The organism is Lentzea chajnantorensis (assembly GCF_054300775.1).
Window position 1 is genome coordinate 1,411,548 of sequence record NZ_JBSDZT010000002.1, and the last position, 109,941, is coordinate 1,521,488.

Consider the following 109,941-nt stretch of genomic DNA (forward strand, 5'->3'; position numbering starts at 1 on the left):
GCCGCACCAGCCCGAGCCGGTCGAGCAGGTCGAGCGTGCGGTAGATCGTCGTGATGTTGACCGTCGGCGCCGTCTCCTGGACGCGCTGGCAGATCTGCTCCGGGGTCGCGTGGCCCAGGACCCTGACGGCGTCCAGCACGAGCTGGCGCTGCGGTGTCATCCGCATGCCGCGGTCGTGCAGCGTTTTGCGCAGGCCTCTTGCGGTCTCCACAGCCCTGATGTTAGTAGGCTCACGCCATGCGCGTGCTGGCACTGCTCGACGGAACCCTTGCCGACCCCGACGCCCCGCAGATCCGTGTCGACGACCTCGGTCTGATGCGCGGCGACGGCGTCTTCGAAACCATCCTCGTCGTCGACGGCAAGCCCCGTGAGCTGTCGCCGCACTTGGACCGCCTGGAGCGGTCGGCGGCCATGCTCGACATGCCGGTCCCGCCGCGGCCGGAGTTCGAGCGCGCGGTCGAGCTCGTCATCGCCAACTGGACCGGTGGCGGCGAGTTCGCGCTCAAGCTCGTCTACACCCGCGGTGTCGAGGGCGGCGACGGTACCGGCACCGGGTTCGCGCTGGGCATGGAGATCGGCGCGAAGGTGCTCAAGCAGCGCGCCGAGGGCCTGTCCGCGGTGACGCTGGACCGCGGCATCGAGGCGGACCTCGCCGACCGCGCGCCGTGGTTGCTGCTGGGCGCCAAGTCGCTGTCGTACGCGATCAACATGGCCGCTGTCCGCGAGGCCGAGCGCCGCGGCGCCGCCGAGGTCATCTTCACGACCTCCGGCGGTTCCGTGCTGGAGGGCCCCACCTCCACCGTGGTCCTGGTGCGCGGCAAGACGCTGGTCACGCCGCCGTCCGAGCTCGGCATCCTGCCCGGCACCACGCAGTACGCGTTGTTCCGCGCCGCCGAGCGCGCCGGCTGGACCGTGCTCGTGGAGCCGGTCCAGACCGGCGAGCTCTACGACGCCGAGGGCGTGTTCCTCGCGTCCAGCGTCCGCAAGATCACGCGGGTGACCACGCTGGACGGCAAGCAGCTGCCCGACTCGTCGGCCCTGCTCACCGAGCTGCAGGGCCTGTACGAGTCGGAGTACTGAGCTACCTCAGCCCGGCGTCGACCGCGGCCAGCAACGGGCCGCGGTCACCGGACATCTCCCAGAACATCGCGCCCAGCAGGTTCTTCGACTTGAGCCACGCGGTCTTCTTCTGGATCGACCACACGTCGTCGAAGGTCCACCACTGGTTGCCGGTGTAGCAGGACGTCGCCACCGCCACCTCGTCGTGGAAGACGGTGCAGTTCGGCACCGACGCGACGAGGTTGGCGTACCCGCGCGTGCCGGACTCCTCCGGGAACTGGCCCGGTGCCGCGCCGCCCGCCTGCTGCCACTCGCCGTTCTTGCCGCCGTTGACCACGTTCTGCCAGCCGCGGCCGTAGAACGCGAGCCCGAGCGTGATCTTGCGCGGCGGCACCCCCGCGTCGAGGTAGGCCTGCACCGTGCTCTCCACGCTGAACTTCGTCGGGTACGGGTCGTCCGGGTCCGGGTACAGGTTGCCCTGGTGACCGGTCCGGTTGGGCTCCCACGAGTTGTCGCTGCCGGAGCCGTGGAAGTCGTAGCCCTGGACGTTGAAGATGTCCATCGACTGCGCGACCCGCCCGAGCTCCCAGCCCGCCTCGATCTTGGCCGGGTCGGCCGGCGTGAACGCGGTAAGCTGGTAGCGCTTGCCGGTCGTGGCGCCGTAGGCGTCGATCTGCCGGCGGAACTCCTCGATCAGCAGGGTGTTGTTGACCTTGTCCTGCGGGCCGAAGTGGTTGCCCGCGTGGCCCTCCGCGCCCGGCCACTCCCAGTCGAGGTCGAAGCCGTCGAAGATGCCCGCCGCCGTGCCGGGACCGCCCGCGCCGTTGTAGACCGGCAGGTTGCCCTTGAGGTAGACGTCGATGCACGACGACACGAACTTCTTGCGCGCCGCGTCGGTGGCCGCGACGTCCGAGAAGTACTTGGAGTACGTCCAGCCGCCGAGCGAGATCAGCACCTTCAGGTCCGGGTGCTTCGCCTTGAGCTTCTTGAGCTGGTTGTAGTTGCCGCGCAACGGTTCCCAGCCGCTGTCCGCCACACCGTCGACGGACTGGGCCGCCGCGAACGGCCTGCTGTAGTCGGCTTCCGCGTCACCGGCGCCGTCACCCTGGTTCGGGTCCTGCGGGTTCGGGCTGGTGCCCTTCGTGACACCGTGCAGGCACGTCAGGTTGACCGGGTCGATGTTGCCGAACGCGTAGTTGACGTGCGTCAGCTTCGCGGCGTCCATGTCCTTCACGAAGTACTGGCGTCCGTAGATGCCCCACTGCACGAAGTACCCGACACGGGCGTGGCCGCCGACGATGTCACTGGTGCGTTCGTTCACCGCGTTGCTCGCGGCGGACACGTTGTCGTAGATGTCCCGTGCGCGCACGGTGAACGTGTAGTCCGTGGACGGCGCAAGGCCACTGACGACCGCGGTGGTGCCGGAGACCGTCTGCTTCACGGTCGAGCCGACGTAGACGTCGTAGTTCGCGACGCCGCGGTTGTCGGTGGACGCGGTCCACGCCAGCGTGACGCTGCCCGCGTCCTTCGCCGTGGCGCGCAGGGCGCCCGGCGCGGTCGGCGGGGTCGTGTCGTCGGCGGGGTTGTTGGTGGTGACCGCCACGGCCGTGCTCGGAGCGCTCTGCGTGCCCTTGGTGTCCTTGGCGCGCACGGTGAACGAGTACGCCGTGTTCGGGTTCAGGCCGGTGATGATCGTGGACGTCGTGGTGGAGCTGCCGGCGAGCGTGCTGCCGTTGTAGACGTCGTACCCGGCGATGGGCAGGGAGCCGGGGTTCGACGCGGTCCACTGCAACGTCACCGTGCGCGTGGTCTTCGTCGGCGAGGTGAGGCCCGTCGGGGTGCTCGGCGGGGTGTCCGCGCTGCCGTCGCAGTTCGCGTTGTTGATCCGGCACGTCACCGGGTCGACGTTGGAGCTGATGGCGAACGTCGGGCTGTACGGCTCGGTGCTGCCACCCGCGGCCACGGTCTTGTTGTAGTGCAACGGGGTGATGGTGACCTGGTTGCCGTTCTGGCTGACGGTGCCGTTCTGGCCGTTGCCTGCCGTCACGCCGTTGGGCAGCGTGAGGGAGATCGACCAGTCGCTCACCGCGGCGGTGGTGTGGTTGCGCACGACGAACTTCGCCGTGCCACCGGCCACCGAGTACTCGGCGGTGAGCCCGGTGGGCGCCGGTGCGGGGTCACCGCTGCCGTCGCACGCCATGCCGTTGATCGTGCAGGCGGTCGGGTCGGCCGCGGCGCTCAGCGTGAACGTCGGGCTGTAGGGCTCGGTGGTGCGCCCCGCGGGGAGGTTGGCGAGGTAGAACGCCGGGGTGAGCGTCACCCGCGTGCCGTTCTGGGTGGTGGTGGCGTTCTGGACGCCGCTCACCGTGACACCGGTGGGCAGGTCGAACTTGACCGACCAGCCGTTGAGCGCGGCCGTGGACGCGTTGGCGACCACGAGCTTGGCGCTCGTGCCGGTGCGGGTGAAGGTCGCGGTGATGCCCGTGGCGGCGTGTGCAGGGACCGCCAGGGCTGTTACCGCGACCAGAATCGCTAGGAGGGCAGGGAATCGGCGCATGCGGAACTCCAGTTTGGTGAAGGTTCCGCGGCGGCCTGGTGGATACCGTATTTGGTCTGGACCACTTCCGTCAACGCCGTGGTCCTCAGTTCCGCGGCAGGAACCTCACCGTCGTGCCGGGCCTGGCCTGGCCGAGAAACCGCAGGTGAGCGCTGTCGACGACACCGATGACGGGGTAGCCGCCGGTCGTCGGGTGGTCGTTGAGGAAGACCACGGGCTGCCCGTCCGGCGGCACCTGGACCGCGCCGGTGATCATGCCCTCGCTGGGTATCTCGCCGTCACGACGATTCAGAACGGTGCCCCGCAGTCGCACGCCGACCCGGTTGCCGCGGTCGCTGACGGTCCAGGAACCCCGGCGCAGCTGGGTTTCCGCGTCCTCGAACCAGTCGTCGCGCGGGCCGAGCAGGACGGGAACGGTGATGGTCTGCGGTGCGTGGAACGGCGGCACGACGTCTGCGCCGGTCGCCGGGTTCGGGGCGCCGAGCTCCAGGACGTCGTTGTCCCGCAAGGGTTCTGGACCGATTCCGGAGAGCAGGTCGGTCGACCGGCTGCCCAGCTCCGCGCGCGCGTCGATGCCGCCCGAGACGGCGAGGTAGGTGCGCAGGCCGGTCTGCGGGGTGCCGATGACGAGGGTCGCGTTCGCCGGCAGGTGCACCGGCTGGTGCGAGTCGGCGAGCCGGCCGTCGACGCGGACCTCGACCGCGGGCCCGGTGATCGCGACCGTGCAGGAGGAGTGCGCTTCGAGGTGGAGGCCGCCGAGCAGCAGTTCGAGGCCGGCGGCGGTCTCGTCGTTGCCGACCAGCCGGTTGGCGAGCCGCAGCGAGTGCGGGTCGACGGCACCGGACGGCGGCACGCCGAGGTGGGCGTTGCCGGGGCGGCCGAGGTCCTGGACGAGCGCCTGCGGGCCGGTGCGGACGATCGTGACGCGGCGGCTCATGCGACCACGAACCTGACCTCGTCGCCGGGCGCGAGCAGGGCCGGTGTCTCGGCCCCGGGGTCGAACAGCGTGATCCGGGTGCGGCCGATCAGGCGCCAGCCGCCGGGGGTCGCACGCGGGTAGGCGGCGGTGAACTCGCCGGCGATGCCGACCGACCCGGCCGGGACCTTCGTGCGCGGCGAGTCGAGCCGGGGTTGCCGGAGCACCTCCGGCAACCCGGTCAGGTAGCCGAAGCCGGGAGCGAAGCCGCAGAACGCGACCTCGTAGGTGGCGGCGGTGTGCAGCTCGACGACCTCGGCGGTGCCGATGCCGGCGGTCTCGGCGACGAGGTCGAGGTCCGGCCCGTCGTAGGTGACGGGGATGGTGACCTGGCGGGACTCGGTGGCGGGCGCCTTGGTCAGGTCGACGTTCGCGAGCACTTCCCTGACCCGCGGCAGCGCACCCTTGACGAGCACCGTCCTGGCGGCCGGGACGAGCTCCTCGACCCCGGGCAGCCCGTGCAGGGCCGCGCGGACGGCCGCGACCTCGGTCAGCGAGTCGACCTCGACCAGGAGTGCGTCAGTACCGCAGCGCCGCAGCAGCATGGACCCATGCTACGGGGAATCGTGGGATTGTTGAACAATCCCACGACCCCGGCTTCAGCGTGTCGCTCAGCCGACGATGCGCTGGAGCTGCGCCGACGCGTGCGCCTGCATCGGCTGCCCCATCATGGCGCGCTCCTCGACGTAGGCGAGGTCGCCGTTGACGATGCCGTAGAGCCGCTGGGCCGCGGTGACGTCCTTGGCGGTGGCGGTGCGGATCAGCGCGTCGGTCTGGAACTCCCAGGCCGTCTGCTTGATCGGCTTGCCGTAGTACATCTCGATGATGCCCGTGTTGTGCGTGAGCAGCACCTCGATGGTGTCGTCCGGCTGCGGGCGCCAGAACCCGCTCTCCCGCGCCGCCGGCCTGATGACCTCGCCTGCCTCGTTGAGCAGCCACGACCGCGCCTCGTAGACGAGGAACGGCCGGCCGTCGTGGGCGAACGTGATCTGCTGGCCGAAGCGGAACGGGCCGTCGATCGTCGGGTAGACGACCTCGCCCTCACCCCGCCACACACCCACCAGCGGCAGCACCGCGAGCAGGGCGTCGTTCAGGTTCGCGCCCTCCCGCAGGTTCGCCGTGTCGCCCGGGATGGGCATGTCGGTGAACTGCGGCAGGTTGCGGGCACGCGTCGCCTCCGCGCGCTGCTCGGCCAGGCGGATGGCCTCGTCGCCGCTGGTCATCGCTGGTCGGAGTAGAGCCGGTACACGACGTAGGCCGAGAACCAGACGACCGCGATGGTCACGAGCACCAGGAGTCCGGTGAAGATGTGTTCCACCGGGAAAGGATATCCCGGGGCGGCTGACGTGCAGGATTGTGGTGGTGGACGACACGGCTCACGCCCCGCGTGAGCCGCGGCTGTCGCGGCAGGCCTGGACGGCGAAGGGCCCCGGCAGTGGCGTGACTGCCGGGGCCCTCCTGCTCGAAGCGTCAGGCGACCGCGATCTCCAGCGAGTGCACGCCGGGACCCGAGGCCGCCACGTCGGCCTGCCCGTTGCCGGTGCGGTGCAGGGCGCGGACGGTCCAGCTGCCCGGCGCCGCGAAGAACCGGAAGTCGCCCTCCGGGGAGGAGACGACCTCGGCGGTGAACTCGCCGGTCGAGTCCAGCAGGCGGACGAAGGCGCCGCCGACGGGGGTGCCGTCGGCCACGACCTTGCCCTGCAGGACGGTCTCCGAGGACGAGACGTCGATCGCGCCGCCCTGGACGGGCGCGCCGCACGAGTCGCTCATGGTGATCAGGCCTCCTTGCCGGAACCGAGCTCGATCGGCACGCCGATGAGCGAGCCGTACTCCGTCCAAGAACCGTCGTAGTTCTTGACGTCTTCGTGGCCGAGCAGCTCGCGCAGGGCGAACCAGGTGTGCGAGGAGCGCTCGCCGATGCGGCAGTACGCGATGGTCTTGCGCGAGCCGTCGAAGCCGGCCTCCTCGTAGAGGGCGCGCAGCTCCTCGTCGGACTTGAAGGTGCCGTCCTCGTTGGCGGCCTTGCTCCACGGCACGTTCACGGCCGAGGGGATGTGGCCGCCGCGCTGGGCCTGCTCCTGGGGGAGGTGGGCCGGGGCGAGGAGCTTGCCGGAGAACTCGTCGGGGGAACGGACGTCCACGAGGTTCTTGTTGCCGATGGCCTCGACGACCTCGTCGCGGAACGCGCGGATCGAGAGGTCCTGCTCCTGGGCGGAGTAGGAGGTGGCCTCGCGGACGACCTCCTCCTTGTCCAGCGGACGGCCGTCGAGCTCCCACTTCTTGCGGCCACCGTCGAGGAGCTTCACGTCGTTGTGGCCGTAGAGCTTGAAGTACCAGTACGCGTAGGCGGCGAACCAGTTGTTGTTGCCGCCGTAGAGGACGACGGTGTCGTCGTTGGAGATGCCCTTGGCGGACAGCAGCTTCTCGAAGCCCTCGCGGTCGACGAAGTCGCGGCGCACCGGGTCCTGGAGGTCGTTCTTCCAGTCGATCTTGACGGCGCCGGGGATGTGGCCGCCCTCGTACGCGGTGGTGTCCTCGTCGACCTCCGCGAAGACGACGCCGGGCGTCTGGAGGTTCTCCTCGGACCAGGCTGCCGAGACCAGCACGTTCTCACGGCTCATCGAAGTTGCTCCCATTTAAGGTTCAGTGCTTGTTCATTGGGGACGGGCAAGGGCGGGTGCGTACCGGCGCAGCAGCAGGTACATCTCGCACCCGAGGCACAGGCCGAAGGCGGCGTTGAGGAACGCGGCGACCAGGGCGAGGCCGGTGGCGACGGTGCCGAACGTGGGGTAGCCCGCTGCGTAACCGACGGTGCCGAGCAGCGCGAACACGAAACCGACGCCCTGGGCGAAGCGCAGCGGGGCCGCTTCCTCGCGTTCGGTGGTCGGGGTGATGCGCGGCTGGACGGCGTACCGGTAGACGTGGCCCCACGGGTTGAGCTTCAGCGAGATGAACGCGCACATCGCGAAGAGCACGGTCTGGGCGGCTAACAGGCGCCACCAGCCGGTGAGCAGCACGATCGCGAGGACTACGGTGGTCATCCAGGCGGAGAAGCGCGGTCCGCGCGGGTCTACAGGGGCATCTTGGGGCACGACGACCTCCGGACATTCGGACGAGGGGTGATTCAGTCCGTCAGAGGTGGCTGGTGGGCGTCAAGCGGCCCAGTCAGCTCGTCGTGCGACACAGGCTGCTGCGCACGCGGCACAGATCAACCGCGCGTCGCTTCGTGAGCAGCATGGTCATGCCAGCGAGGGTAGTACCCGATCCCTCGGTCCGGGAGATATGTCCATCAGGTGGAACAACGCAGGTTCACTCAACCGGACTAGGCCGATTGCGCGCCCAGATGTGGGCGCAACGCGGCCAGCAACGTGTCCCGTTTCGGCACCCCGCCGACCCGCAGCACCTCGGTCCCGTCGGCGGTCAGCGCCAGCGTCGTGGGCGTGCGCATCACGCCGAGCCGCGCGGCCACGTCCGGCAGGTTCGTCACGTCCAGCTCGGCGTGCGTGAGGCCGTCGGTGCGGTCGGCGAGGTCGCGCAAGATCACCTTGGCGTGCCGGCACGGTGCGCAGAACGTGGTGGAGAGCTGGACCAGTGTCACGCCCGGAGCGAGCAGCGCGCGCACGGGCTCCGGCAGGTCGACGGCCCGCGCCGGCTCCTTGATGCGGCCCTCGCGGACCTTGAGCAGCACGCCGATCGCACTGGCCACCGCCAGCGCGCCCAGCAGCGCCCACACCCCGGTCATCGCCCGGCCAAGGGTACGTCCGTGACGATGCCGCTCAGGGTGAACGCGCCGTTCTCCACCTCGACGGCGGTGGGCTTCGCACCGAACGGCAGCGCGCCGGGGTCGATCTTGATCGCGAGTGCGTTGCGCAGCTGCGGGACGAGCTGCTTGAGCGACGCGTCCTCCAGCTCGATGTCGTCGACGGTGATCTGGATGGCGCCGTCGACGAGCGCGATCTGGCCGTACGCGGCGACCGTGATGGTCTTGCCGGCGAGGTTCGTCTGGCCGGACAGCTTGATCGCGGCGGTCGTCTTCTGCTTGGGCGTCTCCGGTGCCGCGGGCGTCGGAGTCGTGGTGGTCACCCGGTTGTCCGGCTCGATCGACAGCTTGTCGAACGGCGTGACCTGGTTCGCGAGCCGGTTCAGGTCGAGCGCCTTGATCCGCACCTTGCCGTCGACCTGGTCGATCGTGGCCTTGGAGACGTTGCCCGCCAGCAGGTCGCCCAGCTCGACGCGGGTGTGCAGCAGGTCGGCCTCGACGTCGAGGTCGCGCAGCTCGATGTCCTTCTGCTCGTCCTTGATCGGCACGCCGTAGGCGTCGATCTCCACGCGCTGGTAGTCACCGCGGATCGCCTGCAGCACGAACGGGAAGCCGCTGATCCGGACCGACGGGTCCTCCTTGAGCTGCAGCTTCTCCCGCATCCGCTGCGCGATCTGGTACTCGGCCGCCGCGGCCAGTGCGAAGTCGGCGGCCACCAGCAGCACACCGAGCACGAGCACCGCGATCACGAGGAACTTGCCGCGCCGCGACTTCCGCTTCACCTTGCGCGTCTGTCCAGAGTGCCCTGCAGTCATCCCTCGTCCTCGACGTTGCCGGCGGTCCAGGCCGCCATCCGGTCTACCAGGTCAGGAGTCGTCGCCGATTCCGCGTGCCGCATGCCCGGTTCCAGCCACAGCCGCGCATGTCCGGAGGACGCGCGGTGCAGCGACTTGGCGTGCTCCGGTCCGAAATAGTGGTCCAGCTCACCGTGCACGAGCAAAAGCGGGGTCGGTGCGATCCGCGAGACCACCTCCAGCGGACTCTCGGGCACCTGTACCCACGGGTCACCGAGCCGAACCCCCATCGCACGGGCGGCGAGCTTGCCGTGCGGCTGTTCCAGCAGCCAGTGGACCCGCCGCATCGGCGCGGTCTCCCGCGACCACCACCGCGCGGGCCCGCTCACCGCGACCACGGCGTCCAGCTTCGCCTCCCCCAGCGCCGCGTGCCGCACGACGATCGACGCGCCCATCGAGAACCCGACCGTCGCAACGCGGGTGTAACCCAGTTCACGTGCCGTCCGGACGGCCGCCTCCACGTCGTGGACCTCGTCGGCACCGACCGTGCAGCGCCCGCCGGACTTGCCGTGACCCCGGAAGTCGAACGCCACGACACCCCCGTGCCGGGCGAACCGGGCGAGCACCCGTGCCACGTAGGGCTTGGTCACGTTGTTCGTGAACCCGTGTGCCACAACGAAAGCGAGGGGGCCTTCACCCTTGTGGTGGACGCCGTGCAAGCGCACGCCGTCGTGTGACATGGATGTAACAGGCGTGACGCTTGTGGAAACAACTGTGAGCACGGCTTCTTGACCTGGGACTTTCTCGGGGTGCACCGGTATTGTCTCCGTCATCCGCAGGCAACGGGGCCCGGTCACCGTACGCCGCTGGTCTGGTCGTGGTGACCGACCACGGCCGACTTGGAGGGCGCCGCGATGAGCATCGACGTGCTTCTGCTGACGACAGACCCCGACCCGGAGGCGGTGCTCCCGGCTCTGGCGCTGCTCCCGCACGCGGTCCGCCCGCTGCGTCCTGAGGTCTCCGCGCTGCTGGAGGCGGGCCCGCACGACATCGTGCTGGTCGACGCCCGCACCGACCTGGTCGGAGCGCGGTCGCTGTGCCGCCTGCTCGACTCGTCCGGCGTGGACGTCCCGGTCGTGGCCGTGGTCACCGAGGGCGGGCTGGTCGCGGTCAACTCCGACTGGTCGGTCGACGAGATCCTGCTCCCGACCTCCGGCCCCGCCGAGGTCGACGCCCGCCTGCGCCTGGTGCGCTCGCGCCGCGGCACCACCCAGCCCGGTGGCGACGGCGCGTTGCAGCTCGGCGACCTGGTGATCGACGAGGCCACCTACACCGCGCGGCTCAAGGGCCGCCCGCTCGACCTCACCTACAAGGAGTTCGAGCTGCTCAAGTACCTCGCGCAGCACGCGGGCCGGGTGTTCACCCGCGCGCAGCTGCTGCAGGAGGTCTGGGGCTACGACTTCTTCGGCGGCACCCGCACGGTCGACGTCCACGTGCGGCGCCTGCGCGCCAAGCTCGGCCCCGAGCACGAGGCGCTGATCGGCACCGTGCGCAACGTCGGCTACAAGTTCGTCCGGCCGCCGCGCCCCGGCTCGTCGCGCCGCGCGTCCGATGTGGAGATCGCCGACTCCGTCCGAGTCCTGGATGACGAGTTGATCGCGCGGTAGGTTCGCCGGTGTGGCGCAACTGAGCTGGTTCGACGAGCTGACGACCGACCAGGCTGCGGAGGTCGCGCAGCTGCTGACCGCCGCGGAGGCGACCGACGGCGTCGCCCCGGTGGGCGAGGCGGTCAGGCTGCGGATGCGGCCGGGCGCCACGGGCAGCAGGCACCTGCTCGCCCGCGTCGACGACCGGCTCGCCGGCTACGCGCACCTCGACCTGCTGGGCGACTCCGGCGGCCACCAGGTCGCCGAGCTCGCCGTGCACCCCGAGCACCGCCACCGCGGCGTCGGCGCAGAGCTGGTGTCCGAGCTGCCCGCGCGGAACCTGCGGATCTGGGCCCACGGCGGCCACCCCGACGCGGACCGCCTCGCGGGGAAGCTCGGTTTCGACAAGGTCCGCGAGCTGCTGCGGATGCGCCTGCGGGTGCAGGACGACCTGCCGGAGCCCCGGCTCCCCGAGGGCGTGGTCATCCGGGCGTTCGTGCCCGGCAAGGACGAGGCCGCGGTCGTCTACGTGAACCACCGCGCGTTCGACTGGCACCCCGAGCAGGGTGCGATGTCCATCGAGGACGTCCGCGCGAAGGAGCAGGAGCCGTGGTTCGACCCGGCCGGGTTCCTGCTGGCGTTCGACGCGGAGGACCGGCTCGTCGGCTTCCACTGGACGAAGGTGCACACCCCCGAGCTCGGCGAGGTCTACGTCGTCGGCGTCGACCCCGACCGGCAGGGCGGCGGTCTGGGCAAGGCGCTGACCCTCGCGGGCCTGCGGCACCTGCGCGACCAGCGGGTCCAGGAGGTCATGCTCTACGTGGAGTCGGACAACACCGCGGCGGTGCGGGTCTACACCAAGCTCGGCTTCACCCTGTGGGATGCAGACGTCCAGTACGCGCGGTAGTCAACGTACCGTCACAAAACGCATACGCGCTGGTCACGCAGTCACTCTTTCGGCCGTGTGACCCGTCACTTCCCGTTCGGTGTTCACCTCCCGTTCACCCGGTCTAGGTGGTCTGTCCACTCTGGCTACCTACCTTCCGAAGCGAGCGGCGACGTCCGTCGCGAAACCGCTAAAGCTTCCGCAAGGTGGAGGACCAAGGTGAAGATCCAGCGGCACGGCGCCGTGCTCGGCCTCGTCGCGGCCAGCGCGCTTCTGCTCGGTGCGTGTGGTTCCGACAACAACACGGGCGCGGGTGGCAGCACGAACACGCCCGCCGCCTCCGGTGTCGAGTGTGGCGGCAAGACCAAGCTGAACGCCGAGGGCTCTTCCGCCCAGAAGAACGCCGTCGACGCGTTCGTGCAGGCGTACCAGGCGGCTTGCCCCGGCACCGACCTCGCCTACAACCCGTCCGGCTCCGGTGCCGGCGTCAAGAACTTCAACGCGGGCCAGGTCGACTTCGGCGGCTCCGACTCCGCGCTGAAGGAGGGCGCCGAGACCGAGGCGGCCGCCAAGCGCTGCCAGAGCAACCCGGCGTGGAACCTCCCGCTGGTGTTCGGCCCGGTCGCGGTCGGCTACAAGGTGTCCGGCGTGGACAGCCTGGTGCTGGACGCCAAGACCACCGCCGCGATCTTCTCCGGCGCGGTCAAGAAGTGGAACGACCCGGCCATCAAGGCGCTGAACGGCTCCGCGAACCTGCCGGACAAGGACATCGCGGTCATCTACCGCTCGGACGAGTCGGGCACGACTGACAACTTCCAGAAGTACCTGAAGGTCGCCGGTGGCTGGACCAAGGGTGACGGCAAGCAGTTCAAGGGCGGTGTCGGCGAGGGCAAGGAGAAGTCCGCCGGTGTCGCGCAGGCCGTCGGCTCCATCGACGGTGCGATCACCTACGTCGAGTGGTCGTTCGCGCAGGACAACAAGCTCTCGATCGCCAAGATCGACTCCGGTGCCGGTGCGGTCGAGCTGACCGCCGAGTCGGCCGGCAAGGCCATCGACGGCGCGAAGGTCAAGGGCGAGGGCAACAACCTCGTCCTCGACCTCGACTCGATCTACGGCTCCAAGGCCGCCGGCGCGTACCCGCTGCTGCTCGCGACCTACGAGATCGTCTGCTCGAAGGGCTACGACGCCGACACCGCGAAGGCAGTCAAGGCGTTCCTCACGGTCGCCGCGACCACGGGCCAGCAGCAGCTCGCCGACGCCGGCTACGTGCCGCTGCCCAAGGCGTTCCAGGACAAGCTGCTGACCGCCGTGAAGGCGATCGCCTGAGGTTGATGCGAGACTTCGACCAACGCTGACGCGATGAACGATCCCGTCGTGGCCAAGCGCCCCGCCCGCACCGGTGCCGCCGGTGCGGAGCGGGGCGTTGCGGCTGCTCCCCACGCCTCGGAGGCTCCGATTCCCCCGACACCGGAAGCTCCAGAAACCCCTAAGGCACCGCACGTTCGGCCCGGTGACCGCATCTTCCGCGGCCTGGCGACGGGGTCTGGTGTCTTCATCGTCGTCCTCATCGGCGCGATCGGCCTGTTCCTGATCTTGCAGGCCATCCCGTCGCTCGGGCTGGACAACGTCAACTTCCTGACCAGTCGCGAGTGGAACACCACCGACCCGTCCAACCTGCGGTTCGGCATCCTGGACCTCACGCTCGTCACGGTCGTGGTGGCGGTGCTGGCCCTGCTGATCGCCATGCCGATCGCGCTGGGCATCGCGCTGTTCCTCACCCAGTACGCGCCGCGCAACCTCGCCCGGCCGTTCGCCTACGTCGTGGACCTGCTCGCCGCGGTCCCCTCGATCGTGTTCGGCCTCTGGGGCCTGTTCGTGCTCGGCCCGGTGCTCTTCCCGTTCTCCGAGTGGCTGATCTCCAACCTCGGCTGGATCCCGCTGTTCGCCAAGGGCAACGTGAACGTCCAGCTCGGCGGCACCATCTTCACGGCGGGCATCGTCGTCGCGGTGATGATCCTGCCGATCATCACGGCCGTCACCCGCGAGGTCTTCGAACGCACGCCCACCATGCACGTCGAGGGCGCCATCGCCCTCGGTGCGACCAAGTGGGAGGTCGTGCGCACGACGGTGCTGCCGTTCGGCAAGGCCGGTTACGTCAGCGCCTCCATGCTCGGCCTCGGCCGCGCGCTGGGCGAGACGATCGCCGTCGCGATCATCCTGAGCACGGCCACCCAGCCGTTCGGCTGGTCGCTGTTCGACGGCGGCTCGACCTTCGCCTCGAAGATCGCGCTGGCCGCGCCCGAGTTCAACGACCCGCGCTCGGCAGGCGCCTACATCGCCGCCGGTCTGGTGCTGTTCGTGCTGACCTTCGTCGTCAACGCCATCGCGCGCTCGATCGTCGCCGGCCACAAGGAGTACGAGTGAGCACCAACCTCGCCGACCCCACGCGGCTCGCGACGCCGCCGACGTTCCAGTCGGTCAGCGTCTCCCGCCGGCTCAAGAACGGCCTCGCCACCACGCTCGTGTGGGGCGCGTTCGCGGTCGCGATCATCCCGCTGGTGTGGGTGCTCTACACCGTCGTCCAGCGCGGCTTCCCGGTCATCCTCGACGGTGACTGGTGGCAGAAGTCGATGTCCGGCCTGCTGGCCCGCCAGCAGGGCGGCGGCGCGTACCACGCGATCTACGGCACCCTGGTCCAGGGCCTGATCTGCGCCGTGATCTCGGTGCCGATCGGCATCATGGTCGCGATCTACCTCGTCGAGTACGGCGGCCGTTCGAGGCTGGCCAAGGCCACGACGTTCATGGTCGACATCCTCACCGGTGTCCCGTCGATCGTCGCCGCGCTGTTCGTCTACACGGTCTGGATCACGTACTTCGGCCTCGGCCGCAGCGCGCTCGCCGTGTCGCTCGCACTGGTGCTGCTGATGGTGCCGGTCATCGTGCGCACGACCGAGGAGATGCTCAAGATCGTCCCGGACGAGCTGCGCGAGGCCTCCTACGCGCTCGGCATCCCGAAGTGGAAGACGATCGTCAAGATCGTCATCCCGACGGCGCTCTCCGGCATCCTGACCGGCATCATGCTGGCCCTCGCCCGCGTCATGGGCGAGACGGCACCGGTGCTGGTGCTCGCGGCGTACGCGCCGTTCATCAACTACAACCTGTTCGACGGCCCCATGGCCTCGCTGCCGTTGATGATGGTGAACGAGCGCAACAACCCGACGCAGGCGGGATTCGAGCGCATCTGGGGCGCGGCGATCACGCTCGTCGTCCTCATCACCCTGTTCAACCTCCTGGCGACCGTGATCTCGCGGGCGCTGGCGCCGAAGACGAAGTGAGCGGGCGGACATGGCCAAGCGACTCGACATCAAGGACCTGAACCTCTTCTACGGCAAGTTCCACGCCGTCGAGAACGTCTCGCTCGCGGTGCCGCCGCGCAACGTGACCGCGTTCATCGGTCCCTCCGGTTGCGGCAAGTCCACGGTGCTGCGGTCGCTGAACCGCATGCACGAGGTCGCGCCCGGCGCGCGCGTCGAGGGCAAGGTGCTGCTCGACGGCGAGGACATCTACGCGTCCACTGTGGACCCGGTCGAGGTGCGCCGCACCATCGGCATGGTGTTCCAGCGGCCCAACCCGTTCCCCACGATGTCCATCAAGGACAACGTGGTGGCCGGTCTGCGGCTCGCGGGCGTGAAGAACAAGAAGCAGCTCGACGAGGTGGCGGAGCGCTCGCTGCGCGGCGCCAACCTCTGGAACGAGGTCAAGGACCGCCTCGACCGCCCCGGCGGCGGCCTCTCCGGTGGTCAGCAGCAGCGCCTCTGCATCGCGCGTGCCATCGCGGTGCAGCCGGACCTGCTGCTGATGGACGAGCCCTGCTCGGCCCTGGACCCGATCTCCACGCTGGCGATCGAGGACCTGATCACGGAGCTGAAGAAGGAGTACACGATCGTCATCGTGACCCACAACATGCAGCAGGCGGCGCGCGTGTCGGACCAGACCGCGTTCTTCAACCTGCTCGGTGTGGGCCAGCCCGGTCAGCTCATCGAGGTCGACGACACGGAGAAGATCTTCTCCAACCCCGGCCAGAAGGCGACCGAGGACTACATCTCCGGCCGGTTCGGCTAAATTGCCGGGCGTGAGCCCGCAGAGCAAGTCCCGCAAGAAGAAGCAAGGCAAGGCACCCGGCCGCCGGCCGGAGCAGCAGTCCCCGTACGGGGCGCTGCTCGAGTCGGCGGCCGTGCTGCGTTCCGAGTCCTGGTTGCTCGCGGACGCCTGGGCGAGCGAGGTCGTGGCGTCGCTCTGGCTGGGGTCCTGGCGGTTCCCGGAGCCGGCCGAGGCGTTCGAGTCCGAGCACGGGAAGCTGGTCGCGGGGGTGCTGCGGGCCGGTGGTGAGGCCGCGCTGACCGCGTTGCGCGCGCTGTCCGGTGTGTCGTCCGGCGAAGCGGCCGTCGAGGCGGCGGAAACCCTTGCCGCGCAGGGCGTTGCCGAACCGTCGTGGTTCGTCGCCGGTGCGGCGCTGGAGTTCCGCGAGGCGTTCCTCGTCACGAACCTGCTCGGTGACGTCGAGGTCGTCGCGGTCACCCAGGAACGCGCGGGTGCCGTGGAGACCGTGCTCTTCATGCGGCAGCCGGTGCTGGGCGCCACCGCGATCGAGCTGTTCGCGACCCCGGACGAGGGCACCACCGCGTTGCTGGAGGACATGATCTCCTCCGCGCCGGGTGCGTTCCGCGACCGGATCACGCCGATGAGCGCCGAGGAGGCGTTCAGCCGGGTGTGGCCCGACATCGAGCTGTTCTGGAACGAGGAACCCGACGAGGAGGCCGAGGCCGGTCTGCTCGACGACGACGAGGAGGCGCGGCACCCGATCCAGCTCATGGCGCTGGCCGAGGCACGGGTGCGGGCGCTGGTCCCCGACGACTACGAGATCCCCGAGCGGCCCGACCGGACCGACGAGGTGGTCGAGGCGTTCCTGGCGTCCGAGCACGCCACCGCGCTGCCGGACGCGGAGCTGGCGAGGGCGCTCGCGCGCGTGCTCGCCGGGGAGGCCACCGACCAGGACCGCGACCCCGTGGCGTACGGGCCCGCGTCGCTGACCGGTGTGCTGATCCTGGCCGTGGCGGCCCGGCTGCACGTCTCGGACGAGGACCTGGCACTGCTGCCGGACGTCGTGCGGGCGTGGGCGTACTTCACCGCGGACGCGCGCGATCTGCCGCGCGAGGAGGCGCGCGCCGCCTGGGACGCGGAACTGCCCACCGTGCTCGCCGAGTTCTCCGAGGCCTACGCCGATCCGGAGCTCGAGGCTGAGCGCGACGGGCAGCTGCGCGGGTAGCCGTACCTGAAGTTTTCTAGAGGTCGTCGTCGCCACCGTAGCCGGGCATCCGGCCGGTGACGACGAAGACGGTGCGCTTGGCGACCGACACGGCGTGGTCGCCGTAGCGCTCGTAGAAGCGGCCCAGCAGGGTCACGTCCACGGCGGCCGCGACACCGTGCTGCCACTCCTTGTCCATGATCACCGAGAAGAGGTGGCGGTGGATGTCGTCCATCGCGTCGTCCTCCTCTTCGAGGGAACGGGCGCGGGCGACGTCCCGCTCGCGGATGACGAGGGCGGCCTCCGTCGCGAGCTTGACCGCGATCCGGCCCATCTCGGTGAAGTACGGCTGGACGTCCTCGGGGATCGCGGACGCGGGGTGGCGGCGGCGCGCGGCCTTCGCCACGTGCAGCGCCAGGTCGCCCATCCGCTCGACGCTCTCGGCCGCGTGGATCACCGCGAGCACGGTGCGCAGGTCGGTCGCGACGGGGGCCTGCAACGCGAGCAGCGCGTAGGACTGCTCCTCGATGCTGGCGCGGACGTCGTCGACCTCCTGGTCACCGCTGATGACCTGCTCCGCCAGACCGAGGTCGGCCTGCAGCAGGGCAGCGGTCGCGTTCTCCATCGCCTCAGCGACCATGCCGGTCATGTCGGCCAGTCGTTCGGCGAGCTGTTCTAGCTGGTCGGTGTAGGCCTCGCGCATGGGGCTCAGCCTACGGTGCGACCATCGCGGCAGCGACATGCCCGAGTGAACCGCGGGTGAACCCCAGGCGAATCACTTCGCGCAGGGGTCCTGGCCCGCGTTCACAATGGACAGATCACCCTGGTTGCCCGCGCTCTGGTTCTGGTTCTGCGCGGGGGCGTTCCCGCCCGTCTTCGGGTCGACCACCTTGTCGTCGAAGTCGGAACCGAGGACGAGCATCACCGCGCCACCCATCTCCGGGGCCTCCACCAGCTCCGCCTTGGGCACCGCGGCCCGCAGCGTCGCCGCCTTGTCCTCGAAACCCCTGGCGTAGCGGATGGTCGTCTTCGCGGCCCGCTCCGTCGCGTCGCCCTTGAAGGACACCTGGAAACCGACGCCCTGCAACGCGTCCGCGGTGCGGCCGGCAACACCGTCGTTGTCCGGGTCGCCGTTGAGCACCTGGATGAGGACGCTCTTCGGGTCGATCACCGTGCCCTGCTTGGGCGCGGAGCTCTGCTCACCCGGCTTCTGCTCGGCCGGCTTCTCCAGCGGCAGCGGCGTTCCGTCGATGATCGACTGGAAGAGCCTCTTGACGCCGTCCTTGTCCAGCCGCTCGATGTTGTCGTCCGGGATGTTGATGAGCTTGTTGTCGTCGGTCCAGTGCGGCATCGTCACGAACGACACCCGGCCGGCTTCCAGGCCCTGCAACGACTGCCCGAGCTCCAGCAGCTGCGCGACACCGATGTTGTCGCCGACCGTCGACCTCGTGAAGGCCTTGATGAAGTCGTTGAGCCTGCTGGGGTTCAGCAGCACCTCGCTCGACAGGGCCGTGCGCAGCATCGAGGACATGAACTGCTGCTGCCGCGTGATGCGCGCGAAGTCCGAGGCGTCGTCACCCTGGACGTAGCGGGCGCGCACGTACTGCAGCGCCTGGTCGCCCTTGAGGACGTGCTTGCCCGGCTTGTCGATCACGACGCCGATCTCGTTGTCCTTGATCGGCTTGGACGTGCAGATCTCGACGCCGCCGACGGCCGTGGCCATCTCGCGGAAGCCGTTGAAGTCGATGCTGACGAAGTGGTTGATCTTGAGACCGGTCAGCTGCGTCATCATGTTGGCGACGCACTGCGGTCCGCCCTCGGCGTAGACGCTGTTCGCCATGACGTCCTTGGCCGGTGCCAGCGCGTCGCCGTACTCGCCGTTGTCCGAGTTCCAGCTGCGGCAGTCCGGCCGGTCGACGCGCACGTCCCGCGGCAACGACACCACGACCATCCGCTTCCGGTCGGCCGGGATGTGCGCCAGCATGATCACGTCGGACCGGGCGCCCTTCTCGGTCGCCGTCGTGCCGACGTTGTCGCCCGCCTTCGCGCCCGCCCTGGTGTCCGAGCCGACCAGCAGGAAGTTCTCGTCACCGAGCTGCTTCTCGGCCTGCTGCACGGCCTGCGAGTTGCCGCCGAGCGCGTCGATGTCCCTGAACTGCGAGTCGGCCCACTGCATCGCGCCCCAGCCGATGCCGGTGGACGCGAACACCACGGCCGCCGCAGCGATAGCACCGACCTTCGCCGTGCGCATCAGCTTGCGCTGCTGCGGCGTCCGTCCGGCCGGACCGGCCTTCTGGTCGTCCTCCGCGCCGACGACGACGGGGTCGGCGAACTGGGTCGCCTCCTCGTCCTCGCCGTCACCGTCGTTGAGCCACGGCATGAGCTTCGCGCGGCGTTCCTTGCGCTGGCGCTCCTGTTCGAGCAGTTCGTCGTGGACGGCCGAGAACCGCGCGAGCGTGTGGTCCACCTCGCGGCGCTTCTTGACCTCCTCGCCGATGGCCTCCATCTCGGTGGTCAGGCTCATCGGGTCGATGTCCTCGCGCCGTTCCACCTTGGCCACACCCGCCGGGGCGATCTGGGTGGCCTCGGGGCCCTTGTCCTGCGTCGCGTCGTCCTCGGGGGCACCGGCGGGCCGGTCGGCGACGTCGCCGCCACCGAGCCGGTCGGAGACACCGCCGGGAGCGGGCCGCGGCGCGCTGGACTCCGCACGCGTCGGCATCGGGTGCCGGCCGGTCACGTCCCCGGTCGCGGGCCGCTCACCCGGAACGGGCGGACGCGGGATCCGGTTCGCCGAGGGCGCCTCGCCGGGGAGCAGCCTGCGCGGCGCACCCTCCGGTGCCGGGGGCACCGCGTTCGGGTCGGGGCGCCGGATGCCGTTCGACGACGGCGCGTCGCCGGGGTGCCTGCGCGGGCCGCCCTCGGGAGCGGGCGGGCGCGGGATGCCGTTGGAGGAGGGCACGTCGTGCCGGAGCGCCTCACCGGGAACCGGTGGCCGCGGGATGCCGGTGGACGAGGGCACGTCGTGCCTGCGCGGTCCACCGTCGGGCGCCTCACCGGGAGCGGGCCTGCGGCCGTCCGGTGCGGGCGGACGCGGGATGCCGTTCGACGACGGCGCGTCGCCGGGAGCGAGCCGCCGGGGCGCACCACCGGGACCACCGGGGCCGTCGAGCCGGCGCTGCACGCCCTCGGCGTCCGCGGGAGCACCCGGAACGGGACGCCGCATCGTGCCGCTGGGGGGGCCGTCCTGGCGGCGCGGCGCACCGGTCACGTCACCGGGCCGGGCCGCGGGGTCCGGGCGCCGCTGCGCACCGGTCGCCTCGCCGGGCCGGGGTCCGCGCGGAACGCCGTTCGGGTCTGCCGGGGGCTCCGGTCGCCGGACCGGTCCGCTCACGTCACCGGGACGCACGCCCGGTGCGTCGGCCGGCGGAACGGGACGGCGCACCGCACCGCTCGCCTCGCCCGGCCGCACGCCGGGAGCCGGTCGCCGCGGGGCGCCGTTCGCGTCCGGCCGCGGTCGCATCCCGGTCTGCTCGCCGACGGGCGGCGGGGTCTGCGCGGGCCGCGGTCGCGTTCCGGTCTGCTCACCGGTGGGCGGTGGGGCCTGGGCAGGTCGTGGGCGCGTTCCGGTCTGCTCGCCGACGGGTGGCGGGGCTTGCGCAGGTCGCGGTCGCGTTCCGGTCTGCTCACCGGTGGGCGGCGGGGTCTGCGCAGGTCGTGGGCGCGTTCCCGTCTGCTCGCCTGCGGGCGGGGTCTGCGCGGGCCGCGGGCGCGTTCCGGTCTGCTCGCCCGGACGGACACCGCTCTGCGGCGGTGCCGGGGGCGCTGCCTGCGGCGGGTTCCGGTCCGGTCGCGGCCGGGCACCGGTCTGCTCGGCACGGCGGTCACCCGGCGCCGGGCGCGCGGGCGCACCGTTCTGCTCGGGTTCGGGCCTGCGCCGCCGACCGGTCTGGTCGGGTGCCTGGCCACCGGTGAAGCCCTGCGGCGGAGCGGGTTGCCGCTGGTCGGCGGGCGGCTCCTGCAGCGAGCGGCGGCCGGTTGCCGCGGGCGGGTTCTCTGGCAGAGCACGCCTGCCGGTAGTGGAAGCGTCGGGCGAGCCGGGCGGGACGGGCCGGGGGATGTCCGTCCTGCTGTGCTGCTCGATGAGGTCCGAGACGCTCAGGCCCCCAGAGCCATCCATCGAGCGACGTCTACGGCCGGTCGGCTGGTCGTGCTGGGGATCCTGATCACCGCGGGAAGAGGGGCCGCCACGTCGGGGGTCGTCGGGCACCCAATCTCCCTTCTGGGTCAGAAGCGCTTTAGCGGTTCGCTATTACGAGTTGACGACGACCGGGACACAAGGGTTGCATCACCGGGCGTGTCAGTTGCGCCCGCGATACTACGGATGTAGCCGTCTTCTGACGACCACTCCGGGTGATACGAGTTCGATCTGTACGCGATTACGCGCAGTCCGCTTGCCCTGAACGGGTGAGCTGGGTCACTCAGCAGTAACCGAGAACACGTGTTTCAGCGACGGCACGCCGCCCGGAAGCGGCACCGGCGAGGCGAACCCGGCCGTCCGAACGGTACGCCACGGCGTTGCGGCCCGACTGCTTGGCCGAGTACAGGAGGCTGTCGGCGCGCAGCAGCTGCTGCTCGGCGCTGACCGGCGGCCGCTGCGGAGCCTCGTCCGCGGGCGGTTCGTAGGCGAGACCCGCCGAGACCGTCACGCGCAGCCCGGGAGCGATCTCGTCCCAGGGGTGACGCTCGACACGTTCTCTGGCCTTCTCGGCCACCTCGACGGCCGCGGCGGCGTCCACCCGCGGCAGCACGAGCACGAACTCCTCGCCGCCGTAACGGGCGCAGAACGCACCTTCCGGCAACCCCTGCTGGAGCAGCTCCACCACGCGCTGGAGCACGCGGTCGCCGAGCAGGTGGCCGAAGGTGTCGTTGACCTGCTTGAACCAGTCGAGGTCGATCAGGGCGATGGCGAGCCCGTGCCGGCACGCGCCGTGCTCGGCCAGCAGGTCCATCAGCTGCTGGTCGAGGTAACGGCGGTTGTAGGAGTCGGTGAGGCTGTCGCGCAGGCTCTGCTCGCGCGCCTCCGCGTGCTCCCGGCGCAGCCGGTCGACCTCGCGGCGCAGTTGCTCGGGGACGTGCGGCTCCTCCTCCTGGTCGGCCTGGACGAGGTCGAGCGCCGAGCGCAGGTGCTGGTAGGCCTGGCGCCACTGACCGCGGGAGGCGAGCAACCTCGCGATGGACTCGTGCAGGCCGACCAGTGCGGGCCCCTGCCCGGCAGCGGCGTCGGCCGGCTCGGTCTCTGCGATTTCGGGTCGCAGCGCGGTCATCGCGATCACCTCCTTACTTGCCAGGTGTCGTCTCCGAAGAGGCGGCGCTTGAGCAAGAAGGACGGGTGGGGGCGGGATTTCCCCCGTCCGGTTGACCGGGGCCTGCTCCGATCCAGTGAGCTTGGGAGATCAACAACCCGCTCAGCCACCGGGACAGGGGGCGAACCCGTAGACCTCGTCGTCGAGGAGCACCACGTGCAGTGATCCGATTTGGCTGCCGACGACCGCGTCCTCCTGGCGCAGCGTCACCGTCACGGCGACGACGTACACGTCCCCGCGTGGGTGGGACTTCTCGCCAGGGGGTGCCCAGTCGGCGTCCATCCGAAGCGTCGACCAGGTCGGTTCGACCTTCAGGGTGGCGCCCCGCAGGTTGCAGGTCTTCTGCTTGAAGTCCGGGTGCTGGGTGTCCTTGAACAGCGCGGCCTGCTGCTCGGCACCCTCGTCGCCGGCCTTGTTGACCCGCTCGTAGTACTCGCGGAACTTCGCGCGGTCGCCGTCGGACAACGACACCGGCCGTGCCTTGCCCGCGACGGGACCGCCGCAACCCGCGAGCAGCAGCAGGGAGACCAGGAGAACCGCCGCGCGCTCAGCCACCGGAGTGCATCACGTCCGCACCGGCGGGAACGGTCGCGTCCTCGGGGTCGTCCAGCCACCCCTCCGGCAGCACGACCTTGGCGGCGGACCCCTGCCGCCCGCGCGGCCCCTCGGCGTTGGCCGGGAACGGCACGTCCGCGTCCAGCTGACCGATCAGGTCGTCCAGCTCCTGCAGGCTCGACACCATCGCGAACGCCCGCCGCGTGTCCCCGCCGACCGGGAACCCGTGCCAGTACCAGGCCATGTGCTTGCGCAGGTCGCGCAACCCCTTGTTCTCGCCGTCGTGCGCCGCCAGCAGCCGCGCGTGCGTGCGCAGGACCTCGGCCACCTCGCCGAGCGACGGCCCCGGCGGCACCTCCTCGCCCCGGAACGCCGCCTGCAGGTCGCGGAACAACCACGGCCGCCCGAGGCACCCGCGCCCGACGACCACGCCGTCGCACCCGGTCCGCGCCACCATGTCGAGCGCGTCCTGGGCGCTGAAGATGTCGCCGTTGCCCAGCACCGGAATGCTCGTCACGGCCTCCTTGAGCCGCGCGATCGCACTCCAGTCCGCCTTGCCCGAGTACCGCTGCGACGCGGTGCGCGCGTGCAGCGCCACGGCCTGCGCACCCTCGTCCTGCGCGATCCGCCCCGCGTCGAGGTAGGTCAGGTGGTCCTCGTCGATGCCGATGCGGAACTTCACCGTCACCGGCATGTCCCCGGCGTTGCGCACCGCGGCCCGCACGATCTGCCGGAACAGCTCCCGCTTGTACGGCAGCGCCGCCCCGCCGCCCTTGCGCGTCACCTTGGGCACCGGGCAGCCGAAGTTCATGTCCATGTGGTCGGCGAGGTCCTCGTCCACGATCATCTTCGTGGCCTCGCCGACGTTCTTCGGGTCGACGCCGTAGAGCTGCATCGACCGCGGGTTCTCCCCCTCGTCGAAGGTGATCATGTGCATGGTCATCGGGTCCCGCTCGACCAGCGCACGCGCCGTGATCATCTCGCAGACGTAGAGCCCGGCCCCGTACTGACGGCACAGCTGCCGGAACGCGACGTTGGTGATCCCCGCCATCGGCGCGAGCACAACGGGCGGGTCGACGGCGTAGGGGCCGATCTTGAGGGTGGGGGCGGACACGACCACCAGGTTACGGCACTGACCTGGCCGGATCTTCGCCGATGCGCGTCCCCCGTCGCGGAAGTGCCTGCCGAACGCCGATTTCCCGGAGCCCGGCCGGATCGTCGTGGTGGTGGTGCCCCGATCGGGTGGTGCACCCCTTCTGCCAACATGCCACCTGGAAAGGAGACCGAAGCGTGGGGGCGAGTCAGCTGATCAAGACCGGGTTCGAGCTCTTCTTCGAGGAAGGTCCCATCGGCAGACCGACCGGTGGTGACGAGCAGCAGGTCATCAGCGTGCGCGAGGTCGGCTTCCTGGCCATGCCCACCGGTCGGCTGGTCGCGGCCGACCCGTTCGTGCTGTGGCCGGAGGACGCCGAGCCGTTCACCGCGACGTTCGAGCCGGGCAAGTACCCGGTCGCGGTCTCCCTGGTGTCGTGGCTCGACCGCGACGGGTTCCCCGACGTGCGCCAGGGCTACCGGGTCGCCGCCGCCAAGCTGACCGTGCGCGACGAACCCGCCTACGTGTGGGAACCGGCCCTGGTTCCGGGCGAGCACGTGGCGCCGATGCTGCCGGGCCAGCGCTTCGGGTACGAGGTCGAGTCGAGCACCGGCGCGTTCTTCGACCTCTCCGCGGCACCCGCCGTCGACCGGCTCGCCGGCGACGACCAGGGCGGCTGCGAGCTCATCGACGCGCTGAGCGCGGTCGGCGGCGGTCGCGGCCCTGCCAACGTCACCGACGTCGAGTCGGGCCTGAACGTGGTGGCGTTCTCGACCGGCTGGGGCGACGGCGTCTACCCGACGTGGGTGGGCCGCAACGCCGCGGGTGACCCGGTCGCGTTCGTGACGGACTTCTTCGTGATCAACCGGTTCTGAGGGGCTGGTTCGCCCGGTCGCCGCGTTTCGAACGGGGATGACCGGGTATGCGGGAAGGCGTGAGCGAAGCCGAGGAGTCCGATCAGCACAGGCTCGCGCGCAACGTCAACGAGCTGCTGCAGGAGCTCCGCGTGGCGCAGGCCGGTGTGCAGATCCTGTTCGGCTTCCTGCTCTCCATCGCCTTCACCGACAAGTACTCGACCGTCGGCGCCTACGTCCGCGTCACCCACCTCGTCACCGTCCTGTGCGCCGCCATCGCCGTCGCGTTCCTCACCGCCCCCGCCGCCTGGCACCGCGTGCTGTTCCGCCAGGGCCGCCGTGAGGACGTCGTGTCGTCCGGCAACACGTTCGCGTTGGCGGGCCTGGGTTTCCTCGCACTGGCGATGACCGGCACGGTGCTGCTGCTGGCCGAGGTCGTCGTCGGCGGCTGGCCCGCGATCCTCGTGGGCGCGGTGGCGTTCCTCGTCTTCGCCGGCCTGTGGTTCGCCTGGCCGTTCGCCTCGCGCTCAGCCGAGCGTGCTGACGAACGCGAGCGCCCCTAACCCCACCGCGACCGGCACCGCCAGCACGACCGCCCTGCGACTCGGCCGCGGCAGCACGCGCAAGGTCCTGACCCCCAGCGGGACCAGCGCGACGCACAACCCGGCCGTGCCCACGACCGACAGCACCTCCGCACCCTTCAACACCCCCAGCGGCAACAGCCCCATGGCTGCCAACGCCACCGCCCTCACCGGCCCGAGCACCCCACCCAGGTAGGCGCCCACCGCCAGCACGCACCAGCCGAACACGATCGTGAACGACAGGTAGCTGAACAGGTGCAGGTCCCCGTACCCGTCCGCGACCAGCCGCGTGGCCTCCTCGACCCCGCGGTGCCGCACCGCGCCGAACGCCGCCTGGTCCACGCCCGCGTGGAACGTCCGGGCGAACAACCCCACCGTGACCAGCACCCCGCCCCAGGCCGCCCACACCGGCCGCCGCCCCGCGACCTCGGCCACCGCGGGCCACATCACCACGTGCCCGGCGAGGAACGCCGTGTAGGCCGCCGTCATCAGCCCGGGGTGGTCGGCGGCGGCCCTGAGCTGGTCGGGGAAGAAGAAGTGGAACGGCGACCGCAGCAACGTCCCCACCAACAGCAGCACCGGCCCCAGGACCAGCGCGACACCGGCGGTCCACCCGTTCGGGAACACCTCGTCCGTCATGGTCGGCAACGCTGCCAGCGCGGCCGTTCCCCGTGATCGGCCCGTGGTCCGACCGCCCGCCCGCCTCGGACCACGGTCCGAGACCGTTGTCCAAAAGATTTTTCGAGCGGTCTGTCGATCGGCGTTCCCCCAGTTCGACGTACCGGTGGGCGGACGAGCGCCGGATCTGTCGGAGGCGGAATTCGGGTGAGACGAACGCGGCGATGAGGAACACTCGGACCCACCGATGAGTTCTACCTGATCTGCCGGTCTCAACCGGCGTCGACGACGACGCCGGCGGCCTTGGCCGCGACGCGACTGTGCCAGCCAGCTACCTAGTGAGGGCCTGACATGCCTGCTGCGATCCAAGACCGACCGACCGCGCAAGCGAGTCGAACACCACTCGTGGTGCGCCTGCTGGTGCTGGCGACGTTCGTGGTCATCCTCAACGAGACCCTGATGATCAACGCGATCCCGCGCCTGATGGAGTCGCTGCACGTCAGCGAACAGGCCGCCCAGTGGGTCTCCACCGCGTTCATGCTCACCATGGCCGCCGTCATCCCGATCACCGGCTGGTTCCTGCAGCGCGTCACGACCCGCCAGGGCTACCTGATCGCGATGAGCGTGTTCATGGCGGGAACCGCGATCTCCGCGGCCGCGCCGACGTTCACCGTGCTGCTGATCGGCCGCATCGTCCAGGCCGCCGGCACCGCCGTGATGATGCCGTTGCTGATGACCACGCTGATGACCGTCGTCCCCGAACAGGACCGCGGCCGCGTGATGGGCAACGTGACCCTCGCGATCTCCGTGGCCCCGGCCATGGGCCCGGCGATCTCTGGCCTGATCCTGCAACTCGGCTCGTGGCGCCTGCTGTTCGTCGCAGTCCTCCCGATCGCCGGCGCCGTGACGTACTTCGGCCTGCGCCAGCTCACCAACATCGGCGAACCCAAGGTCAGCACGATCGACTGGCTCAGCGCAGCCCTGGCGACCGTCGGCTTCGGCGGCCTGGTCTACGGCCTGAGCCTGTTCGGCGAGGGCACCGACCACCTCGGCCCGACCATCGGCGTCGTCGTGGCAGGCGCCGCCACCATCACGTTCTTCGTGCTCCGCCAACTCCGCCTGCAGCGCACCGGCGCCCCGCTGATGGACCTCCGCACCCTGAGCCACCGCACGTTCGCCCTGGCCCTGATCCTGATGTGCGTCGCGTTCCTGGCGATGATGGGCTCGATGATCCTGCTGCCCCTCTACCTGCAGAACCTCCGCGGCCTCACCCCACTGGAAACAGGCCTGCTCCTCATGCCCGGCGGCCTCGCCATGGGCCTCCTCGGCCCCACGGTCGGCAAGGTCTACGACCGCCTCGGCAGCCGCCCCCTGGTCCTGCCCGGCTCCATCGGCATCGTGCTTTCGTTGGCCGGCTTCACCCAGATCTCCACCACCATGCCGTACTGGCAGATCCTCGCCCTGCACGCACTGCTGATGGTGAGCCTGGCCGCCACCTTCACCCCGATCTTCACCCTCGGCATGGGCGCCCTGCCCCCCGACATGTACCCGCACGGCAGCTCGATCCTCGGCACCCTCCAACAGGTGGCCGCGGCCCTGGGCACCGCGCTGGTCGTGACCGTGATGTCCGCCCGTGCCAGCTCGTTGGTGGCCGACGGGGTCGCGGCCGGTGCGGCTCAGCTGAGCGGCATGAAGATCGCGTTCGTGGTGGCGACCGTGCTGGCCGCGGCGACCATCGTGGTGGCGGTGCTGCTGCCGAGCCGGGCGTCTGCTTCGGCTGGTGGAGGTGTGGCGCACCACTGATCGTGGGTGGTTGTTGGAGGCCGACGTGCTGGTTGCACGTCGGCCTCTTTCGTTCGGTGGCGCTCTTGCGACGCGGTGCAGCATCTGGGGGTGTGGTGGGCCGCCAGGGACTCGAACCCTGAACCCGAAGAGTAAGGGCCTTCGCTTGGCGTTGTTCGTCGATCTTCCTCGACAGTGCTCACTACCTGCGCGGATACAGTCCCCGATCTGAGCACTGTGGACAGTCGCATCTCGATGCTTGTCGTCGTTTTGTGAGAGTTAAGTGTGGGTTGATCTTGGTCTTCTAGAGCCGTCCACACGCCTGCCATCATCCCGACACTGAGCCTCGAACGCGGCCGGTGATGCTGGGTCAAGGTACTCGTTCCAGCCTTGACGCGGCGTCGCCGGCCGTTGTCATGCTCTCGGTGTCGGGGTGGCTCGGCCTGGTGCCCGTCGAGCATTTCCGCGGCTTCGTCTGGGGCCTCATCGGTGGCAAGGCGGCGCAGCCGTCGCGGCAGCCGAGCGCCGTGCCCAGCCGGCTTGTGGTGACCGCGCTGGCGCTCGTCGGGGGTCGGGGACGCTTCAGGCTTCGGGGCGGGTGAGCCGTCAGCTGGCGCCTGAGGCCAGGCGCGCAGCGCCGCCCGGCCGACCGGCGGAGCGAAGCGGATGCCGGGAGTGCCGGGATGAATGCTGGTGCAGCGCAAGACCACACGCGCCGCCAGCGGCGGCGCCTTGATCCCGTAGAGCGAAATTCGGCAGTACCTCCAGGTCCGTGGCAAAGATGCGGCACAATACGGCCTTACGTTTGGATCGGGATCTCGATTCGTGGTCGGAACGCTTCGAGTCGGCCGACGTATGTGCGCACCACTTGGTCATAGATATCCGGTGTCTTGGCCGATCGAACGGTGATCACCAGTGCATAGCGGATTCTGTCGACTCCGCTTGCAGCCCCGCCGCCCGTGCGCGCATTGTGATGAATGTCGAATACTGGTCGGTAGAGTGACGATCCGCGGAACCGCTTACTGCGGTGGAGTGTCGTCTCCCACTTCTGAGCGTCATTTCGCAGCGTCCGCTCATTGTCGTAGTCGCTCCGCTGAAAGAATGAGCTTGAAGTCGGCTCGGTCGCGGCGTCTTTGAACTTTCCTGCGTGCGGACGAAACACAACTTCTAGTCCACTTCGGGTATAGCTTCCTGGATCTTGTGGATCCACCGCTGTGGCGTAGCAGAACGTGGCATCCACAGTCACGAAGCCGCTGAGGGAGGACTCGGGGAGAGGGAGTAGGGCGCGTAGATACTGGCTAGGATTTAGTTCTCCCTGATAGACAACACGAACCGTCCCGTCAGGACAGACGACGAGATCGTCAATCCGACTAGGAAGCCGGCCCCAGCCAACTTCTGACTTATCCATATTTGAGCTGTCGGCGCCGTGGATCAAGAGCGTCTTGAGAGCCAGTGGACTGAGCCGCTCACCAAAGTGGGCGCGGACACCAAGAGCCATCCGCAGTGCTGCTGGTGAAGCGAATGATGTCCCTAGCGTCATAGCCAACCTGGGCGCGTCGTTAGGGCTATATACAATGAACGGTTCGCGCTCGACTCCGCCGAAGTGGATAACATCTGGCTTTATGCGTCCAGGGCTTCGGCCTGGTCCAAAAGCGCTGTACGGTGCCCGCTTCCATCCGTCTTTCTGACTATCTGCGGCACCGATAGCCATTGCGTTGACGGCATCAGATGGGACCTGAATCCGCCGCTCCTCTTCGAGAACGCCCACGTTTCCATTGTTGCCAACGGCAATAGTAGCAAGTGCGTGACCGTCAGAGAGGTGTTCGTCAAGAATTGCAGTCCACGGATGAACCTCATCATCCTCAATTGAGAGGCTGGGGCCTATGCTCAAGTTAAAGAATTCATAGTTTCGCTCCGCCAAAGCAGCTTGGATCCGTCGAAGTGCTGTGTACAGTTCATACGGATCCTGCGTTGACTCCTCATCGAGCACTCGAAAATTGTCAACGACGGCATACGGTTGAGGCGCAGCCTCTCCAGGAGTCAAGCTTCCAAACAACAAGGCGGATGTGACATCGTGCCCGTGACTGCGGAAATCTTCGTTCGGCGTGGAGGTTCCGCTAGGCTCGATCGCGGCGACCCAACGCCCAAGTGAATGTTGTTCCGGAATCCCGCCATCGAAAACTGCGACGCGGAGGTCAGGGTCTACTGCGTCAGCGTCGGGAAGAGCGCAAGGAGACAGCTGAGGCATGGCGCGTGCGCGCTCGATAGTTGGGATATTCCTTAGGCGCGGCATAGGTCGCGCGACGCGCAGAAAGGCGAACTTGGCCAGCTCGGGAAGCGTGTCGCTATCCCCTAGTTCGACAGGTACAAAGCAGAGCCCGCCCGCATGTAGGCGCTGTTCGAAGTGCGGCCGTGCCCCCAAAGTCAATGCATAGTCGGAAAATGCCTGCAAGATGTAAATGGCTGATTGACTTGCGCTGGCATGTAGTACGACTTCAAGAAGCGTTCCAGACGGGCTGCCATCGATTCGCAAGCGCTCAGAAGCTACCGGTGCTCGTACGGCTTCGATCTTTCGGAGCTGTTCGCGCGATGTTGCCCCGAGGTTATATGCTCCACTTGACATAGCGGTTGCCCACCTGTCGAATGCTTCACGACGACCAGCGACAAATAGCTCAGTCGTAGCTGCCGGCTCAGGGTCGATTTTCTTCGACCACTTCTCCGGTTGAATTTCTGCTGGGCGACTTCCTACTTGACGAAGATTGAAATCATTGAGCAGATTCGCGGGGTGATATGACTTCGCAATCCATTGCGGATGAAGGGTCACCACTCCAACGGCTTCATTGTTTGGGCACGCGCCTCTGGGAAGCGAGTCTAGCGACTGTGCGGCTGTGGTGATCATTGGTGTTAGCCGTGCGACAGCCTGATCAAAGGTATACGAAGGTTCATTTCCGCCACCTCCTCCCGGCGGAATTATGCCTTCTGTTAGTCGCTCGCCGTATCCGAGGAGAAACTTTCTGTTATCCGGCATGATTGCTCCTCATCTTATTACTTTTGACGCTTACGCAAAGTGTCGCGACTAACGCCCGTCAGTTCGCTGGTGCGCCGCTGCGAGATCTGGGTTTCTTTCATTAGGCGCATTGCAAGTTCGACTCTGCGAGTCGTTGGTAGTGTCACCATCTGTTCTTTAACTCTTTCGAGTAGCGCCTGTTCGACTGGTATCTGCCCGATCGCCGCGAATCGTCGCGCTTGGGTGACTTCGCGCTCGATGTTGCTAAACGACATTCCTATGCAGAGCTGAGAAAGTACTTCGATTAGCTCGGCATCGATTTTTTGTTCACTCAAATGATGCTGGAGTGCCGTCCTGATTTCGTCGACTCCAGGGAGTGGAAAATCGATCGTCATTTCGAATCGCCGCCAGATGGCGGGATCGAGAAGCTCGGCGTGATTTGATGCCGCCAGAAGTAGAGATCCCTCAGGCCAGTTGTCGATCTCTTGTAGAAGAACCGTGACGAGCCGCTTAAGTTCTCCAAGTTCGGTCGCGTCGTCTCGGCGTTTCGCAACAGCGTCTAGCTCGTCGATTAGTAGTACGCTGGGGGTTGATTTTGCGTAATCAAGTACCCGGCGGACATTTGCTCCCGTGCGACCAAGGAAGCTGCTCATCACTGATGATAGATCTAGTGTGAGCAGAGGTAGCTTGAGCTGAGACGCAAGCCATTGTGCTGAAAGAGTTTTTCCTACGCCTGGGGGGCCAGTGAATAGGGCGGTCCTAGTTGGGGCTAGGCCTACGTTGAGAAGCGGAGTGGGATTTGAATATTCCCGTACGATCTGATCAACTCTTTTCCTAACTGCTTCGCTAAGGATCGGAACGATAGGAACAATGTTGAGGTCGTCGTGTCTGATCAGAGGCAGCCTCGACTCCTGATCAACTGGCTGCGCCATCGCAGCCGCTCGACCTTCAACGCCTCTCATGGGGCTCTCGCGAAGCATGTCGATCAGTGACGACGCAATAAAAGGGCGCGAGTCGCGGTAGCGCCTGGCCAGACGGCGCAGCATCGGTGGTACCTCGACCGTCCGTCCGGACAGGGCGAGCTTGGCCAACTGGACTAGATCTTGGTCGACTCTGCCGGAGTCGTCCGGTTCTGTGGGAGCGCGTTTGTCCTGCACAGAGTGATGCTAGCAGCATCAGTGGACTAGCTGTAGATCATTTGGCCCAAAGTCGCCCACTTTGACGAGATGGTGCTGGTGGGCTCAAACTTCTTGGGGCGTAAGCGTTGTAGCGTTGCGCAGATGCAGCTGATGAGTTGGGCGCGCTCACTGGTGGACGACATGCTGCATGTCTCGCTGCCTAGGCGTTGGAGACATGTGAACGCGGTCGCCAAGCGTGTGACCGTCGTCGAGGCGCTGGTGTCGTCTGAAGACGCGGAGATGCTGAAGGCTGCGGCTCTACTGCATGACATCGGTTACGCACCTGAGCTCGCAGCGACGGGCTTTCATCCGCTGGACGGTGCCAGGTTTCTTCGTGACCAAGGAGCACCCACCCGGCTCTGTGCCCTCGTTGCTCACCACTCATGCGCGTTTCGAGAGGCTGAGTTCAGAGGCCTGTCGGCTGAGCTCACCGAGTGGGCAGATGAGGAGGGGGTACTTCGAGATGCGCTGTGGTGGGCCGACATGACGACGAGTCCTGATGGTGAACCCATGAATGTGCAGGACCGTATCGAGGAGATTCAAAAGCGCTATGGCCCAGAGTCGTTGATCACTCTGTTCATCCGCGAGGCCCGTACTGACCTGGTAGGCGCGGTGAATCGGACCGAGGAGCGGCTCCGTGTCGCTGGGTTGGATCAGACCGCGAAGTAGGGCATCGATCGGTCCTCGAACCCGTGCTCGATCCGAAGCCGGATCGACGGGTGGATGTTGAGCGCGTCAAGGTTCCCGCGGCTTACCCAGTGCACCTCGCTGGACTCGTCGCTGGTCCGCAGCTCGCCGCCGATCACTCGCGCCCGGAAACAGATGGAGAACTGCTGCCGCACCTCGCCATCCGTGTACGCGATGACGTGCGCGGGATCGGAGTACACGCCGATGATGTCGACAGGCTCGACGTCGATCCCGGTCTCTTCCTTGACCTCGCGGATGACGGTGTGGCCGATCGTCTCGCCGACGTCCTGCGCTCCGCCGGGGATCGAGTACAGGTCGTTGTCGGTGCGGCGGATCATGAGCAGCCGGCCTTGCTCGTCCTGCACGAAGGCCGTCACCGCCACGACGATGTTGGTCGCTTTCGGTGCGTTCGGGTCGTTGTAGTGATCAGTGCGAGCCATGCCTACCTGCCTACCACTTCGGCGGCTTTGCGCCATCCCAGACGCCCTGGAAGCTCTCGGCGTACGTCTCGAACAGGTCGCCCCCGGACAACCGCCGCAGGTGCAGGACCGGTGCGTGAGCTGCCATGAAGCCGTGCACGTGCGTGTTCACGAGCATCTCGTCATCGAACCTGTAGATCGAGTTGTAGAGCGTCGTCCCGTGAAGTCGGATCTCTACGCCGGACACCTGGGTCAACGGCTTATAGATTGCGAGGGCGTTCCGGATCTTCGCGCCAAGCGTGGTCTTGCCGATGCCCTCTTCTTCGCTGCGGCGCGCGACTTCTCGGCTTGCTGGGTCCCCGAGCAATAGCCGGATCTTGACGCCGCTCTCCGCCTTCTGGCGAAGCGTCTTGATCAAGGCTGGGTTGTCCACCAGGAACATGCCGGCGTAGACCAGGATCGAGATGCTGATCTTGGACTGCTCGATCAGGTGTCCCCAGATGTCCTGCGGCACGGCGTGGCGGTGCGCGTAGACCTGCACGACCTCGGACTCGTTGATCTCTTTCTTCTTCTCCGGCGCGACGGCGTCTGGCCAGAGGTAGGTCTCCGTCTCGCGGACCATCGCGGCGATGGCGTGCCGGTGGCGCGGGTACGGCGTCCGGTCCTGCGTGATCCACCGTTCGACGGTCTTTGGGTCTACGCCGGTTGCCTTGGCGACTTCATCGAAGCCCAAAGTGTTGCGCAGCAACGCATCCCGCAAGCGTTGGTTCGGCATGACCCACCTCCGTACAACTAGGGACGACTTCAATGTAGTCGAGACGTCTGTAGTTGTCCTGATGTGTGGTGTTGACGTCCTGCCGATTCGTCGAAAGTCGTAGGTCTCGAAACGTCGGAGAACAGCTCCGACCGGCACGAACGACAGGAGAGCGACGATGGCGATCACAGGTGGGAGCAGGCTCCCGGCGGGTCACGACTTCGTGTTCCCGAGGGGCGCACTCGTGATGAGCGTCGAGCCGGTGCTCAAGTTCCAGTCAGCTGAGGACCGCGCCAAGGGGCTCCCCGTTGAGCAGGAGGTCGACAAGGACAACGGGTTGCTTGTGTGGTCCGTCCTCGTGATCGACCAGGCTGCGGAGCGCAAGACGGACGCGGCGGTCACGGTCAAGATTTCCGCACCCCACCGGCCCGTTCCGCCTGAGGCGATCCCCGGCACGGATATCCGACCTGCCGTGTTCGAGGGGCTGACGGTCACGCCGTGGATCGATGACAAGGGCTGCCGTGGTGGGCACGTCGGTGAGCGTCACCGCTGCCGGGCGAAGCTGGGCTACAGCCTGCGCGCCACCGGGATGAAGGCGGCTGTCGCGGCCAAGCCCGCACCCAAGGCGGCGTGATCCGTGGCCGACTTGATTCGCCTGCACCTGACGGCGAACCTGCCGATCCGGGTGGAACCGCTCGTCTTCGCTGGACGGGTTGAGTTCCGGCTGGGCAACGCGTTCCCGGCCGTCCTGGTGGTCGACGCGGAGGCGCTGCCTCGCCTTGCTGAGGCTGTCGCTGAGGGACAGGCGGCTCTCGATGCGGCTCGGGGTGGTCAGTGATGGGGTTCAACGCCACCTGTACGCCCGGGCAAGACGCGGGCGCGGCCATGATCCGGGTGACGCCTGAGGTTCCGGCGCTGGCCATCTACCTCGACCCGGTCAACATCGCGATCCAACTCCCGCCCTTTTCCGGCGGCTCGGACGTGCTAATGCGGTTCTGCCGCGAGTTGTCGCGAGAGGCAGCCAAGCTGGCTGACCACCTCGGCAACCAGGAGGGGCGTCACGCGCTGGCGGAGGAGGCTCCTGATGTCCGCGGCTGAGGCCATGCACTGGGGAGTCGCTGAGCAGGTCCGGACGCTGAGCGAGGCGCACGACGTGCTGAGCAAGCTCATGCCCAACCCCAAGGCCGCTCCCGCCGTCCTGCGGGACTACTACCTCCGCTCGGCCGCTGTTTACGCGCGGGTCGCTGAGATCGATCGCAGCCACCACCACGAAGCCGTCTACTGGGCGAACCGTGAGCGCGAGAAGGGGGAGGCGATCAAGGTCACCGCGACGGAGAAGAAGTAGCAGAAGTCCTTATTGGACAGAGCGCGTGACTCTGCTGGGTCATGTGGCGATGCCGCACGTCTTGTTGCGGTGCAAAGAGAACGTGAGACGCAGGAGCGGAACCCGGCTACCAACCTCGCCGCTCCTGCGTTGTCCACCCAACTCGGGAGTGAACAAGATGAGCGTAGAGCCTGGGCGCATTCCTGCGCCAGACAGGGCCACGAAACAACTGCTCTGGGATCGGATGATCTCCAGCAAGCAGACGGTCTCCAGCTACGTCGTGATGCTCGACGGCGGCAGCCTGGAGACGTTGGAACTCACCGCTGCTCAGGCTGAGGGCTTCGAGTGCCTGACCTGCAAGTCACAGCACACCACGGAGTCGGGAGCGTTCCGGCCTGTTGGGCGTATCCCGAGTATTGGCACCGTCTGTCAGTGCCTCAAGTGCGCTGGCGGTGCGCGATGAAGGGCAACCGATGGGTCGATCCCGCACCGTTCGAGGGTGCACGTCCGCAGGTTCCCTGGTGGGTGTGGCTGCCCGGCTGGGCCAAGGTCGTACTCGCGCCGTTCGCGCTGCTTTGGCTGATGGTGCGCCTGGTGGCGAGGCTTGCGGTTCTCGTCGTGCGGTACCCGCTGGCAGTCACGCTCGGCCTCGGCGGCTATGCCGGCTACCGGCAGTTCGGACTGTCGCCGCTGGTCCTGGCGCTGCTGTCGCTCGTGTGTGCGCTGGCCCTCTGGTACGGCTTCGACCGAGAAACGTTCCTGCGGCACGGCTGGTATCGGCTGCTGACGGAGTGGCGTCGGCTCACGGTCTACGTACCGCAGTGGCGCACCGTGATGCGGCTGGCTGAGCTGACCAAGGACAACCGGGGGAAGGAGTACCGGCCCAAGCTGCGTCGCGTTCGGTCGGAGGGCTGGCGAGACAAGGTGCGCGTGCGGATGATTCCTGCGCAGTCGCCGGAGCAGTGGGAAGCACGACGGGACAACCTCGCGCACTCGTTCAACGCCCGGTCGTGCCGGGTGCGGGTGCGGGTGCTCAAGCCGCGCGTGCTTGAGCTCGACTTCATCCACTCCGATCCGCTGGCGCGGCCGGTCGTCGTGCCGCCGCTCGCCGATGTCGGAGAGGTCGACCTCAAGCGCGTGGCCGTCGGCCGGACCGAGACCGGGAAGCCCTGGCGGCTGAAGCTGCTCGGCTCGCAGGTCCTCGTGGTCGGTGTGCCTGGTGCGGGCAAGGGCTCGGTGCTGTGGTCGATCGTGTGGCAGCTTGCCCCGGCGATCAAGGCTGGGCTCGTCCGCCTCGTCGGCATCGATCCCAAGGGCGGGATGGAACTGGGCCAGTGTCCGGACGCATTCGAAAAGGTCGTCTACGACAACGGGCCGGAAGCCGTTGCCCTGCTTGAAGAAATCGCCGCAGAGGTTAAGGAACGTGCGGCTCGTTACCGGGGTATTCGGCGGCTCCGGGCGCGCAGTACGGGTGAGCCGTTCACGGTCCTGATCGTGGATGAGTTGGCGGATCTGATCGCCTATCAGCCAGACCGGAACCTCCGCGAACGCGCTACGCGTGCGGTTCAGACGATCACCTCGCAAGGACGCGCACCCGGCTACGCCGTCGTGGGCCTGGTCCAGGACCCGCGCAAGGAGGTCGTGAGCTTCCGGCACCTGTTCACCACCCGCGTTGCCCTGCGCCTGGATGAGCCGGTGCAGGTGGACATGGTCCTGGGCGATGGCGTTCGGCAACGTGGTGCGGCTGCTCACGAAATCAGCGAGAACACGCCTGGCGTCGCCTGGCTCAAGGAGGACGGGGAGCGCGAACCGGAGAGGGCTCGGGCCTTCCATGTCACGGATGCGGACTTGGTCGAGCTGGGCGTCTACCTCGCCCCGGCCACCGTGCACGAGTTCCCGACCAGCGGTGAGGGGAGGGCGGCGGCGTGACCGAGTACCTGACTCGCTCGGAGCGGATGAAGCAGCCGGCCGCGCTCGATATCGTTCGAGCCGTCGCTGAGGAGCACGGCGTCTGTGTCCGGCCGTTGGCCAAGGAACGGATCGACCTCGACACCGGACGCGTCGACATCGTCCCGGTGCCGTGCGGCTCGACAGTCGCGAGTGTCTGCCCTACCTGCGCGGAGAAGAACCGGCGTCTGCGGATGGCGCAGTGTCGTGAGGGATGGCACCTGACGGAGGAGCCCGACTTCACGCCGGACGCTCCGAGTGATGATCAGCGGGAGCTGACCGCCTTCCGGGCTGACCTCGTGAAGGCCTTCCGCCTGGCCCTCGATGAGGGTGACGAGGTCGGGGCGGAGGAGGTCCGGGAAGAGGTCGCGGAGGTCGACGCCGAGCTTCGGCAACTCGGAGTCCGCGGTTCACTCCCCTCCCTGGAGGTGCCGCTCAAGGCAGCTCGGAAGCGGTCGACCAGGCGTCGACAGGACGCGCCCAACCTGCCTCGACGGCCGGTCAGCAAGCGCACGGTCGGGAAGGTGTTCGGAGGCAAGTACCAGCCCTCGACATTCCTCACGCTGACGCTCGACACCTACGGCAAGGTCCGCAGCGACGGCACGCCCGTTGACCCGGCGACCTACAACTACCGGCGTGCTGCTCGGGACGCGGTGCACTTCGCGGCGCTGCTCGATCGGTTCGTCCAGAACCTGCGCAGGTGCGTCGGGTGGGAGGTCCAGTACTTCTCGACCGTCGAGCCACAGCGGCGACTTGCTCCGCACTGGCACGCGGCGGTTCGGGGCTCCATCTCGCGGGCAGAGCTGCGGGCGGTCGCTGAAGCCACCTACCACCAGCTCTGGTGGCCGGAGCACGACGAGATCAAGTACAGCGGCGACCACCTGCCGGTCTGGGATGTCCGGGCCAAGGGCTTCGTTGATCCGCAGACACGGAAGACCCTACCTACCTGGGAAGACGCGCTCGACCAGGTGGAGCGGCCCGCCCACGTCGCACGGTTCGGGGTGCAGGTGCAGGTGCACTCCAAGGGCATTCTCGGCGGCACCGAAGAGGCCGGCCGCCACATCGGCTACCTGACGAAGTACCTCACCAAGAGCATCAACGAGTGCTTCGAGGCGCAGACCGCACGGCAGGAAGACCACGCCGAACGGCTTTGCGCTGAGCTCGCGGTCACGCCCTGCTCGCCGAACTGCCCGATCTGGCTGCTCTACGGCGTCCAGCCTCGCGGGGCTCGGCTGTCCACTGTGCCGGGCAAGTGCAAGGGGAAGGCGCACAAGCGGACCACGCTCGGCGTTGCTGGGCGGCGGGTGCTCGTGTCGCGGAAGTGGTCGGGGAAGTCGCTCGCCGATCACAAGCACGACCGGAAGACGTTCGTTCGGCAACTGCTCGCGGACGTCGGCATCAAGCCCGAGGACCAGCCACAACGGGTCATCTGGAACAACGTCGAGCCCGGCGACCCGAGCGTGCCGCCTCGAGCACACCTGCTGCTGAGCGCGGTCGCTGAACGGCGGCGGTGGAAGGCCGAATACACGGCCGCGCTACTCGCATCTGCCGGACCTCCGGGGAGTTCGGCAACTCCGCTCGCCGCTTGATCAAGGGGGAAACATCATGGAAGCAAGCCGATTCGAACCACTGTGGGACAGTCAATGACGTTACGGCCTACCTGAACGTTCCAGTGCACACGCTCTACGGCTGGAGGACCAAGAACTACGGGCCGCCCGCTCGGCGCATCGGCAAGCACCTGCGGTACCTGCCGTCCGAGGTGCGGAGCTGGTTCGAGCATCTGCTTGAGGAGGCGGCCTGATGGGACGTCCGCCTCTGGACCTCGGCACGTACGGCGCGATTCGTTGCTATGAAACGGATTCTGGCTGGCGTGCGACCACGAAGTATCGCGATTACGACGGCAAGACGCGGCCGGTCGAGCGGTGGGGGAAGACCAAGAGTGCCGCAGAGCGGAGCCTCAAGAAGGCGCTCGCTGAGCGGAAGGGGCCGTCCGGCAGTTCGCTGACGCGCGAGAGCCGGTTCAAGGAGGCCCTGGACCAGTGGTTCACGAAGTTTCAGGCGCTGGCTGACGCTGGGAAGAGGTCTCCGAGCAGCGTCGACACGTACCGGAGCATTATGGATCGGCATGTGCTTCCTGGCCTCGGTGAGCTGCGGATTCGTGAGATGACGGTGGCTCGGGTCGACGCGTTCCTCGGGGCGTTGTGGCGGTCGGTCAGCGTGGACACGGCGAAGACGGCTCGGTCGGTGATCTCGGGGGCGCTGCGGATCGCTGTCCGGGACAAGGCGCTGGACACGAACCCGGTCAGAGAGGCAGAGCCGCTGGAGGCCGGCCGCAAGAAGAGTCCGCGGGCGCTCACGCTGGAGGAACGGGTCCGCTGGCTGGAGATGCTGGAGTCGGATCCCAGGGCCGTGAAGCGGGATCTGCCTGACCTGTCGCGCTTCATGATGGCCACGGGCGTCCGCATCGGTGAGGCGCTGGCCGTCTACTGGGAAGACGTCGACTTCGATGCTGGCACGGTCGCCGTGAACTACACGGTCATCCGGGCCAAGGACATCGGGCTGATCCGGAAGTCGACCAAGACGGAGGCCGGTGAGCGAACGCTCCTGCTCCCACGATGGGCGCTCGACATGCTCCAACGGAGGCGCAAGACCACGAGCTTCCCGGACGGGCCGGTTTTCCCGGACGCCCTCGGCGGGCTCCGCGACCCGTCCAACACCCGCAAGGACCTCCGGAAGGCGCGAGGCGGGGAAGAGTTCGCCTGGGTCACCTCGCACGTCTTCCGGAAGACGGCGGCGACCATCCTTGACGAGGCGGGGCTCTCCGCGCGGCAGGTCGCGGACCAGCTCGGCCACGCGCGGCCGTCCATGACGCAGGACACCTACATGGGTCGGAAGCTGGTCGACCGGCGGGCCGCTGACGCCCTGGAGGACGCGCTCGGAGGGCCGAAAGACGATCAAGCGGAAGATGACGAAGTTGAATGACCAGCGGTTTTGTGTGGGTTAAGTGTGGGGAGACCCGGACAAAGCGAAACCCCCAGGCCTGTGACCTGGGGGTTTGGTGGGCCGCCAGGGACTCGAACCCTGAACCCGAAGATTAAAAGTGTCCGGGAAAAGCCGTCGGAATCTGATTGAAAGCGCCGCTAATCAGCGTTTCCGCAGGTAGGGGGCCCGCTAACCTGTCGCCGAGCGTCGCCGGAAGTTGGTAGTCAGTGGAACGCGCGGGCTCCCTGGGGGCTCCCGTAACGCCTGCCGCCCGAGATCAGAGAAACAGGACTGATGAGGGAGGACGCATGAGGAAGATCGCTCTGCTGCCCGCTGCCGTGCTCGCGCTGCTCGGCGGGTGCGGCTCGACGGCGGACACCGGTGCCGCGCCGGCGAGCTCGGCCAGCACCACAACCACGACGACCAGCGCACCGACCACCACGACGACGAAGACGAGCGAGCGCCCGCAGCCCGAGCGCCTGTTCCTCATCGTCATGAAGGACAAGGGGTACGCCAAGACCTCGCTTGACGAGACGCTGCTGCTGACCGAGGCTGACCTGCACTGCCGGTCGCTCGCGGATGGGCTCACCCGGCAGCAGATCCTCAACGCGGCGGGCCTGCCGGGCTCGACGGCGCGGACGAGGTCCGAGGCCGTGTTCTTCGCAGCCGTCGCGAGCTTCTGCCCCGAGCAGTCAGCGAAGGCCACCAGCTAGTTCGTCGACAAGCTCAACGCAGCCCTCGGCCGTGCGCCGGGGGCTGCTGTCGTCCGCGGGTCGCTCAGCCGTTTGTCAGCAGCACCTGCCGCACCTGCTCCCGCGTCCACACGTGATCGGTGGCGCGGATGATCTCGGCCTGCTTCATGCCGGCGCCCGAGGCTTCTCGCACGGCCTCCTGCAGTGCCGCGCGCTCCTCGGCGAGGTGCGCCTGCGCGTTGCGGTAGGCCGCGGCTCGCTCGGCGAGCACCTTCTCGTGGTCGGTCATGCCTCCATGCTGGCACAACGGTATTGGCCCATCAAGTTTGCCAATTAACTTGGCCATGTCACTTGCGTACGCCAAATGACTATGCCAAGCTACTTGCATCACCGACGAGGAGGCACCCGATGGAGATCACCCCCAACCCCGCGAAGTGCCTCCGCTGCGGTCGCAAGCTCACCGCGGTCCGCTCCGTCGCCAACGGCTACGGCCGCACCTGCAGGGCTCGGATCATCGCCAGCGCCGGGAAAACCGTCGAGCGCGCCGAGTACAAGCCCGTCCAGGTCGCCAAGGCCGTCGAGGTGATCGAGCTGGGCGGCATCGTCCGCACGACCCCGGCCCTGTACCTCGCCGTCAGCTCCGACGGCGCCAACCGGTACGAGGTCGACCAGGTGGCCCACACCTGCACCTGCAAGGCCGGTGCGCGCGGCATCCGCTGCTACCACCTCGCCGCCGCTGAAATCCTCGCGGCGGCCTGACTCTCCCCCCATCAGCAAGACGGCCCCCGCCGGTGCTCGAACACCGCCGGAGGCCTGGACCGAACACCGCTAGGAGGTGTCGGCCGTGAGGTCGATCGTAGTTCCCACCGCCCGCCGCGTCCGCAGGACCGGCCAGCCCACCACCCTCGCCGCCATGCCGCGCCCGGCCGTCCAGACCGCGACGCGCGGCCCCCTCGGCGACGTCCAGCTGCGCACGCTCGGAGGTGTCAAGTGACCGCCGCACTCACCGCACGGCAGACCGGACTGGTGACGATCGAACTCCGCGACGACCTCGGTGTCCCTGGGGTGGTTGACCGCGACGACAAGCGGATCTGGCTGGACAGCAACCAGACGGACGAGGACCTGCTTGAGGTCGCGGCCGAGTGCCTGAGCAGGCTGCTCCGCCCGCAGCTGGCCGCCGTCGAGCCCAACGCGCCGACCGTTCAGGAGTCCGAGCAGGTCGTCACGCCGCGCCCGCAGCTGCGCCTCGTGCGCGCCGGGGGTGACCGGTGAGCAGCAAGCTCGACGTCCTGACCGTCATCGCCGAAGGGCAGGCGGCCGAAGCGGCGGCAACGGCGATCCCCGACAAGGGGGCCGCCGGGCCCGACGCTCGCGAGCAGGCCCGCCAGGTGATCCGCGACCGTGCCGCCGCCGGCATGCCCGAGCTGAGCGGCAAGCGGCTCGGCGCGATGTTCGAGCGCGGCGAGCGCTGGGGCCGTGACCGGATCGCAGAGGTTCGCAGGTCCGAGCCTGCGGCGCAGCCCGTTGCCGCCGCCGAGGACGTGCCGGACGAAGCGGCACCCGAGGCGGCAGACTCTGCCCCCGAGGAGGCCCCCGCGCCTGCCGCGGAACCGCCCGCCGTGCCGGTCAGCGTGCCGGTCAAGGCCCCTCGGGCGTGGCCGGTGCTGCTGCTCGCGCTGCCCGCGTTCGTGGCGATCTGGGGCGGCTGGGTGGGCCTCGGCGAGCTGACCGGCTTCGGCCCCGTGAACCTGCTGCCCGGCATCGGCGACGGCTGGACGATCAACACGGCGATCACGCTGCCCATCGGCGTTGAGGCGTACGCCGCATACGCCCTGCGGGTGTGGCTGTCCGGTATCGCGCCGACGCGCACGGGTCGCCTGTTCGCGATGTGGTCGGCGATCGGCTCGCTCGGCCTCGGCATGGCCGGACAGGTCGCCTACCACCTGATGGACGAAGCCGGCATGACCGCGGCGCCGTGGTGGATCACCGCGTTCGTCTCCAGCCTGCCCGTGGTCGTGCTCGGCTGCGGCGCGGCTCTCGCCCACCTGCTCGCCGCCGAGCCCCACGAACGGTCACGCCAGACGGTGTGACGCACGAGGAGACGACCCAGCCGCCGACGAGGAGCAAGAACGCCCCGCGCTGACCACGCGGGGCGTTCTGCTGTCTCAGGTCAGGTTGACGCGTACCTCTTGGCCAGCGCTGATCTGCTGGGCCACCGTCTGCGCTACGTCGCCGCCAGTGATGCCGATCTGGGCGAGCGCGGACTCGACCACCGGTTTCACTTCGTCAACCGGTTTGCCGGAGTAGTCACGGGCGATGGGCTCCAACGCTGACTTGATCTTTTCCGCGATCTCGGCGTAGAGCGCTTCGACCGCGCCGGAGTTGACTTCGACACGGGCCATGCTGGGTCCCTCTCATGCTGGAGAACCTCGTCGGCGCCGTCGGGGTGATGCCGACGCCTTCATTCCAGCACGGCGGGCGCTTCGTGGCGAACACACGTTCGAGCGAACCCGGGCTATCCTCGCCTGCGGGTGCGTCGCCGGTAGCGGCGGTGGTGCTCGGCGAGGTTGAGCCGCAGCTGCGGCGCCTCAGCGGCGGATGCGCGTCGCGCTCGCCCTCGCGCCCGCCGCTCGCGTTCGTACAGGGCGTGGGCGTCCCGGCACGGCCGGCAGTCGCACCCGTGCTTGACCCGGCGGGCGTTGGTGCCGTGGTCGGGGAGAACGGCCGGCCGCGGGTAGCCGTGCTCGCGGGCGAGCTGCGTGCGGTCGGCGCGGTCGAGGCCACCCCAGATGCCGTGCGGCTCGCCGCGTTCGAGGGCGCCGATCGCGCAGTCGAGGCGGACGGGGCAGGCGGCGCAGATCAGCTTGCACGCCAACTGCACTGCGCCGTTCTTCGTCGCCGCGCTGGCGTGCCAGTCCAGCTCTCCGAAGAGCCGACACGTCGCTCGCTCGTGCCACTCAGGCACGCGGCGGGGAACGCGGGGCAGCTCCATGCGTTGCACGACAGCGGACACCGCGAACCCCTTCCGTCCCAACTGGACCTCCAACCCGCGACCTACTTCGCCGTCATCCGCGTGCTCAGCGTCTGCTCGCGGACGATGCGCTCTGCTTCCTTGCGCGAGAGCGGTGTGACCCGCGCGCGGACGTCCTCGGGCGGTTCCTCGGCGTACTGGAGCACCGCGCCGCCTTCGCTCAGGTAGAACTTCACGTCCTCCGCCGGCGGCTTGAGCGTCCGCGTGTCGATCGCGGCCAGTGCGGCGTAGGCTTCGCGACCCTCGCTCGTCTCGACCGCGACGCCCCGGCCCTCTCGGGCGTTGTCGAGGGCCCGCCTGACCGCCTGCTCGGCCTGCCCGCGCGTGTCCAGTTCGGCCATGTCGATGACGCGGTCGCCGGCGTACAGCTCCCGCTCGTTCATGCCGAGGCGGGCGTTCTCCTCGCCGGGCGCGAACGTCCCCATGTGCCTGCCGAGGTTGAGTTCCGCGGCGCGAAGTCGCCAGTCGCGCACCTTGGCGTCCCGCTGACGGCACAGCACGAAGAACTCGGTGAGGTGCTGCTCGGCGACCAGCATCAGGCCGGCCAGGTGGGCACCGAACTCAGTCGAGTGCGCCTCGATCTCCGCGCGCAGAGCGTCCGCCTTCCGCAGTCGCTCCGCCTCGACTGCACGCGCGCGCTTGCGCGCGACCATCGCGGCACGCAGTCGGGCGAACCGCGACTCTCCGCGCTGCTTCTCGATCTGCTCAGCCGTGACCGACTCGTCGCCCTCGACCACCCGGCGCTCAAGATCGGTGACGGCCTGCTCCGCCGCGTCCGCGTCGGCGTCGGCCTGGGCGATGTCGGCCTCGGTGACCGGCTCGACGTCGGCCGTGTCGGCGAAGGTCATGGTGGTCACGTTGTTGTTGGGAATGCCGCTCATGCTGGGGTTCCTCCAGGTCGGGGCTGGCACTAGTCGGTGATGCGACCTTCGCGGGCAGCGGCGACGATGTCGTCCGCGTTCCTCGCCAGCTCGTCCTGTGACATGGCGTCGAGCTGGGCGCGGGTGTACGTGCGCGGTTGCGAGGTCATCGAGGCCTCTCAGAAGCGCACGGCGCGCTGCTGCTGCGCCGCCGCTTCCTGCTGAGCCTGTCGCTGCTGCAGGTGAGGCAGCTGGATCGCCTCGTTCGGCTTCCGCTCGCGCGTGAACGCGAGCATCTCGAAACGGCGGACCGTCGAACTGGGGTAGTCCAGTTCGGTCATCTCAGCGACGCGCGCCGCGAGGAGGCCATGCCGGTCCGGCCGGGCCGCAAGGGTGTTGGTCTCGCCGTTCTCCAGGATCGCCGTCAACGCGGCACGGCGTGCTGGCTCGTCACCGAACCGGTCGGCTTCGTCGAGCATCTGCGCCCGCTCGGCCTGCGTCATGGCCTTGGCGCGTTCGTAGTGGTTGCGGAACGCGGCCACGAGCACCGTGCCATCCGCCGGCGTAGTGCCCTCCGGGACTCCCGGGCCGGTGGGGAGTTGGGCGGCCAGCCAGTTGTAGCGCGCCTGCCGGCGGGACTGCAGACGCTCGCCCGCGGCCTCCAGGTCGCTGCTGTACGTGGCGTACGCCGCGGAGATCGCCTCGGCCCTGGTCAACTCGGTGAGCCTGGGGTCGGCGCGGGTGGCCACGACGGCAGCCTTGTACGTCTCCTGCGCCTGCGCGGCGCTCGCGAAGTCGGCATCGGCGTTGGGGTGCGGCATCGTGGGCGGTTCGGTCGGTGTGGCCGTCGGTGCGGTCACGCGGTCCTCCTGGGCAGTTCGCGGCGTGCCTGTTCGGCCTCGACCGCGTCGGATGGGATGAACCAGTCGCGGCCGTCACGGCGTGCGCCGGGCAGCGATCCGCGGGCAGCGTGCCGACGCACGGTGCGCGCGCTGACGCCGAGACGTTCGGCTGCTTGGCTGCTGGTCACAGGACAACGATCAATGTCACGTGTCACTGCCCTGTCCGCATGCGGACAAGGCAGGCGGCCCGGTCGGTGAGCACGATCGGCTCCAGCCCGAGCACCGCGGGCGGGTACCAGGTGATCTGCCTACTCATGGTCGACCATCACCCCCTCGACGATGTCGGTCAGCGTGTCGGACAGCCACTGCTTGGACGGCATGGTCTTGACCTCGGTCAGGTTGATTGAGCCGATGTGGACCGTGCGGCCGCTCGAGCCCGCCGGGGCTTGGCCGCCGCCGCTGACGGTCGTGCTCGAGGTGGCGGTGAGCGTGGTCGGGGTGCGCGGCATGGGCAGGGACGCGAGCGCGGACTCGGGCATGCGCACGTCGCCGCCCTCGGACGCGTTGATCGCCTCCAGCAGGCGGCCGTGCTTCTGCGCTGCCCTCCTGTTGACGACGAACTCCTTCGAGGTCAGCGGCACGAGACGGTCATCCTGATCGGGCCCCGAACCCGGAACCCAGCCACCGCCGTTGAGGCCACCGGTCAGCCAGTCCTGCGCCACGGCGTTGCGGCTCTCCGCGCGCATGACCGTGTTGATGTACAGCGTCTTCGCCTTGAGTTCGGCGGCGTTGACCTCTTCGATCTTCCGCATGGCGTCGGCGTTCTGCCCGGTGATGACGATCTCCTTGCCGTCCGGCATCCGGAACACGGCCTTGCCCGTCTCGTCCACCTTGACCGTGACGCCCATCGCGGCCAGCGCGGCGCCGTCGAGCCCGGCGACCATCTTCTGCAGCGCCGGGGGTGCGTTCGTGCCCGCGGCGGCAGCGAGGTTCAGGATCTCGCGCGTCTGCGCCTCGGTCACGGCCTTCGACATGGTGGCCGCGTCGGCGCCAGCGTGCTCGGCCTCGGCCAGCTTCGCTGCTGCCCCAACAACGTTGAGCAGGCTCTGCTCGTACTGGTTCTGTGCGGTGCGCGCCTCCAGCGAGTCCCTTCCGGACCGCTGCACGGCGTCGTTGAGACCCTTCTGCGCCTGCTCCAGGCCCAGCAGCGCGGACCGGTAGTTCACGCCAGCGCTCACCGAGCCGAGCATGATGCTCTGCTGCTCAAGCAGCTTGTCCGTGTGCGACTTGACGGCGTCGGCTGCGTCGCGCGAGGCGGCTTCCTGCTTCGCCACCTCGTCCCGGTACCCGGACGCTGCGGCCGTCGCCTGCGGAGACTCCTTGCCGTACCTGGCAATCGCGAAGTTCAGGTCAGCCTGCGCGCGCTCGACCGGACCGACCGAGTCCCGGTACTTGTCCCACGCGGCGCGGGTCGTGTCGACGGCCTGGCCGAGCGCGTAGATCTCGTCGTTCATCCGGCCACCGATGACGTCATCGGCACCGAGCGCGCGGGCCTGGTCGCTCGCGTTCCACTCGTCACGCTTCTTGATCAAGTCGTCCAGGGAGCGTGTCGCCGCGACGTGCTTGTCCATCGCGGACTTGGCCGCGTCACCGCCCTTGGCGATGCCCTTGACGAAGTCGTCAGCGTCGTCCGCGAGCTTCTTCTGCTGCATCGCGTACGTGCCCATCAGCAGCGCGGTCGCCGCGAGCCCGATCCCCAACGGCGACAACGCGCCCGTCAGCGCGCCCGCTCCGGACGCGGCGGCGCCGGCGCCGAGGCCGAGCTTGCTCAGCATGCCCGTCAGCGGTCCGGCTGCGACGACCGAGTTGGTGAGCGCGCTCGCCACCGGGACCTTCGACACGAGGCCGATCGCGGCGCTGTAGACCTTCCACGCTGCTGCGCCCGAGAGCAGCACGCCCGTCAGCGTGCCGACCTCGTCCGCGATCGGCTCGACGACAGAGAGGACCGCCTGTAGCACGTCGAGCGCAACACCCAACGAGGTGCCGAGCACGGGCAGGGCGCCGTCGCTGAACTCGGTGACGACGTGCAGCACCCGCTCGAACACGTCCGCAAAGTCCGCGGCGTACGGGGCGAAGTTCGTGGACAGCTGCTGCAGCAGCGTGCCGGAGCTCGACATCACGGTGCGGATGGCCTTGCCGAACGCGGCGATGTTCTCGCCCGTCGACTCCGTGTCGGACGAGACGTTGGTGAAGAACTCCGAGAACCCGGTACCGGTGTCGGCGAGCAGGCGGCGCCACCCGACCATGACCGGCTCGGAGCGGCGCACGGCGGTCGCCATGCCCGGTACGGCGTTCTCGGCGAAGCCCGTCACACCGGCCGTCAGCTCGCGCACGGCCGGCTCGGAGTCGGCGAACACCGCGTGCAGCGCGGGACGCATTCGGTACCACGACGCGGCCAGCTTGTCCGAGGCGCGGACGAGGTCGTCTTCGAGCGGCTGGGCCATCGCCCGCGCGTCCCGGACGACGCCGTCCGCCAAGTCGCCGTAGCTGTCGGCGACCGCCTGGTTGTTGGCCAGCAGCACGCCGGCGGCTGCGATCGCGGCGACCGGCAGCGCGGCGACGGCCGCACCGGCGATGACTCCGCCGGCGAGCATGGCGCCGTTCGTGACGCCGAGCGTGCCGACCAGCTTGAGCAGGGAGGCGGCGTGCCTGCCTGCTGCGGCACCGGCCTTGTCGTGGCCGTCGCTCGCGTCCGCGGCTGCGTTCTTGGCGCTCTCGGTGGCCGCGGCGAGCTTCCCGCGCGCCTCGGTGAGCCGGTCGGTCATCACCGACTGGTCGCGCTGGATCGCGGTCAGGTCGCGCTGCGCCTTGGCGAGACGCTCCTCGGCGGCGGCGACCCGCTCGATCTTGTCGGGGCTCTTGTCCCGGACGGCGTCGAGCGCGGCCTGTGCGACACGGATCCTCCCGAGCGCGGTCTGCTCGGCGTCACCGGCCTTGACGAGGTTCGCTTCGAGGTCCGCGACCGTCTTGCGGATCTTCGCGTCAAAGCTGCCCTTCGCCGCCTCGACGCGCTTGATCGCGGCGACGAACGGCTTCTCGTCGGCATCGAGCTTCGGCTTCTGCGCCTCGACGTCCCGCTTCATGTCGCGACTGGCGGCCTTGGTCTCGCGGAAGGTGCCCTTGATGGGGCTAGCGTCCGCGGAGATGATGGCCTTGATGTGGCCGACCGTCGTGGTCACGCCTCAACGGTCGTCGGCGCGTGTCACTGATCCACTGGCGGGCGGTGTTGGACCTGGTCAGTCGTCGTCGCTGCGGGCCATACGCCGCAGGTCTGCCTTCAGCTTCTCGACGTTCCACCGGGCGTGGCCGCCAGCGGTGACGAGCTCCGGTTCGACCAGGCCCAGTGCCCACCATCGCGCGAGCGTGGCGCGGCCGACGCCAACAGCCTTCGCGGCTTGGCCCGTCGTCACCAGTTGATCTCCGCCCGCACTCGTCACAGGTTCACTCTGACGGACCAATCGAGACCAATAGTGGCAGGTGAGACGCTTAGCACAGACTAAGACGTACGGTCGTATCGAGACGTTTGAGACGTTTTTCAGCTACGGTTGTTCGACAGCGAATCTTGCTGGCATGCACGCCAGCGCGAGACGCGTCGGCGGCCGGCCATCCCCCCGACCCGGCCGCCGACGCACCCATGAGGGGCGGAAAGCTGATGGGCGACCACTGGGTGAGCAACAGCCCGACGATCATGCGGAGCACCGAGCAGCGGACGCAGACCGTGCGGTGCCTGGGCTGCTGGGGGCTGTTCTCGCGTGCGCCTGGGGCGACGACGAGCTGCCCGAAGCCGGGGTGCGAGGGCGCCTCGTGCACGACGAACCTCTACTCGGCGCGCCGGCCGCAGGCCTGATCCTCGCCGAGACTCGCGCATGGCGAACGGCAGGCTTCTGCCCGGCCACCGGTGGCGCGTAGTCGGTCGGGCTGCTCACGCGTTCTCGATCTTCCGCAACCCGGCGGGTGCACCAGTGCTCGTCACGATGTGCGGCCAGCACGTTGCCGCGACCGACGCCAAGGACGGCACGGCGCCGCAGTGCTTCGCCTGCCTGGTCATCGTCAGGCCGACCAGGCGGAGCGGGTGACAGCCGGTTCGCACACTGCGTACGTCGGTCGTTCCTGGTCAGGTGCGCGAAGAGGTCCCGGTGCTCACGTTGCACCGGGACCTCGTCGTTTCGCTGCCACGTGCGCAGCCGCGGACCTGCTCGTGCGTGCACCTGCCGTCTCCTGACCTCGTCGCCGTGCTCGCGGAGTTCGAGCGGTCTTACCTCCGAGCCCCGGCGGAGTGGTCCGGGCGTTCTCCTCCTGAACTGCTGCTCGGTGGAGTGGCCGAGCGGTGCGGGGACCTCCGTGACGAAGGGTCGCGTCCGGGTGTCACGGTGATCGAAATGACGACCGATCTGACCGCCGATAAGTGGCTCTTACCAGCGGTCAGGAAGTCCTATAGCGACCGCCGATCTGCCGGCGAACCTCCTTCAGCCGGGCCGCGTGCTGCGTCGTTCGTTCGGCCGGCAAGGTGTAGAGGCTCGACAGCAGCTCGCGGCGACGGAGCTTCTTCGTCCTCGGCCGCATGTTCGGCCCGACGAGGTCACACAGGGCATGGTCGAGCACCTGCGGCTGCTGCCCCTCGGGCGAGAGGGCCGCCGCGATCCACCCCACCTGCTGACGCGTCGGCCGGTGCTGCCCGACCTCAAGACGCCGGACCGTCCGCGCGTCGCAGCGCAGCAGCTCGGCGAGCTTCACCTGAGTCATGCCACGCTCGGCCCTCAGCGCCTTCACCTTGGCCCCGAACCCCTCGGCGAGGTGCCGCCTCACCTCCGGCGCCAGAGGGCCCGTGCGAGCCCACAAACCGGACTGGTCGTGCGTCGCGACGCGTGCGACCCCCGGACGTCCGGCGGCCGGGGTTCCGCTGCTGCTGTTGGTGGTCATCTGGGGTCCTCTCCGAGCATGGTGTCGGTCTTCCGTAGGGCGGCGTCGGTGATGTGCATGGGGTTGAGGCCGTGCAGTCCCTCGATGGCTTGTTCGATGACGGGGTGGTCGCCGTGGAGGACGCGGAGGGAGCTGATCTCCTCGGTGGCGGCGTGGAGGACTCGGTACACGGCCCAGTCGGCGAGGGTGAAGGCGTGGAAGGTCTGGCGGTGGACGCCGTAGCGGGTGGCGAGGAAGTCGAGGAACTGTTCGTGGCTCAGGTTGTCCAGGTCGGCGGAGTTCTGGGGCGTGGGGTGTGACACGAGGTGTGCTCCGTTCGTGATGGGTCAGGCGGCCACAGGGTTTGCGCCTGCGCGGGCGTAGTGCGGCGACCATCCGAGGTAGACGGTGCCGATGCGGCCGTGCCGGTTCTTCGCCGCGGTGACCTCGATCTCGCCGAGGCGTTCGGGGTCGTGGTGCAGCAGCAGCACGGCGTCGGCGTCGGCTTCGATCGAGCCGGACTCCCGGAGGTCGGCGAGCACGGGGCGGCGGTCGGATCGCTGTTCGGAACCTCTGTTGACCTGCGCGAGGGCGACCACGGGCAGGGCGAGTTCCTTGGCGAGGAGCTTGAGGCCGCGGGAGAAGCTGGCGACCTGCTGCTCGCGAGGTGCGCGAGGGTCTGCCGGTCGGATGAGCTGCAGGTAGTCGACGACCAGCACGCCGAGGCCGCGGGGGGTGCGGACGTGGTCGCGTGCGACCGAGCGGATGCCGGCGAGGTTGAGGTTGGCCTGGTCGACGACGCGGAGCGGCCAGCCCTTCATGGTGGTGCTGGCTTCGCGGAGTCTGCCCCAGCAGTTGGGGGTGAGCCGGTGTTTGGTGATGCGGTCGAGTTCGACGCTGGCGATGTTGGCGAGCACGCGGTCGGTGACCTCGGTCTCTGGCATCTCCAGGGAGATGAGCAGTGCCCCCTCGCCGCGGCTGGCTGCGTGGGTGGCGATGTTGATGCCGAGGACGGACTTGCCGACGCCGGGACGTGCGCCGATCACGGTGAGCGTGCCGGGCCGCAGTCCGCCGAGCAGGCCGTCGAACTGGGCGTCGCCGGTTGAGAGCGACGGCGGTTCGGGTGCGGCGTAGCGGGTGAGCGCCTTGGCGGCGAGGTCGTCGAGGACGTACACGGGCGCGTCGGTGCGGGACCTTGTGGTGACCTGGTCGAGGGTCTGCCGCGCGTCCTCGACGACCTCGTCGGCGCTGGCCGTGCTGCTGCAGGCGAGCTGGGCGATGCGCTGTGAAGCGTGGAGCAGGCCGCGCCGGGTGGCCTGCTCCAGCACGCGGTCGGCGTAGTAGGCCGCGTTCGCGGCGGTCGGGCACGCGGACATGAGCGTGTGCAGGAACGGAGCCCCGCCTACGCGCTCAAGCTCGTTGTGCCGCTCCAGCTCGGATCCGAGCGTGACCGGGTCGACGGGCTGGCCGGCGTGTTCGAGCCGGAGCACGGCGCGGTAGATGGTCTGGTGGTGCGGCTTGTAGAAGTCCTCTGGCCGCAGCGTCTCGACGATGTCGGCGAGGGCCCGCGGGGAAAGCAGCGTGGCGCCGAGGGCTGACTGCTCGGCGCGCTCGTCCCACGGCGGCAGGTCGTACTCGTCGGTCACGCGGTCCCTCTGCTCTGCTGTCGGGCGATGGCGGTGCGGGCTTGGCTGAGGCGTTCCTGCCTGTGTGCGTCGGCGACCTGGCGGTACCAGGCGCGGCGCTGCTCGGGTGGCCCTTCGTCGATCTCGCGCGGAGGCGCGGGTGCGGTCCAGGTGTCCGGGCCGAGCACGTCGTCGGGGTTGAGCTCGTCGTCCGGGATGGAGTCGACGGCCCGGAGGTGCCGCCAGTTCGGGTCCTGTGCTGCCTTGAGGCGCAGCTGGTCGTACTGCTTGCGGAACTTCGGCATCGAGAGGATGTTCGAGCGCCAGAACGGGTCCTGGGTGGCCCAGTCGATCAGCCGCAGGGCCTCGTCGAGGTCACGGCCGTCGCGGTCGAGGAGCAGGCGGGCGTCGGTCAGCCACTTCGCGGTCACGGATGCTTTCGAGCCGTTCGCGATCACGCGGGACCGGAGGTGGTCGCAGAGCTTGGCGACCTCTGCTCGCGGCGGCTCCGCCGTCGCAGACGAAAGATCTTTTCTCCTCTCCTCTTCTCTGCCATCGGTTTGCGATCCGTTTGCCATAGCCGTTGGCATGGCACTTGCCATCGTTTTGCTACCCCAGCGACGCTCGGCACCGCGGCGTCCAGCCTCGCGGCGCTTCTCCGAGAGGTCGTTGACCTCGTTCGCGGACCGCTGGTGCCGCAGGTAGTCGTGCACCACGGCGTAGCCGTTCTTCGGCTGCTCGCAGCGTCCGCAGTCGTGCTCAGGTCGGTGCCAGAGCCCTTGGGCGACAAGCTTCTCGGCGGCAGAACTGTCCACACCAGCCAGACGGACCACGATCGTGACCGGGAAGTGCCCGTCAGTGAAGGACTGGCCCGAGTAGCACAGCGACACGACGTAGAGCCACGCCGCGGCCGGGTCATCGAGTTCGGCGAGCTTCGGGTTGAGCGGCAGGTCAACCGACACCCGGACGTAGTTCCTGCTGTCCTCGGGTGCGGCGGCTCGTTGGCGGCTCACGCGGACCACCTCGCGTTCAGCTCGGCCTGCTCGACGGCAAGTCGCTGGCACTTGCCACCGGCTTGCCACATCCGGCGCAGGTCGGCGTTCGGCACGGGGATCCACGCGCCGAAGCCGAGCGCGCGGAGGTGGGTGATCGTGGCGGCGGTCGCCGAGGGGTTCATCGGTTCCTCGTCGTGCATGTCGAGGGGGTCGCGACGGCCATCCGCGAGTGCGGGCATGCGCCACGATGCGGCGCGGCGGCGTCGTAGAGCCTCGGGCGTGGTCAGGTCGGTCATCCGGGCGCTCCAGCGTTTGTCGGGAGCGGCCCTAAGCGGGGGTCGGGCCGATGCAGGTCGAGGTGGTCGAGGGTCAGGCCGCGGACGCGGTGGCGTCGAGGCCGAGGTACGTGAGGATGTCGGCGGTCGCGACGCGGTAACGGCTTCCGATCCGGAGCACCCGGACGGGGAAGTCGTTGGCACGCAACAGTTCGCGCGCCTTGGTCTCGCCGATGCCGAACGCGCGGGCGCCCTGCACGGCGGGCACCGTGACAGGCCAGCTCTTGATCTCTTCGACCGTGGGCGTGGTCATGCGGCGACCCTCTGGGCGGCCACCCACTGGAGCACGTCCGCCCACCGGTAACGCACGTGGCGGCCGTACCGGACGAAGGCGGGGCCGGTGCCCTTCGACCTCCAGCCGACGACGGTCTTCTCGGGGACGCGGACGTGAGCCGCGACCTCCGCCGTGGTCAGCAGATCGTCGGGTTGACGGGTGGGCATCAGGCTGTTCATGACGGCACCTCCTGGCAAGTTGTGACGGCAGTTGCCGATCGGCTCAATAGGTAGCACGTCGACTCAACCCTGCGCAATAAGGCTCGCCGAATCTGCTGGCAATCCTTGACGGAGGCTGCCGGTATGGGCAGCATTGAGGTGTGGTTGAGCTGAAGTGGGATGTAACGAACTTCGTCGAGGTCATCGAAGACGTGCACGTGGCCGAGGGGACGTTGAACCTCGCCGACTACCACGGCTTTGACGTGACCGCCGGCGTCGCCTATGACGGCGAACGGCTCGTGGTCGAGTCGCTGTGCGTGCACCGCCGCGAGGGCGGCGAGCCAGTAACAGGGGAGGCCCTGCGCAAGATCACCGTCCAGTCGGTGTTGCGAGACAGCCTCAGGGCAGCGACCAAGATCCGTGGCGGCCTCGGTGCGGATCTTCCCGAAGGCACGCCAGTGCGCGCCCAGGGGATGATCACCGTTGCCGAGGCTGAGCGCCTGCGCGACGAGGGCCCGACCGCCGAGACCTTGAACTGGGTGGCGCGGATCTATCGCGTTGCGGACGTCATCGGCGACCCGCCGACGAAGGCGGTCCGCGAAGCCTTTGGGATCTCTCAAAGTACGGCCGGCAACTGGATCGGCCGTGCGCGGTCGGCCGGGCTGATTCCACCGGTCAAGCGGGACGGTGGCAGATGAGCAAGGGCAGCACGTACAAGCGGTGCAAGTGCCGCGACGACGAGACCGGCCGCGAGCTCGGCGCGAAGTGCCCGCGGCTCCGGCGCGCTGACGGCGCGTGGAACCCGAAGCACGGTGTCTGGTACTTCCGCCTCGAACTGCCCGCTGACGCCAACGGTCACCGGCAGACGATGCGCCGCGGCGGGTTCGACACCAGCAAGGCCGCCGAGGCTGCGCAGGACGCCGTCGACCGGCTGCTCGCCATCCCGGACGACGGGCCCGCCGGCGCTGACGCGCGCGCGGCGATCCTGGCGCTCGCCGACGACGCGCTGAAGCGCAAGGCTGCGCTGCCGGACTACGACGAGATGCGGCGCCGGTACAACAGCGGGCAGGCACTCCGCGGCGGGCTCACGGTCGGCCAGTACCTGACGGAGTGGCTGGCCAACAAGAAGGGGCTCAAGAAGGGCACGGCGCGCGCCTACGGCATCCACCTGCGCCTGTACCTCGTGCCGCACCTCGGCGACATCCCGCTCGACCGACTGCGCGTCGGCCACATCTCGGCGATGTTCGACGCGATCGCGGCCGACAACGAGCAGTTGGCGATCATCCGGGCGACCGGCACCGAGGCGGATCGCGCCGCGGTGAAGCATCGTCGGCACGTCGCGCCGGCGACCATGCACCGCATCCGGGCGACGCTCCGCTCGGCGCTGACGTCCGCGATCAAGCAGTCGAACGGGCAGCTGATCAGCTTCAACCCGGCCTCGCACGTCGAGCTGCCGAGCGGCAAGCGCCCGAAGGCTCTCGTGTGGACCGACGAGCGCGTCGAGGCGTGGCGCACGAACCGGGCACGACGAGCCGCCGTGCTGGAGGAACTGGCGCAGGCACGCAAGGCCCACGACACCAAGGCCGCAGACGCGCTGCGCCGCGAGCTGGAGCACCTGGACGCCACAGAGCGCCCGTCGCGGGTGATGGTGTGGACCCCGGAGCAGACGGGCGAGTTCCTGGACTTCATCGCCGACGACCGGCTGTACGCGCTGTACGACCTCGTGGCATTCCGCGGGCTGCGCCGCGGCGAGGTCTGCGGCGTGCGCTGGACAGATACGAACCTCGACAAGGGCACGCTGGCCGTAGCCGAGCAGCTGAACCAGCTCGGCTGGGAGGTCGAGGCGGACGCCCCGAAGAGCGACGCGGGCGAGCGGGTCGTCTCGCTCGACCCCGGCCGGGTGGACGTGCTGCGGCAGTGGCGACGTCAGCAGCTTGAGGAACGACTGCTGTGGGGAGCCGGCTGGACCGACACCGGGCGCATCTTCACCCGCGAGGACGGGACGGAGCTGCACCCGGCGGCTGTGTCGATCCACTTCAACAACCTGGTCGAGGCGGCTGGCCTGCCGCCGATCCGGCTGCACGACCTCCGGCACGGTGCCGCGACGCTCGCGCTGTCGGCCGGCGTGGACATCAAGGTCGTGCAGGCGCTGCTCGGGCACTCGTCGAGCACGATCACCCGCGACACGTACACCAGCGTGGTGCCGAAGCTCGCCGCCGAGGAGGCGGCGAAGACGGCCGCGATGGTCCCCCGGAAGAGATCCCCGCAGGTCAGCACCGGGACGGATGGGCTCCCCACGGGCTCCCCGGCTGCAGAAACGCCGCAGGGAGTTCCCACGTTGCGTGGAAACTCCCTGCGTAGTGCTGGTGGGCCGCCAGGGACTCGAACCCTGAACCCGAAGATTAAAAGTCTCCTGCTCTGCCAATTGAGCTAGCAGCCCTCGCCGCCACAGCCTACCGATCGTCATCACGCCATGTCGCTCGGGTTACCCACCTCACGGTTGACACTCCCCACCCACCCGAACGACCGAGCCCAAGCCGAACGAGAGGATCAGGCAAGACCCCAGGAGCATCGTCGTACCGCCGACCACCCCAGCACCGGTTTCATTGGAGCAGCGAAACAGCAGCCCCAAGGAGCCAAGAGATGCCACTGGACCACTACGTCACCCTCGGCCGGTCCGGCCTCCGCGTCAGCCCGTTCGCCCTCGGCGCGATGACCTTCGGCGAGGACCCGGGGTCTGCCGGCTGCAGTGTCGAGGAGGCGGAGAAGATGCTCGACGCCTACCTCGAACGCGGCGGGAACTTCATCGACACGGCCAACTTCTACACCAACGGGCACTCCGAGAAGATCCTTGGCGACTACTTCAGGACCAGGGACCGGGACCGGGTCGTCCTCGCCTCCAAGTTCTTCTTCAACATGCACCCCGGCGACCCGAACGGTGGTGGGGCGGGGCGGAGTGCCGTCCGCAAGCAGCTCGAAGAGACGTTGCGCAGGCTCGGCACGGACTACCTGGACCTCTACTGGTTGCACAACTGGGATCGGAACACCCCGGTCGAGGAGACCATGCGGGTGCTCGACGACCTGGTGGGATCGGGCAAGGTGCGGTACATCGGGTTCTCCAACACGCCTGCCTGGGTCACGGCACGGGCGCAGACGATGGCCGAGCTCAACCGGTGGACGCCGCTGATCGCGTTGCAGGTCGAGTACTCGCTGTTGGCGCGGACCGTGGAGGGGGAGGTGGCGCCGATGGCGAGAGACCTGGGGATGGCGCTGGTGCCGTGGAGTCCGCTCAAGAACGGGTTCCTGTCGGGCAAGTACCGGCGGGACGGGCGGGTCGGCGACTCGGAACGGGTGAAGTTCGTGGGTGGGCCCGGTGAGGCGGAGTTCCGGGTCATCGACGTGGTGGTGGAGGTTGCCGAGGAGGTCGGTGCCTCGGCCGCGGCGGTGTCGTTGGCGTGGCTCAGGCAGCGGGCGGGGACGGTGGTGCCGATCATCGGTGCGCGCCGGCTGGAGCACCTGGAGAGCAACCTCGAGGAGGTCGTCCTCAGCGGGGAGCAGCTCCGCAGGCTGGACGAGGTGTCCGCGCCGGAGTTGGGTTACCCGGCGCCGTTGCACGGGGAGTTGCGGGCCATGTTGCAGTTCGCGGGTGCCACGGTCGACGGGGAGGCGTCCGCCGTCTACCCGCCGCTGCTCCTGAGCGACGTCCGGTACTAGGTGGAGCAGGCTCTACCTGATCAACGGCAGTGTGCCTGACTGTGTGCGCGGCGCGGAATTGGAATCGTCTTCCTCAAGCCGAACGAGGGGACGAACGATGAAGAAGACGCTGGTAGGAGTGCTGGCGGCGGCCATGCTGTGCAGTGGGACGGCCATGGCCACGCCGGCGGGGCAGGTGCAGAAGCAGCTCGACGGGCTCGCCAAGGAGTTCCCGGCGGCGCTGGCGACGACGACCGACGCGCACGGCAGGGCGACCGCGTACACCGCGGGGACGGCCGAGTTGAACAAGCGGGTGCCGGTGCCGAAGAACGGGCAGGTGCGGGCCGGGTCCAACACCAAGGCGTTCGTCGCCGTCGTGATCATGCAGCTGGTGGCCGAGGGCAAGGTCGAGCTGGACGTGCCGGTCACGAGGTACCTGCCGGGCGCCATCAAGGACGACCGGATCACGGTGCGGCAGCTGCTCAACCACACCAGCGGGCTCGCGAACTACACGGGCTTCCTGGGGCTCGAGAAGTTCGAGGACGTGCGGCACCGGTACTTCGAGCCGTACGAGCTCCTGGCCGTCGCGAACCAGCAGCCGCCGACGCACCAGCCGGGTGAGAAGTTCAAGTACAGCAACACGAACTACGTGCTGCTGGGGCTCATCGCGCAGAAGGTCACCGGGCGGCCGATCGCGGAGAACGTCGACCAGCGGATCGTGCAGAAGCTCAAGCTCAAGGACACCTACTGGCCTGGCCAGGGTGAGCAGGGCATCCGCGGCAAGCACGCCAAGGGGTACGACCGCGTCAAGGGCGTGCCCACCGACGTCACCGAGATGGACCCGTCGTGGGGCTGGGCCGCCGGGCAGATCGTCTCGTCCACCAAGGACCTCAACACCTTCTACCAGGCGCTGCTCAAGGGGAACCTGGTTCCCGCCGCGCAGCTGACGGAGATGCAGAAGACCGTCGACACCGCCGGTGAGATGTGGCCGGGTTCGGCGTACGGGCTGGGCATCGCCAGCACGACGCTGAGCTGTGGTGGCAAGTACTGGGGTCACGGCGGCGACATCCACGGGTACGAGACCCGCGGTGGCGTCACGGAGAAGGGCCGTGCGTTCTCGATCGCGGTCACGGCGCTGCCCGGCACGTTCCAGGACACGCCGGAGAAGGGTGCCAAGGCACACGACCAGATCTTGGCCACTGTGGACAGTGCTCTGTGCGGTGCGAAGTGAAGGTCGTCGCGGCCTTAGCCGCCCTCAGCCTCATCACGCCGATACCGCAGCAGCTCGACCGGATCGTCGAGGACGGCATGCCGGGCGTGGAGATGCACGTCAACGGCAGCAACCACGCGAAGGGCAACGCACCCGTCAACGGGCGGGTGCGGGTCGGCAGCATCACCAAGTCCTTCGTGGCGGTGACGGTCCTGCAGCTGGTCGGCGAGGGCGAGGTCGCGCTCGACGGGCCCGTCAAGAACTACGTCCCGCGCATCGAGGACGAGCGCATCACGGTCCGGCAGGTCCTGCAGCACACCAGCGGCCTGCCCGAGTTCTCGGTCGCGGTGGGCGTCGCGAAGATCGCGGACGTGCGCGACCGGTATTTCGAGCCGTACGAGCTGCTCGACGCGGGGCTCAAGCAGCCCGTGACCGGTGCGCCCGGTGAGAAGTACAGCTACAGCAACACGAACTACGTCGTCGCGGGGCTGCTGGTGCAGAAGGTGACCGGCCGGCCGGTGGCGGAGGAGGTGCAGCGGCGGGTGCTCGACCGGGCCCAGCTGCGCGACACCTACTGGCCGGCGCAGGGCGAGCGGACCATCCGCGGCCGGCACGCCCGCGGGTACGCGCCGGCGGACCTGTTCGACCCGAGGTCGAAGGCGGTCGACGCGACGGAGCTCGACTCGTCCTGGGCCTGGGCGGCGGGTGCGCTCGTCTCCACGCCGCAGGACATCGCCCGGTTCTACCGCTCGCTGCTGCGGGGCGAGCTCCTCCAGAAACCGCAGCTCGACGAGATGCGCAGGACCATCCCGATCGACGACCGGAACGCGGCCGGACTCGGCCTGGAGAGCACGAAGCTCAGCTGCGGCGGCGTCTACTGGGGCCACGGCGGCACGATCCACGGGTTCTCGTCGTTCGGTGCCGCGACGGACGGCGGGCGCCACACCGCGATCACCGCGACCGCGCTGTTCGGCACCTACGGCGACGCGGAGAAGTCGCTCAAGCAGATGCTCGACGTCGTCGACACCGCGCTCTGCACGTGATCAGCGGGCGTACCGCAGCACCCACAGCATCTCCTCGGAGCTGACCGGCTCCAGCGCGACGCACGCGAGCAGCCAGTCGGTCACCGAGTCCGCGTCGATGCCCGTCCCGATCAGCACCAGCTGGGTCGGGGCGGGCTCGACCGGTGTGAACGACACGTACGCGCCGACGGTGTGCAGCATGAAGGTGCCGTGCTCGAACTGCACGAAACCCTTGGCGCGGAACAACCCCGGTGGCCGCGCGGACAGGAAGTCCATGAACAGCCTGGGGTGCAGGGGGTCCTCGGACGTGAACGTCACGGTGTCGTACGCGGCGTGCGCGTGCGTCGAGTGGTCTTCCAGGTCGTCGAACGCCAGCTGGCGCGGGCCCGGGTCCGGTGGCCGCACCTCGAAGAGCAGCGCCGGGTCGATCCGGCCGTACGACACCGCGAGCACCGGCGCCTCGCACGGCAACGACGGCAGCGCGTCCACCCGGTCGACCTTGTTCAGCACCACCAGGTCCGCCAGCGCGAGGTCCCGGTCGAGGTGGTCGACGGCACCGAGCTCCACGGCGTCGACCACGTAGATCAGCCCGCCGTACGCCACGTCCGGTGCCTGGACCACCATCCTGACCAGCGCGGACGGTTCGGCGAGCCCGGACGCCTCGATGACGATGACGTCCAGGTCCGCCGTGGCGAGCGTGCCCAGCATGTCGGCCAGCTCGGAGCCGTCGACGGCGCAGCACAGGCAGCCGTTCGACAGCGTCACCATCGAGTCGACCTGCGCGGACACCGCGAACGCGTCGATGTTGATCGAGCCGAAGTCGTTGACGACCACGCCGATCCGCGTGCCGCCGGACGTGCGCAGCAGGTGGTTGAGCAGGGTGGTCTTGCCGGCGCCGAGGAAACCGGCCAGGACGACTACGGGGATCACGGCCGTTCAGGCTACCTACCGCAGGGCGATCAGGCTCGCCAGTGCCTCGTCCACCGGCAGGTCGACCGACGAGGGGACCACGATCAGCTGGTCGACGCCGAGGTCCTCGTACTGCCGCACCACCGACGCGTCCAGCGGGGCCGTCGCGAGGACGTCGATCTCCAGCGCGCCGAGCGAGTCGGGTCGTTCGGTCATCGCGGACAGCCTGCGGATCCGCTTGAGGTTGGCCGCCGTCTCCTCCGGCGTGCCGATGCCGATCCACGCGTTGCCGCGGGTCAGCGCCCGCCGCAGCGCACCGTCGCTGGCACCGCCGACCGCGATCCGGGCGTTGGCCGGGCGCGGGTGGGCGTCGATGCCGCTGAACGAGACGTGCCTGCCCGAGAACGACGGCGCCGGCGAGTGCCACAGCTCCCGCATCGCGTCGATGTACTCGTCCGTGCGCCGGCCACGGCCCGCGAACGGCACGCCGACCGCGGCGAACTCCTGGTGCAGGTAGCCGGCACCGACACCGAGCGTGAACCGGCCGCCGCTCAGCACGTCCAGTGACGCCACCTGCTTCGCGAGCACCACCGGGTTGCGCTGCGGAAGGATCACGATGCCGGTGCCCAGCTCCAGCCTGGTCGTGGCCGCGGCCACGAAGCTCAGGCTGACCAGCGGGTCGAGCAGCGGCGTGTCCGGTTCCGCCGGCGACGGGTCGGCCTTCGGCGAGGGCAGCACCACGTGCTCCGCCACCCACCACGACCGGTACCCCAGCGCCTCCACCAGCTCGGCCAGCCGACGAGTCTCGGCGGGGGCGATCGCGTCGCCCGTGTTCAGCCCCTGAACCCCCATGTCCATGTTCCCGGCAACGACCGGGTGACAACGATCATTCCCCGAAGTGCAACGAAAACGCCGTTTCGCGCATCAGAGTGGCGAGAGGGGGCGATGATGACCGAGTTCCTGTCCGCCGCGGTGGCCTTCCCGACAGTGCTGTTCAGCGTCCTGGTGCTCCTGGTGCTGGCGTACTGGTTGACGGTCGCGTTGGTGGGCGTGGACTTCGACGCCCCGGTGCTGCCGGTCTCCATCTCGCTGTTCGTCGTGATCACGTGGTTCGCCGCGCTGGTCGGCACGGTGCTGACGCCGGAGAACAAGCTCCGCTACGCCGTCCTGGCCGCAGCGCTGCTCGTCGGCGCGCTCGTCACGAAGGTCGTGCTGATCCCGGTGAAGCGGTGGACGCGACCGGAGAAACCCGCCTCCCGCAACGACTTCGTGGGCCGCACGGCGATCGTGCGGACCGCTCGGGTCACCGGGCACTACGGCCAGGCCGAGGTCACCGCCGACGACGGCGGCACCGCTGTCGTCCAGGTGCGGGCGGCCGAGAGCACGCAGCTGGTCTTCGGGCAGACCGCGCTGATCTTCGACTACGACGCCGAAGGCGAGTTCTTCTGGGTCGTCGACATCTCCACAGGGGGCTGACATGGGTGCAATTTCGACGGGGTTGCTGGTGCTGATCGGGGTGATCGCGGTCGTCCTGCTGATGGCGGTGGTCGTCATCAGCAGGTTGTTCAAGAAGTGCGAGCAGGGCAAGGCGCTCATCGTCTCCAAGATGCGCAAGGTCGACGTGACCTTCACCGGCACCGTGGTCCTCCCGGTGCTGCACAAGTGCGAGACGATGGACATCTCGGTGAAGACCATCGAGATCAAGCGGGCCGGCAACGAGGGCCTGATCTGCAAGGACAACATCCGCGCCGACATCCGCATCACGTTCTTCGTGCGCGTCAACAAGACCGTCGAGGACGTCATCAAGGTCGCGCAGGCGATCGGCACCGAGCGCGCGAGCCACGAGGCCACGCTGCAGGAGCTGTTCAACGCCAAGTTCTCCGAGGCGCTCAAGACCGTCGGCAAGCAGCTCGACTTCGTCGACCTCTACACCCACCGCGACGAGTTCCGCGACCGGATCATCCAGGTCATCGGCACCGACCTGAACGGCTACAGCCTCGAAGACGCCGCGATCGACTACCTGGAGCAGACGCCGCTCAAGCAGCTCGACCCGGCGAACATCCTGGACGCGCAGGGCATCCGCAAGATCACCGAGCTGACCGCGATCGAGCACGTCAAGACCAACGAGTTCACCCGCAACGAGGAGAAGGAGATCACGCGCCAGAACGTCAGCGCGCGTGAGGCGATCCTGGAGCTCGAACGCCGGCAGGCCGACGCGGAGATCAAGCAGAAGCGCGAGATCGAGACCGCCCGCGCCCAGCAGGAGGCGGAGACCCAGAAGGTGCAGGCAGAGGAACGCCTCAAGGCCAACACCGCGTTCATCCGCACCGAGGAGCAGCTCGGCATCCAGACCGAGAACAAGGCCCGCGAGATCGCCGTGGCGGAGAAGAACCGCGAGCGCGTGATCGCCGTCGAGACCGAGCGGATCGAGAAGGACCGCCTGCTGGAGGTCATCGCGCGCGAACGGGAGACCTCGCTGCGCATGATCGAGAAGGACAAGGAGCTCGAGCACGAGCGGCGCGCCATCGCCGACCTGGTGCGCGAGCGGGTCGCGGTCGAGAAGACCGTGGCCGAGCAGGAGGAGAACATCAAGCGGCTGCGCGCGGTCGAGGAGGCCGAGCGCGAGCGGCAGCAGATCATCATCCGGGCCGAGGCCGAGGCGCAGGAGTCGCTGGTCAAGGACATCAAGGCCGCGGAGGCCGCCGAGCAGGCCGCGCAGCACCAAGCCCGCCAGGAGGTGCTGCTCGCGGAGGCCCGCAAGCAGTCCGCCGAGCTCGACGCCACCGCCAAGATCCGGCTCGCCGAGGGCGTGCAGGCGGAGGCCGCCGCGAAGGGCCTGGCCGACGTGCAGGTCAAGGAACGCGACGCCGTCGCGGTGGAGGCGCTGGGCCGCGCGGAGGCCGTCGTCGACCGCGAGAAGGCGCTCGCCGACGCCGAGGGCATCAAGGAACGCCTCAAGGGCGAGGCCGAAGGCCTGTCGCACAAGGCGGAGGCCATGGCCGCCCTCGACACCGCGACCCGCGAGCACGAGGAGTACCGCCTGCGGCTGGAGGCCGAGAAGGAGATCCGGCTCAAGGGCATCGACGTGCAGCGCCAGATCGCCGAGGCGCAGGCCATGGTCCTCGCGGCCGGGCTGGAGAAGGCCGACATCGACATCATCGGCGGCGACACCGTGTTCTTCGACAAGATCGCGAACGCCATCACCGCGGGCAAGCAGGTCGACGGGTTCGTCGGCAACTCCGACGTGGTGCAGGCGCTGGGCGCCAAGTGGATGGACGGGACGAACAACTTCCCGGAGGACCTGACCAAGGTGCTCAGCTCGTTCACCACCGGTGACGCGCAGAACATCGCCGCCGCGATCGCGCTGACCCAGATGGCCAAGAACAACGGCCAGCCCGCATGACAGCTCTCGACGCGGGCACCTACGAGGTGCTCAGAGCCCGGCTGGCCGAACAGGCCGCCGGGCTCGCCCGGAGCACCGAGGCGCTGAACGACCGGCGCGTCGAGACGTTCGGCAGCCAGGCGCTGGAGCTCGTCGCCACCGAACGCATCCGCACCGAGAACAACTGCGTGCCCCGCGACATCGTGCCGCTGGGCGACCAGATGTTGTTCGGCTACAACGTGTTCCTCGGCCTCAAGCCGGAGACCGCGGTCGCGGACGTGTTCGCGGTGCACGGCAAGGACCTCGGCCCCGCCGACGCGGGGTTCCTCGACGACCCGAGGTTCCGCAACGACTTCGCCGAGCTCTACCGGTACTACCGCGAGACCAGGCTGCTGCAGCTGCGGATCGTCGAGTCGCGGTTGCTCGCGGTGTTCCAGACCGGCGCGCGGATCGAGGACATCCGCGTGCTGCGCTGGGACGTCGCGGTCGACGGCACGGTCACCTACCTCGACAACCGCGGTGAACGCGACCACGTCTTCCCGCCCGCGCACGACTTCACGTGGGTCGAGACGACCCGTGAGCAGCACGTGCTCGGCCGGCACCCGCACATCGCCATCGACGGCGAGGTGTTCGTCGAGACCGTCGGCGGCACGCTGACCATCAAGGTCGAGAACAACACCGAGACCGGCGAGGGCATCTACTCCGAACCGGTCGACGAGCCGCTGCAGAGCCTTGCCGACGCCGACGTGCACTACGCGCGCGTCGGGCCGTTGCTGCTGCTCAGGGTCCTCCCATACAAGGAGACCGAGTGGCGGCACCTGGTGTTCAACACGCGCACCAAGGCCGTGGCCCGGCTCGACGGCATCGGCCAGGCCTGCCAGCGGCTGCCCGAGGACCAGGGGATCATCTTCCCCGGCGGCTACTACCTGGTCACCGGTGACGACAAGACGTTCGACGTCGACACCGAGGACCTGGAGTTCGAACGGGTCATCCGCTCCGCCAACGGCGAGGACGTGCTGTACGTCTACCACGCCCGCCGCGAGGGTCGCAGCCTCCTGCTGCCCTACAACGTGATCCGCAAGGAGGTCGCCACCCCGCTGGTGTGCCACGGCTACTCGCTCTTCGCCGACGGCACGCTCGTGGTGTTCCGCGAGACGAGCACCGAACCCGTGCGCGTGCACCCGATGCAGGTGTGGCGCACGCCGTTCGTGGCCGACGAGGTGCTGCCGGAGGAGTCCGGCCCGCTCGCCCGCATCGGCAACGCCGAGCTGGTCCGCGGCATCTCCGACTGCCTGAGCGTGACCCGCATGGCCGCCGGGATGACCCCGACCGCACCGGTGTTCGAGGGCCTGATCGCCCTGTGCACCAGGGTGGTCGACAACGTCCACTGGCTCGCCGAGCTGGGGCTGCGCGACGACGTCGTGGCCGTGCGCGCGACCGCGGAGCAGGTGCTCGACGAGTTCGAGTCGGTCCGCGTGCTCACCGAGAACGCCGCCCAGCAGCTGCACGAGGCCGGTGAGCAGCTCGCGTCGCTGGTCCGGCTGTCCCGCTCGGCCGCGCCGCGGTCGGCCGACGAGTGGGTGCGCTTGCTGGCCGACCTGCGGTCCGCGCAGGGCCGCCTGATCACGTTGCGGGACGTCCGGTACGTCGACCTCGACGACCTGGGCCGCAGGGAGGCCGCGCTCGTCGAGGCGCTGGCCGACTCGGCCCGCCGCGCCGTCGCGTTCCTCAGCGGTGAGAACGCGTTCGCCCAGTACCACGAGGAGATCGACCGGATCGCGGCCACCGGGCTCACGACCGCGGCCGAGGCGGGACCGCTGCACGACCGGCTCGCACAGCAGCAGGCCGGTCTGGAGGTGCTGACCGAGGTCGTCAGCACGCTCGACGCCGCCGACACCACGACCCGCACGCAGATCCTGGCCGGCATCGGCGAGGTCCTGGCCGCCGTGAACCGCGCGCGGGCCACTGTGGACGGTCGCAGGCGCGCGCTCGCCGAGGCGGAGGGCCGCGCCGAGTTCGCCGCGGAGTTCGCGCTGCTCGGCCAGGCCGTCACCGGTGCGCTCGCCGTCGCCGCCACGCCGCAGAGCTGCGACGACCACCTCGGCCGGCTGCTGCTGCAGCTGGAGAACCTGGAGTCGCGGTTCGCCGAGTTCGACGACTTCCTCGCCCAGGTCGGTGCCAAGCGCACGGACGTCTACGAGGCGTTCTCCGCGCGCAAGCAGACCCTGCTCGACGAACGGGCGCGCAAGGCCGACCGGCTCGTCCAGTCGGCGCAGCGCGTGCTCGGCACCATCCGGCGCCGCGTCGAGAAGCTGACGTCGGTCGACGAGATCAACACCTACTTCGCGGGCGACCCCATGGTCGCCAAGGTCCGCACCGTCGCCACCCAGCTGCGCGAGCTCGGTGACGTGCGGGCCGACGAGCTCGAAGCGGAGCTGCGCGACGCCCGGCAAGAGGGAGGCCGGGCGCTGCGGGACCGCGCCGACCTGTACGACGGCGCGTCGATCGTGCTCGGCAGGCACCGCTTCCCGGTGACGACCGAGCCGATGAACCTGACCCTCGTGCCGCGCGACGGCCGGATGTACTTCGCCGTCACCGGGACCGACTACCGCGGCGAGGTCACCGACCCCGCGTTCGCGGCCACCCGGCCGTTCTGGGACCAGCTGCTGGTCTCCGAGACGCCGGAGGTCTACCGCTCAGAGCACCTGGCCGCGTGCCTGCTCGCCGAGGGCCGCACGGACGTGTCGGTGGCCGCCGCGGAACGCTACGACGAGGGCTACGAGAAGGGCGTCCACGACCACGACGCCGAACGCATCCTCGCTGTCCTGCACCGGTTGCACGCCGGCGCCGGGCTGCTGCGGTACCCGCCGGACGCACGCGCGGAGGCCCAGCTCTTCTGGGCCGCGCAACCGGAGGAGGACCGTGCCGTGTGGACGCGCAAGGCCGAGTCGCTGGCCCGCGCGCGCACGGTGTTCGGTGGCACGCACGGCATCCCGGAGCTGACGGCCCAGTTCGGCATCAGCCCGCTCGCCGCCGAGTACCTGTTCGAAGAACTCGCCTGCGCACCAACGGGTTTCGTCACCAGCAAGGCCGCCCGCACGGTGATCGACCGGTTCCGCGCGGTCGTGGACGAGGACCTGCACGACCGCGACCTGATCGAGGCGTGGCTGCGCGGGTTCCTCGGCGACGAGGACTGCCCCGAGTTCCCCGAGGTGGTCGCGGTGCTGCTCACCGACCTGCCCCGGTACGACTCCAGCGCCGCGCTGAGCGAGACCGTCACCGGCCTGCTCGGCTCCCACCCGCGGGTGCGGGACCAGTCGCTGGACCTGCGCTTGGACGAGGCGCTGACCAGGCTGCGGCGGTTCGGCGGCGAGCACGTGCCGGCGTTCCGGGCCTACCAGCGGCAGCGCGACGAGCTGCTCGCAGGGGAACGCCGGCGGCTGCGGCTCGACGAGTACCGGCCCGCGGTGCTGAACACGTTCGTGCGCAACAGGTTGCTGAACGAGGTGTACCTGCCGCTGATCGGCGACAACCTCGCCAAGCAGCTGAACGACGGCACCGGCCTGCTGATGCTGATCTCCCCGCCGGGCTACGGCAAGACGACGCTGGTCGAGTACGTCGCGAACCGCCTCGGCATGGTGTTCGTCAAGGTCAACGGCCCGGCACTGGGCAGCGGCGTCACGTCCCTCGACCCGAGCGAGGCACCGAACGCCACGGCCCGCCAGGAGGTCGAGCGGATCAACTTCGCGTTCGCGCTGGGCTCCAACGTCCTCCTGCACCTCGACGACATCCAGCACACCTCACCGGAGCTGCTGCAGAAGTTCATCTCGCTGTGCGACGCCCAGCGCAGGGTTGACGGCGTGCAGGACGGCGAGGCACGCACGTTCGACCTGCGCGGCAAGCGGTTCGCCGTCTCGATGGCCGGCAACCCGTACACCGAGACGGGCCGCGCGTTCCGGGTCCCGGACATGCTCGCCAACCGGGCGGACGTGTGGAACCTCGGCGACGTGCTGCACGGCCGCGAGTCCCTCTTCGCGTTGAGCTACCTGGAGAACGCGTCCTCGGCCAACCCGACGCTCGCGGGCGTGGACGTGGAACCGCTGGTGCGCCTCGCCTCCGGCCAGGACGTCAAGACCGGCCACGACACCGTGCAGCTCGACCGGATGCTGTCCGTGCTGCGGAAGCTGCAACGCGTCCAGGAGGTCGTGCTCAGGGTGAACCAGGCGTACATCGCCTCGGCGGCCGGCGCGGACGGCGAACCGTTCCTGCTGCAGGGCAGCTACCGCAACATGAACCGGATGGCCGCGCGGGTCGTGCCGGCGATGAACGACGCCGAGGTGGAGGCGTTGATCGACGACCACTACCTGGGCGAGGCGCAGCTGCTCGGCTCACGCGCCGAGTCGAACCTGCGCAGGTTGCGGGAGCTGAAGGGCTAGCACTTCGGCGCGTTGAGCCTGCGCCCGTCGGGGCCGCGGACCTCGACCGGGCGCAGGCGGTGGTCGTCGAGGAACTTGCACAGCTCCTTGGGCGACATCGGCCACGGCAGGCAGCGCTCGAAGTCCTTCTCGACCAGCTTGTCGAAGTACTCGGCGTCGCAGCGCAGCAGGTCCAGCAGCGGCGGACCCGGCTGCGGTGGCGGTGGCGGGGGCCGGTGACCGCGGTCGGGCGGTCCAGGGCGGTGCGGTGCGTCCCCCGTCGGCGGGGGCGGCGGCGGCGGAGGTGGTGGCGGAGGCGGCACGTGGGTGTCGAGCACCACGGGGCCGATGGCGACCAGGGTCGTGGTGGCCGACGCGATCACGGTCGCGGGCGGCGGAGGTGGCGGTGCGACGAGGCGGATGTCCACGGGACGGTCCGGCGGCGCGGTGATCAGTGCCGTGACCAGGGCGGCACCGAGCATCGCCACCGCGGCTGTGAAGTAGCCGCGGCGTCTGGCACCACTCATCGCGCTCCCCAGGTCCGGATGACGTGTCCGCTGCCGTCCCCGTGGAATCGTTGTGCCCGCTAACGGTGTTACTCAGCCCGTCCGGTCCGGTCCGGCGGTGGTCAGCGCGATGCGCAGCACGACCCGCTGTTCGCGTTCCATCGAAGCGCGGTACTCGTCCCAGTCGGGGTGCTCGCCGGAGATCGTGCGGTAGTACTCGACCAGCAGGTCCATCGCCTCGGGCAGCGGCACGACCGTCGCCGTTCCCGCGATCTGGATCCACCGCCCGAAGAAGCTGTCCGGCAGCACGCACAGCCACACGCGCGGATCCCGTTGCACCTGCTTGGTCTTGTACGCGGTCGCGCGCGTCGAGACGAGCACGTCGCCGTTGTCGTCCAGTGCCACGAGCACCGGTGACATCGACGGCGTCCCGTCGGACTTCATCGCGCTGAACACCGCGCGGTGCTGGCTGCGGAGCACGTCCCGTGCCTGGTCGAGGTCCATGGCTTTCATCTTGGCCAGGCGCGACGATGCTCGCATGCTCGATGCGAACACGGTCAGCTGGCAGCTGCACGCGGACCCGACGATGTGGATCGCCGGGATCGCGAGCCTCTACCTCCAGGCGCTGCACCCGAAGGCGGTCGCGGGTGTCGTCCAGAACTCGAACTTCCAGGCCGACCCGCTCGGCCGGCTCAAGCGCACGGCGGACTTCGTCGGGCTCGGCGTCTACGGCACCGGCGAGGAGATCGCCGCCGCCGCGGCACGGGTCCGCGCCACGCACCGCAGCCTGCGCGCGACCGACCACGAGGGCAGGACGTTCCGGGTGGACGAACCGGAACTGCTGCTGTGGGTGCACTGTTCGGAAGTGCACTGCTTCGAGACGGTGCTCGACCGCGCGGGCTACGGCCTCACGGACCGGCAGAAGGACCGGTACTACGCCGAACAGCGGTTCGCGGCCACGCTGGTGGGCCTGCACGAGGAGGACGTGCCCGGCTCACGCGGGGAGATGGCCGAGTACCTCGACTCGATGCGGTCGTCGTTGCGCCGCACCGCGGACTCCGAGGTGATCTACGAGTTCCTCCACGGCCCGCCCGTCAAGGGGTGGCTTCGTCACGGCCTGCCCCTCTACCGCGTGCTGGTCGGTCATCTGGCGTACTCCGTGCTCCCCGAATGGGCGGTGGAGCTGCACGGGCACGAGCCGTACGCCAACCCGGACCGGTGGTTGCGGGTGTTGCGCCGAACAGCACTCCTGGTGCCGGGCAAGATCCGCAGGATGGCACCGCCCGGACACCTGCGCCGTGCCGTGGAACGTGAGGGGCGTCATGTGACACCCAGCAGGGCGCGACTGCCGTAGTTGTCACACATCACAGTTGATAATCGCCGCTGGTACGTAGCATTGCGCACGACTCCACACCACCCCGGAAGGTCCTGTCGTGATCCGTCGTGCTGCGCTTCTCGCTGCTGTCGCGGTGTTCGCCACTGCTTGTGGGAGCGGTGACACGGCCACCGTCGTCGGTCGTGCCGGTTCCGGGAAGCTGACCATCGGCATCCGGTACGACCAGCCGGGACTGAGCGAGCGGCGGCTCGACGGCCGCTACGTCGGGTTCGACGTCGACGTGGCCAAGTACGTGGCGAACGAGCTGGGCGTGAAGGAAACAGGCATCACCTTCAAGGAGGCCCGCGGCGCCGTCCGGGAGTCGATGCTGGAGAGCGGCGAGGTCGACCTGGTCGTCGCGACCTACTCGATCACCGACGCCCGCAAGGAGAAGGTCGCGTTCGCCGGCCCGTACTTCGAGACCGGCCAGGGCATGCTCGTCCGCTTCACCGAGACCTCGATCACCGGTCCGGAGACCCTCGACGGCCGCAAGCTGTGCTCGGTCAAGGGGTCCACGTCCGCGCAGAAGGTGAAGAACGACTACGCCAAGGGCGTCACGCTGATCGAGTACGGCCAGTACTCGGACTGCGTGATCGCTCTCATGGCGGGCAACGTCGACGCCGTCTCCACCGACGAGGTCATCCTCGCGGGCTTCGCGGCGGAGAACCCGGAGCTGCTCAAGCTGGTCGGCAAGCCGTTCTCCGAGGAGCGCTACGGGATCGGCCTGCCGAAGGGCGACGACGAGAGCCGCGCCGAGGTCAACGAGGCCATCGAGAAGATGATCTCGACCGGTGAGTGGAAGCGGGCGCTGGAACGCAACGTAGGCCCGTCGGGTTACTCGATCCCGGCGCCGCCCCAGATCACCGAGAAGTCCTAGCCGGTCACGGCGGACTTCGACCGCCAGGTCTCCCAGTCGAGCGCCCAGTCGTAGTAGTCGCGGTCGGCGGGCCCGAGCTTGACCGACGAGTTCAGCACCTCGACCGGGTCACCGATCATCGTGAGGTCGAAGAACGTCTTCGCGTCGGCCGGTGAGAGGTTCGCGCAGCCGTGCGACACGTTCTCCTTGCCCTGCGCGTACATCGAGCCGGCGTACTCGTGGACGAACTCGCCGTTGTTCGACAGCAGCACGGCCCAGGTGACCGGGACGTCCTTGTAGTTGAACACCGTGCTGGACATGGTGCGGCTGGCTTCCTTCTGCATCACCACGTGCGTGCCGGAGCGGGTGACCCGGCGCGGGTCGGTGTCGAGCCCGTACGAGGCCGGGAAGTCGTGCAGCTGCACGCCGTCGCGGTAGACGACGAACCGGTGCGACTGCGTGTCCGCCTTGACCACCAGCGCGCGGTCCGCGACAGCGAACTGCACGTGCAGGTCCTCCGCGCCGTACGCGCCGCCGCCGAACGGGACGCCGTGGACGTTGACGTCCACGGACACCTGCGTGCCCGGCTTGTAGTACTCCTTCGGCCGCCAATGCGCTTCGCGGTCCGACAGCCACGCCCACGCGCCCTCGGTCGGCACCGACGTCGTGACCGTCATGGCCTTCTGCACGGACGCCTTGTCCTGCACCGGCGCGCTGAACGTGATCTTGATCGGCATCGCGACGCCGTAGGTCTGGTGGTCGCCCACGTTCGCCGACGCGCTCGTGAGGCGGCCCGGCTTCACCGTGCGGAACGAACCGGAGACCGGCACCTCCGCGCCGTCCTCGCCCTTCGCCGACCCGGACCACGTGTAAGCCTTGTCGTAGCCCAGGTCCTCGGTGGCCACCCACCGGTCGCCGGTCAGCTCACCCTTGACCACGCGGTTGCCGGGGCCGGTGAGCGCGACCGAGGTCAACTTGCCCCCGGTGACACCGACCTGGAACGGACCCGCCGGGCTGATCCCCTCACCCGACGCCGGCGTGACGGTCACCGCCGCCTTCGCCTTCTCCTGCACGACCGGTGCCGCATCGGGCGCCGACGGTGCGTCGGGCGCGCCGCCGCACGCGGTCAAACCCAGCAGTACAGCCAACATGAACGGCCGGAACACGCGTTCTCCCCGAGATCCCCCTGGAACTGATGCTCAGAGGACGCGCGAGCCACCAACGAGTTGCTCAAGGGTTCGTTATCACCCTCATGGACCAGCGCCTTTGGTCCTGTTGAGGCACTCGGCTGGCTGGATTTCACCTGTAGTGCTATGACGCGGCACACGTTAGGCTTCTCCGCGCAGGCCGTGGTTTCTGTGTTCGTGCTTCACACGCTCGCGGAACGACACGCGGGCGTGCTGTGCGCTCGATTCGAGCGGGCCGAACGCCCCCGGGACGGCCGGGGTTGCACGGTGCAGCCCCAAGCTTTCCTGCGATGGAGGCAGGTACATGGCACAGGGCACTGTCAAGTGGTTCAACTCCGAGAAGGGCTTCGGCTTCATCGCCCAGGACAACGGCGGCGCTGACGTCTTCGTCCACTACTCGGAGATCCAGGGTCAGGGCTTCCGCACCCTGGAGGAGAACCAGCGCGTGGAGTTCGAGGTCGGTCAGGGCACGAAGGGCCCGCAGGCCCAGAACGTCCGCGCGATCTGATGTGATTCGCCGCAGCAAGACGTAACTGAGAAGGACCCTCGGCCGGGCTCGGCCGAGGGTCCTTCTTCGTGCTGGGGGTGACTGCGCAGGGGTCAGTTGCCGCGCTGGCGGGCTTCCCACTCCAGTCGCTGCATGACCCACTCCGTGGCGAGCGCGCCGGGGGAGGTCTGGCGTTCGGCGGCGAGCTCCTTGAGCTGCTCGTTGGCCATCAGCTGGAGGCGCAGCTGGTACACCTGCGCGTTGCCGAAGCCCGAGGCGGTGGTCTCGTTGTCCGAGTCCGGGGCCAGTGCGGCCAGGTAAGAGGTCAGCTCCTCGTCGGGCGTCGTCTCCTGCGGTTCGTCCGCGGGGCGGTGACGGCCGGACTTGGAGCGTCCGAGGGATCCGATAGGCACCGGAACACGATAACGGCTCGGTCACGGAACCCAAACCCCTGTGACCTGAGTCACCCACCCATGTGCCTCCCCCGCTGCTTCCGAAGTGCACGCGGGGAGCTTTCGTACTCCAGGAGGGCACGCGGGGCCCCCGCGTGCCCTCTTGGAAGTGGCGGCGGGGGCAGCGGTGGCGGAGGGAGCAGCGGTGGCCGGGGGAGCAACGGTGGCGGAGGGAGCAGCGGGAGGTGGGCGGCGGGAGCAGCGGTGGCGAGCCGGCTCGGCGTCGAGCCGGCTGGGGGTCCGGGGGCTGCCCCCGGCTGGGGTCTGGGGGCTCGGCCCCCAGAAGGCACCTCCGACCGACCGCGGCGAGGCGTCAGCCGAGCAAGGTCGGCCGGAGAAGAGGAGAGGCCCCCGCGCCAGGGGGAGGAACGCGGGGGCCGGAGGGGATCTCCACAGGCGCTGACCGGGGGTATGTCAGCAATCGGATTGTTGCACGCGCACGCGGCGCTGCGGGAGAGGTTGCGCGGAAGATTCTTGAGTTGCCGATGGGCGGAATTGCCGCAGTCGCAAGCTGTTGGTAACAACGAACACGCTGCTGAAGGCCATCGCGGCCCCCGCGAGCATGGGGTTGAGCAGCCCGAGCGCCGCGAGTGGAAGTCCAGCGACGTTGTAGGCGAACGCCCAGAACAGATTCCCCTTGATCGTGCCCAACGTCTTGCGTGACAACCGAATTGCGTCCGCAGCCACGCGCAGGTCGCCGCGCACCAGGGTCAGGTCGCTCGCCTCGATGGCGGCGTCGGTGCCGGTTCCCACGGCCAGCCCCAGGTCAGCGGCCGCGAGCGCGGGCGCGTCGTTCACGCCGTCGCCCACCATGGCCACGACTCGGCCCTGTGCCTGCAGATTCCGGATGGCCTCGACTTTTCCGGCCGGCAGCACGTCGGCGATCACCTCGTCGATGCCGACTTCCCGTGCCACCGCCGCAGCGACGACAGCGTTGTCCCCCGTCAGCAGGACAGGTCGCAGGCCGAGTTCCCGCAGATCGCGAATTGCTTGTGCGGACGTGGGTTTCACGGTGTCCGCCACCGCGATCAACCCGACGACCGCGCCGTCAAAAGAAACCGCGACCACCGTGCGATCGGCGTGCACGACTGCCGCCGCGGACAGCGATTCGGGGACTTCGGCATTCCGCAGCCGGCCGACGGCAACGCGGCGGCCGTCCACCACGCCGCTGACGCCGACGCCGTCCGTGGACGCGAAGTCGGAAACGGGCCTCGGTTCCGGTGCGGCGCGGACGATGGCCGCGGCGATGGGGTGCTCGGAGGCGTTCTCGACCGCCGCCGCGCACGACAGCACCTCGGCGCGGGACACGCCGTCGGCCGGGACCACGTCGACGAGCGCCAACCGGCCCGTGGTGACGGTGCCGGTCTTGTCGAGCACCACCGTGTCCACGCGCCGGGTCGACTCCAGCACCTCCGGGCCCTTCACCAGGATGCCGAGCTGGGCGCCGCGGCCGGTGCCCACGAGCAACGCCGTCGGCGTCGCGAGCCCCAGTGCGCACGGGCAGGCGATGACGAGCACCGCCACGGCCGTCGTCACCGCGAACTCCAGCGGCCGCCCGGCGAGCAGCCAGGCCCCGAACGCCACGGCGGCGATGGCGACGACGACCGGCACGAACACCGCCGACACCCGGTCGGCGAGCCGCTGCACGTCCGCCTTGCCCGCCTGCGCCTGCTCGACGAGCCGGGCCATCCGCGCGAGCTGCGTGTCCGCGCCGACCGAGCGAGCCTCGACGACCAGCCGGCCGCCCGCGTTGACCGTCCCGCCGACGACCGGTGCGCCCTCGCGCACCTCGACCGGCACCGACTCGCCGGTGACCATCGAGGCGTCCACGGCCGAGCTGCCCTCGACGACTACCCCGTCCGTGGCGATGCGCTCACCCGGACGGACCACGAAGCGTTCGCCGACCCGGAGCTGCTCGACCGGCACGCGGGTCTCCACGCCGTCGCGCAGCACCGCCACGTCCTTGGCGCCGAGCGTCAGCAACGCCCGCAGCGCGGCACCCGCACTGCGCTTGGACCGGGCCTCCAGCCACCGCCCGAGCAGCAGGAACACGGTCACGCCGACCGCGACCTCGAGGTAGATGTCGCCGGAGGACGCCGGCCGCGGCAGCAGGCTGAACTCGTGCCGCATGCCGATGGTCCCGGCGGCGCCGAACACCAACGCGTAGAGCGACCACAGGTACGAGACCGTGACGCCCATCGACACGAGGGTGTCCATCGTGCTGGCGCCGTGCCTCAGGTTGACCGCGGCCGCACGGTGGAACGGCCAGCCGCACACCCACACGACCACGCTCGCGAGCGCCAGCGACACCCACTGCCAGGTGGGGAACTGCCAGGCCGGAACCATCGAGAACGCGATCACCGGCACGCCCAGCGACGCGGCGAGGACGAACCTCAGCCGCAGGTCACCGGCGTCGCCCTCCTCGGGCTCGGCGACCGGCTCCCGCGCGTCGTACCCCGCCGCCCGCACGGTCGACACCAGGTCGTCCACGCGCATGCCGACCGGGAACTGGACGCTGGCCTTCTCGGTCGCGTAGTTCACGGTGGCGGAGACGCCGTCGAGCCGGTTCAGCTTGCGTTCCACGCGCCGCGCGCAGGAGGCGCAGGTCATGCCGCTGATGCTGAGCTCGACGTGGCGGGGTTCGGTCGTGGTCATCAGGCGACCTGGTACCCGGCCTCGGTCACGGCGGCCTCGACCTCGGACCGGTCCAGCTCGCGGTCGCTCGTGACGGTCACCGCTCCGGTCTCGAGCACCACGTCGACACCGGTCACGCCGGCGACCTCGGACAGCTCCTCGGTGACCGAGCTGACGCAGTGGCCGCAGGTCATGCCGGTGACGGTGTAGGTGGCAGTGACGGACATGGAGTCCCTTCCTCTCGATCGGGACTCCGATGATACCCACCCAGGGTATGGCGACTCTACTGAGGACCGTCGGGTTTCGGCTGGTCCAGGTTCTGGATGTCCTTCTCGATCTTGTCCACCAGCGAGTCGAGGCCCGCGAGCATCTCGTCCAGCTGGGCCATCCGCGAACCGAACGCGGACTCGATGTCGGCGTCGATCGTGGCGAGGTCGATCCCGCTGATCGCCTTCAGGACCTCCTGCGGATCGGGTGCCGGCGGGATGGTGCCCGGCTGGGGGTCACCCCCGGGCTCCGGCGCAGGTCGGGGGTTTTGGCCTGCGGCTTCGGGGGAAGGCTCCGGCGTGGGGTCGGTCATCGGTCCATCTTCCACTGGCCACCTCCCCATCGGACAGACGGCACACCTGTACGGAAAGTAACGCTGGGTGTTGGTGGAATCACTCTGCGGGGGGCTGCGGCCGTTGTCCCAGGTCGCTTAGCCTCGCGCCAACCTCAAGTCGGGGAGGGCACTCATGAGCGGCTCACTGGAAGTGCGCAAGTTCCTGTGGACGCAGGACGACGGCATGCAGAGGCAGGGCGGCCCCAACGTGCCGGCCCAGCGCAGCGGAGAGCCCTCGCGGATCTCCGACGAACAGGTCCACCGGGCCAGGCTCGCGGTCGCGCGGAGCGCACTGGGCACCGAGGACTGCAGGACGCTGCTGGACATGCTGGGGCTGTCACCCGGCGAGGACGGCGGGACACCGCCGGTCCAGCGGTGAGGCGGTAGCGAAGCAGAGGCGGCCCTGGCCGAGGCGCGCACCCCCCGGAGCGCGTCTCGAAACAGGGCCGCACCTGGAAACATACCCACGGGTCTCTTTAGCGGCAACGACTAACCTGGAGCCATGCCCCAGCAAGACCGGGCGTATGCGACACGGGAGGCGATTCTCCGCGCCGCGGCGCAGGAGTTCGACCGGCTCGGCTACGACCGCACGTCGCTGACCGCCGTGCTCGCGCGCGCCGGTCTCACCAAGGGCGCGTTCTACTTCCACTTCGCGTCCAAGGACGCCGTCGCCGGTGCTCTCACCGAGTACCAGCACGACTTCTGGGTGGAGATGCGGCAGCGGTGGCACGCGCGCGGCCTCGACCCGTTGCACACCCTCGTCGGCATGGTCGTCGAGTCCGCCGACCGGATGGCGGCCGACGTCGTGCTGCGGGCGGGCGTGCGGCTGACCGCCGACCGCGAGGTCGGCTATCCGGGCGTCCCGAACTCCCACCTCATGTGGGAGAAGATGATCGCCGCCTACGTGGCGGAGGCGGGCGAGTGCGGTCACCTGCGCGAGGGCGTCGACCCGGCGGCGGTGGCGCGGACGATCTGCGGCGCGACCCTCGGCGCCCGGTTGATCTCCTCGGCGACCACGATGTGCGCCGACTTCCCCGACCGGCTGCGCGAGGTGCTCCGGCTGGTGCTGCCCTCCGTCGCGAACGACGCGTGGCTGAGCGCCTGGGACGGGCTCTCCTGACCGCTCCTGCGGAGTTACCCAGGTCACACAAGATCGTCGAAAAACCTCCGTTCGACCCGTGTTCACCACCGATTGGGCCCTTGAGCTGGCATTTGCCGTTTCCGGACGCTTCCGCGAGATCGTCCCGCGCGCTTCGTCCGGCCTGCTTTTTCGACGGTTTTGGCAGGTCAAGGCATAAGTGGGACCCCCGTTTTGGAGGTGCGCGGACCTATGTCATATGCTTACGATGCTTCCAGAGACCAGCTAGTCCCCATCATCTAGCGGCCTAGGATCCCGCCCTTTCAAGGCGGTCGCGCGGGTTCGAATCCCGTTGGGGGCACGCAGTAAAGCAAGATGATGCAGTAAGGTACGATCTGCACGACAGCAAGAGCAAGGCCCAGTGGCGCAGTTGGTTAGCGCGTCGCCCTGTCACGGCGAAGGTCGCGGGTTCGAGTCCCGTCTGGGTCGCTTTTTTCTCTCATGGCCAGGTAGCTCAGTTGGTACGAGCGACCGCCTGAAAAGCGGTAGGTCGGCGGTTCGACCCCGCCCCTGGCCATCCCTCTTCGAAAGAAGCCCCGCGAGTCTCGCGGGGCTTCTTTCGTTCATGCGGTGATCCGGACGACGGCTTGATCGTCGTGCGTTTTGCAGCGCGGCCACCGGATGTGTTCCGGATCACTGCGCTCGGCTTCCCTGATCCGGTCGAGCGCCGCACCGAGCGGGAAGCTCCGCCAGCTCGTCCCACGAGAACAGCCCGTACTCGGACACTCCACACGAGACACCGTCCGTGGCGACGACCACTTTCTTGATCATCTCTCGCGGCCAGCTCGCGGTCAGCGCCTGGCGGCCCGCCTCGGGATCGGCCTCCGCGACCCAGTAGCCGCCGGGCCTGTTCGTCCACCGCAGGATGTCCGGGTCCGGCCGGAGGTCGGCCAGCCGGGTGTCCTCGACCACGTCCGTGGTCCGTCCGAACGCGACGACCGGGGTGTCGCACAAGACGAGGGCGTCGATCGTCTCGTCGTCCCACCGCACGATCGCCGCGGTGGCGGCCGGGGAGTCGCCGGGAACGAGGTCGTGCTCCGCCACGAGGGACGTGATCGCCTGCGCGAGGAAGCTCGGTCAACGGCGTGCCGGCGTCCATCGTCCTGGCCAGCTCGTCGGCGAGCCGGGTGGCGTACCAGCCGCCGTCGCGGTCGGGTGGCCGGGTGCGCGAGGTGACCCCGTCGAGGACCACGACGGCGTTGGGCAGCACGCGGATCCGGTCCTCGGTGACGCGTCCGGGAGCGCCCTGTTCGGCAGTCTCGATCATCACCGCTCCACCGTACGTGTCAACCCCGGTTGACGAACCCTCATTGTCAACGTACGTTGACGGCATGACGGAAGCGACGGATCTCGCCACAGCGGCCGGTGATCGCGACCCGAAGATCGGGTTGCGGGCCGTCAGCGCGTTGCGGCGACTGCTCGAACACCTGGAAGCGGCCCAGGTCCGCAGTGCGCGGGCGCAGGGCTGGTCGTGGCAGGACATCGCGGCGGAGCTCGGGGTGTCCCGCCAGGCGGTGCACAAGAAGCACGGGGGACGATGATGATCGCGGAGCGGTTCACGAAGGAAGCGCGCGAGGCCGTGCAGAAGGCGGTCGCGGACGCGGAACGGGTGCACGCGGGCGAGGTCGGCGTGGAGCACCTGCTGCTGGCGTTGCTGGACACGCCGGTGCTGGCCGGGTTCGACCTGCCGCGCGAGGAGCTGGAGGCGGAGTTCCGCGACTACCGGCGCAAGGGCGGGCTGACCAAGGCGGACGCGGATGCGTTGCGCGGCTTGGGGATCGACGTCGACCAGGTGATCGACTCGGTCGAGCAGTCGCTCGGCACGGGCGTGCTGCGGCCGGGGCCGCGGCGGCGCTGGTTCGGGATGCCGCTGGAGCCGGAGTTCAAGAAGGCGCTGGAGAAGAGCCTGCGCGAGGCCCGCGACCTCGGCCACAACCACCTCGGCAACGAGCACCTCGTGCTGGCTCTGTTGCAAGGCAAGGGGATCGTGGCCGAGGTGCTGGCCGAACGCGGGGTCGGGTACGCCGAGATCAGGAAGCGGGCTGCGAGCGCTCGCGCCAGGTGAGGTGCGGCAGGAACAGCTGCGAGAGCGGGCCGATCCCCAGCGCGTACAGGACCGTGCCGATGCCGACGGTGCCGCCGAGCAGCCAGCCCGTGCCGAGCACCAGCAGTTCGAGGACGCTGCGCGTGAGGCGCAGCGAGAGGCCCGTGCGGCGGCAGAACCCGGTGACGAGGCCGTCGCGCGGGCCCGGTCCGAGCCGGGAACCGACGTAGGCGGCGAACGCGACCGCGTTCAGCACGATGCCCAGCGCCAGGAACACGATCCTGGGCACGAGCCCCTGCGGTGCGGGCAGGATCGCGAGGGTCGCGTCGACCGCCAGTGCGATGACGACGACGTTCGCGATCGTGCCGACGCCGGGCTTCTGCCGCAGCGGGATCCACGCCAGCAGGACCAGCACGCCGGTGATCGCGGTGATCAGGCCGAAGCTCAGGCCGGTGCGTTCGGTGAGGCCCTCGTGCAGCACGTCCCACGGGTTCAGGCCGAGCGTCGCGCGGATCTGCAGCGCCATGCTCGCGCCGTAGAGCCACAGCCCGGCGAGGAGCTGCGGAAGGCGACGGGCGGGGGAGATCCGGACGGAGACCTGGTGGAGTGCGGTCGTGGAGGCCATGTGGTCATACTGAGGCGCGATTGGCCTGGTAATCCATAGCCAATTCTGGGAAATTGGCCTCATGCTCCCACCAGGTGGACGTATATCGGGTGCTCGGCTGGCTCGGCTGCTCGGGTCGTGGCGCAAGCAGGGTGCCCGGCAGGGGTCGGCCGACCTCGCCACCGCGATCCGGCTGCTCGTGGCGGACGGCCGGCTGCCGGTCGGCACCCGGCTGCCGTCGGAGCGCGAGCTCACCGACGCACTCCCGGTGAGCCGCACGACGATCACGGCCGCGCTCGACCAGCTGCGCGGTGAGGGGCTGGTCGCATCCCGGCGCGGCGCCGGATCGTGGATCGACGGCCCGGTCGGAGGCGGCGGTGGCATCGTCGGCGGCGACGACGCGTTGATCGACCTGACCCGGTGCGCGCCGCCCGCCCACCCCGGCCTGCGCCAGGCGATGGCGGCGGCGCTGGCGCGGATGCCCGAGCACCTGGTGTCGCACGGGTACCACGAGCGCGGCCTGCCCGTGCTGCGGCAGGCGATCGCCGACCGGTACGCGGCACGGGGGCTGCCGACGTCACCGGACCAGATCGTGGTCACCTCGGGCGCGCAGCACGCGTGGGCGCTGGCGCTGCGGCTGTTCGCCGGGCCGGGTGACCGGGTGCTCGTGGAGCAGCCGACCTACCCCAACGCGCTGGAGGCGGTGCGGGCCGCGTCGGCGATCCCGGTGCCCGTGCCGATGACCGGCGACGGCTGGGAGGTCGACGCCTACGAGGCGGCGCTGCGGCAGGCAGGTCCCCGGCTGGCCTACCTCATCCCGGACTTCCAGAACCCGACCGGCGCCCTGCTGCCCGCGGCCGGCCGTGAAGCGCTCGCCGCCGCGTTGAGGAAGGCGCACACGCCGGTGGTGGTGGACGAGACGCTGGTCGAGCTGTCGCTGACCGATGACCGGATGCCACCGCCGATGGCGGCGTTCGGCGGCGATCTGGTGGTGACGCTCGGATCGGCGAGCAAGTCGCACTGGGGTGGACTGCGCGTCGGGTGGATCCGGGCGTCGGCGGAGATCGTGCACCGGCTGATGTCCACGCGCGCGGCGATCGACCTCGGCACCCCGGTGTTCGAGCAGCTGGTGCTCACCGAACTGCTGACGGACGCGGACCCCGTGTTGCGGCAACGGCGCCTGGAGTTCGCCGCTCAGCGGGACGTCGCGGCGGAGGCGCTGCGGCTGCACTGTCCACAGTGGAGCTTTCGGGTCCCGGCCGGTGGGCTCGGGTTGTGGTGCACGCTCGACGCGCCGGTGAGCACCCGGATCGCCGTGGTGGCGCAGAACCACGGCCTGCGGCTCGTGCCCGGCCCGCGCTGGGCGGTCCACGGCGGCTGCGAGCAGATGCTCCGAGTGCCGTACACGCAGTCGCCCGAAGTGCTGCGCGAGGCGATCGGCCGTTTGGGTGTGGTAGCTGCATCCGTTGCGGGCACTGGATTTCCGTCGGATGCCGACGTCTCGGTGCCGGTCGCGTGAGACACGTCGGCCTGGTCTCCCACAGCGGTGGAGACCGGGCCGACGAACTTGCCAACGGAGTGGCCTGCGGCGGGGGACGTCCCAGGGATTGGCGTCCCCCGTCCGCAGGTTTCCCCGTGCGGTCCGAGGCTGCGGGGGCAGCGCGGCACTCGGACCAGACCCGACCTGCCAGGGCGCGGTTGGCAGGTCAGGAAGACTGGGGGTTCCTTGCGTACAACGGGAAATACGAGGAGGAGTTACTGGCGCGACGGCACGAGACGGTCACAAATCGCGCAGAGGGCAGACCTGTCCTGTCGGACTCAGTCGGGTGACGTGCTCGGCAGGCCGGGAAGGCTGCCGGGGGACCGACCGTCGCGGCGTTCCTCGACCGACCACGTGGCCGGCGGGAACAGCTCGTTGCGCGACGTGAGCACGGCCAGCACGCCGCGCGTGCCGCCGGAGTTGTCGGTGTGGCTCGACGACGCGGACGCCGTCGTGGTGACCGGGGCGGGCTGGGGCGCCGGAGCGGGCGCGTCCCTGCCGGGCTCGGTCCAGGTGAGGTCGGCCTGCTGCGGCGCGGGCTCGGCCTGTGGCGTGGGCTGGCTGAACGTCCGCAGCGGCTGCGGCACGTACTTCGCGACCGCGACCGCGACGGGCGCGGCCGTCGGCGGCGGAGGAGCGGGCAGCTCGGCGGCGGCCCTGGCGGCCAGCCGCGCGGCGCGGACCTGGGCCTTCGCCCTGATCACCTCGGGCGGCGCCTTGTTCGAGACGGTGCCGGACCGGGAGTTGGAGTGCGTGCCGCCGGTGAAGTCGAGCACCGGGCCGTCGTCGTGGTCGTCGTCCCCGGCGGGGTCCTCCGGCCGGTTCGGCGGGACGAACCCCGGTACCGGGACGTCGTCGACCGGCTGGTGCTGCTCGATGAAGGACGTGGTGAACGCGGTGGCCCAGCCCGCGGGGTCGTCGCTCAGGCTCGGGGCGGTGAACAGCTGCGAGGCGTCGAGCGCCTGCGGTTCGTCCGCGGCCTGCGGTTCGTCGAGGGCCTGCGGTCGGTCGAGCGGCTGCGGTTCGCCGGCCGGGGTCGCTGCCAGGGTCTCGGTCGCCTGCTCGGCCAGCGGTGCGGTGGGCGCGGCGGTCTCGGGGCTCTGCTCCTGGACCGGCTGTGGTGCCGTGACCGGTGTGGCCGGGTCGAGCGGTGCGGGAGCTTCGGTCGTGATCTCGACGGCGGGCGGTGCCTCCACGGGGTTCGCGTCGGCCGAGGCGGGCGAGCCGCCCATCAGCCAGGCCGCGGCCGTGAACCCACCGAGGGCAGCGGCCCGCAGCAGCAGTGCGACAGCTCCACCACCGGCCACAGGATCACCACCGTCCACCGTTCGGGCCACCGTCAACGCCGCAGCGCCGTCGGAGGTCGACGTTGAGCTATGTCTAGCACCGGTGGGTGGTTTTGCGAACCAACTCGCCGCAAACCACACGGAAGGGCGGTCACGTGCGGCTGTCCGTGTTCGCCCCGATCGGGCGCGAACACCGTCTGTGTGGTCATCGGATCGAGTGACATCGCGCTCCGGTCCCCTGTGGACCTCGCCGCAGCGCGGGATGGTGTCCGCTGTGGACGCACCGAAACAGGTCAAGAGCCTCTCTGAGCTGGCCGGTCACGCGTCGGAGGCCCTCGGTCCGGTGCACGTGCACGATCCGGGCGGTCCGAACGAGTGCTTGGTCCGTTCGGGGGAAGTCATCGTGCTCCCGGAGGACGCACCCACTGTGCGCAAGCGTTTGCGGGGTGTCTGCTCGCACGAGGAGGCCGTTCCGGGGGCCGTCCGGATGCACCTGAAGGCGGCGCACGCACTGCGCGTCGTCCCCATCGCCCGCGACGTCGGTGCCGCACCGCACCACGTCCACCTCGCCTGCCCGATCATGATCGGCACCTCCCGCCCGGTCATCGGTGGCCACCTGCCGTCGTTGCGAGGGGAGGGGTCCGTGGCGTTGCTGGACACCCCTCTCGATGCCCCGCACGGCGCGTTGGTCGCCGGTGTGCTGCGGCACCACGGTGCGACCGTCCGCCCGTTCCCCGTCCTCACGCCGTCCGGCTTCGGCTCCGACCTCGCCCTCGCCGCCGCACTGCGCGCCACCCGCTCGGTGCCGGTGGTCCTGGTGTCGTCCGGCACCTACACGTTCGACGACGCCTGCCCGCCGGTCCTGGCCGCGTGCGGCGGCAACGTCGTCGCGGCCGCGGGCAACGGCGGGTCCGCCCGTCCGTGGTGGCCCGCCGCCCTGCCCGCCGTGACCGCCGTGGGCACCTCCGACCCGTTCTCCGGTCACGGCCCGTGGGTCGACGTGGTGACCAACGGGACCGACGTGCCCGCCAGCGTCGGCTCCGCGCAGTCGCTGTGCACCGGCACCTCGTTCGCCGCCGCGCTGCACGCCGCGACGCTCGTGCCGGTGCCGTAGCAGCTGAAGCCCAGGTGGGCGACGGCGCGTGCGGCCGCCGCGGGGTGGTCGAGCCGCCGGTGGACCGCCGCCATGGCCGCGCCGACCTGCCGGTCCGGGACGGGCAGGACGCTCGCCAGCACCGCCCTCGTGCCGGCGTCGAGGAACGCCCGCGCGAGGCCCGACTCGCAGGCCGAGAGCACGACGACCTCCGGCGGGTGCTCGACGCGGGCCAGGTCGTAGCCGTAGAGCGGGCCGTCGTCGAGCTCCAGGTACGAGAACAGCGGGTTGTCCGCGTTGACGACGCCGTGCGCCGCGATGTGGGCGATGCCGGCGCCTTCGAGGCCCCGCAGCGTCTCCTCCACAGTGGATCCGAGGACCGTGCCGCCGTGTTCCCGGTGCAGCGCGGTCACCTCCTCGTGGCCGAGGTCCGGTCCGGCGACCCACACCCTGCGGCCACCGGGTCGCGGTGGGCACCAGCGGTCCAACGCCGGCAGCACGTGCACCTTCGGCCGGAGCGCGGCCCACGGCATGTCGCGCAACACGCCGTCCGGGACCACCACGACCTCGTCCACCTGCGGCAACAGGTCGTTGTCGACCGTGCGGCCCGCGCGCAGCGCCAGCTTGGCCGCCTGGACGAGCGCGGCCGGCTCGGCCACGACGCGGACGCTCTCCGGCGTCACGGCCAGCACCTGTCCCCTGTGGACGACGAAGCTGACCACCGGCAGGTGGCCGGGCACCTCGTCGCCGGAGGGGGAGCGCCGGGCCGTGGCGACGGTCAGCCGGCGGATGTCCCGTTCCAGCGCCTCGACCGGACCGCCGAGCGCCCGTGCCCGCCGCAGCCCGGCGAGTGCGCTCGCGAGCGCCGGATCGCCCGGCGGCAACGGCGACGGGTAGCTGCGGCGGTGCCGTTCGCCCCACCGCAGCACCTCGCGCGGCGTCCGGGCGAGGTCGAGCGCGCGTCCGGTCAGCTCCCGCCGCACCCACTCGTTGGCGAGCCCGGCGCCGTCCTCGTCGAGGACGCGCAGCCCGGCCCGGCACGCCGCCAGCGCACCCCGCCGGTCCGACCGCCTGGCCTGCGCGAGCCACCCCAGCGCCCTGGTCCTGGCCGGTCCGCGGAACCGCTGGGCCGCGACCGCGTCGACCTCGCCCGCGGCCAGCATCAGCTCACCGTCCGGTCGTCCGGCCTTCCGGTAGAGCCGCAGCGCCGTGGCGGTGTCGCCGCGCCGCAACGCGCACCGCGCGCCGAGCAGCACCGCCTCCGGTGACCTCCGCCCGCACCGCTCCAGCAAGGCGAGCGCGGGCTCCACCACCCGGTGCGCCTCCTCGTCCAGCCCGGCCGCGAGCAACGCCTCCGCCCGATCGACCAGCGCTTCCGGCCGGCTCGTGGAGTCGAGACCGGCCCGTGCCGCCTCCTCGTACCGCCGCAGCGCCGACGGCAGGTCACCGGCCAGCATCGCGACGAAACCCCTGTTGTGCAGGCACATCGCGATCCGGCCGCTCTCGCCGATCGTCCGCAGCGCCGCCGCGGCCGCCGTGAAGTCCGCGTCCGCGCCGGCCAGCCGCAGGGCGTAGCACCGCGCGATGCCCCTGCCGATCAACGCGTTCGCGAGCCACCGCTGGTCGTCGTACCGGCGCAGCTCCCTGATCACGGCGGTCAGCTCGGCCATTGCCGGACGAGGGTCGGCCGACCGGCACAGGTGCAGCCCGCGCAGGCAGCGCGCCCGCGCGAGCTCGTTGCCGCGCAGCTGCGGCGTGGCGAGGTCGAGGTGCCGCAGGCTCCGGGTGTGACGGCCCCGGTCCAGGTCGATCCACGCGAGCGTCAGCCGGAACCGCGGTTCGCCGGTGAGCCGCAGGCCGCGCTGTGCCAAAGCGGCCGCCTCGTCGAGGTGCCCGAGCTCGACGTGGGCGACGCTCAGGTCGTGCAGGGCCTGGGCGCGTTCGGCCTTGGAGCCGCGGACCACCGTGCCGGCGATGGTGGCCCGCGGGTCGGCGCTGGCGCTCACGCGACGAACCAGTCCGTGGTCAGGCCCAGCTCCGGCACGCAGACGCACACCGGCCCCGGCGCGACCTCGGCGCGGAACCAGCCCTCGGCGTCCGGCGCGACCGCCCGCACGGCCTCCGGTGAACGCACCTCGACGGTGCCGGTCACGCCGTCCAGGACGCCGGTCAGGCGCGGGCCGTCGAGCTGCAGGTACATCCGGCCGGTGCCGACGTGGAACACGAGCTGCCGCGACGGGCCGCGGACCGGCTCGTCGACGACCGCCATGGGGGCCAGGCCGGTCGGGACCGGCGCACCGACGGCCGGGGGCACGTCGGCACCGAACAGCGCGGCGATCTCGTCGAGCAACGGGTCCCTCACCGCGCCACCGCCAGCTTCCGGCGCAGCGCGGTGAGGCACCGGGTCCGCGTCGAGCCGACGCTCCCCAGCTTCATCCCCAGGGCGTCGGCAACCTGTGCATAACTCAGCTCGGGGCTGTGGGCGGCGATCCTCAGCAGCCGCTGGCAGCGTTCGTTCAACGTGACCAGCGCCGTCCACAGCCGGTGGGCGCGGTCGTCGCCCAGCACGACGTCCTCAGGTGTCGGCAGGGCCGACTCCGGCTCCCAGCGGTCGACCGGGACCTCACGGCCGCGGCTGCGCAGCACGGCGATGCTCTGCCGGGTTGCGGTACGGAGCAGCCACCCTGCCAAGGCCTCGGGATCTCGCAGCCGGGTGAGGTGTTCTGCCAGGCAGAGCCACGTGCACTGGTAGACGTCGGCCGCGTCGGCGTGGCTCAGGCGGAACGATCTGGGCACCGACCAGACCAGCCGTGAGTAGCGCTCGACGAGCGCGTCCCAGCCCGTGGCCCCGGCTCGTGCGGACTGGACGACCTCGGTGTTGGAGTTCATGCCATTTGGAGTGGAACACCACCGGCACGGCTCCGCCGCTCACCCGAAAGTGGTTTGTCCACAGGTGTGGAGAAACTCATCCACACCTGTGGACAACTACAGCTTGTGGAGTCGCTCCACGGCCTCGTCGATCACTGCGTCCTGCTTGCAGAACGCGAACCGGATCAGGTGCTGCCACTCGGCCGGCCGGTCCGTGAAGACCTGCACGGGCACCGCGGCGACCCCGATCCGCGCGGGCAGCTCGCGGCACAGCGCCAGGCCGTCGGTGTAGCCGAGCGGGCGGACGTCGGCGCAGATGAAGTACGTGCCCTCCGACGACCGCACCTCGAAGCCCGCCGCGCGCAGCCCCTCCGCCAGCCGGGCCCGCTTCGCCGCCAGCGAGTCGCGCAGCGCCGTGACCCAGTCCAGCTCGGTGGTCAGCGCCTGGGCGACGGCGGGCTGGAACGGCGCCCCGCCCACGAACGTCATGAACTGCTTCGCCGCGCGCACCGCCGCGACCAGTTCGGCCGGGCCGCACACCCAGCCGATCTTCCAGCCGGTGCAGTTGAACGTCTTGCCCGCGCCCGAGATCGACAGGGTCCGCTGGGCCATCCCCGGCAGCGAGGCCAGCGGGACGTGCTGCCGGCCGTCGAAGACCAGGTGCTCGTACACCTCGTCGGTGATCGCCAGCAGGTCGTGCTCGACGCACAACGCGGCGATGGCGCGCATCTCGTCGACGGTGAACACGGTGCCGGTCGGGTTGTGCGGCGAGTTCACCAGGATCGCGCGCGTGCGCGGCGTGACCGCGGCCCGCAGCGCGTCGACGTCCAGCGCCAACCGGCCGGACGAGTCCTCGCGCAGCCCCACGGTCACCCTGGTCGCTCCCGCGAGCGCCACCGACGCCGCGTACGAGTCGTAGTAGGGCTCGACCAGCACCACCTCGTCACCCGGCTCGACCAGCGCCAGCAGCGAGGCCGCGATCGCCTCTGTGGCGCCGACCGTGACCAGGACCTCGGTGTCCGGGTCGTAGGAGGTGCCGTAGCGCGACCGGTGCGCGGCGATGGCGGCGCGCAGCACCGGCATGCCGGGGCCCGGCGGGTACTGGTTGACGCCCGACGCGATGGCCGACTGGGCCGCCGCGAGCATCGACGCCGGACCGTCGGTGTCGGGGAAGCCCTGACCGAGGTTCACGGCGTCGTGCTGCACGGCCAGCCCGGTCATCTCCGCGAAGATCGTCGAGGTGAACGGCTGCAACCTGGGGACTAGCGCTGGTACCCGCACAACGCAGGATCTTCACGGACAATGGTGCCGTGGAGCAACTGACCGCCGCTGACCAGCAGAAGCGCACAGACCTGCGCAAGATGAAGGTCGTCGCCACCAGCTTCCTCGTGGGTGCGACGGTCGTCTTCTTCGGGACCCACGCCTTCGAGGGCGCCTGGGTCGGGTACGTCCGGGCCGCCGCGGAGGCCGGCATGGTGGGCGCGCTCGCCGACTGGTTCGCCGTCACGGCCCTGTTCCGGCGCCCGCTCGGCCTGCCGATCCCGCACACCGCGATCATCCCGACCCGCAAGAACATGTTCGGCAAGACGCTCGGCGACTTCGTCGGCGTCAACTTCCTGAGCAAGGAGATCGTCCAGGACAAGCTGCGCCGCGCGGGCATCGCCGAGCGCGCCGGTGCGTGGCTCAAGCAGCCGGAGAACGCCGAACGCGTCACCAACGAGCTCGCGAACGTCCTCAAGGGCGCGATCACCGTGCTCAAGGACGAGGACGTGCAGGCCGTCGTCGAGCAGGCGATCGTCAAGCGCGTCACCGCCAAGCCGTGGGGCCCGCCGCTGGGCAAGCTCCTGGAGCAGGTGCTCACCGACGGCGCCCACCACAAGCTCGTCGACCTGATGTGCGACCGGGCCTACGAGTGGGTGCGCGACAACTACGACAAGGTCAGCCTCATCGTCACCGACCGCGCGCCGGCGTGGTCGCCCAGGTTCGTCGACTCGATGCTCGGCGACAAGGTCCACACCGAGCTGGTCAACTTCGCGTGGGCGGTGAAGACCGACGTCAACCACCCGATGCGGCTCGCCGTGGACCAGTTCCTGATCGAGTTCTCCGCGGACATGCAGAACGACCCGGCCACCCTGCAGCGCGCCGAGCAGGTCAAGCAGCAGGTCATCAACCACCCCGACGTGCAGAAGCTGATCAGCAGCGCGTGGGGCACGGCGAAGAAGATGCTGCTCGACGCCGCCGAGGACCCGTCCAGCGAGCTGCGCAGGAGGGTGATGCAGGGACTGATCACGCTCGGCACCAACCTGACCGACGACCTCGAGCTGCGCGCCAAGGTCGACGGCTGGCTGGAGCAGGCCGCCGGGTACGTCGTGAGCAACTACCGGGCCGAGATCACCACGCTCATCACCGACACCGTCGAGCGGTGGGACGCGGAGGAGACCTCGCGCAAGATCGAGCTGCAGGTCGGCAGGGACCTGCAGTTCATCCGGATCAACGGCACCGTGGTCGGCGCGCTGGCCGGCCTGGTGATCTACACCGTGGCCAACGTGCTGTTCTGAGAGGCGCGCGAGCGTTTTCGGAACGTCCTGGCCTTCTCGCGGTTGCCGCACACCCGCATGGAGCACCAGGTGCGGGAGCGGTTGCGGGATCTGTCGAAGAACGCGCGCAGGCAGTCGTCTGCGGGGCAGATCTTGAACCGCTCCCACGACCCGAGCACCGCGAGGCGGGCCGACGCCGCGAGCACCGCGCCCACCGCGTCGCTGCTCGCGAGCATCGGGACGCCGCCGGTCAGCTCGACGTGCACCACGCCGGCCGCCGTGCGCGGCCCTGACGACCCCTCGATGGACGAGCGCAGTGCCGCCCGCGCGGCGCGCGCCTGTGCGATCTCCCCGCTCCGCCCGAGGCCGCGTTCGGTCACCCACGCGCGCCAGGAGGCTTCACTGTCCAGTACGTGTCGAGTGTTCAGGAAGTCGAGCAGCAGCTCGACGTCGTGATCCCAGCCGACAGTCAGACCAGTCACCCCACCACTGTAGGCGCCACGGCGGTTGCCCGTCAGGACATCCGGGGAATGCACCCGGTGTATACACGGGGTGTATAGTCGTCCGCATGTCGATCGGTCACGCACTGTTGGGCCTGCTAGAGGGTGGTCCAAGGCACGGGTACGACCTCAAGCGCACCTACGACGAGCGCTTCGGGCAGGACCGGCCGTTGCACTACGGGCAGGTCTACTCGACGCTGTCGCGGCTGCTGAAGAACGGCCTGGTGACCGAGGCCGGAGTGGAGGCGGGCGACGGTCCGGAGCGCAAGCGGTACGCCATCACCGACGCCGGGGTCACCGACGTGGAGCGCTGGCTGGGCACGCCGGAGAAGCCGGAGCCGTACCTGCAGAACACCCTCTACGCGAAGGTCGTGCTGGCGCTGCTGTCCGGCCGCAGCGCGGTGGAGGTGCTGGACGTCCAGCGCTCCGCGCACCTGCGGACCATGCGCGAGCTGACCCGGCGCAAGACCGGCGGCGACCTGGCCGACCAGCTGATCTGCGACTTCGCGCTGTTCCACCTGGAGGCGGACCTGCGCTGGCTGGAGCTGACGGCGGCCCGCGTCGACCAGCTCGCGGAGCAGGTGGCGCGATGACGCTGCTGAGGGCCGAGGAGCTGCACAGGTCGTTCGGGAAGACGCACGCGCTGGCCGGCGCCGGGCTCACGGTCCGCGAGGGCGAGGTCGTGGCGGTCATGGGGCCGTCCGGGTCCGGCAAGTCGACCCTGCTGCACTGCGTCGCGGGCATCCTGCCGCCGGACAGCGGCACGATCACCTACCGCGACCGCGACCTGACCCGGATGTCCGACCACGAGCGCAGCGAGCTGCGGCGCACCGAGTTCGGGTTCGTGTTCCAGTTCGGCCAGCTGGTGCCGGAGCTGACCTGCCTGGAGAACGTGGCGCTGCCGTTGCGGCTGAGCGGGATGCGGCGCAGGCCGGCCGAGCGCGCCGCGCACGAGTGGCTGACCAGGCTGGAGGTCGACGGCGTGGCCGACCAGCGGCCCGGTGAGACCTCCGGTGGCCAGGGCCAGCGCGTCGCCGTGGCCCGCGCGCTGGTCACCGGCCCGAAGGTGATCTTCGCCGACGAGCCGACCGGGGCGCTCGACTCGCTCAACGGCGAGCGGGTGATGCACCTGCTCACCACCGCGGCGCGGGAGACGGGCGCGGCCGTCGTGCTGGTCACGCACGAGCCGCGGGTCGCCGCCTACTCCGACCGCGAGGTCGTGGTGCGCGACGGGCGGTCCCGGGACGTGGAGCCGGCCGGGTGAAGCAGGTGATCGGCGACCTCGCCCTCGGGGTCCGGCTGGCGGTCGGGGGCAGCCGGAAGTCGTGGGCGCGGCTCGTCCTGCAGGGTCTCGGCATCGGCCTGGGCGTGGCCGTGCTGGTCCTCGCGGCCTCGCTGCCGGGGGCCATCGACGTGCGCGACAAGCGCGGGGACGCGAGCGAACCGGTGTCGGAGGGCACCGGGCCGGCGCCGTTGCTGGTGAGCGTCGTGCACCTGGAGTACCGGGCGGAGCTGGTGCGCGGCCGGTACGTGAAGGTGCTCTCGCCGGACGCCCCCGTGCCGCCCGGTGTCGACCGGCTGCCCGGTGACGGGGAGGTCGTCGTGTCGCCCGCGCTCGCCGAGCTGCTGGCGAGCGAGGAGGGCGCGCTGCTGCGGCCGCGGTTGCCGCAGCGGGTGGTCGGGACCATCGGCAGGGAGGGGCTCACCGGTCCGCTCGACCTGGTGTTCCTGGCCGGGGACGCCTCGATCGTGTCGACCGGGAGCAACGAGACGTACCGCTGGGGCGCGTACTACGGCGGCGGAGGGCTCGCGCCGATCCTGTGGCTGCTCAGCATGGTGGGCGTGATCGTCCTGCTGTTCCCGGTGCTGGTGTTCGTCAGCGTGGCCGCGCGGCTGGCCGCGGCCCAGCGCGACCGCAGGCTGGCGGCGTTGCGGCTGGTCGGCGCCGGTGCGAGACGGGTGCGGCTGATCGCGTCCGGTGAGGCGCTGGCCAGCGCGGTGGTCGGGCTCGCCGCGGGGTTCGGGCTGTTCTACGCGCTGCGGCCGTTCTCGGACGACGTCGTCCTGGAGCAGCTGGTGGTGTTCCCGGAGGACCTGACCCCGGCGCCGGCGCTGACGGTCGCGGTGCTCGTCGGGGTGCCGGTGCTGGCGGTGGCCACGTCGTTGTTCTCGATGCGGCGGACCATCATCGAGCCGCTGGGCGTGGTGCGCGAGCAGCGCCCGGTGCGGCGCAGGCTGTGGTGGCGGCTGCTGCCCACGGTCGCCGGTGCGGCGCTGCTGGTCAGCCAGGCCGGCCGGGTCACCGGCGACCAGCAGCCGGAGGAGCTGCCCGTCGTGCTCGGCGTGGTGCTGCTGATGTTCGGCATCCCGGTGCTGCTGCCGTGGCTGGTCGAGCGGGTCGTCTTCCGCCTGTGCGGCGGCACCCCGGCATTGCAGCTGGCCGTGCGCAGGCTCCAGCTCGACAGCGGCACGGCCGCGCGGGTCGTGGGCGGCGTCGCGGTGGTGCTCGCGGGCACCGTGACGTTGCAGATGGTCCTCGCCGCCGTCGAGAACGAGGTGGTGGACAGGGAGCTGACGCGGTCCCCGCAGGACGTGCTGGCCATGCGGGTCACCGACACCACCGCCACACCGGGCCTGCGCGATGCATTGGCGCGCAGCGCCGGGGTGCGTGCCGTGCACGAGCTGCGCTGGACGTCCGGCAGCACCGGCGAGCGGTCGTCCGTGTCGATCGTCGTGGGCACCTGCGCCGCGCTGCGGACGCAGCTCCCGGTGACCGGGTGCACCGACGGCAAGGCGTACCTGGCGCGGGAGGCCGCCGGCGGTTTCACCGTCACGCCGGGCGTGCCGCTCGCCGTCGGCAGGGACCGCGAGCAGCGGTGGCTGCCCCCGGCCGTGGTCGAGGAGGTCTCCGGCGCCACCACCGGCGGCTACTACCTCACCCCGGCTGCCGCTCAGGGCCTCACCCTCGGCACCCGCGGCGTCGAGTACATCGCCCAGCTCGACCTGGCGACGCCGGACGCCGCCGAACACGCCCGCAACGCCGTGGCCCCGTACTCGTGGCGCGTGCGGTCGTTCTCCGGCGGCCAGTCCAGGATGTCGGAGGTGGAGCGGGTGTTCGGGCTGGTGCGCCAGGGCCTGTACGGCGGCATGGCCGTCACCCTGCTGCTGGCCGGTGCATCGATGCTGGTGGTGGGCCTCGAACAGGTCAGGGAACGCCGTCGCCCGCTGGCCGTGCTGGCCGCGTCCGGCGTCCCGCGCGCCACCCTGGCCCGTTCCCTGCTGTGGCAGAACGGGCTGCCCCTGGTGCTGTCGACGGTGGTGTCGGTGGCCACCGGCATCGGCCTCGGCGTGCTCTCGGTGAGGGTGTCGAGAGCCGAGGTCGCCTTCGACTGGCAGGGCATCGCCCTGGTCACCGCCGCCGCGATGGCCCTGGTCCTGCTGGTCACCGCCCTGACGCTGCCATCCCTGCGCAAGGCGACCGGCGCCCTCGGCCTGCGCACGGAGTGAGGTGCCGATCTGCACGTGCCTACGATCAGGCCCGTGCAGATCGTCACCACCTCCGACCACCCGCACCTCTCCACGGCGGCGCTGGTCGGCGAGTGGCCCCTGTTCGTCCTGAAGGACCCGATCTCCAACCGGTACCGCAAGACCGTCCAGCAGTACTTCCCGCAGTACGACGTGCTCGCACTCGACGGCTCGGAGGTCCTGGCCCACGCCGTGGCCGTCGCCCTGTGCTGGGACGGCACCCCGTCCACCCTCCCCGACGGCGGCTACGACGGCGCCATCGTCCAATCGGTGCGCGACCACGAGTCCGGCACCACCCCGGACACCCTGTGCGTCCTCGCCGCCACCGTCCGAGCCACCCACGCCGGCCGGGGCTTGGCCGCCGCGGTCCTGACCGCCCTCCGCACCCGCGCCCTCGCGAACGGCCTGTCCCGCGTCGTCGTACCGGTCCGCCCCACCCTGAAGGCGAACTACCCGCTCACCCCGATGGCCGACTTCGCGACCTGGACCCGCCCCGACGGCCTGCACCTGGACCCGTGGATCCGCACCCACCAACGCCTCGGCGCCACCGTCCTCGGTCCGGCCGAACGCTCCATGGTCGTGACGGGCACCGCCGCGGAGTGGCAGAGGTGGACCGGCCTGCACTTCCCCCGGTCCGGCCGGTACGTCGTACCCGGCGGCCACGACGTCGTGGTGTTCGAGGGGGATCGCGGCGTCTACGAGGAGACGAACCTCTGGATGCGCCACCTCTGACGGCCCAGGCTCCCGCCCGCGTACCGCACAAGACGCCCGCGCCTTCCGGCGCTTCCGCTGTGCCGGCTCGGCTCGCGCTGCTCAGCCCGCGCCACCCCAGCGCCTCCGCTCCACTCGCGCGGCTTGGCCTGCGCCGCTCTGCCCACGTGTCTTGGCCTGCGGTGCTCGGCCCCGCGTGGAGTGGCTTGCGCCGCTCAGCCCGCACTGCTCCGCTCGCGTGGCGTGGCGTGGCGTTGCTCGCGCCGCTCCGCCCACCCGGTTCGGCTCGCGCCGCCGACCCGCGCCGCCGACCCGCGCCGCATCGCCCGCCGCTGCGCCGCTCGGCCGCCCGCGCCGCTCAGCCCCACGTGGCGTGGCGTGGCTTGCGCCGTGCCGCCCTACACCCGGTCCTTCCGCCGCAACCGCGCCTTCCCGACCCCACCCCCGGCCGCCGCACCGTGCTCCGCCAGCCGGTCCTGCACCAGCCCGTGCCGGAACTGGTAGCAGGCCCCGGCCCGGCACAGCACCCCGAGCTTGCGCGCGTCCTCGAAGAACACCATCAGCTCCCAGGGCAGCTTCCCCCGCAACGCCAACCAGATCCGCGCCACGGTGAACCACCACCACCGCAGGTGCAGCACGGCCAGCGCGAACCCCAGCATCAGCCCGGAAGCCAGTCCCAGCCCGACCATGCCGGTCTGGTTCGGCCCGAACACCAGTGCCGCCGCCGAACCGAACACCACGGCCAGCACCAGCGACCCGGTCCACACGGCGATCCGGTCGCGCGCCATGGTCCACTGTGGACTGGAGGCCTGGGACAGCTCGGCTGTGCTGGACAACGCGAACCGCAGTGCCACGGCCACCGCGAGGCCCAGGCCGACCACCAGACCGGCGGACAACCCGTACAGCGCGCCGAAGACGAGGCCCGCCGCGAGGCCGAGTACGCCGGGGACGAGGAGCAGGGAGCGCGAGATTCCCAGGCGTGGCTTGGGTTTGCGTTCCTGCGAGGCGGTCAGTGCGGCGCCGCCGACCAGGACGCCGGCGACCAGGCCGCTGAGCGGGGCGAGTTTCGGGGTGATCGAGTAGGCCATGAGCCAGGCGACGCCGAAGCCGCCGATCGCGCCCAGTGCCAGTGCGCCGAGCAGGGCGAGCCAGGTGCGGCCGACCGAGCGGCGCAGCTCCCACCAGGCCAGTTCGCGGATGCCGCGGTCGCGCATCTCGTGCGCGAGGAACTCCAGCCACCTGCGCGCCCTGTCGCGGGGCCAGACCTGGCTGGCCCTGGCGTGGTGGGCGGCGGCGCGGTTGCCGAAGGCGCGGGAGACCAGCTCGTCGCAGAGGTGGTCGCAGACAGCGCGGGCGTCCGGGAAGCGGCCGCGGTCGAGGAGCTCGGTCGGTTCCGCCTCGAAGTCGGCGTAGACCATGCTGGCCAGCCACATCGTCAGCGGTGTGGACAGGGCGTCGGCGAGGCGGCCGTCCGGTTCCTCGCGCAGGTGGATGAACACCGGTTCCCAGCGGGCCGCTCCCACGCTGTCGGCGCTCGCCCGCAGGTAGGAGGCGACCTCGTCGAGGTCGAGCGGGGCCAGTTCGACGACGTCGGCGCCGTGCAGCGGGCCCGCGAGGTGCACGGCCTGGGCGTACTCGGCGGTGCGGCACGTGAGGACGAGCGGGCGCGTGGCGGGGAACGCCTTCGCGATCCGCGCCAGTGCGTCGGCGCGCTGGTGTGCGGGGACGTCGTCGAGGCCGTCCAGCACCGGCAGGACGCGGTGCTGCTCGATCAGCAGGTCACCGGCATAGCTGCCGTAGAGCTCGGTGTTGCTCAGGGCCGGGTGGTCCTCGTAGAGGCGGCGGGTCAGCCACGTGCGGATGTCCTCGACCGCCGGGTTCCACGTCGACAACGGCAGCAGCACCGGCACCATGCCGCCGTCGTAGCGGTCGAGCAGGCCGCACGTCAGCAGCATCGCGACCGTCGTCTTCCCGGTGCCCGCCTCGCCGAGGACGACCATCCGGCGGTGGGGCTGCCGTTCGAACGCGCCGACCACCGCGTCGCTGTGACCGGGGGGTGCGTTCCGTCCGTCACCCAGGTCCAGTTCGGGTGCGGTCCAGTGCAGGTCGAGGACATCCGGGTCGGTGAGGCCGCGGGAACGCACCTCCTCGTTCCACTGCGCCTGCAGAGCGGTGGCCAGGGCGCGGCAGGCGGCGTCCAGGTGCTCTTCGGTGCTCAGTTCGGCGTTGTGCCTGCGCCGCACCCACGGGTCGAGCAGCGCGAGGAAGCCGAGGAACACCACGGCGAGCGCGCCCAGCCACACGTGCGGGTTGATGCCGTGGTCGGTGACGAACAGACCGGCAGCCGTGAGCAGTGCGGTCAGCACGCAGCCGGCCAGCAGCGCCTGCTGGCGGAATCTGGACATGCGCGCATCATGGCGCACCGCATCCGCCCGGGGTCGGTTCAGTGAGCCGTGTCGTGCCGTTCGCTGTTGATCACAGTCGCCACCTCCGCCCGTCGAAGGTGAGGAACTGGCCGTCATGACCGATGGTGACACCGAAGTGCTGCCGCCGGGGTTTGCCCAGGTCCTCCCACAGCGCCAGCGCCTGTTCCGCCAGGTCCCACAGCCGTCGCGGACCGCCCTGGTCGACGTGCGAGCCGTGGTGGTGCACCCAGGAGCCGTCCGGGTGGCCCAGCCAGTCCTGTCCCGCGACGACGTCGGGCAGCGCGACGCCGGCGAAGAACTCGAACGGGCCGGCCGGGTCGACCACCGTGGCCATCGGCAGCGTGGTGGTCCTGCGGTCGAACGCGCCCATACCGGCGAGCGCGGGCTTGCGGGCGTGCGCGCGCAACGGCATGAAGCGGCCGTCCTCCACCAGGACCCGGCCCTCGCCGGTGCCGTCGCCGCGGGAGACGATCCGGACGAGCCCGGCGCCGATGGGGCGGTGCAGGGTGGTGATGACGAGGCCGCCGGGCCGGGTCTGCTCCAGCCACGCGGGTGGGATCGTCGTCACGGAACACGTCGCGAGCACCCGGTCGTACGGCGCTCCCGCCGGATGACCCCGCGCGCCGTCACCGATGACGCAGGTGGGGGTGAAACCGTTGCGGTGCAGGCGTTCGCGGGCCCGTGCGGAAAGCTGCGGGTCGACGTCGACGGTCGTCACGCGGTCGGCGCCCAGGGCGTGGCACAGGAGAGCGGCGTTGTACCCGGTGCCGGTGCCCACCTCCAGCACCGACTGTCCGGTGTGGACCTCCAGCGCCTCCAGCATGATCGCCATGATGGCCGGCATGCTCGACGAGCACGTCGGTGTGCCACCGGTCACCGTGTCGTCACCGTCGAACTGGGTAACCCAGACCCGGTCGGTGTAGACGAGCTGCAGCCAGCCGGGGTGCTCCGCGGTGACCGGTTCCCAGTCGCCGTCGTGCCGCTGGCGGTAGAAGCGCGGCAGGAACTCATGGCGCGGCACCTCGCGGAAAGCCTTGAGCCACCGTGGATCGCGCAGCACACCGGTGCCGAGCAGGTGGTCGGCCAGCTCGGCGCGCAGGGCTCCGGCGTCGTCCATGACCTCTCCACGGTAGCCCTGTGGCGCAGCACACGCAGCGATTGCTAGCAGAGTGCTTGCAACTGCTAGCACCCCTCGCTAACGTGGTCGGTGCACGAGGAACGGGAGCGGGAACCAATGGACAAGTCCATCGACAAAGCCGTCGCGGACCTCGGCCGCAACATCGGGGACTTCATCCGCGAGCAGCGCAACACCGCGAAGATCTCGTTGCGGGAGTTGGCAAAGCAGGCCGGCGTCTCCAACCCGTACCTGAGCCAGATCGAGCGGGGACTGCGCAAGCCCAGTGCGGAGATCCTGCAGCAGATCGCCAAGGGGCTGCGCATCTCGGCCGAGGTGCTCTACGTCGAGGCCGGGATCCTCCAGCAGCGCGAAGGCGGTGCGTTGGCGGACGCCGTCGTCGCCGCGACCGATCTGACCGAGCGGCAGAAGCAGGTGCTGCTCGACGTCTACGAATCTTTCCGGCGGGAGAACGCCGCCAAGACCAAGGAGGAGTGATCTCCATGCCGAAGCTCACCCAGGACGACATCCGCACCGCCGCCGAGCAGGGCGCGCACGCCGCCCGCCAGGCCCTCCTCGCCGCCCTCGGCGCCGGTGACCTCGCCGCCAAGGCCGTGGTCGAGGCGCTGGGCAAGGCCAGGGAGCGCGCGGAGGAGGCCTCCGCGAAGGCCACCGACCTGCCCACCGAGCTCAAGGACCTGCGCGAGAAGCTGCAGCCCGCCGAGCTGAAGAAGCTGGTCGACGCTTACACCGCCTCCGCCGTGAACCTCTACAGCTACCTCGCGGAGCAGGGCGAGCAGACCCTCGAGCAGATCAAGGCCCAGCCGCAGGTCAAGCAGGCCGTCGAGCAGGTCGAGCAGGCCGTCGGGGCCGCCCAGAAGCGCGCGGGGACCGCCGCCGCCGACGCCCGCGTGCTCGCCGACGACGTCCTCGGCAAGGTGACCCGCCGCACCCGCTCGGTCGGCGAGAAGGTCGCCGTCCAGGTCGAGGACACCGCCGAGAAGCTGGCCGAGGAGATCGTCGAGGTCGGTGGCGAGGCCGCGTCCGAGGTCCGCAGCACCACCCGCAAGGCCGCGAACCGCACCGCGCCGCGCAAGCCGGCGACCACGACCCGCAGCACCGGCACCACCGCCGCGGTCAAGAAGCCGACCACGACGACGGACGACACCGCCAAGTGAGTCGTTGAGAACCCGCTGAAGTTCCTCCGCAGGGGGAGCGCGCCACGGCGTGCTCCCCCTGCGGCGCGTCCGGCGCAAGTGCGCGCCGCTGGCCGGATCGGGCCCTGCCCGACGCTCCGTTCCCGCTGACGCGCACGGGCACGTAGGCTGGTCCTGTGTTCCCCGTGCCGATCTTCAGCATCTGGAACCTCGACGGCATCGTGTACTTCCTCGCCGACCTGGGGTTCACCATCCTCGGGCTGTTCGCGTTCTTCCACGCGCTGAGCCAGCGCGTCGACGCCTACACCGCGGCCGAGCGCATGACGAAGCCGGCGTGGTTGGGCATCACCGGTGGTGGAGCCGCGGCGATGCTGCTGTTCTCGCCGGGCACCTTCGGGTCGATCTTCTGGCTCGCCGGTCTCGTCGCGGTGCTCGTGTACATGGTGGACGTGCGCCCCAGACTCATCGAGGTGCAGCGCGGCCCGCGCTGGTGATCACGAACTCCTACGGCTCCGGCTCGCCCGTCACCCTGGTGGCGCACGGGCTGGGGGCCACGCCCGGTGAGGCGCGCATCCCCGCCTCCGGGCTGCCCGGCACCCGCGTGGTCGTGACGCTGCCCTCCCACGGGTCGGCTCCCGACGCGCCGCCCGGCTACTGGGACTACGGGCGCATCGCCGACGACCTCGCCACAGTCGAGGCCGACCACGCGGTCGGCGTCTCGCTGGGGGCCGCGGCCCTGGTCAGGCTGCTGTCGCGGCAGCCGCGACGGTTCCGGCGGGTGGCGTTGCTGCTGCCCGCGGTGCTCGACCAGCCGCGCCCTGCGGTCACGCTCCAGCAGCTCTCCGACCTCACCACCGGCCCGCCCGCCTACGTCGAGGACCGCCGGCAGGCGCTCACCAGGCTCGAAGCCGCGGCCGAACAGCTGCCCGGCCAGGTCGCCGTCGCCGACGCCGGACTGCTCGCCCACGTCGAGGTCCCGGTGCTGGTCATCGCCGCCACGAACGACCCGCTGCACCCCGAGGACGTCGCCAAGGCGACCGCCGGTGCGTTCCCGAACGGCGAGCTGTGGCTGGTCGACTCGCCCGCGCCGATGATCACCCACCGCGCCGGGGTACGCCACAGGTTGGTCGAGTTCTTCGGCGGGTAACCGAACGACATGGCTGAGAAGAAGATCGCATTCCTGGTCGCCTCGGAGGGCATCGAGCAGGTCGAGCTCACCGACCCGTGGACGCACGTCGAGAAGGCCGGTGGCACGCCGCGGCTGCTCGCACCGGAGCTCGGCGAGGTGCGCGGGTTCAACCACCTCACGCCGGCGGACGCGTTCCCGGTCGACACCAAGCTCGCCGACGCCAAGGCCGACGACTACGACGGCGCGGTCATCCCCGGCGGGGTGGCCAACTCGGACTTCCTGCGGATGGACGGCGACGCCGTGCGGCTGGTCAAGGAGCTGGTCGCGCAGGGCAAGCCGGTCGCGGCGATCTGCCACGGGCCGTGGCTGCTGGTCGAGGCGGACGTCGTCCGCGGCAAGATGCTGACCTCGTTCCCGAGCCTGCAGACCGACATCCGCAACGCGGGCGGTGACTGGGCCGACCAGGAGGTCCGCGTCTGCGACATGAACGGGTGGACGCTCGTGACGTCGCGCAACCCGGACGACCTGCCCGCTTTCAACCGCGAGGCGCTCAAGGCGTTCGGGCTGGCCGAGTAGCCGGGATCTGCAGCTCCCGGCCCTGCGTCAGCTCAGACGCGTCTCGGCGTAGTGCGCCATGGCGTCACGCGTCCACTCGGCCATGTTGCCGGCACCCTCGACGTCGAAGTTGGCCCGGAACTCGTCCGAGTCGACGTAGAGGTCGCCGAGGCCCTTGTAGGACTCCCGGTTGGGCGTCCAGCTCAGGCAGATCCAGCGGTAGTGGCGGTCGACCAGCTCCTGCGTCTGCGGAGTGTCGACCGCCGCGCCGGCGACGTACAGGGCACCGAGCTGTGTCGCGATGTCCTGCCACTCGGCCATGAACCGGTCCGCGTCGGCCCGGTTCCAGCCCTTCATCTTCCGCTTGCTCTCGGCGATGTGCTCCTTCGCACCCTCGCCGTAGCGCTCGACGAGCTCTGCCTCGTGCCGTTCCTGCTTCTTCGCGTCGAAGCCGTCGAACAGCTCTTCCATCTTCACCTCGTCCCCTCCTTCCAGTTCGGCGATCGTGCGCGCGACGGTGCCCGCCAGCCGGTCCAGCCGCCGCTGCTCGTCGCGCAGCCACCGGTGGTGGTTGCGCAGGACGGTCAGCTGGTCAGTGCCGTTCAGCACCTCCGCCACCACGTCGAGGCCCAGGCCCAGGTCGCGCAGCAGCAGGATCTGCTGCAGGCGGTGCACCTGCTCCTTCTCGTAGTAGCGGTAACCGTTGTCGCCGACCCAGGCCGGCGGCAGCAGCCCGATCGAGTCGTAGTGCCGCAGCGTCCTGGACGTCACCTTCGACATCCGGGCCACCTGGGCGATCGACCAGGCCATCTCTTCTCTCCTTCGCGCTCTCCAATGACGCTAAAGGTTGACGCAACGTCAATGTCAACGCGACTTTTCAAGTGCACGCGGGGCGCTTTCGTACTCCAGGAGGGCACGCGGGGTCCCCGCGTGCCCTTGGAGGGAACGTAGGGTCCCCGCGTGCCCCCGAGGGGAAACGTGGGGCCCCCGCGTGCCGGAAAGCGGGAGGGGAGTGGGGGAGGATGAGAGGTGTGTGGACCATCGGTGGTTCGTTGGAACCCGTACCTGTGCTGTCGCGCCTCGACCTGGTCGCGGAACCGGTCGCGAAGGCGCTGAAGGAGCTGGACGGCGCCGACCGCGTCGCCGTCGCGGAGATCGACCCCTCGCTCGCCGACACCGCCGAGTTCTGCGCCCATTACGGCTCACCGCTGGAGGCCAGCGCGAACTGCGTGGTCGTCGCGGGCAAGCGCGGCGGTGAGATCCGTTATGCGGCCTGCATGGTGCTGGCGACCATGCGTGCGGACGTCAACGGCGTCATCCGCAGGCGGCTCGACGCGCGCAAGGCGTCGTTCGCGCCGATGGACGAGGCAGTGGCGTTGACGGGCATGGAGTACGGCGGGATCACGCCCATCGGGGTGCCCGCGAACTGGCCGGTCCTGGTGTCGCCCGAGGTCGCCGCCGCCCCCGAGCTGGTGGTGGGCAGCGGCATCCGCGGTTCCAAGATCCTCATCTCCGGCGACGTGCTGCTGACGCTGGCGGGCGCCGAGGTGCTACCCGAGCTCGCCCGCGTACTTGAGCAGTAGCGCGACGGCCTCGTCGACGTCGTCGGTCACGAGGATCCACCGCTCGGCGTCCCGGCCGGCTGCGAGCTTCTGCACGAGCGGTGCGGCCGGGACCTCGTCGGTCCAGAAGACCGTGCCCAGAAAGATCATGGGCGCGGCCGGGCCGACGCTGCCGTAGTAGTTCTGCGTGAAGTCCTGGAAGACCTCCTGGACCGTGCCCGCCTTGCCCGGCGTGTAGACGATGCCGCCGGTCGCGACGGTCAGCAGGCCCTCCTCGCGCACCGAGTTCGCGAAGTACTTGGCGTGCAGCTCGCAGGCCGGGTTGGGCGGCTCGTGGCCGTAGAACCAGGTCGGGATGCCGATCGTGCGCGGCACCTCGAACGACGGCACCTCCGGGAACGCCGCCAGCCACCGGCCGATCGACTCGTCGTCACCGCCGAACGACGGCGCCTCCGCCAGCTGCGCGAGCACGTCGGCGTCCGCCGAGCCGCAGCGCACGCCCAGCGGCACGGCCTCCATGGCGCCCGGACCACCACCGGTCAGCACGGTCAGGCCCGCGCGCCCCAGTGCGGCGCCGAGCTCGACGGCGTTGCGGTAGCCGTCCGAGCCGCGGGCCAGCGCGTGACCGCCCATCACGGCGACCGGCCGGCCGGTCAGCACCTCGTCGAGCGCCTCGGTGATCGAGTGGTCGTGCAGGCGCTCGGCCAGCGCGTGCAGCGGGTCCGGGTGGTGGCCCTGCTGCTTGCTGTGCCGGTAGATCACCGCGTCCGGGGTGTCGGCGTAGGTCCTCGGGTCAGCCGGGTCGAAGCCCGCGAACAGCTCACCGGGCGTGTAGAGGTGCGAGCGGTACACGTCGTAGGGCACGTCCGGGATCACCGGGAAGATCAACGCGCCCGCCGCCTCCGCCCGGCGCTGCATCGTCTCGCTGAGCGTGCAGCCGAGCAGCAGCGCGCCGTCCATCGGCACGCGCACGTCCTCACGCGTCAGGTCCAGCCCGACGATGACGGCTTTGCGCAGGTCGGGCGCTGCCCGCAGGTGGTCGAGGTCGGTGATTTCGGTCCGCACGGGAAAAGCCTATGCCTCGTGTTGCCGGCTAGAAGATGACCGTCTGGTTGCCGTGCACCAGCACCCGGTCCTCCAGGTGCCACCGCAGCCCGCGGGCCAGCACGACCTTCTCGATGTCACGGCCCTTGCGGACCATGTCCGCGACGCTGTCGCCGTGGTGCACCCGCAGCACGTCCTGCTCGATGATCGGCCCCGCGTCGAGGTCCGCCGTCACGTAGTGGCAGGTCGCCCCGACCAGCTTCACACCGCGCCGGTGTGCCTGGTGGTACGGCCGGGCGCCGATGAACGACGGCAGGAAGCTGTGGTGGATGTTGATCGTGCGGCCGGACCAGTGCGCGCACAGCTCCGGCGGCAGGATCTGCATGAACCTCGCCAGCACCACGGCGTGCGGGTCGTGCTTGTCGACCAGCTGGCGCAGCTGCGCGAAGGCGGCCTGCCTGCCCTCGGGGTCGTTCACGGGGAACGGGACGTGGTGGAACGGGATGCCGTGCGCGCGCGTGATGTCGCCGAGCTCGGGGTGGTTGCCGATGACGGCGGCCACCTCCACGTCGAGCTCGCCGGTCGCGACGCGGGCCAGCAGGTCGTACAGGCAGTGGCCCTCCTTCGACACGAGGATGACCACGCGCTTGCGCTCGCCGGTGTCGGTGACCGTCCACGTCGACCGCGCGCCCAGCGACGCCGCCACGTCGGCGAAGCGGGTGCGCAGCTCGGTGGAGTCGAAGGGCAGGGAGTCCGCGCGGACCTCCTGACGCGTGAAGAACCAGCCCGTCTCCGGGTCGGTGTGGTACGCGGCCTCGACGATCCAGCCGCCGTTCTCCGCGAGGAACGTGGAGATCCGCGCGATGATGCCGGTGCGGTCGGGGCAGCCGAAGGTGATCACATAGCGGCGTTCAGGCGATGACACGACGGACGAGTATTCACGCCCTGGGCAGCGCCGCCAACAGCGACTCGTCACCGGACACGATCGCGTGGCTCGGACGGGCCCACAGCGCGCGGTAGACCGCGTCGGCGGTGCCAGCGAGGGTGGCGTCGGTGTCGACGGCCGAGTCGAGCACGTCCGTCACGACCGGCGCCTTGCCGGGCGCGAGCCAGACCTCCCAGGCCCGTCCCGCGTCGGCGGCGTGCACGAGGACCCGGCCGGTCACCTCGACGGTGCGGCCGAGCACCAGCTGGCGCGGCATCATGACCGTGAGGAACTCGTCGACGCCGTCCGCCGCGAACTCGGTGCCGAAGACCAGCGACGGCAGGTCGTGGCCGATGGCGAGCTGCGCGTCCAGGCGGTGGACCGAGGTCTCGTGCGCCTGCCTGCGCGCCCAGAAGCCGGCGACCTGAGGGCCGTGGAACGTCCAGGCCGGACGGTCGGCGGGCACCTCGCGGAGCCGTTGCACGAGCGTCGCGAGCCCGTTGTCCCACCAGGCGAGCGCCTCGTCCCAGTCCCGGGGCGCCTTCGGCCACTCCGGGCGACCCGCGGCGGGTTCGGTGACGACGCAGGTGCCCGCCCACGTGTGCACCTCGGCGATGTGCCGCACCAGCTCCAGCACCGTCCACTCAGGACACGTGGGGACCGCGGCACCCGGACCCGCCTGCTCGGCGGCCGACCGCAACGACGAAGCCTGCTTCTCGATCTGCGCGACGAAGTCCACCGGCCCACCCTAGGGTGCGACGGCGGCCCATTCGAGCGAGATCTCGCCCAGCCGCCAGCGCTTGCGGTCGTCCACCACCGGCCAGCCGCGCTCGGCCAGCAGCCGCGCCGACTCCACCCAGCGCGCACGGGGTCCGAAGGGTGCGAACGGGGCCGCGGTGGCCCAGCACGCGTCCAGCTCGGCCAGCAGTGCGTGCACCCGTTCGCCGGGCACGTTCCTGTGGATCAGCGCCTTGGGCAGCCGCTCGGCGAGGTCGGACGGCACGTCGATGCCGGACGGCTTGCACGCCAGCGTGAACGTCCGCGGCCCTTCCGCCGACAACGTCACCCACGTGCAGCGCCGGCCGATCTCGTCGCAGGTGCCCTCGACGACCAGGCCGCCGGGCGCCATCCGGGACAGCATCGTGTCCCACGCCTCGAACGACTGCTCCTCGGTGTACTGGCGCAGCACGTTGAACGCGCGCAGCAGCACCGGCCGCGCGCCCGCGAGCTCGAACCCGCCGCGCCGGAAGTCGAGCAGCGGCGGGTCGGCGACGGCCTTGCCCGCGTCCACCCGCTCCTGGTCGATCTCCAGCCCGAGCACGCGCACGTCCGGCCGCACCGCCCGCAGGCGTGCGGCCATCTCGACGGTCGTGATCGGCGTCGCGCCGTACCCGAGGTCGACCACCAGCGGGTCCGCGGCGTCGCGCAGGAACCCCGCGAGCGTGCCGGTCATCCACCGGTCGACCCGGCGCAGGCGGTTCGGGTTGGTCGTGCCGCGCGTGGGCAGGCCGAGCGCGCGGGCCCGGCCGGCCGCTAGCCGCGGTTTTCGAGCCATCGCGAGGTGAACTCGCTCTCCTTGTCGATCAGCACGGCGACCTGCTCGGCGATCATCTTTTCGAGCTTGCCGCCCATCAGCGGGATGCCGACCTTGACCTCCCCCGTGAGGGTGAGCTTCGAGCCGGCGCCGTCGTCGGTGATCGTGAACGCGCCCTCGAGCCGGCCGGGCACGCCACTGATCGTCACCTCGACCGTGCCCGCGCCCGCCGCCCAGTTCTCCGTGCGCTGGATCACCAGGTCGCCGCCCAGCGCGGCCTTGGCGACCGACGGCAGGTGCTCGGCGGGCACGCCCTGCTTGAGCTGGTACGACGTCTTCCCCTCGACCGAGGTGAACGAGATCAGCTCGGCGTTCGGGCCCCCGATGGCGGCCAGCCGGTCGCGCAGGTGGGTCTCGTCGACCATCGCGCCGAAGACCTCCTCCGCCGAACGGGGTGAGGTGGTGTGGTGCTCGATGCGGCGTGCCATGTCGCGGAGGCTACCGTTGACGTCCGTGACCACCACGCAGTCCGTGCCTCTGGCCGAGCGCACCACGCTCCGACTCGGTGGACCGGCCGCGCGGTTCGTCCACGCCACGACCGCAGCCGAGCTGGTCGACGCCGTGCGGACGGCCGACGCCGCCGCCGACGAGAAGGTCCTCGTGCTCGGCGGCGGGTCCAACCTCGTGATCTCCGACTCCGGCTTCGACGGCACCGTCGTGGAGGTCGCCACCAAGGGCTTCCGGCTCGACCCGCTGGGCGGCGGCATCGTCCAGTTCACCGTCGAGGCCGGCGAGGAGTGGGACGCGGTCGTCGCCGAGGCGGTCGCGCAGGGCCTCGGCGGACTGGAGTGCCTGTCCGGCATCCCCGGCTCGAACGGCGCCACGCCCGTGCAGAACGTCGGCGCGTACGGCGTCGAGATCTCCCAGGTGCTGCAGTCGGTCGACCTGCTGGACCGGCGCAGCGGCAAGGTGCACCAGGTGCCCGCGGCCAAGCTCGGCCTCGCCTACCGCACCAGCGTGTTGAAGAACACGGACAACGCCGTCGTGCTGCGGACCCGGTTCTCGCTGACCGCGGGCGGCATGTCCGCGCCGATCCGCTACGCCGAGCTGGCGCGGGTCCTCGGCGTGGCGCAGGGCGACCGCGTGCCGGCCGACGCCGCCCGCAAGGCCGTGCTGGAACTGCGCCGCGGCAAGGGCATGGTGCTCGACCCCGCCGACCACGACACGTGGAGCGCCGGCTCGTTCTTCACCAACCCGATCCTCGACGACTCGACGTTCTCCGGCGTGCTGATCCGCATCGCCGAACGCCTCGGCACCGACGTCGACGTGCCGGCCTACCCGGCGGGCCACGGCTTCCGGAAGCTGTCCGCCGCGTGGCTGATCGAACGCGCCGGCTTCCGCAGGGGCCACCAGGGTCCCGGTGGCCGGGTCGCGTTGTCGGGCAAGCACACGCTGGCGCTGACCAACCGCGGCACCGCCTCCACCGAGGACCTGCTGGACCTGGCGCGCGAGGTGCGCGACGGGGTGCGGTCGGCGTTCGGCGTCGAGCTGCACCCCGAGCCGGTCTTCGTGGGCGTCTCGCTGTAGCTCCCCGGCTCCCACCGCCGTCCGGGTGACTCCGTGTGACGAACGGCTACTTCGCGTGTTTCATTGAGGTAGGGGTGGAACGGAGGTTGCCATGAGCCACCTCGACGACAGCGCGCGAGAGGTCATCCGGCCGGTCAAGCGGATGGTCGAGGACGAGTTCCTCGCCCGGCCCGGCGTCATCGGCGTCGACATCGGCGAGAAGTACACCGGCGGCCGGCCCACCGGCCGGACCGCGATCGTGGTCTACGTGTGCACCAAGGGACCCGAGCACCCGCAGCAGATCCCGCCGGAGGTCGCCGGCGTGCCGACCGACGTGGTCGCGGAGACGGTCGTGCTGCACCGGGCGCGGCTCTCGCGCTCGGCCGAGGTGCTCGGCGAACCCGGTGCGGCGGAACGGCATCCGGTGCTGCGCGGCGGTCTGAGCATCGGTCCGGCGCGCGCGGTGCGGATGGTGCCGCCGGACGTGCCGGTCGCGGGCGACTACGTGGTCGTGGGCACGCTGGGCGCGTTCGCGGTGACCCGCGAAGACCGGAAGGTGGTGGGGCTCACCACGTTCCACGTCGGCTGCGTGGACGACGCGTGGGCGGTCGGCGACGAGTTCCTGCACCCGTCCAGAGTGGACGGTGGGCTGGTCGGTGCCGACCAGGTGGCCGTGCTCGACCGGGCCGCGCTGGCCGGGTCGGTCTCGGCTGCGGGGCTGCGGATGGGCGGCCGGCCGTTCCGCGCGGAGGTGCTCGACGTCGGCGCGCTGACCGGGACGGCACCGGCCGTGGTCGGCTCGTCGGTGCGGAAACGGGGCCGCACAACGGGTCTGACCTACGGCGTGGTCACGTCGGTGGACGCGACGCTGCGACTCGACTTCGGTGCCGAACTGGGTGTGCGGACGTTGCGCGACCAGGTCCGCGTGCACTCGGCCGAGCGCTTCGGCGACCACGGCGACTCGGGCGCGGTGCTCGTCGACGCGGACAACCGGGTCGTCGGGCTCTACGTCGGCGGAACGGGCACGACCGGGTTCGCGAACCCGATCGAGCCCGTCCTGCGCCTGCTGGACGTGGAGTTGCTCACACCCGGTGTACCCGAGTCGCGGAAGCCTGGGCCCGCGGCTTGAGCACGATCTCGTCGAGGTTCACGTGCGAGGGCCGGGTGACGGCGAACGCGATGACGTCCGCCACGTCGTCGGCCGTCAGTGGCGTCAGGCCCTGGTAGACCTTGGCCGCGCGCTCGGTGTCGCCGCCGAACCGGTTGGCGGAGAAGTCGGTCTCGACCATGCCCGGCAGGACCTCGGTGACCCGCACCGGCTCGCCGAGCAGCTCGCCGCGCAACGTCCGGTGCAGCGCCGACTGCGCGTGCTTCGCGCTCGTGTAGCCGGAGCCGTTGTCGTAGGCGTCACGTGCCGCGACGGACGTCACGGACACGATGTGGCCATCACCGGACGCGATCAGCTTCGGGATGAAGGCCTTCGTGACGAGCAACGTGCCGAGCACGTTCGACTCCCACATCCACCGCCATTCGTCCGGGTCGCCCTCGGCGACGGTCGAGAGACCGCGCGCACCACCCGCGTTGTTCACGAGGACGTTCGCGTGGGGTACCCCCTCCGCGAACGCCGCGACCGAGCCGGCGTCCGTGACGTCCAGCTCGATCGCGGTCCCCTCGATCTCTTTCGCGATAACGTGGAGACGGTCCAGACGACGTGCGCCGAGCACGACGTGGAACCCCTCGGCGGCAAGCCGCCGCGCGGTCGCCTCGCCGATGCCCGCGCTCGCTCCGGTCACTACTGCGACAGGTCGATTCACGACCCCGATCGTAGGCGTCGACCCGGGTGTGACTGACATCACTCGCACCAGGCGGTCGGGCTGGACGTCTTGGTTTGTGGAGGTCAGAACCGTGAAGAGAACCGTTGGTGCGTTGCTCGCCGGCCTGATGCTGCTGTCCGCGTGCTCGAGCGTCGAAGCAGGGTCCGCGAAGCCGGACAGTTCGCTCCCGTCCGCGAAGGTGACCGTGTCCCCCGTGGACGGCACCAAGGACGTCCAGGTCACGTCCCCCGTGCAGGTGGCGGTGGTGGACGGCAAGCTGGAGGCGGTGGCGCTGAAGTCACCGGAGGGCAAAGAGGTCAAGGGCACGCTGACCGAGGACAGGACCGGGTGGACCAACGCCGAGCCCCTCGGCTACGGCAAGACCTACAGCTACTCGGGCAAGGCCGTCGGCACCGACGGCAAGCCGGTCGAGCTGACGGGGTCGTTCACCACGGTGGCGCCGGGCTCGCAGACCCGCGCGACGCTGTGGCCGGGCGACAACCAGACCGTCGGCGTCGCGGCGCCGATCATGGTGAAGTTCGAGGCGCCGGTGCAGGACAAGGCGACCGTCGAGAAGGCGCTGAAGGTCACCAGTTCGGCGAACGTGCAGGGCTCGTGGGCGTGGCTGACCGCCCAGGAGGT

At 69.9% G+C, this 109,941-nt stretch carries 117 protein-coding genes, 4 tRNA genes and 1 pseudogene (2 of these 122 running past the window's edge); 58 read left to right on the forward strand and 64 right to left on the reverse strand.

The window, feature by feature from the left end; translation table 11 throughout:
- Nucleotides 1-166 carry the 5' end (the start) of a Fur family transcriptional regulator gene (locus tag ACVDFE_RS07595; protein ID WP_458434293.1) on the reverse strand. The gene continues 224 nt to the left of window position 1, outside the view, so only the first 166 of its 390 coding nucleotides appear in the window; it begins with the start codon at nt 164-166; its stop codon lies beyond the left edge, outside the window.
- 71 nt (nt 167-237) lie between these two features.
- Between ACVDFE_RS07595 and ACVDFE_RS07600 the strand changes: the two genes are divergently transcribed.
- The gene (locus tag ACVDFE_RS07600) at nt 238-1,080 is read left to right on the forward strand and encodes an aminodeoxychorismate lyase (protein ID WP_458430018.1); all 843 of its coding nucleotides are present in this window, start codon (nt 238-240) and stop codon (nt 1,078-1,080) included.
- 1 nt (nt 1,081) lies between these two features.
- Here ACVDFE_RS07600 and ACVDFE_RS07605 read toward each other — a convergent pair whose 3' ends face one another.
- From ACVDFE_RS07605 to ACVDFE_RS07655, 11 genes are all read right to left on the reverse strand, one after another.
- Nucleotides 1,082-3,616, reverse strand: a complete 2,535-nt coding sequence (locus tag ACVDFE_RS07605; protein ID WP_458430019.1) for a glycosyl hydrolase family 18 protein — start codon at nt 3,614-3,616, stop codon at nt 1,082-1,084.
- A gap of 85 nt (nt 3,617-3,701) precedes the next feature.
- Nucleotides 3,702-4,553 carry a 5-oxoprolinase subunit C family protein gene (locus tag ACVDFE_RS07610; RefSeq protein ID WP_458430020.1) on the reverse strand — a complete coding sequence of 284 codons (852 nt, stop codon included), beginning with the start codon at nt 4,551-4,553 and terminating at the stop codon, nt 3,702-3,704.
- Nucleotides 4,550-5,137, reverse strand: coding sequence for a 5-oxoprolinase subunit PxpB (gene pxpB, locus ACVDFE_RS07615; protein ID WP_458430021.1), 588 nt, complete (start codon nt 5,135-5,137; stop codon nt 4,550-4,552). The genes ACVDFE_RS07610 and pxpB overlap by 4 nt, the downstream gene beginning before the upstream one ends.
- 66 nt (nt 5,138-5,203) lie before the next feature.
- Entirely contained in the window at nt 5,204-5,815 is a 612-nt protein-coding gene (locus ACVDFE_RS07620) for a heme-binding beta-barrel domain-containing protein (protein WP_360396765.1), read from the reverse strand.
- Nucleotides 5,816-6,062: 247 nt separating this feature from the next.
- Nucleotides 6,063-6,362 carry a DUF1416 domain-containing protein gene (locus ACVDFE_RS07625; RefSeq protein ID WP_360396767.1) on the reverse strand — a complete coding sequence of 100 codons (300 nt, stop codon included), beginning with the start codon at nt 6,360-6,362 and terminating at the stop codon, nt 6,063-6,065.
- A gap of 5 nt (nt 6,363-6,367) precedes the next feature.
- Entirely contained in the window at nt 6,368-7,213 is an 846-nt protein-coding gene (locus ACVDFE_RS07630) for a sulfurtransferase (RefSeq protein ID WP_360396769.1), read from the reverse strand.
- 33 nt (nt 7,214-7,246) lie between these two features.
- Nucleotides 7,247-7,684 carry a DUF4395 domain-containing protein gene (locus ACVDFE_RS07635; RefSeq protein WP_360396771.1) on the reverse strand — a complete coding sequence of 146 codons (438 nt, stop codon included), beginning with the start codon at nt 7,682-7,684 and terminating at the stop codon, nt 7,247-7,249.
- 73 nt (nt 7,685-7,757) lie between these two features.
- Complete coding sequence (locus ACVDFE_RS07640; protein WP_352235731.1) at nt 7,758-7,835, reverse strand: putative leader peptide; 78 nt, start codon at nt 7,833-7,835, stop codon at nt 7,758-7,760.
- A 79-nt stretch (nt 7,836-7,914) separates the two neighbouring features.
- Nucleotides 7,915-8,334 carry a thioredoxin family protein gene (locus tag ACVDFE_RS07645; protein WP_360396773.1) on the reverse strand — a complete coding sequence of 140 codons (420 nt, stop codon included), beginning with the start codon at nt 8,332-8,334 and terminating at the stop codon, nt 7,915-7,917.
- Nucleotides 8,331-9,167: an LmeA family phospholipid-binding protein gene (locus ACVDFE_RS07650; protein WP_458430023.1), complete on the reverse strand. Its 837-nt coding sequence runs from the start codon at nt 9,165-9,167 to the stop codon at nt 8,331-8,333. Before ACVDFE_RS07650 ends, ACVDFE_RS07645 begins: the two co-directional genes overlap by 4 nt.
- A complete protein-coding gene (locus ACVDFE_RS07655; protein WP_458430024.1) occupies nt 9,164-9,820 on the reverse strand; it encodes an alpha/beta hydrolase family protein in 657 nt (218 codons plus the stop codon). The genes ACVDFE_RS07650 and ACVDFE_RS07655 overlap by 4 nt, the downstream gene beginning before the upstream one ends.
- Before the next feature lie 240 nt (nt 9,821-10,060).
- Between ACVDFE_RS07655 and ACVDFE_RS07660 the strand changes: the two genes are divergently transcribed.
- From ACVDFE_RS07660 to ACVDFE_RS07690, 7 genes are all read left to right on the forward strand, one after another.
- A complete protein-coding gene (locus ACVDFE_RS07660) occupies nt 10,061-10,813 on the forward strand; it encodes a response regulator transcription factor (protein ID WP_360396779.1) in 753 nt (250 codons plus the stop codon).
- 10 nt (nt 10,814-10,823) lie between these two features.
- A complete protein-coding gene (gene mshD, locus ACVDFE_RS07665; RefSeq protein WP_458430025.1) occupies nt 10,824-11,699 on the forward strand; it encodes a mycothiol synthase in 876 nt (291 codons plus the stop codon).
- Between the two features lie 198 nt (nt 11,700-11,897).
- Entirely contained in the window at nt 11,898-13,004 is a 1,107-nt protein-coding gene (pstS, locus tag ACVDFE_RS07670; protein ID WP_360396781.1) for a phosphate ABC transporter substrate-binding protein PstS, read from the forward strand.
- 33 nt (nt 13,005-13,037) lie between these two features.
- Complete coding sequence (pstC, locus tag ACVDFE_RS07675) at nt 13,038-14,102, forward strand: phosphate ABC transporter permease subunit PstC (protein ID WP_458430026.1); 1,065 nt, start codon at nt 13,038-13,040, stop codon at nt 14,100-14,102.
- A complete protein-coding gene (gene pstA, locus ACVDFE_RS07680) occupies nt 14,099-15,013 on the forward strand; it encodes a phosphate ABC transporter permease PstA (RefSeq protein ID WP_360396785.1) in 915 nt (304 codons plus the stop codon). Before pstC ends, pstA begins: the two co-directional genes overlap by 4 nt.
- 10 nt (nt 15,014-15,023) lie before the next feature.
- A complete protein-coding gene (pstB, locus tag ACVDFE_RS07685; protein ID WP_360396787.1) occupies nt 15,024-15,800 on the forward strand; it encodes a phosphate ABC transporter ATP-binding protein PstB in 777 nt (258 codons plus the stop codon).
- A 10-nt stretch (nt 15,801-15,810) separates the two neighbouring features.
- Nucleotides 15,811-17,004, forward strand: coding sequence for a hypothetical protein (locus tag ACVDFE_RS07690; protein ID WP_360396789.1), 1,194 nt, complete (start codon nt 15,811-15,813; stop codon nt 17,002-17,004).
- 16 nt (nt 17,005-17,020) lie between these two features.
- On the opposite strand, the gene phoU is transcribed toward ACVDFE_RS07690, so the two are convergent.
- The 5 genes from phoU to dusB form a co-directional block, all read right to left on the reverse strand.
- Nucleotides 17,021-17,686, reverse strand: a complete 666-nt coding sequence (gene phoU, locus ACVDFE_RS07695; RefSeq protein WP_360396791.1) for a phosphate signaling complex protein PhoU — start codon at nt 17,684-17,686, stop codon at nt 17,021-17,023.
- 72 nt (nt 17,687-17,758) lie between these two features.
- A complete protein-coding gene (locus ACVDFE_RS07700) occupies nt 17,759-21,160 on the reverse strand; it encodes an LCP family glycopolymer transferase (protein WP_458430027.1) in 3,402 nt (1,133 codons plus the stop codon).
- 301 nt (nt 21,161-21,461) lie between these two features.
- On the reverse strand, nt 21,462-22,307 hold the full coding sequence (locus ACVDFE_RS07705) for a GGDEF domain-containing protein (RefSeq protein ID WP_458430028.1): 846 nt from the start codon (nt 22,305-22,307) through the stop codon (nt 21,462-21,464).
- Nucleotides 22,308-22,448: 141 nt separating this feature from the next.
- Complete coding sequence (locus ACVDFE_RS07710) at nt 22,449-22,901, reverse strand: hypothetical protein (protein ID WP_360396797.1); 453 nt, start codon at nt 22,899-22,901, stop codon at nt 22,449-22,451.
- On the reverse strand, nt 22,894-24,021 hold the full coding sequence (dusB, locus tag ACVDFE_RS07715; protein WP_360396799.1) for a tRNA dihydrouridine synthase DusB: 1,128 nt from the start codon (nt 24,019-24,021) through the stop codon (nt 22,894-22,896). The genes ACVDFE_RS07710 and dusB overlap by 8 nt, the downstream gene beginning before the upstream one ends.
- A 170-nt stretch (nt 24,022-24,191) precedes the next feature.
- On the opposite strand from dusB, the gene ACVDFE_RS07720 reads away from it, so the two are divergent.
- Nucleotides 24,192-24,869 carry a DUF4241 domain-containing protein gene (locus ACVDFE_RS07720; protein ID WP_458430029.1) on the forward strand — a complete coding sequence of 226 codons (678 nt, stop codon included), beginning with the start codon at nt 24,192-24,194 and terminating at the stop codon, nt 24,867-24,869.
- 59 nt (nt 24,870-24,928) lie between these two features.
- Nucleotides 24,929-25,411, forward strand: a complete 483-nt coding sequence (locus ACVDFE_RS07725) for a DUF6328 family protein (protein ID WP_360396803.1) — start codon at nt 24,929-24,931, stop codon at nt 25,409-25,411.
- Here ACVDFE_RS07725 and ACVDFE_RS07730 read toward each other — a convergent pair.
- A complete protein-coding gene (locus tag ACVDFE_RS07730) occupies nt 25,376-26,068 on the reverse strand; it encodes a hypothetical protein (protein ID WP_458430030.1) in 693 nt (230 codons plus the stop codon). The genes ACVDFE_RS07725 and ACVDFE_RS07730 overlap by 36 nt on opposite strands.
- A gap of 384 nt (nt 26,069-26,452) precedes the next feature.
- Between ACVDFE_RS07730 and ACVDFE_RS07735 the strand changes: the two genes are divergently transcribed.
- On the forward strand, nt 26,453-27,850 hold the full coding sequence (locus ACVDFE_RS07735) for an MDR family MFS transporter (protein WP_458430032.1): 1,398 nt from the start codon (nt 26,453-26,455) through the stop codon (nt 27,848-27,850).
- A gap of 778 nt (nt 27,851-28,628) precedes the next feature.
- Here ACVDFE_RS07735 and ACVDFE_RS07740 read toward each other — a convergent pair.
- Both ACVDFE_RS07740 and ACVDFE_RS07745 read right to left on the reverse strand, forming a co-directional pair.
- Nucleotides 28,629-30,857 carry a S8 family peptidase gene (locus tag ACVDFE_RS07740; protein WP_458430034.1) on the reverse strand — a complete coding sequence of 743 codons (2,229 nt, stop codon included), beginning with the start codon at nt 30,855-30,857 and terminating at the stop codon, nt 28,629-28,631.
- Between the two features lie 17 nt (nt 30,858-30,874).
- Complete coding sequence (locus tag ACVDFE_RS07745) at nt 30,875-31,882, reverse strand: AAA family ATPase (protein WP_458430035.1); 1,008 nt, start codon at nt 31,880-31,882, stop codon at nt 30,875-30,877.
- A gap of 234 nt (nt 31,883-32,116) precedes the next feature.
- Here ACVDFE_RS07745 and ACVDFE_RS07750 point away from each other — a divergent pair, with 234 nt between their 5' ends.
- Entirely contained in the window at nt 32,117-32,683 is a 567-nt protein-coding gene (locus ACVDFE_RS07750; protein ID WP_458430037.1) for an HD domain-containing protein, read from the forward strand.
- On the opposite strand, the gene ACVDFE_RS07755 is transcribed toward ACVDFE_RS07750, so the two are convergent.
- Together ACVDFE_RS07755 and ACVDFE_RS07760 are read right to left on the reverse strand one after the other, a co-directional pair.
- The gene (locus tag ACVDFE_RS07755; protein WP_458430039.1) at nt 32,668-33,141 is read right to left on the reverse strand and encodes an NUDIX hydrolase; all 474 of its coding nucleotides are present in this window, start codon (nt 33,139-33,141) and stop codon (nt 32,668-32,670) included. The two genes, ACVDFE_RS07750 and ACVDFE_RS07755, sit on opposite strands and share 16 nt — an antisense overlap.
- A 10-nt stretch (nt 33,142-33,151) precedes the next feature.
- Nucleotides 33,152-33,895, reverse strand: a complete 744-nt coding sequence (locus tag ACVDFE_RS07760; RefSeq protein WP_458430041.1) for a DUF5919 domain-containing protein — start codon at nt 33,893-33,895, stop codon at nt 33,152-33,154.
- Nucleotides 33,896-34,118: 223 nt separating this feature from the next.
- Here ACVDFE_RS07760 and ACVDFE_RS07765 point away from each other — a divergent pair, with 223 nt between their 5' ends.
- From ACVDFE_RS07765 to ACVDFE_RS07800, 8 genes are all read left to right on the forward strand, one after another.
- On the forward strand, nt 34,119-34,508 hold the full coding sequence (locus tag ACVDFE_RS07765; protein ID WP_458430042.1) for a plasmid replication, integration and excision activator: 390 nt from the start codon (nt 34,119-34,121) through the stop codon (nt 34,506-34,508).
- A gap of 203 nt (nt 34,509-34,711) precedes the next feature.
- A complete protein-coding gene (locus tag ACVDFE_RS07770; RefSeq protein WP_458430043.1) occupies nt 34,712-34,972 on the forward strand; it encodes a hypothetical protein in 261 nt (86 codons plus the stop codon).
- Nucleotides 34,959-35,219 carry an AMED_5909 family protein gene (locus ACVDFE_RS07775; protein ID WP_458430044.1) on the forward strand — a complete coding sequence of 87 codons (261 nt, stop codon included), beginning with the start codon at nt 34,959-34,961 and terminating at the stop codon, nt 35,217-35,219. Before ACVDFE_RS07770 ends, ACVDFE_RS07775 begins: the two co-directional genes overlap by 14 nt.
- A 438-nt stretch (nt 35,220-35,657) precedes the next feature.
- Entirely contained in the window at nt 35,658-37,127 is a 1,470-nt protein-coding gene (locus ACVDFE_RS07780; RefSeq protein ID WP_458430045.1) for an FtsK/SpoIIIE domain-containing protein, read from the forward strand.
- A 26-nt stretch (nt 37,128-37,153) separates the two neighbouring features.
- Nucleotides 37,154-38,734, forward strand: coding sequence for a replication initiator (locus ACVDFE_RS07785; protein ID WP_458434294.1), 1,581 nt, complete (start codon nt 37,154-37,156; stop codon nt 38,732-38,734).
- 83 nt (nt 38,735-38,817) lie between these two features.
- Nucleotides 38,818-38,946 (forward strand): excisionase, encoded by a 129-nt coding sequence (locus tag ACVDFE_RS07790; protein WP_458430046.1) that lies wholly within the window; start codon nt 38,818-38,820, stop codon nt 38,944-38,946.
- Nucleotides 38,946-40,127, forward strand: a complete 1,182-nt coding sequence (locus ACVDFE_RS07795) for a tyrosine-type recombinase/integrase (RefSeq protein WP_458430047.1) — start codon at nt 38,946-38,948, stop codon at nt 40,125-40,127. The genes ACVDFE_RS07790 and ACVDFE_RS07795 overlap by 1 nt, the downstream gene beginning before the upstream one ends.
- 308 nt (nt 40,128-40,435) lie before the next feature.
- Nucleotides 40,436-40,840, forward strand: coding sequence for a hypothetical protein (locus ACVDFE_RS07800; protein WP_458430048.1), 405 nt, complete (start codon nt 40,436-40,438; stop codon nt 40,838-40,840).
- A gap of 64 nt (nt 40,841-40,904) precedes the next feature.
- On the opposite strand, the gene ACVDFE_RS07805 is transcribed toward ACVDFE_RS07800, so the two are convergent.
- Nucleotides 40,905-41,108 (reverse strand): hypothetical protein, encoded by a 204-nt coding sequence (locus ACVDFE_RS07805; RefSeq protein WP_458430049.1) that lies wholly within the window; start codon nt 41,106-41,108, stop codon nt 40,905-40,907.
- Nucleotides 41,109-41,227: 119 nt separating this feature from the next.
- On the opposite strand from ACVDFE_RS07805, the gene ACVDFE_RS07810 reads away from it, so the two are divergent.
- The 4 genes from ACVDFE_RS07810 (at nt 41,228) to ACVDFE_RS07825 (ending at nt 42,909) form a co-directional block, all read left to right on the forward strand.
- A complete protein-coding gene (locus tag ACVDFE_RS07810; RefSeq protein ID WP_458430051.1) occupies nt 41,228-41,578 on the forward strand; it encodes a DUF6011 domain-containing protein in 351 nt (116 codons plus the stop codon).
- Nucleotides 41,579-41,663: 85 nt separating this feature from the next.
- Entirely contained in the window at nt 41,664-41,813 is a 150-nt protein-coding gene (locus ACVDFE_RS07815) for a hypothetical protein (RefSeq protein WP_458430052.1), read from the forward strand.
- Nucleotides 41,810-42,091: a hypothetical protein gene (locus ACVDFE_RS07820; RefSeq protein WP_458430053.1), complete on the forward strand. Its 282-nt coding sequence runs from the start codon at nt 41,810-41,812 to the stop codon at nt 42,089-42,091. Before ACVDFE_RS07815 ends, ACVDFE_RS07820 begins: the two co-directional genes overlap by 4 nt.
- Complete coding sequence (locus tag ACVDFE_RS07825) at nt 42,088-42,909, forward strand: hypothetical protein (protein WP_458430054.1); 822 nt, start codon at nt 42,088-42,090, stop codon at nt 42,907-42,909. The genes ACVDFE_RS07820 and ACVDFE_RS07825 overlap by 4 nt, the downstream gene beginning before the upstream one ends.
- A gap of 75 nt (nt 42,910-42,984) precedes the next feature.
- On the opposite strand, the gene ACVDFE_RS07830 is transcribed toward ACVDFE_RS07825, so the two are convergent.
- The 7 genes from ACVDFE_RS07830 to ACVDFE_RS07860 all read right to left on the reverse strand — a co-directional run bounded on the left by ACVDFE_RS07830 (nt 42,985) and on the right by ACVDFE_RS07860 (nt 49,022).
- Nucleotides 42,985-43,221 (reverse strand): hypothetical protein, encoded by a 237-nt coding sequence (locus ACVDFE_RS07830; RefSeq protein WP_458430055.1) that lies wholly within the window; start codon nt 43,219-43,221, stop codon nt 42,985-42,987.
- A gap of 113 nt (nt 43,222-43,334) precedes the next feature.
- Nucleotides 43,335-43,832 carry a WhiB family transcriptional regulator gene (locus ACVDFE_RS07835; RefSeq protein WP_458430057.1) on the reverse strand — a complete coding sequence of 166 codons (498 nt, stop codon included), beginning with the start codon at nt 43,830-43,832 and terminating at the stop codon, nt 43,335-43,337.
- Nucleotides 43,833-43,873: 41 nt separating this feature from the next.
- Complete coding sequence (locus tag ACVDFE_RS07840) at nt 43,874-44,731, reverse strand: hypothetical protein (RefSeq protein ID WP_458430058.1); 858 nt, start codon at nt 44,729-44,731, stop codon at nt 43,874-43,876.
- A gap of 158 nt (nt 44,732-44,889) precedes the next feature.
- Nucleotides 44,890-45,570 carry a hypothetical protein gene (locus ACVDFE_RS07845; RefSeq protein ID WP_458430059.1) on the reverse strand — a complete coding sequence of 227 codons (681 nt, stop codon included), beginning with the start codon at nt 45,568-45,570 and terminating at the stop codon, nt 44,890-44,892.
- On the reverse strand, nt 45,567-45,767 hold the full coding sequence (locus ACVDFE_RS07850; RefSeq protein ID WP_458430060.1) for a helix-turn-helix domain-containing protein: 201 nt from the start codon (nt 45,765-45,767) through the stop codon (nt 45,567-45,569). The genes ACVDFE_RS07845 and ACVDFE_RS07850 overlap by 4 nt, the downstream gene beginning before the upstream one ends.
- A 93-nt stretch (nt 45,768-45,860) precedes the next feature.
- Nucleotides 45,861-48,791 (reverse strand): hypothetical protein, encoded by a 2,931-nt coding sequence (locus ACVDFE_RS07855; RefSeq protein ID WP_458430061.1) that lies wholly within the window; start codon nt 48,789-48,791, stop codon nt 45,861-45,863.
- Between the two features lie 57 nt (nt 48,792-48,848).
- Nucleotides 48,849-49,022, reverse strand: coding sequence for a MerR family transcriptional regulator (locus tag ACVDFE_RS07860; RefSeq protein WP_458430062.1), 174 nt, complete (start codon nt 49,020-49,022; stop codon nt 48,849-48,851).
- Nucleotides 49,023-49,246: 224 nt separating this feature from the next.
- Here ACVDFE_RS07860 and ACVDFE_RS07865 point away from each other — a divergent pair, with 224 nt between their 5' ends.
- Entirely contained in the window at nt 49,247-49,459 is a 213-nt protein-coding gene (locus ACVDFE_RS07865; protein WP_458430063.1) for a hypothetical protein, read from the forward strand.
- A gap of 575 nt (nt 49,460-50,034) precedes the next feature.
- On the opposite strand, the gene ACVDFE_RS07870 is transcribed toward ACVDFE_RS07865, so the two are convergent.
- The 7 genes from ACVDFE_RS07870 to ACVDFE_RS07900 form a co-directional block, all read right to left on the reverse strand.
- On the reverse strand, nt 50,035-50,532 hold the full coding sequence (locus ACVDFE_RS07870; RefSeq protein ID WP_458430064.1) for a helix-turn-helix domain-containing protein: 498 nt from the start codon (nt 50,530-50,532) through the stop codon (nt 50,035-50,037).
- Complete coding sequence (locus ACVDFE_RS07875; protein ID WP_458430065.1) at nt 50,529-50,834, reverse strand: hypothetical protein; 306 nt, start codon at nt 50,832-50,834, stop codon at nt 50,529-50,531. Before ACVDFE_RS07875 ends, ACVDFE_RS07870 begins: the two co-directional genes overlap by 4 nt.
- Nucleotides 50,835-50,858: 24 nt before the next feature.
- Complete coding sequence (locus ACVDFE_RS07880) at nt 50,859-52,157, reverse strand: replicative DNA helicase (RefSeq protein ID WP_458430067.1); 1,299 nt, start codon at nt 52,155-52,157, stop codon at nt 50,859-50,861.
- Nucleotides 52,154-53,098 carry a hypothetical protein gene (locus tag ACVDFE_RS07885; RefSeq protein WP_458430068.1) on the reverse strand — a complete coding sequence of 315 codons (945 nt, stop codon included), beginning with the start codon at nt 53,096-53,098 and terminating at the stop codon, nt 52,154-52,156. Before ACVDFE_RS07885 ends, ACVDFE_RS07880 begins: the two co-directional genes overlap by 4 nt.
- A 47-nt stretch (nt 53,099-53,145) precedes the next feature.
- Nucleotides 53,146-53,427: a hypothetical protein gene (locus tag ACVDFE_RS07890; protein ID WP_458430069.1), complete on the reverse strand. Its 282-nt coding sequence runs from the start codon at nt 53,425-53,427 to the stop codon at nt 53,146-53,148.
- A gap of 73 nt (nt 53,428-53,500) precedes the next feature.
- Entirely contained in the window at nt 53,501-53,719 is a 219-nt protein-coding gene (locus ACVDFE_RS07895; protein ID WP_458430070.1) for a DNA-binding protein, read from the reverse strand.
- On the reverse strand, nt 53,716-53,919 hold the full coding sequence (locus ACVDFE_RS07900; protein WP_458430071.1) for a helix-turn-helix transcriptional regulator: 204 nt from the start codon (nt 53,917-53,919) through the stop codon (nt 53,716-53,718). The genes ACVDFE_RS07895 and ACVDFE_RS07900 overlap by 4 nt, the downstream gene beginning before the upstream one ends.
- 140 nt (nt 53,920-54,059) lie before the next feature.
- Between ACVDFE_RS07900 and ACVDFE_RS07905 the strand changes: the two genes are divergently transcribed.
- Together ACVDFE_RS07905 and ACVDFE_RS07910 are read left to right on the forward strand one after the other, a co-directional pair.
- A complete protein-coding gene (locus tag ACVDFE_RS07905) occupies nt 54,060-54,596 on the forward strand; it encodes a hypothetical protein (protein WP_458430072.1) in 537 nt (178 codons plus the stop codon).
- 344 nt (nt 54,597-54,940) lie between these two features.
- Nucleotides 54,941-56,038 (forward strand): annotated as a pseudogene (locus ACVDFE_RS07910) (site-specific integrase); the annotation flags it as partial.
- 224 nt (nt 56,039-56,262) lie between these two features.
- On the opposite strand, the gene ACVDFE_RS07915 reads toward ACVDFE_RS07910, so the two are convergent.
- A tRNA-Lys gene (locus ACVDFE_RS07915) sits at nt 56,263-56,338 on the reverse strand.
- A 203-nt stretch (nt 56,339-56,541) separates the two neighbouring features.
- Between ACVDFE_RS07915 and ACVDFE_RS07920 the strand changes: the two genes are divergently transcribed.
- The 3 genes from ACVDFE_RS07920 to ACVDFE_RS07930 all read left to right on the forward strand — a co-directional run bounded on the left by ACVDFE_RS07920 (nt 56,542) and on the right by ACVDFE_RS07930 (nt 59,844).
- A complete protein-coding gene (locus tag ACVDFE_RS07920) occupies nt 56,542-57,612 on the forward strand; it encodes an aldo/keto reductase (protein ID WP_458430073.1) in 1,071 nt (356 codons plus the stop codon).
- Between the two features lie 97 nt (nt 57,613-57,709).
- Complete coding sequence (locus ACVDFE_RS07925) at nt 57,710-58,822, forward strand: serine hydrolase domain-containing protein (protein ID WP_458430074.1); 1,113 nt, start codon at nt 57,710-57,712, stop codon at nt 58,820-58,822.
- Entirely contained in the window at nt 58,819-59,844 is a 1,026-nt protein-coding gene (locus ACVDFE_RS07930) for a serine hydrolase domain-containing protein (protein WP_458430075.1), read from the forward strand. The genes ACVDFE_RS07925 and ACVDFE_RS07930 overlap by 4 nt, the downstream gene beginning before the upstream one ends.
- Here ACVDFE_RS07930 and ACVDFE_RS07935 read toward each other — a convergent pair whose 3' ends face one another.
- Entirely contained in the window at nt 59,845-60,753 is a 909-nt protein-coding gene (locus ACVDFE_RS07935) for a CobW family GTP-binding protein (protein ID WP_458430076.1), read from the reverse strand.
- A 15-nt stretch (nt 60,754-60,768) separates the two neighbouring features.
- Nucleotides 60,769-61,584, reverse strand: a complete 816-nt coding sequence (locus ACVDFE_RS07940) for an LLM class F420-dependent oxidoreductase (RefSeq protein WP_360396835.1) — start codon at nt 61,582-61,584, stop codon at nt 60,769-60,771.
- A 96-nt stretch (nt 61,585-61,680) separates the two neighbouring features.
- On the opposite strand from ACVDFE_RS07940, the gene ACVDFE_RS07945 reads away from it, so the two are divergent.
- Genes ACVDFE_RS07945 through ACVDFE_RS07955 form a run of 3 tightly spaced genes read left to right on the forward strand, consistent with a single transcriptional unit; the run spans nt 61,681 to nt 68,550 of the window.
- Nucleotides 61,681-62,208 (forward strand): hypothetical protein, encoded by a 528-nt coding sequence (locus ACVDFE_RS07945; protein WP_458430077.1) that lies wholly within the window; start codon nt 61,681-61,683, stop codon nt 62,206-62,208.
- Nucleotide 62,209: 1 nt separating this feature from the next.
- Entirely contained in the window at nt 62,210-64,135 is a 1,926-nt protein-coding gene (locus ACVDFE_RS07950) for a flotillin family protein (RefSeq protein WP_360396839.1), read from the forward strand.
- On the forward strand, nt 64,132-68,550 hold the full coding sequence (locus tag ACVDFE_RS07955) for a DNA repair ATPase (protein WP_458430079.1): 4,419 nt from the start codon (nt 64,132-64,134) through the stop codon (nt 68,548-68,550). The genes ACVDFE_RS07950 and ACVDFE_RS07955 overlap by 4 nt, the downstream gene beginning before the upstream one ends.
- Here the strand turns inward: ACVDFE_RS07955 and ACVDFE_RS07960 are convergent.
- Together ACVDFE_RS07960 and ACVDFE_RS07965 are read right to left on the reverse strand one after the other, a co-directional pair.
- Nucleotides 68,547-69,056, reverse strand: a complete 510-nt coding sequence (locus ACVDFE_RS07960; RefSeq protein WP_458430080.1) for a hypothetical protein — start codon at nt 69,054-69,056, stop codon at nt 68,547-68,549. The two genes, ACVDFE_RS07955 and ACVDFE_RS07960, sit on opposite strands and share 4 nt — an antisense overlap.
- A gap of 72 nt (nt 69,057-69,128) precedes the next feature.
- On the reverse strand, nt 69,129-69,539 hold the full coding sequence (locus tag ACVDFE_RS07965) for a PPOX class F420-dependent oxidoreductase (RefSeq protein ID WP_360396842.1): 411 nt from the start codon (nt 69,537-69,539) through the stop codon (nt 69,129-69,131).
- A 34-nt stretch (nt 69,540-69,573) separates the two neighbouring features.
- Here ACVDFE_RS07965 and ACVDFE_RS07970 point away from each other — a divergent pair, with 34 nt between their 5' ends.
- Entirely contained in the window at nt 69,574-70,389 is an 816-nt protein-coding gene (locus tag ACVDFE_RS07970; RefSeq protein WP_360396843.1) for an oxygenase MpaB family protein, read from the forward strand.
- 82 nt (nt 70,390-70,471) lie between these two features.
- Nucleotides 70,472-71,287 carry a glutamate ABC transporter substrate-binding protein gene (locus ACVDFE_RS07975; protein WP_360396890.1) on the forward strand — a complete coding sequence of 272 codons (816 nt, stop codon included), beginning with the start codon at nt 70,472-70,474 and terminating at the stop codon, nt 71,285-71,287.
- Here the strand turns inward: ACVDFE_RS07975 and ACVDFE_RS07980 are convergent.
- Complete coding sequence (locus ACVDFE_RS07980; RefSeq protein ID WP_458430081.1) at nt 71,284-72,432, reverse strand: L,D-transpeptidase; 1,149 nt, start codon at nt 72,430-72,432, stop codon at nt 71,284-71,286. The two genes, ACVDFE_RS07975 and ACVDFE_RS07980, sit on opposite strands and share 4 nt — an antisense overlap.
- A 325-nt stretch (nt 72,433-72,757) precedes the next feature.
- On the opposite strand from ACVDFE_RS07980, the gene ACVDFE_RS07985 reads away from it, so the two are divergent.
- A complete protein-coding gene (locus ACVDFE_RS07985) occupies nt 72,758-72,961 on the forward strand; it encodes a cold-shock protein (protein ID WP_030473173.1) in 204 nt (67 codons plus the stop codon).
- A gap of 92 nt (nt 72,962-73,053) precedes the next feature.
- Here ACVDFE_RS07985 and ACVDFE_RS07990 read toward each other — a convergent pair whose 3' ends face one another.
- From ACVDFE_RS07990 to ACVDFE_RS08005, 4 genes are all read right to left on the reverse strand, one after another.
- Nucleotides 73,054-73,353 carry a hypothetical protein gene (locus ACVDFE_RS07990; RefSeq protein ID WP_360396845.1) on the reverse strand — a complete coding sequence of 100 codons (300 nt, stop codon included), beginning with the start codon at nt 73,351-73,353 and terminating at the stop codon, nt 73,054-73,056.
- 453 nt (nt 73,354-73,806) lie between these two features.
- Complete coding sequence (locus ACVDFE_RS07995; protein WP_458430082.1) at nt 73,807-76,047, reverse strand: heavy metal translocating P-type ATPase; 2,241 nt, start codon at nt 76,045-76,047, stop codon at nt 73,807-73,809.
- Nucleotides 76,047-76,253, reverse strand: a complete 207-nt coding sequence (locus ACVDFE_RS08000) for a heavy-metal-associated domain-containing protein (RefSeq protein ID WP_360396847.1) — start codon at nt 76,251-76,253, stop codon at nt 76,047-76,049. The genes ACVDFE_RS07995 and ACVDFE_RS08000 overlap by 1 nt, the downstream gene beginning before the upstream one ends.
- Before the next feature lie 56 nt (nt 76,254-76,309).
- Nucleotides 76,310-76,606, reverse strand: a complete 297-nt coding sequence (locus ACVDFE_RS08005; RefSeq protein WP_458430083.1) for a hypothetical protein — start codon at nt 76,604-76,606, stop codon at nt 76,310-76,312.
- A gap of 154 nt (nt 76,607-76,760) precedes the next feature.
- Here ACVDFE_RS08005 and ACVDFE_RS08010 point away from each other — a divergent pair, with 154 nt between their 5' ends.
- From ACVDFE_RS08010 to ACVDFE_RS08030, 5 genes are all read left to right on the forward strand, one after another.
- On the forward strand, nt 76,761-77,006 hold the full coding sequence (locus ACVDFE_RS08010; protein WP_360396849.1) for a hypothetical protein: 246 nt from the start codon (nt 76,761-76,763) through the stop codon (nt 77,004-77,006).
- A gap of 123 nt (nt 77,007-77,129) precedes the next feature.
- Nucleotides 77,130-77,747: a ScbR family autoregulator-binding transcription factor gene (locus ACVDFE_RS08015; RefSeq protein WP_360396850.1), complete on the forward strand. Its 618-nt coding sequence runs from the start codon at nt 77,130-77,132 to the stop codon at nt 77,745-77,747.
- A 246-nt stretch (nt 77,748-77,993) separates the two neighbouring features.
- Nucleotides 77,994-78,066, forward strand: a tRNA-Glu gene (locus ACVDFE_RS08020).
- A 54-nt stretch (nt 78,067-78,120) separates the two neighbouring features.
- Nucleotides 78,121-78,194: transfer RNA gene (locus tag ACVDFE_RS08025), tRNA-Asp, on the forward strand.
- A 14-nt stretch (nt 78,195-78,208) separates the two neighbouring features.
- Nucleotides 78,209-78,282 (forward strand) — tRNA-Phe (locus ACVDFE_RS08030).
- 116 nt (nt 78,283-78,398) lie between these two features.
- Here ACVDFE_RS08030 and ACVDFE_RS08035 read toward each other — a convergent pair.
- Nucleotides 78,399-78,809, reverse strand: coding sequence for a hypothetical protein (locus ACVDFE_RS08035; RefSeq protein WP_458430084.1), 411 nt, complete (start codon nt 78,807-78,809; stop codon nt 78,399-78,401).
- Nucleotides 78,810-79,096: 287 nt separating this feature from the next.
- Here ACVDFE_RS08035 and ACVDFE_RS08040 point away from each other — a divergent pair, with 287 nt between their 5' ends.
- Entirely contained in the window at nt 79,097-79,306 is a 210-nt protein-coding gene (locus tag ACVDFE_RS08040; RefSeq protein ID WP_065915808.1) for a helix-turn-helix domain-containing protein, read from the forward strand.
- A complete protein-coding gene (locus tag ACVDFE_RS08045) occupies nt 79,303-79,830 on the forward strand; it encodes a Clp protease N-terminal domain-containing protein (protein ID WP_360396851.1) in 528 nt (175 codons plus the stop codon). The genes ACVDFE_RS08040 and ACVDFE_RS08045 overlap by 4 nt, the downstream gene beginning before the upstream one ends.
- Here ACVDFE_RS08045 and yczE read toward each other — a convergent pair.
- Nucleotides 79,796-80,434: a membrane protein YczE gene (gene yczE / locus ACVDFE_RS08050; RefSeq protein ID WP_360396852.1), complete on the reverse strand. Its 639-nt coding sequence runs from the start codon at nt 80,432-80,434 to the stop codon at nt 79,796-79,798. The two genes, ACVDFE_RS08045 and yczE, sit on opposite strands and share 35 nt — an antisense overlap.
- Before the next feature lie 61 nt (nt 80,435-80,495).
- Between yczE and yczR the strand changes: the two genes are divergently transcribed.
- Nucleotides 80,496-81,932 carry a MocR-like transcription factor YczR gene (gene yczR, locus ACVDFE_RS08055; RefSeq protein WP_360396853.1) on the forward strand — a complete coding sequence of 479 codons (1,437 nt, stop codon included), beginning with the start codon at nt 80,496-80,498 and terminating at the stop codon, nt 81,930-81,932.
- Nucleotides 81,933-82,231: 299 nt separating this feature from the next.
- Here the strand turns inward: yczR and ACVDFE_RS08060 are convergent, their stop codons facing one another.
- The 5 genes from ACVDFE_RS08060 to ACVDFE_RS08080 form a co-directional block, all read right to left on the reverse strand.
- Complete coding sequence (locus tag ACVDFE_RS08060) at nt 82,232-83,260, reverse strand: hypothetical protein (RefSeq protein WP_458430085.1); 1,029 nt, start codon at nt 83,258-83,260, stop codon at nt 82,232-82,234.
- Between the two features lie 960 nt (nt 83,261-84,220).
- Nucleotides 84,221-86,338 carry a CHAT domain-containing protein gene (locus ACVDFE_RS08065; protein WP_458430086.1) on the reverse strand — a complete coding sequence of 706 codons (2,118 nt, stop codon included), beginning with the start codon at nt 86,336-86,338 and terminating at the stop codon, nt 84,221-84,223.
- Nucleotides 86,335-86,694 carry a hypothetical protein gene (locus ACVDFE_RS08070; RefSeq protein WP_458430087.1) on the reverse strand — a complete coding sequence of 120 codons (360 nt, stop codon included), beginning with the start codon at nt 86,692-86,694 and terminating at the stop codon, nt 86,335-86,337. Before ACVDFE_RS08070 ends, ACVDFE_RS08065 begins: the two co-directional genes overlap by 4 nt.
- Nucleotides 86,691-87,221, reverse strand: coding sequence for an RNA polymerase sigma factor (locus ACVDFE_RS08075; RefSeq protein WP_458430088.1), 531 nt, complete (start codon nt 87,219-87,221; stop codon nt 86,691-86,693). The genes ACVDFE_RS08070 and ACVDFE_RS08075 overlap by 4 nt, the downstream gene beginning before the upstream one ends.
- A 96-nt stretch (nt 87,222-87,317) precedes the next feature.
- Nucleotides 87,318-88,481: a pyridoxal phosphate-dependent aminotransferase gene (locus ACVDFE_RS08080; RefSeq protein WP_360396858.1), complete on the reverse strand. Its 1,164-nt coding sequence runs from the start codon at nt 88,479-88,481 to the stop codon at nt 87,318-87,320.
- Nucleotides 88,482-88,510: 29 nt separating this feature from the next.
- Here ACVDFE_RS08080 and ACVDFE_RS08085 point away from each other — a divergent pair, with 29 nt between their 5' ends.
- Nucleotides 88,511-89,758 (forward strand): DUF445 domain-containing protein, encoded by a 1,248-nt coding sequence (locus tag ACVDFE_RS08085; RefSeq protein WP_458430089.1) that lies wholly within the window; start codon nt 88,511-88,513, stop codon nt 89,756-89,758.
- Here the strand turns inward: ACVDFE_RS08085 and ACVDFE_RS08090 are convergent.
- Nucleotides 89,731-90,219: a CGNR zinc finger domain-containing protein gene (locus tag ACVDFE_RS08090; RefSeq protein WP_360396859.1), complete on the reverse strand. Its 489-nt coding sequence runs from the start codon at nt 90,217-90,219 to the stop codon at nt 89,731-89,733. The genes ACVDFE_RS08085 and ACVDFE_RS08090 overlap by 28 nt on opposite strands.
- An 86-nt stretch (nt 90,220-90,305) precedes the next feature.
- Here ACVDFE_RS08090 and ACVDFE_RS08095 point away from each other — a divergent pair, with 86 nt between their 5' ends.
- The 4 genes from ACVDFE_RS08095 to ACVDFE_RS08110 are packed head-to-tail and all read left to right on the forward strand — an operon-like array spanning nt 90,306 to nt 94,494.
- Entirely contained in the window at nt 90,306-90,830 is a 525-nt protein-coding gene (locus tag ACVDFE_RS08095) for a PadR family transcriptional regulator (RefSeq protein WP_360396860.1), read from the forward strand.
- A complete protein-coding gene (locus ACVDFE_RS08100) occupies nt 90,827-91,501 on the forward strand; it encodes an ABC transporter ATP-binding protein (RefSeq protein ID WP_458430090.1) in 675 nt (224 codons plus the stop codon). Before ACVDFE_RS08095 ends, ACVDFE_RS08100 begins: the two co-directional genes overlap by 4 nt.
- The gene (locus ACVDFE_RS08105; RefSeq protein ID WP_458430091.1) at nt 91,498-93,744 is read left to right on the forward strand and encodes an FtsX-like permease family protein; all 2,247 of its coding nucleotides are present in this window, start codon (nt 91,498-91,500) and stop codon (nt 93,742-93,744) included. Before ACVDFE_RS08100 ends, ACVDFE_RS08105 begins: the two co-directional genes overlap by 4 nt.
- 33 nt (nt 93,745-93,777) lie before the next feature.
- A complete protein-coding gene (locus ACVDFE_RS08110; RefSeq protein WP_458430093.1) occupies nt 93,778-94,494 on the forward strand; it encodes a Long-chain-fatty-acid--CoA ligase in 717 nt (238 codons plus the stop codon).
- A 377-nt stretch (nt 94,495-94,871) separates the two neighbouring features.
- Here ACVDFE_RS08110 and ACVDFE_RS08115 read toward each other — a convergent pair whose 3' ends face one another.
- Both ACVDFE_RS08115 and tgmC read right to left on the reverse strand, forming a co-directional pair.
- Nucleotides 94,872-96,878, reverse strand: a complete 2,007-nt coding sequence (locus ACVDFE_RS08115; RefSeq protein ID WP_360396864.1) for an NACHT domain-containing protein — start codon at nt 96,876-96,878, stop codon at nt 94,872-94,874.
- Nucleotides 96,879-96,948: 70 nt separating this feature from the next.
- Nucleotides 96,949-98,016: an ATP-grasp peptide maturase system methyltransferase gene (gene tgmC, locus ACVDFE_RS08120; RefSeq protein WP_458430094.1), complete on the reverse strand. Its 1,068-nt coding sequence runs from the start codon at nt 98,014-98,016 to the stop codon at nt 96,949-96,951.
- Between the two features lie 117 nt (nt 98,017-98,133).
- On the opposite strand from tgmC, the gene ACVDFE_RS08125 reads away from it, so the two are divergent.
- The 5 genes from ACVDFE_RS08125 to ACVDFE_RS08145 all read left to right on the forward strand — a co-directional run bounded on the left by ACVDFE_RS08125 (nt 98,134) and on the right by ACVDFE_RS08145 (nt 100,875).
- On the forward strand, nt 98,134-98,511 hold the full coding sequence (locus tag ACVDFE_RS08125) for a helix-turn-helix domain-containing protein (RefSeq protein WP_360396866.1): 378 nt from the start codon (nt 98,134-98,136) through the stop codon (nt 98,509-98,511).
- A gap of 5 nt (nt 98,512-98,516) precedes the next feature.
- On the forward strand, nt 98,517-99,191 hold the full coding sequence (locus ACVDFE_RS08130; RefSeq protein ID WP_360396867.1) for a hypothetical protein: 675 nt from the start codon (nt 98,517-98,519) through the stop codon (nt 99,189-99,191).
- Nucleotides 99,192-99,370: 179 nt separating this feature from the next.
- Nucleotides 99,371-99,664 carry a DUF2516 family protein gene (locus ACVDFE_RS08135; RefSeq protein ID WP_360396893.1) on the forward strand — a complete coding sequence of 98 codons (294 nt, stop codon included), beginning with the start codon at nt 99,371-99,373 and terminating at the stop codon, nt 99,662-99,664.
- A complete protein-coding gene (locus tag ACVDFE_RS08140; protein ID WP_458430095.1) occupies nt 99,661-100,317 on the forward strand; it encodes an alpha/beta fold hydrolase in 657 nt (218 codons plus the stop codon). The genes ACVDFE_RS08135 and ACVDFE_RS08140 overlap by 4 nt, the downstream gene beginning before the upstream one ends.
- 9 nt (nt 100,318-100,326) lie before the next feature.
- Entirely contained in the window at nt 100,327-100,875 is a 549-nt protein-coding gene (locus tag ACVDFE_RS08145) for a type 1 glutamine amidotransferase domain-containing protein (protein WP_360396869.1), read from the forward strand.
- 27 nt (nt 100,876-100,902) lie between these two features.
- Here the strand turns inward: ACVDFE_RS08145 and ACVDFE_RS08150 are convergent, their stop codons facing one another.
- On the reverse strand, nt 100,903-101,664 hold the full coding sequence (locus ACVDFE_RS08150; protein ID WP_458430096.1) for a MerR family transcriptional regulator: 762 nt from the start codon (nt 101,662-101,664) through the stop codon (nt 100,903-100,905).
- Nucleotides 101,665-101,876: 212 nt separating this feature from the next.
- Between ACVDFE_RS08150 and ACVDFE_RS08155 the strand changes: the two genes are divergently transcribed.
- A complete protein-coding gene (locus tag ACVDFE_RS08155) occupies nt 101,877-102,437 on the forward strand; it encodes a YbaK/EbsC family protein (protein ID WP_458430097.1) in 561 nt (186 codons plus the stop codon).
- Here the strand turns inward: ACVDFE_RS08155 and ACVDFE_RS08160 are convergent.
- From ACVDFE_RS08160 to ACVDFE_RS08180, 5 genes are read right to left on the reverse strand one after another with little or no spacing between them, the layout of a single operon-like run.
- Nucleotides 102,405-103,481 carry an LOG family protein gene (locus ACVDFE_RS08160; protein ID WP_458430098.1) on the reverse strand — a complete coding sequence of 359 codons (1,077 nt, stop codon included), beginning with the start codon at nt 103,479-103,481 and terminating at the stop codon, nt 102,405-102,407. The two genes, ACVDFE_RS08155 and ACVDFE_RS08160, sit on opposite strands and share 33 nt — an antisense overlap.
- Nucleotides 103,482-103,509: 28 nt before the next feature.
- Nucleotides 103,510-104,385: a formyltetrahydrofolate deformylase gene (purU, locus tag ACVDFE_RS08165; RefSeq protein WP_458430099.1), complete on the reverse strand. Its 876-nt coding sequence runs from the start codon at nt 104,383-104,385 to the stop codon at nt 103,510-103,512.
- Between the two features lie 13 nt (nt 104,386-104,398).
- Nucleotides 104,399-105,124: a maleylpyruvate isomerase N-terminal domain-containing protein gene (locus tag ACVDFE_RS08170; protein ID WP_458430100.1), complete on the reverse strand. Its 726-nt coding sequence runs from the start codon at nt 105,122-105,124 to the stop codon at nt 104,399-104,401.
- A 9-nt stretch (nt 105,125-105,133) separates the two neighbouring features.
- Nucleotides 105,134-105,940, reverse strand: a complete 807-nt coding sequence (locus ACVDFE_RS08175; RefSeq protein WP_458430101.1) for a class I SAM-dependent methyltransferase — start codon at nt 105,938-105,940, stop codon at nt 105,134-105,136.
- Nucleotides 105,919-106,407, reverse strand: a complete 489-nt coding sequence (locus tag ACVDFE_RS08180) for a DUF2505 domain-containing protein (protein WP_458430102.1) — start codon at nt 106,405-106,407, stop codon at nt 105,919-105,921. The genes ACVDFE_RS08175 and ACVDFE_RS08180 overlap by 22 nt, the downstream gene beginning before the upstream one ends.
- Between ACVDFE_RS08180 and ACVDFE_RS08185 the strand changes: the two genes are divergently transcribed.
- Complete coding sequence (locus ACVDFE_RS08185) at nt 106,406-107,506, forward strand: UDP-N-acetylmuramate dehydrogenase (RefSeq protein ID WP_458430103.1); 1,101 nt, start codon at nt 106,406-106,408, stop codon at nt 107,504-107,506. The two genes, ACVDFE_RS08180 and ACVDFE_RS08185, sit on opposite strands and share 2 nt — an antisense overlap.
- A 91-nt stretch (nt 107,507-107,597) precedes the next feature.
- On the forward strand, nt 107,598-108,614 hold the full coding sequence (locus ACVDFE_RS08190) for a chymotrypsin family serine protease (protein WP_360396878.1): 1,017 nt from the start codon (nt 107,598-107,600) through the stop codon (nt 108,612-108,614).
- Here the strand turns inward: ACVDFE_RS08190 and ACVDFE_RS08195 are convergent.
- Nucleotides 108,568-109,338 carry an SDR family NAD(P)-dependent oxidoreductase gene (locus ACVDFE_RS08195; RefSeq protein ID WP_458430104.1) on the reverse strand — a complete coding sequence of 257 codons (771 nt, stop codon included), beginning with the start codon at nt 109,336-109,338 and terminating at the stop codon, nt 108,568-108,570. The genes ACVDFE_RS08190 and ACVDFE_RS08195 overlap by 47 nt on opposite strands.
- Nucleotides 109,339-109,426: 88 nt before the next feature.
- On the opposite strand from ACVDFE_RS08195, the gene ACVDFE_RS08200 reads away from it, so the two are divergent.
- On the forward strand, nt 109,427-109,941 hold the start of the coding sequence (locus ACVDFE_RS08200; protein WP_458434295.1) for a L,D-transpeptidase. The gene runs 589 nt beyond the window's last position; 515 of the gene's 1,104 nt are visible here — the first part of the coding sequence; it begins with the start codon at nt 109,427-109,429; its stop codon lies beyond the right edge, outside the window.

Bases quoted from the DNA above. Each gene is read 5' to 3' on its own strand.
- ACVDFE_RS08190 (WP_360396878.1), top strand. From the start codon at position 107,598: ATGAGCCACCTCGACGACAGCGCGCGAGAGGTCATCCGGCCGGTCAAG.
- ACVDFE_RS08045 (WP_360396851.1), top strand. From the start codon at position 79,303: ATGATGATCGCGGAGCGGTTCACGAAGGAAGCGCGCGAGGCCGTGCAG.
- ACVDFE_RS08095 (WP_360396860.1), top strand. From the start codon at position 90,306: ATGTCGATCGGTCACGCACTGTTGGGCCTGCTAGAGGGTGGTCCAAGG.
- ACVDFE_RS07890 (WP_458430069.1), bottom strand. From the start codon at position 53,427: ATGACCGACCTGACCACGCCCGAGGCTCTACGACGCCGCCGCGCCGCA.
- ACVDFE_RS07795 (WP_458430047.1), top strand. From the start codon at position 38,946: ATGGGACGTCCGCCTCTGGACCTCGGCACGTACGGCGCGATTCGTTGC.
- ACVDFE_RS07660 (WP_360396779.1), top strand. From the start codon at position 10,061: ATGAGCATCGACGTGCTTCTGCTGACGACAGACCCCGACCCGGAGGCG.
- ACVDFE_RS07755 (WP_458430039.1), bottom strand. From the start codon at position 33,141: ATGGCTCGCACTGATCACTACAACGACCCGAACGCACCGAAAGCGACC.
- ACVDFE_RS07775 (WP_458430044.1), top strand. From the start codon at position 34,959: ATGTCCGCGGCTGAGGCCATGCACTGGGGAGTCGCTGAGCAGGTCCGG.
- ACVDFE_RS07605 (WP_458430019.1), bottom strand. From the start codon at position 3,616: ATGCGCCGATTCCCTGCCCTCCTAGCGATTCTGGTCGCGGTAACAGCC.
- pstB (WP_360396787.1), top strand. From the start codon at position 15,024: ATGGCCAAGCGACTCGACATCAAGGACCTGAACCTCTTCTACGGCAAG.
- ACVDFE_RS07830 (WP_458430055.1), bottom strand. From the start codon at position 43,221: ATGGCCCGTGTCGAAGTCAACTCCGGCGCGGTCGAAGCGCTCTACGCC.
- ACVDFE_RS07625 (WP_360396767.1), bottom strand. From the start codon at position 6,362: ATGAGCGACTCGTGCGGCGCGCCCGTCCAGGGCGGCGCGATCGACGTC.
- ACVDFE_RS07620 (WP_360396765.1), bottom strand. From the start codon at position 5,815: ATGACCAGCGGCGACGAGGCCATCCGCCTGGCCGAGCAGCGCGCGGAG.
- ACVDFE_RS08155 (WP_458430097.1), top strand. From the start codon at position 101,877: ATGAGAGGTGTGTGGACCATCGGTGGTTCGTTGGAACCCGTACCTGTG.
- ACVDFE_RS07640 (WP_352235731.1), bottom strand. From the start codon at position 7,835: ATGACCATGCTGCTCACGAAGCGACGCGCGGTTGATCTGTGCCGCGTG.
- ACVDFE_RS07740 (WP_458430034.1), bottom strand. From the start codon at position 30,857: ATGCCGGATAACAGAAAGTTTCTCCTCGGATACGGCGAGCGACTAACA.
- ACVDFE_RS07960 (WP_458430080.1), bottom strand. From the start codon at position 69,056: ATGAGTGGTGCCAGACGCCGCGGCTACTTCACAGCCGCGGTGGCGATG.
- ACVDFE_RS07730 (WP_458430030.1), bottom strand. From the start codon at position 26,068: ATGACGGACGAGGTGTTCCCGAACGGGTGGACCGCCGGTGTCGCGCTG.
- ACVDFE_RS07985 (WP_030473173.1), top strand. From the start codon at position 72,758: ATGGCACAGGGCACTGTCAAGTGGTTCAACTCCGAGAAGGGCTTCGGC.
- ACVDFE_RS08100 (WP_458430090.1), top strand. From the start codon at position 90,827: ATGACGCTGCTGAGGGCCGAGGAGCTGCACAGGTCGTTCGGGAAGACG.
- ACVDFE_RS08150 (WP_458430096.1), bottom strand. From the start codon at position 101,664: ATGGCCTGGTCGATCGCCCAGGTGGCCCGGATGTCGAAGGTGACGTCC.
- ACVDFE_RS07760 (WP_458430041.1), bottom strand. From the start codon at position 33,895: ATGCCGAACCAACGCTTGCGGGATGCGTTGCTGCGCAACACTTTGGGC.
- ACVDFE_RS07745 (WP_458430035.1), bottom strand. From the start codon at position 31,882: ATGCTGCGCCGTCTGGCCAGGCGCTACCGCGACTCGCGCCCTTTTATT.
- ACVDFE_RS08005 (WP_458430083.1), bottom strand. From the start codon at position 76,606: ATGACCGACCCCACGCCGGAGCCTTCCCCCGAAGCCGCAGGCCAAAAC.
- ACVDFE_RS07650 (WP_458430023.1), bottom strand. From the start codon at position 9,167: ATGACTGCAGGGCACTCTGGACAGACGCGCAAGGTGAAGCGGAAGTCG.
- ACVDFE_RS08125 (WP_360396866.1), top strand. From the start codon at position 98,134: ATGGACAAGTCCATCGACAAAGCCGTCGCGGACCTCGGCCGCAACATC.
- ACVDFE_RS08000 (WP_360396847.1), bottom strand. From the start codon at position 76,253: ATGTCCGTCACTGCCACCTACACCGTCACCGGCATGACCTGCGGCCAC.
- ACVDFE_RS07895 (WP_458430070.1), bottom strand. From the start codon at position 53,719: ATGACCACGCCCACGGTCGAAGAGATCAAGAGCTGGCCTGTCACGGTG.
- ACVDFE_RS08130 (WP_360396867.1), top strand. From the start codon at position 98,517: ATGCCGAAGCTCACCCAGGACGACATCCGCACCGCCGCCGAGCAGGGC.
- ACVDFE_RS07940 (WP_360396835.1), bottom strand. From the start codon at position 61,584: ATGGGGGTTCAGGGGCTGAACACGGGCGACGCGATCGCCCCCGCCGAG.
- ACVDFE_RS07700 (WP_458430027.1), bottom strand. From the start codon at position 21,160: ATGGATGGCTCTGGGGGCCTGAGCGTCTCGGACCTCATCGAGCAGCAC.
- ACVDFE_RS07645 (WP_360396773.1), bottom strand. From the start codon at position 8,334: ATGACCGGGGTGTGGGCGCTGCTGGGCGCGCTGGCGGTGGCCAGTGCG.
- ACVDFE_RS07810 (WP_458430051.1), top strand. From the start codon at position 41,228: ATGGAGATCACCCCCAACCCCGCGAAGTGCCTCCGCTGCGGTCGCAAG.
- ACVDFE_RS07630 (WP_360396769.1), bottom strand. From the start codon at position 7,213: ATGAGCCGTGAGAACGTGCTGGTCTCGGCAGCCTGGTCCGAGGAGAAC.
- pxpB (WP_458430021.1), bottom strand. From the start codon at position 5,137: ATGCTGCTGCGGCGCTGCGGTACTGACGCACTCCTGGTCGAGGTCGAC.
- phoU (WP_360396791.1), bottom strand. From the start codon at position 17,686: ATGCGCGAGGCCTACACCGACCAGCTAGAACAGCTCGCCGAACGACTG.
- ACVDFE_RS07995 (WP_458430082.1), bottom strand. From the start codon at position 76,047: ATGACCACGACCGAACCCCGCCACGTCGAGCTCAGCATCAGCGGCATG.
- ACVDFE_RS08115 (WP_360396864.1), bottom strand. From the start codon at position 96,878: ATGTCCAGATTCCGCCAGCAGGCGCTGCTGGCCGGCTGCGTGCTGACC.
- ACVDFE_RS07900 (WP_458430071.1), bottom strand. From the start codon at position 53,919: ATGAACAGCCTGATGCCCACCCGTCAACCCGACGATCTGCTGACCACG.
- ACVDFE_RS07600 (WP_458430018.1), top strand. From the start codon at position 238: ATGCGCGTGCTGGCACTGCTCGACGGAACCCTTGCCGACCCCGACGCC.
- ACVDFE_RS07805 (WP_458430049.1), bottom strand. From the start codon at position 41,108: ATGACCGACCACGAGAAGGTGCTCGCCGAGCGAGCCGCGGCCTACCGC.
- ACVDFE_RS07970 (WP_360396843.1), top strand. From the start codon at position 69,574: ATGCTCGATGCGAACACGGTCAGCTGGCAGCTGCACGCGGACCCGACG.
- ACVDFE_RS08175 (WP_458430101.1), bottom strand. From the start codon at position 105,940: ATGGCTCGAAAACCGCGGCTAGCGGCCGGCCGGGCCCGCGCGCTCGGC.
- ACVDFE_RS07950 (WP_360396839.1), top strand. From the start codon at position 62,210: ATGGGTGCAATTTCGACGGGGTTGCTGGTGCTGATCGGGGTGATCGCG.
- ACVDFE_RS07785 (WP_458434294.1), top strand. From the start codon at position 37,154: ATGAAGCAGCCGGCCGCGCTCGATATCGTTCGAGCCGTCGCTGAGGAG.
- ACVDFE_RS08015 (WP_360396850.1), top strand. From the start codon at position 77,130: ATGCCCCAGCAAGACCGGGCGTATGCGACACGGGAGGCGATTCTCCGC.
- ACVDFE_RS07945 (WP_458430077.1), top strand. From the start codon at position 61,681: ATGACCGAGTTCCTGTCCGCCGCGGTGGCCTTCCCGACAGTGCTGTTC.
- ACVDFE_RS07920 (WP_458430073.1), top strand. From the start codon at position 56,542: ATGCCACTGGACCACTACGTCACCCTCGGCCGGTCCGGCCTCCGCGTC.
- yczR (WP_360396853.1), top strand. From the start codon at position 80,496: ATGCTCCCACCAGGTGGACGTATATCGGGTGCTCGGCTGGCTCGGCTG.
- tgmC (WP_458430094.1), bottom strand. From the start codon at position 98,016: ATGGACGACGCCGGAGCCCTGCGCGCCGAGCTGGCCGACCACCTGCTC.
- ACVDFE_RS07610 (WP_458430020.1), bottom strand. From the start codon at position 4,553: ATGAGCCGCCGCGTCACGATCGTCCGCACCGGCCCGCAGGCGCTCGTC.
- ACVDFE_RS08010 (WP_360396849.1), top strand. From the start codon at position 76,761: ATGAGCGGCTCACTGGAAGTGCGCAAGTTCCTGTGGACGCAGGACGAC.
- ACVDFE_RS08185 (WP_458430103.1), top strand. From the start codon at position 106,406: ATGTCGCGGAGGCTACCGTTGACGTCCGTGACCACCACGCAGTCCGTG.
- ACVDFE_RS07955 (WP_458430079.1), top strand. From the start codon at position 64,132: ATGACAGCTCTCGACGCGGGCACCTACGAGGTGCTCAGAGCCCGGCTG.
- ACVDFE_RS08075 (WP_458430088.1), bottom strand. From the start codon at position 87,221: ATGAACTCCAACACCGAGGTCGTCCAGTCCGCACGAGCCGGGGCCACG.
- ACVDFE_RS07770 (WP_458430043.1), top strand. From the start codon at position 34,712: ATGGGGTTCAACGCCACCTGTACGCCCGGGCAAGACGCGGGCGCGGCC.
- ACVDFE_RS07865 (WP_458430063.1), top strand. From the start codon at position 49,247: ATGAGGGGCGGAAAGCTGATGGGCGACCACTGGGTGAGCAACAGCCCG.
- ACVDFE_RS07870 (WP_458430064.1), bottom strand. From the start codon at position 50,532: ATGACCACCAACAGCAGCAGCGGAACCCCGGCCGCCGGACGTCCGGGG.
- ACVDFE_RS07925 (WP_458430074.1), top strand. From the start codon at position 57,710: ATGAAGAAGACGCTGGTAGGAGTGCTGGCGGCGGCCATGCTGTGCAGT.
- ACVDFE_RS07965 (WP_360396842.1), bottom strand. From the start codon at position 69,539: ATGGACCTCGACCAGGCACGGGACGTGCTCCGCAGCCAGCACCGCGCG.
- ACVDFE_RS07780 (WP_458430045.1), top strand. From the start codon at position 35,658: ATGAAGGGCAACCGATGGGTCGATCCCGCACCGTTCGAGGGTGCACGT.
- ACVDFE_RS08180 (WP_458430102.1), bottom strand. From the start codon at position 106,407: ATGGCACGCCGCATCGAGCACCACACCACCTCACCCCGTTCGGCGGAG.
- ACVDFE_RS08145 (WP_360396869.1), top strand. From the start codon at position 100,327: ATGGCTGAGAAGAAGATCGCATTCCTGGTCGCCTCGGAGGGCATCGAG.
- ACVDFE_RS08040 (WP_065915808.1), top strand. From the start codon at position 79,097: ATGACGGAAGCGACGGATCTCGCCACAGCGGCCGGTGATCGCGACCCG.
- ACVDFE_RS07705 (WP_458430028.1), bottom strand. From the start codon at position 22,307: ATGACCGCGCTGCGACCCGAAATCGCAGAGACCGAGCCGGCCGACGCC.
- ACVDFE_RS08195 (WP_458430104.1), bottom strand. From the start codon at position 109,338: ATGTCAGTCACACCCGGGTCGACGCCTACGATCGGGGTCGTGAATCGA.
- ACVDFE_RS07840 (WP_458430058.1), bottom strand. From the start codon at position 44,731: ATGAGCGGCATTCCCAACAACAACGTGACCACCATGACCTTCGCCGAC.
- yczE (WP_360396852.1), bottom strand. From the start codon at position 80,434: ATGGCCTCCACGACCGCACTCCACCAGGTCTCCGTCCGGATCTCCCCC.
- pstC (WP_458430026.1), top strand. From the start codon at position 13,038: ATGAACGATCCCGTCGTGGCCAAGCGCCCCGCCCGCACCGGTGCCGCC.
- ACVDFE_RS07750 (WP_458430037.1), top strand. From the start codon at position 32,117: ATGCAGCTGATGAGTTGGGCGCGCTCACTGGTGGACGACATGCTGCAT.
- ACVDFE_RS07800 (WP_458430048.1), top strand. From the start codon at position 40,436: ATGAGGAAGATCGCTCTGCTGCCCGCTGCCGTGCTCGCGCTGCTCGGC.